Below are 112379 nucleotides of genomic sequence, written 5' to 3' on the forward strand. Positions count from 1 at the left end.
GTCTTCCACCCAGACAGACCTGACGGGAGACCAAAATGAACGCTTCCTCCTATCGCTGGGTGATCGTCGCCGCCGGCGGCTTGCTCGGCTGCGTCGCCATCGGCGGCATGTTTTCGCTGCCGGTGTTCCTGCAGCCGATCGCAAAGGATACCGGCTGGTCCGTGACCGGCATCTCCAGCGCGATGACGATCGGCTTTCTGGCGATGGCCTGCACCAGCATGGCCTGGGGTACGCTGACGGACCGGTTCGGACCGCGGCCGGTGGTGCTGACGGGATCGACGGTGCTGACCGTGAGCCTGTTCGCGGCGAGCCACGCCACCTCGCTATTGGCGTTTCAGTTCGTCTTTGGCCTTCTGGTCGGGGCGTCCTGTGCTGCGATCTTCGCGCCGATGATGGCGACCGTGACCGGCTGGTTTGACAGCCATCGCAGCCTCGCGGTCTCGCTGGTGTCGGCCGGCATGGGCATGGCGCCGATGACGATGGCGCCGCTCGCGGCCTGGCTCGTCTCCGGCCACGACTGGCGCACCTCGATGCAGATCGTGGCGCTGGTGGTCGGCGCCATCATGATCCCGGTCTCGTTCCTGGTGCGCCGCCCGCCGGCGCTCGCGCACGCCGTGGCCGCGCCTGCGGGCGAGGGCGCCGTGCAAGGTGAGATGTCGATGGGAGAGGCGCTGCGCTCGCCGCAATTCCTGATCCTGCTCGCGACCAATTTCTTCTGCTGCGCCACCCATTCCGGCCCGATCATCCACACCGTCTCCTATGCCGTGAGCTGCGGCATCCCGCTGGTCGCGGCGGTGACGATCTACAGCATCGAGGGCTTTGCCGGCCTTGGCGGACGCATCGCCTTCGGCCTGATGGGGGACCGCTTCGGCGCCAAGCGCGTGCTCGTCTCGGGCCTGCTGCTGCAGGCGTTCGGCGCACTCGCCTATGTCTTCGCGCACCAGCTTGCGACGTTCTACGCGGTCGGGGCCGTCTTCGGCTTCATCTATGCCGGCACCATGCCGCTCTACGCGGTGCTGATCCGCGAAAACTTTCCGCTCAAGATGATGGGCACGGTGATCGGCGGCACCGCCATGGCCGGCAGTCTCGGCATGGCCACGGGCCCGCTCGCCGGCGGCCTGATCTACGATGCGTTCTCGAGCTACGCCTGGCTCTATATCGCCTCCTGGGCGATGGGCCTCGGCGCCTTCCTGATGGCGATGAATTTCAAGCCGTTCCCGAAGCCGCAAGCGGAGTTGGCGCCGGCAGCGGCGTAAGCAGGTCCATCGAGGCGCAGCGCTAGAGCTGCGCCTCGATCGCGCGCTTGTCGATGATGGACCACACGTGTCGTATTTTTCGGTCGCGAAATTGATAGAACACGTTTTCGCAGAAGGACACGCGCCTGCCGTTCACATCCAGCCCCAGAAACGTTCCAGCCGGCGTGCAATCGAATTTCAGCCGGGCGGCAATTTGGGGCGGATCGCAGACCAGCAGCTCGATGTCGAAATGCAGATCCGGAATTGCGCGAAAATCCTGCTCCAGCATGGCACGATAGCCGGACAGTCCGAATGGTTGCGCATTGTGGACGACGTCATCGTGAACGAACTGTCCGAGCGCGGGCCAATCCTGCCGGTTCAGGCAGGCGATGTAATTGCGGTAGATGTCGGCGAGGTCGGACCTGGTCATGGCGTTGCTCCTGCGGCTTCGGCCATAACGCGGCAACGGAAGGAAAGGCGCCGGCGCTCACAGACGTTTTTCGAAGAACAGGTCCGGGTAGGGGTCGTCATTGAAGCGGGGGATCTCGCTCCAGCCGCTTCGTCGGTAGAGCTGGCCGGCCTCCGCCAGGGCGCTGTTGGTGTCGAGCCGCAGCAGCTTGATGCCGAGCCCGCGCGCGGCATCCTCGGTCATGTCCATCAGGCGCCGGCCGAGCCGCAATCCGCGCGCCGCCGGTGCGACCCAGAGACGCTTGATCTCGGCATAGCCGTGATCCGTGCCCTTCAGCCCGACGCAGCCGATCGGCAGCGTGTCCGACATCGCGACGATGAACGTGCCGCGCGGGCGGCGCATATCCTTGGCGTCAGGATCGCGCGACAGCGAGACGTCAAAACCCTGCTTGAAGCGGCGGCCGAGCTCGCCATAATATTCGCCGAGGCAATAGCGCGCCTGTTCGCTCCGTGGATCCATCTCGTCCAGCGTGACGCGCTCGCGCGTCAATGCGGAAGCAATCAAATCCATCGCCGCCAGCAGCGCCTCGCGCTGCGAATGTTGGGCGAGGAAGCCCTCGGCCTGCGTATTCGACAGCGCCTCATAGGCCGCGAACTCGCGCCGGCCCGCACGCGTCAATGTCGCCACGCGGCGGCGCGCATCGTCCTCATGCGCATTGGTCTCGACCAACCCTTCGTCCTCCAGGCTGCGGAGCAGACGGCTCATCAGGCCGGAATCGAGGCCGAGATACTCGCGAATCTCGGCCACGTCCGAACGTCCATGCCCGATCGCGTTGAGCACGCGCGCCGCCCCCAGTGGCCGCCCGCGTCCCAGGAATGACGTGTCGAGCGCACCGACAGCGGACGTGACGGCACGATTGAAGCGGCGGACGCGGGAAACAGGGTCGAGCATGATGTCTGACATTAGTCAGGCATATCATCGAAGTCAATCGGTGCAGGCTTTCGCTTCAGCAGCGGCTGCGCTTCAGTCGAGCCCCAGCGCCCTGCGGGACTTCCGCGTGAGTTTCGCCGCGATCAGCGCGTGCGCCTGCGCCAGATAGCTCGTGAGTTCGGCGTCCGGCAGCGCGTTGTTGCCGACGAGCTGCACCCATTTGGCGCGCGCCAGATACGGCGCCGGCCGCGCAAGGCCGTGCTCGATCAGCATCGCATAGGCCATGTTCGAGACCTTGAACATGTAGCCGCCGGAGCGCGCGGCAAAGCCGCCGCCGAGTGCGAACATCTTGCCGCCGACCTTGAACACGGAGGTGCCCTCCCACTGCACCACCTTGGTGACGGCGGGCAGGCGCAGGCAGCGGGTTTCGAAAGTTTTGGGAGTCATCGCTTGAGCGATAGCACAGCGCACGCGGCTTACAACGGCGATGGAGCGCCACTGCGTGCCGCGCCGCGTCCGGGATACGAGGGGACGACCCCACTTGTATCGTGCCGTTCGATCCCCCACACTCCTCACCACTCAATCAGTCACAGGAATGAAGAACATGGCTCGCGTTCGCTGTATCACCGAGATGGGCATGGGCGTCGACGTCCACGGCAGGGACGCCACAAAGGCGGCGAGGCGTGCGGTCTCTGATGCCATCAGGCATTCGAGCCTCGGCTTCTTCCGGATGATCGACAAGACTGCGAACGACATGTTCGTGGACGTCACGATCGCGGTGCCGAATCCGGAAAGCGTCGACAAGGACGCGGTCGCGAAGGAGCTGCCTTACGGCACTGTCACCGTCAACGCGGTGAAGGGCGGGCTGGAGATTCCGTCGGCCCCGGAACAGGGCAACGATCCCATCCTCATCGCCAATGCCGCCGTCATCGTCAGTTTCGAGAAGGAGTGAAACGGTGTCCGACGGTGACGAGACCCTACTGGATCGTCCGATCTGGAGCGCGCTGACGACCAGCCACAAATATTTGGCCGAAGGCGGCCCGCGAGCACTGCGCTATCCGGTGGACGTGACGCCCTTTGCCGACATGGTCGACATGTCCGAGGCGAGCTTCGCCGCGCTCCGTGATCTCCTGTCGGGCCCGCAGGTCGCCGCGCTGTTCACACCGGAGGCCGTCGATGTTCCTGCAGGTTTCAAAGTCGTGGTGGCCGGACCCTGCGAGCAGATGATCGGCTCTCCGGCCGACAGTCCGCTTCGCGATGCCGAGATCGTCCGGCTGGGTGCAGCCGACGTTCCCGCCATGATGGCCCTGACGGAGTTGACGAAGCCCGGTCCCTTCGCGCGGCGCACGCACGAACTCGGGACGTTCCTCGGCATCCGTGCCGGCGGCGAATTGGTCGCGATGGCCGGCGAGCGCATGAAGCCGGGAAATTTCGTCGAGATGACGGCCGTCTGCGTCCACCCCGACCATCGCGGGCGGGGCTACGCGCAGGCGCTGCTGGCGGCGGTCGCACGCCAGATCGAGGCGCGAGGTGAAATTCCCTTCCTGCACGTGTTCTCGAGCAACTCATCGGCCATCGCGCTGTATCAGCGGCAGGGGATGTGGATTCGGCGCAGCCTGCACGTGACCGCGTTCATGAAGCAGGAATGAGCCGCGCCGTCCGCTCAGGCTTCTCATCTGGCGAATTCACGCTATATCGATCCCAACCATCATTGGGGGAAGCACATGGACGCCAGAACACCTGATTTTTCCGCCACGCGGACGGCAATGCAGCGTTACGTCGATCAGGAGATCATTCCGGGTGCATCCTGGGCGGTGCTGCGGGGCCGCGAGGTCGTCGATCAGCAATGCGTCGGTTTCGCCGATCGCGAGGAGGGCACCGCGCTGCAGCCCGATCACATATTTCGAGCCTTCTCCAATACCAAGATCTTCGTCACCTGCGCGGTCATGCTGCTGGTCGAGGAGGGCCGCATCGGGCTCGATGACGTTGTCGAGAAATTCTGCCGCAACTCGGCAATCGCAAGGTTCTGAAGCCGGGCGCTTTGAGCCTTGCCGACGTCGAGCCGGCGAAGAGCCCGATCACGATCCGGCAGCTTCTGACCCATACTTCCGGCCTCAGCTACGGCATCTTCGATCCCGGTACGGTGTTGTTCAAAGCCTACAACGAGGCGCGCGTCCTCAATCCCTTGACGCCGCTGACCGGCATGATCGACCAGCTCGCCGATCTGCCGCTGTCCTTCATCCCGGCGCGTCGTGGGAATATTCGGTTGCGACCGACGTGCTCGTACGCGTCGTGGAGGTCGTCTCCGGCAAGCCGCTCGACGCCGTCCTCAAGGCGCATCTTCGAGCCGCTCGGCATGACCGACACCGGCTTCCACGTGCCGGACGCGCAGCAGGGCAGGCTGGTGGCCCTCTACAACGGCGCGGATATCCTCGACCCCATGAAGCCCGGCCTGACCCGGGCCGATGACTTGCCTTATCCGCAGGCCTATCGGCGGCAGTTCCCGCGGCTGTCAGGCGGCGGCGGACTGGTCTCGACCTTGCCCGAAATGCTCGCTTTGATACGGGCGCTGCTCCCGGGCTCCGATGCGCTGCTGAAGCGGGAGACGCTGCGGCAGATGATGACGAACCAGCTGCCCGCCGGCGAGAACATCCGCTTCGCCAATCTCGGCCCGATCCCCGGCAAAGGCTTTGGCCTCGGCGGCGCCGTCACCTTCGCGCCGATGCCGTTCGATCCCCCGAATTCGACCGGCGAATTCCAGTGGGGCGGCCTTGCCGGCACCCATTGGTGGATCTGCCCGCAGGCCAATACCGCCGGTGTGCTGATGACGCAGCGCTACATGGGCTTCTGGAATCCGTTCTTCTTCGAATTCAAGCGGCTGGCCTATCAGGCCGTCGGAGGCTGATCGCGAAAAAAATTGCAGTTTGCCGCGAATCCTTTCCGGTCGTCGCGCCCTCTCTTGACGGTCGAGGCATTTTGGCTCGGCTTATGTCGGAGGATCTGATGGCATTTTACAGGAAGAACATCGGGGGCCTGCATCAGGCCGTGCGGATCGCCTTGGGCGTCGCGGTGGCCGTCGCGGCATTCGTGTATCTTACCGGCGCCGCGGCGTGGCTGGTTGCGCTCGGCGGCGCCGGCTTCGCACTGACCGGCCTCGTCGGCTATTGTCCGATGTGCGCGATGGCCGGCATCGGAAGAGGAGGCGTGTCGTGAGCGCCGCTGGGATCTCGCCGGACCTGTTCGAGGCCGCGCGCCTTGGCGATCCCCAGGCGATCGCGTCTCTGCTCGAGACGGCGCAGCCGAACATCCGCCGCTATGCCCGCGCCACCTGTCGCAGCTCGGCAGATGCCGAGGATGCAACGCAGGAGGCGCTGTGGATCCTGTTTCGCCATGTCGGCACGATCCGTTCGTGGCTGGCGTTTTCGGCCTGGCTGTTCAGTGTGGTCCGCCGCGAATGCCTGCGGCTCGCCCGTAAGACAGGTCTCGCGTCGGCGATCGACGGCGGAGAGGCGGAGGCGCTGCTGCTGTCGCGTCCTGAAGCCGATTTGCGGCTCGACGTTGCAGCGGCCTTCGAGGCACTGCCGCCGCACTACCGCGATGTCGCGCTGATGCGCGACGTCAAGGAAATGACCATCGACGAAATCGCCGTCGCACTCGGTGCGACCCGGCAGGCCGTGAAAGCACGTCTGCATCGCGCCCGCGCCCTGATGCGCGAATATCTGACGAGGTGAGCCATGACCTGTTATCAAAGCCCTGACGATCTGAAATCCATCCCGCCCTTGGTGGCGCTCGCGCCGGTCGAGGCCAACGCGTTCCTTGCGTTCAACCACGCGGTCGAGCGCAAGGACGGATTGATTCCGCCAAAATATCGCGAGCTGATCTCGCTCGCGGTCGCGCTCACCACGCAATGCGCCTATTGCCTCGATGTGCACACGGCGCAGGCGGCGAAGGCCGGTGTAACGCGCGAAGAAATCGCGGAAGCCGCGCTGATTGCGGCGGCGGTTCGCGCCGGCGGCACGCTCGGCCACGCGTTGCTGGCGCAGCGCCTGTTCGAGCAGCACCGGGGCGAGGAACCGGGATAGAGGAGCGGGCGGACGCCCGTCAGGAATCAGGAAATTGCCAAACTATCTCGGCCTCGATGGATTCCGCTTCGGCTGGGTCGCCGCCTGGATCGACCAGCGCGGCGATCACGGCTTCGACTATTCGCCGGGTCTCGTGCGGCTGCTTGCGCTGCCGCATGCCCGGGCGATGATCGACATGCCGATCGGATTGAAATGGAGCGGATATCGCATCTGCGATTTGCGTGCGCGCGAGCTGGTCGGTCCTGCCGTGTTTCTCGGCGCGCGCCGCGACCTCTGGAAATTTGCCGACATGGCCGCAACTAACCGTCACTACTGGGAGTGCGAGGGCAAGGGCAGGGGCGTGTCAGCGCAGCTCTGGAACATCAGGGACAAGATCAGGGACGCCGACGAGATCATGACGCCGGCGCGGCAGACGACGATCGGCGAAGCGCATCCGGAATTGATCTTCTGGAATCTCGCTGGGCAGGCCCGGCTTGCAAAGAAGACGTCTGCAGAGGGCCGGGAGCAGCGCATCGCACTCCTGCACCAGCGCGGCTTCGTGCGCTTGCCGACATGGCTGAATCAACGACACGGCACCGGCATCGGCCGCGACGATCTCATCGACGCCTGTGCCTGCGCGGTCGCGGCACGCGACAGCACGCAGCGGTTCGGCGGGGAGGAGACCGACCCGCGGGGCTTGCGGATGGAGATCAATTATTGAGGCCGTCGGAGTGCGAGGGATCGGGAAAAAGCTGCAATTTATTTGAAGCTTGCAGGAACAGACGATGGCCGGCCCGCGTTCCTCGTGCGAACCGAACACGGAGAAGCTCGTCCGATGAGGGATGCCAGTCAGTTCGCGACCGCGATGCTTGCGCTCGTCTTCACCGGAGCACTGCTCGTCACCGGCCAGCTCTTCATCGAGCAACGCGCACAGCGCGACGTGATGCACGCCACCAACCATTTGCTGCGGCCGTTGTGACCTGTGCGGGAAATTGAACTGACCACTCGACCTTGCGTCGTTCGTCCGCTGGCCTAGACTAGGCGGCATCTCATGAACGAAGCCGGGGTCCTGATGTCCGATCTGTCCGCCTTTCCCATCACCAGGCGCTGGCCGGCCAAGCACCCGGAGCTGCTCCAGCTTTATTCGCTGCCGACGCCGAACGGCGTCAAGGTCTCGATCATGCTGGAAGAGATCGGGCTTCCCTACGAAGTCCATCTCGTCGATTTCGGTAAGGACGACCAGAAGACGCCGGAATTCCTCTCGCTCAATCCGAACGGCAAGATCCCGGCGATCCTCGATCCCGATGGTCCCGGCGGCAGGCCGCTACCGCTGTTCGAATCCGGAGCGATCCTGCAATACCTCGCGGAGAAGACCGGCAAGCTGCTGCCGCAGGATGCCGCGCGCCGTTACCAGGCCATCCAGTGGCTGCATTTCCAGATGGGCGGCATCGGGCCGATGTTCGGCCAGGTCGGCTTTTTCCACAAATTCGCCGGCAAGGATTTCGAGGACAAGCGGCCGCTCGAGCGCTATGTGGGCGAGGCCAAGCGGCTGCTCGGGGTGATGGAGATGCATCTTGCCGGCCGGCAATGGTTCATGGACGACGACTACACCATCGCCGACATCTCCATGCTGGGCTGGGTGCGCAATCTCATCGGTTTCTACGGCGCCGGCGATCTTGTCGCGTTCAGCCAGTTCAAATCCGTCGCCGCCTGGCTCGAGCGCGGGCTGGCGCGTCCGGCGGTCGAGCGCGGGCTGAACATTCCGAAGCGGCCGTAAGATCAGGTTAGCGCCTTGTGGGTCATGTAGAGCGCCATCAGCAAGATGAGGGCGATCATGACCCGGCGCAGCACCGATTTGCTGACGCCATTGGCCGCGCGTGCGCCGAGATCGGTGCCGAACCAGAGGCCGGCAAGGATGCCGATGATCGCCGGCCAGCCGACCATGAGTCCCTTGCTCCAGTAGATCCACGCGGCCGGAATATTGGTCGGGATGACCGAGAAGACGAGGCCGACGAGCTGGGCCTGATGCTGCGGCACCCGCAGGCCCGCCGCGAGCCCGACGGTGATCGCGAGCCCGCCGCCGATGCCCATGAAGCCGGAGGAAAATCCGGCGAGCATGCCGATGAGGAGCAGCGGCAGCCAGGGCAGCTTGTCCCGGTCGCCGATCTCCTTGCTTGTCTCCTCGCGGTCGCGGCGCAGGATCAGGAGAGCGATCAGCGCGACGAGATAGACGACGTAGGTCCATTGCAATACCGAGTCGGAGACCGCCGCCGCGGCGTAGCCGCCGCCGGCGCCGCCGAAGAGAAACCCGATGCCGATCCAGACGATCCACAGCAACGGGCTACGATTGCCGCTCTGCCAATAGCGGCGAACGCCCGCGAGTCCGGTCGGTGGAACCTGCGTGATCAGCGATGTCCCCTGGGCGACGTGTTGCTCGGCGCCGAGTAGCAGCACGCTGAAGATCACGAGACCGCCTCCGGGACTCGTGCCCATGAAGCCCGATGTCAGCCCGCCGATGAGGCCGACCCCAATGCCTGCGAGCGAGTCATGGATCCACGACATCGCTTAGTTCCTGGTCCGTCGCTTGACGTCGGTCTTGGTGGTGCGAAATCCATCGATCACGCCGGTCACGGCTGCCATGCAGGCCTCGATGTCAAAATCCTGGCCCCAGCATTTTTGCAGCACAAAGCCTTGGAAGATCGCGATCAGCACGCGCGCGATCGCTTCCGCACCGAGATCGCGCTTGATGAGGCCGTCATGCTGGCCGCGCTCGACCAGCGCGACGATCAGGGCGCGCGGCATGTCGATGCCTTCTACGATGCGGGTGCGGACGCGGCGGTTGCGCAGGGCCTCGGCCCAGCCGTGGATGCCGACGCGGCGGCGCGCTTCGCCGGTGGGATCGGTGAGCCATTGCGCGTAGACGCCGACCAGCGCGTGAAGTCCTTCGATCGGATCGCCCGATCCTTGCGCGACCGAGTTGAGCACGGCCTCGCGCCGGTGCCGGTCGTCGGCGAGTGCCTCGATCAGATCGTCCTTGCTCTGGAAGTAGAGATAGACGGCACCATGGCTCAGCCCCGACCGTTTGACGATGTGGGCCATCCCGGTCTGGTGAAAACCATCCTCGGCGAAGCAGGCAAGGGCGGCTGCGAGAATCTGCTGCCGCCGGCCTTCACGTTGCTTGTCGCTGATCTTGGGCATCCGGCCATCCCATAAATAACTGACAAATCGATCGTTTATTCGTTCTGCAGGAGATGCGCTCTGCGGTGCTGAGTATGATAAAAAACGATTAGTCAGTCATTTTTATTGCCAAAGAGTATCCCGGTCAAGCCCGACGCCCGAAGGGCCGGGAAACAGGAGGTTGAGCCTGTAAAGAGGCGCCGCCGGCGGCCAGGAACCTTCCCTCGATCGCGCAGTGCTAGAACAGCCGTCCGCCGTTTGGCACGAGCTTGCTCGGCTGCACCAGAACGACCTTGCCGTCGGCATCGGGAAAACCGAGGGTCAGCACCTCCGAGACAACAGGGCCGATCTGGCGCGGCGGGAAATTCACGACCGCAGCCACCTGTTGGCCCACCAGCGTTTCGAGCGGATGGTTTTCGGTGATCTGCGCAGAGCTCTTGCGCACGCCGATCGCGGGGCCGAAGTCGATCCACAGCCGCCAGGCCGGCTTGCGTGCTTCCGGGAAAGGCTTCGCATCGACGATGGTGCCGACGCGGATATCGACCGCGAGAAAAGTGTCGAAGTCGGTGGTCGGCGACGCAGTCGCGGCTGGATCATGAGTGACGTGCATGGAGTGTCCGTTCGAAGAGCTGGCATCGTTCGCAATATTGTCGCGCGAACCGGAGTTGCGTACAACGCCTTGGGATCACGATACGAAGCATGCGCGAGGAACGTTTTGCCCAACATCATCTACGGCATCAAGAACTGCGACACCATGAAGAAGGCGCGCGCCTGGCTCGACATCCATGGCGTCGCCTATGCGTTTCACGACTACAAAACGGCGGGCGTGGAGAAGGACAAGCTCAAGCAGTGGAGCGACAAGGTCGGTTGGGAGACGCTGCTCAATCGCGCCGGAACGACCTTCAAGAAGCTGCCCGATGCCGACAAGGAAGGCCTTTCGGAGAAAAAGGCGCTGGCGTTGATGCTAGCGCAACCATCGATGATCAAGCGGCCGGTGCTTGAAGTCGGCGGCAAGCTGCTGGTCGGCTTCAAGCCGGACGTCTATGCCAAGGAAGTCACGACCAAGTAAGTCACGACCAAGGAAGCCGCCGCCAAATCGCGCTGAGCGCTAGTTCAGTTCGATGATCTCGGTGGGAACACCGGAGCCCTGCTGGTCCGCGAACTCGACCAACTCGGCCGGCGCGATGCGGCCGGGGGTGCGATGGAACAGGTCCCGATCGATCACCGCGCGCAATCTTGAGCGCGGCAGCGCGTCATTTCCGCGCATCAGATTCTTGATCTCGAAGCCGCCGTCCTCGCAAAAGGTCTTGAGCGACGCGATGATGTGACAGACCTTGCCGTCAGTCTGGAACGGCAGCAGCAGGCGCTCATAGGCGACGATACGGCCGTAGATGTCATCGACGTCGGCAACGCTGTAGACAGGCAGCCCGCGCGCCACGCATTCATGATAGACCGGCATCACCAGGGGCGCGAGACGCGGTCCGATATAGTCATCGAGCAGGGCGCCCTTGCCGGTGTGTCCATAGGCGCGCGAGATGCGCGTACCTTCGCTCTGGATGATCAGACGCAGCGTCGGCGTCGACATGTCCACCGTATAATAGATCAGATCGGAGAGCTCTTCCTCGAGCCGCGCAGGCTGGTACTCCCAGATCGCCGGGGCCGTCTGCTCGCGCGCATAGAGCCGCAGCCACGTGTTCAGGAGATCACGCTGCCTGATCGATTTCACCACGGAAGGAGCGGCGCTTGCAAAATCCAAGACAATATTCCCGGCGAATAGAAATTCCGGACGCATGAAACCCGCGCATGATCCTCGCTGCGGGAAAATTTTCCATGAAGGCTGGCGCATGGAACGAAAGACCGTTAACGACGGCTTGATGACCGGCGCTTTGCGAACCGGGAAGCCGGGCAGGCGCGACATCAAAACACGTCCGACTAAGGGAGCATAAGTCTCCCGGCCGGAGGCCTGACCTGCTCAGCTTTCCGCCTTGCCTAACCCCCGTCACCTCCGGCATATTCCGCGCCCGGAGGCGGCGTTCCGGATGGGCTCCAGGGAGTGGCTCCAAGGCCTCCGGAAAGCTGAAGCAACAAGGATAGCCACGCGCGTTGTGCGGGCAGGGGGAAAACTGTTTGGCCGATGAGTTCATTCTCGAAACGGAAGGCTTGACCAAGGAGTTCGCGGGCTTCTTCGCCGTCCGCGACGTTGCGCTCAAGGTTCGCCGTGGGAGCATTCACGCGTTGATCGGCCCGAACGGCGCCGGCAAGACGACGTGCTTCAATCTTTTGACCAAGTTCCTCAAACCGTCTGCCGGAAAAATCCTGTACAAGGGGCAGGACATCACCGCGATGGCGCCCGCCGACGTGGCCCGCCTGGGGCTGGTGCGCTCGTTCCAGATTTCGGCGGTATTTCCCCATCTCACCGCGCTGGAAAACGTCCGCGTCGCGCTTCAGCGCCAGCACGGCAGCTCCTTCGATTTCTGGCGCTCCAAATCCGTGCTCAACCAATTCAACGATCGCGCACGCGAGCTGTTGAACGATGTCGGCCTGAGCGAGTTTTCCAATACGCCCGCGGTCGAGATGCCCTATGGGCGCAAGCGTGCACTGGAGATCGCAACCACGCTCGCGCTCGACCCCGAGATGATGCTGCTGGACGAGCCGATGGCCGGCATGGGCCACGAGGACATCGATAAGATCGCGGCGCTGATCAAGCGCATCTCCGCGAAATACACCATCCTGATGGTCGAGCATAATCTGAGCGTCGTGGCCAATCTCTCCGACATCATCACCGTGTTGACGCGCGGGCAGGTGCTCGCGCAGGGCCATTACAGCGAACTCACCAAGGACGAACGCGTCAAGGAAGCCTATCTGGGAGCCGGTCATGGCTGAGACTGCAACGGCGGAAGCTCCCGCAAAGGCCGCGAGCGGCGGCAACCTCCTCCAGGTCCGCAACCTCGAAGCCTGGTACGGTGAGTCCCACATCCTGCACGGGATCAACTTCGACGTGAACGCGGGCGAGGTCGTCACCCTGCTCGGGCGCAACGGCGCCGGCAAGACCACCACGCTGAAGTCGATCATGGGCATCATCGGCAAGCGCACCGGCTCGGTGAAATTCAACAATCAGGACATCATCCGCACGACCTCGGACAAGATCGCGCGGATGGGAATCGCGTTCTGCCCGGAAGAGCGGGGGATTTTCTCCAGCCTCGATGTCCGGGAGAACCTGCTGCTGCCGCCGGTGGTGCGTCCCGGCGGATTGCCGCTCGAGCAGATCTTCGATCTGTTTCCGAACCTGAAGGAACGGCTCAACAGCCAGGGAACCAAGCTCTCCGGCGGCGAGCAGCAGATGCTTGCGATCGCGCGCATCCTGCGCACCGGCGCGAACTTCCTGATGCTGGACGAGCCGACCGAGGGTCTCGCGCCCGTCATCATCCAGCAGATCGGCCACACCATTGCGCGGCTCAAGAAAGAGGGTTTTACGATCCTCCTGGTCGAGCAGAACTTCCGGTTCGCATCCACCGTCGCCGACCGCTATTACGTGGTCGAGCACGGCAAGATCATTGACGGATTTTCCAATGCGGAGCTTGCCGCCAACATGGACAAGCTCCACACCTATCTCGGCGTCTAGAACGGCCAACAAGAAGATTCATAGGGAAGTAGCATGATGACAAAGTCGATTGCGTCGTTTCTGCTCGGGACGGCGTTGGCCGTGACCGCCACCGGTGCAGCCTTCGCGCAGGACAAGACCGTCAAGATCGGCGCTCTGTCCGATCAGTCCGGGCTCTATGCCGACCTCGGCGGACCGGGCTCGACGCTCGCCGCGCAGATGGCCATTGAAGATTCCGGCCTGGCTGCGAAGGGCTGGAAGATCGACATCATCTCGGGCGATCACCAGAACAAGCCCGACATCGGCACCGCGATCGCGCGGCAATGGTTCGATGTCGACAAGGTCGACGTCATCGTCGACGTGCCGAATTCCGGCGTGGCGCTGGCGGTCAACAACGTCATCAAGGAAAAGAACGGCGTCTACATCAACTCGGGCGCGGCGACCTCGGATTTGACCAACGCGCAGTGCTCGCCCAACACGGTGCACTGGACCTACGACACCTACATGCTGGCCCACACCACCGGTCAGGCGCTGGTGAAGGCCGGCGGCGACACCTGGTTCTTCCTGACCGCCGACTACGCCTTCGGCGCGGCGCTGGAGCGCGACACCACTGCTGTCGTTACCGCAAATGGCGGCAAGGTGGTCGGCGGCGTCAAGCACCCGCTCAACACGCCGGACTTCTCGTCCTTCCTGCTGCAGGCGCAGGCCTCCAAGGCCAAGATCATCGGCCTTGCCAATGCCGGCGGCGACACCACCAACACGATCAAGCAGGCGGCCGAGTTCGGCATCGTCAAGGGCGGCCAGAAGCTCGCGGCGTTGCTGCTGTTTCTCACCGACGTCAAGGCGATTGGGCTCGAGACCGCACAGGGCCTCAACTTCACCGAGACCTTCTACTGGGACATGAACGACCAGACCCGGGCGTTCTCGAAGCGCTTCGCCGAGAAGATGAAGAACAACGCGCCGCCCACGATGGTGCAGGCCGGCGTCTATGCGGGCGTGCGTCACTATTTCAAGGCACTGGAAGCGCTCGGCGGCAACCCGCATGACGGCGCCAAGGTCGTCGAGAAGATGAAGTCGATGCCGACGGAAGACGATCTGTTCGGCAAGGGCGAGATCCAGCCCAACGGCCGCACCATCCACAACGCCTATCTGTTCGAGGTGAAGAAGCCCTCCGAGTCCAAGGGACCGTGGGATTTCTACAAGCTGGTCGGCACCGTGCCGGGCGACCAGGCCTTCACGCCGCTGTCCGAGAGCAAGTGCGCGCTCTTGAAGAAGTAAGCTAACCGCCCGCAGGCCATCAGGCCTGCGGGCGACTTTCAGGGAACGCCGAAGGGACCGGGTGCGGGATCGATGCAGGCTCTTTACGCTCAGCTACTGGTGGGACTGATCAATGGCTCGTTCTACGCGCTGCTCAGTCTCGGGCTTGCCGTGATCTTCGGTATGCTCAACATCATCAATTTCGCCCACGGTGCGCTCTACATGATGGGCGCGTTCGTCGCCTACTTCCTGCTGAACATCGGCGGCATCAACTACTGGTGGGCGTTGCTGTTGGCCCCGATCATCGTCGGCATCTTCGGCATGATCCTGGAACGGACCATGCTGCAATGGCTGACGGGGCTCGACCATCTCTACGGACTGCTCCTGACCTTCGGCATTGCGCTGATCGTGCAGGGCGTGTTCCAGAACTATTTCGGCTCCTCTGGCATGCCTTACGCCATTCCGGACCAGCTCAAGGGCGGCATGAATCTCGGCTTCATGTTCCTGCCCATCTATCGCGGCTGGGTCGTCATCTTCTCGCTGATCGTGTGTATTGCGACCTGGTTCCTGATCGAGAAGACGCGTCTCGGCGCCTATTTGCGCGCGGCGACTGAAAACCCGACGCTGGTGCGCGCCTTCGGCGTCAACGTGCCGCGCATGATCACGCTGACCTATGGTTTGGGTGTCGGCCTGGCCGCGCTCGCCGGCGTGCTGTCGGCGCCGATCAACCAGGTGCGGCCGCTGATGGGCGCCGACCTGATCATCGTGGTGTTCGCGGTGGTGGTGATCGGCGGCATGGGATCGATCATGGGCTCCATCATCACCGGCTTTGCGCTCGGTGTGATCGAGGGCATGACCAAATATTTCTACCCCGAGGCCTCCAACACCGTCGTGTTCGTGCTGATGGTGCTGGTGCTCTTGGTGAAGCCAACGGGATTGACGGGAAGGGCGGCCTGATATGACAGCCTTGACGGACGACACGCTGCCGGTAACCCCACGCACGATCCGCGACGAGATGATCGTGTTCGTGGTGATGGCGCTGCTGCTGGCTTCGGTGCCATTCACGGGAGTCTACCCGTTCTTCGTGATGCAGGCGCTGTGCTTCGCGCTGCTCGCCTGCGCCTTCAACCTGCTGATCGGCTACGGCGGTTTGCTGTCCTTCGGCCATGCGATGTTCTTAGGCACAGCCGGCTATTGCAGCGCGCATGCGCTGAAGGTGTGGGCGTTGCCGCCGGAGCTCGGCATCCTCGTCGGCGTCGCCGGTGCCTTCGTGCTCTCGCTCATCACGGGCTATATCTCGATCCGCCGCCAGGGCATCTATTTCTCGATGATCACGCTGGCGCTGTCGCAGCTTTTGTACTTCATCTACCTCCAGGCGCCGTTCACCCATGGCGAAGACGGCATCCAGGGCATCCCGCAGGGACGCATGTTCGGCGTCTTCGATCTGACCAAGCCAACCGTGCTCTACTACGTGGTTCTGGTGGGCTTCCTCGCCGGCTTCCTGCTGATCTTCCGCATCATCAACTCGCCGTTCGGCGAAGTGCTCAAGGCAATCCGCGAGAACGAGCCGCGCGCGATCTCGCTGGGTTACCGGACCGATCAGTACAAGTTCCTGGCTTTCGTCCTGTCGGGCACGCTGGCCGGCTTTGCCGGTGCGCTGAAAGTCTTCGTGGCGCAAAACGCCTCGCTCACGGACGTGCACTGGTCGATGTCAGGCGAAGTCGTGCTGATGACGCTGGTCGGCGGACTCGGAACCGTGTTCGGTCCCGTGGTCGGTGCCTTCGTGATCATCGCCATGCAGCAATATCTGGCGGGGTTCGGCCAGTGGGTGACCGTGATCCAGGGCTCGATCTTCGTCATCTGCGTGCTCACCTTCCGCCGCGGCGTCATCGGCGAAATCGCGCATTACTTCCGGCGGTCGCTGTAAGTTATTGATATAATAGAAGATGTGTTGACGCGCGAAAGCGGTGGATGATCCGGCTCCACGGGCGTGAGGTGGCACGCGCGTGGATCGAAAATGGTCTATGACAGTTTCATGACGGCCCGCTTGGGCCAGGCCATAATCCAACCGGTAGTCTCTCTCCCATGATGCGATTGTTTCGCGCTTTCCTGCCCAAGGAAGAACGGTTCTTCGATCTGTTCGACCGCCACGCCCAGACCGTGATCCAGGGCTCGATCGCGCTCCAGAGCATGCTCAACGGGGGCGAGGAGACGCCGGTCTATTGCCAGCGCGTCAACCAGTTTGAGAACGATGCCGACAACATCACCCGTGAGGTGCTGACGGCGGTGCGCCGTACCTTCATCACCCCGTTCGACCGCGGCGACATCAAGAACCTGATCACCTCGATGGACGACGCCATCGACCAGATGCAGCAGACCGCCAAGGCCGTGATGCTGTTCGAGGTCCGCAGCTTCGAGCCGCCGATGCGGGAGATCGGCGGGCTTCTGATCGAATGCGCCAATCTGGTCGGCCGTGCGCTGCCGCTGATGCAGAAGATCGGCCAGAACGTGGCCATGCTGACCGCGATCACGGAAGAGCTGGGCAAGCTGGAAGGCCGCGTCGACGATCTCCATGATATCGGCCTGAAGGAACTGTTCCTCAAGCATCGCAACGGCAACGCGATGGATTTCATCGTCGGCGCAGAGATCTACGATCATCTCGAGAAGGTCGCCGACCGCTTCGACGACGTCGCGAACGAGATCAACAGCATCGTCATCGAGCAAGTTTAGGGCAGGGGACCGCGCCGTGGATGTTGCGTTGGGTCTTCCCGTCCTGGTCGGACTGATCGCCGTCGCGCTGCTGTTCGACTTCCTGAACGGCCTGCACGACGCCGCCAATTCGATCGCGACCATCGTCTCGACCCGCGTGCTGCGGCCGCAATACGCGGTGTTCTGGGCCGCGTTCTTCAATTTCGTCGCCTTCATGGTGTTCGGGCTGCACGTCGCCCAGACCATCGGCACCGGCATCATCGATCCTGCGATCGTGGATGCCCAGGTGATCTTCGCGGCGCTGGTCGGCGCCATCGTCTGGAACCTGGTGACGTGGGCGCTCGGCATCCCATCGTCCTCGTCGCATGCATTGATCGGCGGCTTGTTTGGTGCAGGCGTAGCCAAGGCCGGCCTTTCGGCGGCGGTCTGGAGCGGATTGACCAAGACGGTGATCGCCATCGTGCTGTCTCCGCTCGTCGGCTTCCTGCTCGCGATGGTACTGGTTGCGATCGTGTCCTGGGCTTCGGTGCGCTCCACGCCCTTTGCCGTGGATCGCGCCTTCCGCATCCTGCAATTCGCCTCCGCCTCGCTCTATTCGCTCGGCCATGGCGGCAACGACGCGCAGAAGACCATGGGCATCATCGCCGTGCTGCTCTATTCGCAGGGCCAGCTCGGCGGCGAATTCTTCGTGCCCTTCTGGGTGGTGCTCTCGTGCCAGGCGGCGATGGCGATGGGGACGCTGATGGGCGGCTGGCGCATCGTCCGCACCATGGGCCTGCGCATCACCAAGCTGACCCCGATGCAGGGCTTTTGCGCCGAGACCGGCGGTGCCGCGACCCTGTTCATGGCGACCTTCCTCGGCGTTCCCGTCTCGACCACCCACACCATCACCGGGGCCATCGTCGGCGTCGGCGCCGCTCGCCGCCTCTCGGCGGTGCGCTGGAACGTCGCCAGCTCGATCGTCTATGCCTGGGTGATCACGATGCCGGCCTCGGCCATCGTCGCCGCGCTGAGCTGGTGGGCGGTCAAGATCTTCCTCAGGTAACCAGCTTCAGCCCGACAATCCCGGCGACGATCAGCCCGATGCTGGCGAGGCGGAACGCGGTGGCCGGCTCGCCGAACAGGACGATACCGAGCGTCGCGGTACCGACCGCGCCGATGCCGGTCCAGACCGCATAAGCGGTTCCAATCGGCAGCGATTTGAGGGCGAGCCCCAGCAGGATGATGCTGCCGGCCATGGCGCCGAGCGTGAGAACCGACGGAACGAGCTTGGTGAACCCCTCGGTATATTTGAGGCCGATCGCCCAGGAGATCTCCAGCAGACCGGCGACGAACAGGATGCTCCAGGCCATGACGACCCTCCATTCAAGGCAGGGTCGTCCCCGCGACTGGTGTGCTGATGGAAAGGAAAGGTCGTCCCTCCCAACCAAGCGGATATGGGACTGGCCGGAAGGCTCCGCAATCACCAGATGAGGCTTGATCAGGCTCATTTTCCCTGCCAAACGCTGCCGCAATGTCCGACATCGCCACCACAGCCGAATCGACGGCCCGTTCCTCGCTTGCCGCTGAAGTGTCGCGGCGGCGTACCTTTGCGATCATCTCGCATCCGGACGCCGGCAAGACCACGCTGACCGAAAAGCTGCTGCTGTTCGGCGGCGCCATCAATCTGGCCGGCCAAGTCAAGGCCAAGGGCGAGCGGCGCAACACGCGTTCGGACTGGATGAAGATCGAGCGCGAGCGCGGCATCTCGGTCGTGACCTCGGTCATGACCTTCGAGTTCGAGGGCCTCGTATTCAACCTGCTGGACACGCCGGGCCACGAGGACTTTTCGGAAGACACCTATCGCACGCTCACGGCGGTCGATTCCGCCGTCATGGTGATCGACGCCGCCAAGGGCATCGAGGCGCGCACCCGAAAGCTGTTCGAGGTGTGTCGTCTCCGCGACATCCCGATCATCACCTTCATCAACAAGATGGACCGCGAGAGCCGCGACGTCTTCGAGCTCCTGGACGAGATCGAGAAGACGCTGGCGCTCGATACCACGCCGATGACCTGGCCTGTCGGCCGCGGCCGCGAGTTCCTCGGCACCTATGACGTCGTCAATGGCGGCGTGCGCCTTCTCGAAGGCGGCGGCGCCAAGACCGGCGCGGCGCAGCAGATCGAGATCGCCGAGCTCGCCAAGCTCAACGCCAATCTCGACGTGTCGGCGGTCAAGGACGAGCTTGAGCTCGTCACCGCGGCTTCAAAGCCGTTCGAGCTCGAGGCGTTTCGCGAGGGCCATCTGACGCCGGTTTATTTTGGCAGCGCGCTGCGCAATTTCGGCGTCGGCGATCTGCTGCAAGGCCTCGGCAAGTTCGCGCCCGAGCCGCGCGCGCAGGAGAGCGACCAGCGCAAGGTCGAAGCCACCGATCCGCGCATGAGCGCCTTTGTGTTCAAGATCCAGGCCAACATGGATCCCAACCACCGCGACCGTATCGCCTTCGCCCGCCTGTGCTCCGGCAAGCTCAGCCGCGGCATGAAGGCGAAGCTCGTGCGCACCGGCAAGAGCATGCCGCTGTCCAGCCCGCAATTCTTCTTCGCGCAGGACCGTTCGGTGGCGGACGAAGCTTATGCCGGCGACGTTGTCGGCATTCCCAATCACGGCACGCTGCGCATCGGCGATACGCTGACCGACGGTGAGGATTTCAACTTCGTCGGCGTGCCGAGCTTTGCGCCGGAAATCGTCCGCCGCGTGCGTCTTACAGATGCGATGAAGGCGAAGAAGCTGAAGGAAGCGCTTCAGCAGATGTCGGAAGAGGGCGTGGTGCAGGTGTTCCGTCCGCGCGACGGTGCGCCCGCGTTGGTTGGCGTCGTCGGCGCACTGCAGCTCGACGTGCTCAAGGCGCGGCTAGATGCAGAATATTCGCTCCCGGTCGAATTCGAGGTCAGCGAGTTCCAGCTTGCGCGCTGGGTCTCCTCGGTGGACCGCAAGAAGCTCGACACCTTCATCGCGGCCAACACCTCCAGCATCGCCGACGATGTCGACGGCGATCCCGTCTATCTGGCGCGGAACGAGTTCTATCTCGGCTACACAAGGGAACGTGCCGAGGGCATCGAGTTCACCAACGTCAAGGACGTCAAGAAGAAGGGGTAGGGCGTAGCTCAGTCCGCTCCTCACCCTCCGCTGTCATGCCCCGCGAAGGCGGGGCCATCCAGTACGCCGCAGCCTCTCGGCTCAATCACAATCGTCTCGGAGTACTGGGTCGCCCGGTCAAGCCGGGCGACGACACCGTCCTCGGACGCGCGCATGTGAACAGCCGCAGGCTTGACGTTGCCGGCGGCAATGCCACGTTCACCCATGTGGCCTTGCGAGTTCACTTTATGTGGCGCGGCATCCTTGTTTTCCTCCTGCTGGCGATCTCGTCGATCGCCGCCGACGCGCGGCCTCGGCAAATCAACCCAATTCCGTTTTCGCACGAGCCGTGCAGCGTGCTCGACGGTAGGCCCTGCACGCCGTCCTATTGCAGCCCGCTCGAGCCTGGCCCCTGCATTCCGGAGATCGACTATCCCTACGGCCAGAACCTCCAGCTCACGATCCAAAGCGTGCCACCGGAGGCCGATCGCGCCAAATACCAGAAGCCGGATCATGATCTCGACACCATCGGCGATCTCTTCGCCGAGCTGCGCAGCTGCTGGACGCCGCCATCGGACAATGCCCGCGCGGGCATGCAGATCGCCGTGCGTTTCAGCTTCAACAAGTCGGGCGGCCTGATCGGCCCGCCGCGCCTGACCTATGCGACGGCGGGCGTGCCCGCCGAGACGAGAACCTCCTACCTCAATGCGATCAATTCATCGCTGAAAGCCTGCCTGCCGCTGAAATTCACCGGCGGTCTTGGCGGTGCTCTCGCCGGGCGGCCGATCGCGATCCGGTATGTCGACAATCGCGAGATCGGCAAGTAGCGCATCAGTTGCGACCCGCGGCCAATCGATGATACGCCATGGGTTGGGGCGCTCGTTGAGGGGAGAATCTCGTGGGTCTGCTGGTTATGATCCTGGGGCTTGCGCTGTTTTTTGCGGCGCATGTGTTCACGACGAAACGCGAGGCGCGCGCGCAGGCCATCGCGAGACTGGGTGAGGGGACCTACAAGATCCTCTATTCGCTTGCCTCGCTCGCGGGGCTCGCACTGATCATCTGGGGCTTCGCGCACTACCGTGCGACCGGCTGGATCGACGTCTGGTATCCACCGAAGGCGCTGAAGCACATCACGCTCGCACTGATGCTGCCCGCGGTCATCCTGGTGGTTGCGTCCTATCTGCGCGGCCGCATCTATGCGACGCTGAAGCATCCGATGCTGGCGGGCATCAAGCTGTGGGCGGCGGCGCATCTTCTGGCCAATGGTGATCTCGGCTCCATCATCCTGTTCGGCTCCTTCCTGGGCTGGGCGGTGTATGATCGCATCACGCTGAAGCGTCGCACCGATGGTGGCGGTCCGCCGATTCCGGTCGGCGGCGTCACCAACGATCTGATCGCGGTCGTGGTTGGAATCGTCGCTTATCTGGCGCTGGCTTTTGCGTTCCATCCTGTCGTCATCGGCGTTCCCGTGATGGGTGGCTAGCCGATCAGCACAAGACAGGACCGCATGCCCATGCGCGGAAGGTAACGAGAGCAACAAGCCAAGGCATCCGATGGACTGGTCGCATTCTCAGATCCCGCCAATGCGGTTCGAGGCGCGCTTCGGCGATCGGGTCGTGCCGGCATTTTGCGATCGGCCATCGAGCCTGTGGGCGATGATTGCAGACGCCTGCGCCCGCAATCCCGACGGCGAAGCGCTGATCTCAGGCCATGTCCGGCTGAGCTGGCGGCAGGCCGTCGAGCAGGCTGGGCGGATCGCGGCGGGATTTCGCAAGCTCGGATTGCAGCGCGGCGATCGTGTCGCGATCCTGCTCGGCAACCGCGTCGAATTCCCGCTGCTGCTGTTTGCTACCGCGCATGAAGGGCTCGTCACGGTGCTGCTCAGCACGCGCCAGCAGAAACCGGAAATCGCCTATGTCCTCAGCGATTGTGGCGCAAAGATATTGATCCACGAGGCGGCGCTCGCGGAGCGGCTGCCGGATGCGCGGGATGTGCCCGAAATAATCCACCGCATCGCCATCGACGACGATCCGGCTTTGTCGCGTTACGCGGTGCTGGCAGACAACACGCCGGCCTTGGCGCCGGTCGAGACCAGCGAGGAGGACACCGCGATGATCCTCTACACCTCGGGCACGACAGGCAAGCCGAAGGGCGCGATGCTGGCCCAATGCAACATCGTCCATTCCTCGATGATCTTCGTGTCGTGCCTGCAATTGACGGCGGCCGACCGTTCGATTGCGGCAGTGCCGCTCGGCCACGTCACCGGCATCGTCGCCAACATCACGACGATGATCTGCTGCGGCGGCGCGCTGATCATCATGCCGGAGTTCAAAGCCGGCGAATATCTTAAGCTCGCCGCGCGCGAGCGCGTCACCTACACGGTGATGGTGCCGGCGATGTACAATCTCTGCCTGCTCCAGCCCGACTTCGAGAGCTACGATCTGTCGAGCTGGCGCATCGGCGGCTTTGGCGGCGCACCGATGCCGGTCGCCACCATCGAGAAGCTCAAGACGATCATTCCGGGCCTCGAGCTGGCGAATTGCTACGGTGCGACCGAGACGACATCGCCGTCCACGATCATGCCGGGCGAGCTGACAGCAAACCACATCGACAGCGTTGGCCTAGCGTGTCCGGGTGCACGCATCCTGGCAATGGGGGCCGACGGGCGTGAGCTGCCGCCTGGGGAGATAGGCGAGCTCTGGATCCAGAGTGCCTCCGTGATCAAGGGGTACTGGAACAATCCCAAAGCCACAGCCGAAAGCTTCACCAGCGGGTTCTGGCATTCCGGCGATCTCGGCTCGGTCGACGCGGAGGGATTTGTCCGGGTGTTCGACCGGCAGAAGGACATGATCAATCGCGGTGGCCTCAAGATCTATTCGGCCGAGGTCGAATCCGTGCTGGCCGGCCACCCGGCCGTGGTCGAGAGCGCGATCGTCGCCAAAGCCTGCCCGATGTTGGGCGAACGCGTCCACGCCGTGGTGGTGACGCGCGCACCAGTGGACAGCGAGGCCTTGCGGGCCTGGTGCGCGGAGCGGCTGTCGGACTACAAGGTCCCGGAAACCATGGTGATCACCGCGGAGCCGCTGCCGCGCAATGCCAATGGCAAGGTGCTGAAGCGGCAGCTGCGGGAGCTGTTGGGAAATTGACCCGGGGAGGCGGTCTCTCCGGGCTGTCCCGGGTGGTTAACGCCTTGATCGGGCTCACTTTGCCTTGCCACCGCCATATCGTTAGGGTACCCCGCCGCCACGTGGGGGACGGGATTCCTGACGCGAACGCTTTGGCGTGCGCACCCGGACGGGCATGGGATTAGCATAAGTGTCTGAATTATTTGACGAAGTCGACGAGGAAGTACGTCGCGAACAGCTCAAGAAGCTGTGGGACAAGTATTCGATTTTGTTCATCGCCCTGATGGTGCTGATCGTCGCCGCCGTGGGTGGCTGGCGCGCTTACCAGTATGTGGAGGCCAAGAAGGCTGCCGAGACCGGTGCTGCCTTCGAGAAGGCTGCAGAGCTGTCCGAGCAGGACAAGCATGCGGAGGCCGAGGCGGCCTTCACCGAGCTCGCTGCCAAGGCTCCATCGGGCTATCGCACCCTGGCGCGGCTGCGTGCCGCGGCCGAGGCGGCGGCCCGCGATCCCAAGGCGGGCGCCAAGCTCTATGACGACATCGCCGCCGACCGCAGCGTAGGCGGCGAGTGGCAGGATCTGGCGAAGATCCGCGCCGCCGGTCTCCTGCTCGACAGCGCCGGCTATGCCGATATGCAGCAGCGGCTGGAAGCCTCCACCGCGCCCAAATCGACCTTCCGTCATACCGCCCGCGAGATGCTGGCGCTGTCGGCCTGGCGCAACAACGACATGACTGCCGCCCGCAAATGGCTCGACGCGATTGCCGAGGACGGCGAAACGCCGCCGGGCCTGCGCTCACGCGCCGAGGCGCTGCAGGCCCTGCTGCCGCCCGTAGCGAAGAGCTGAGCCGAGAGCTGAGACGAGATACCGAAATGCGCCGCACGCCACGCTTGATCGCAGCCGCCGTCCTGATCGCCTTCACGGGCGTGCTGGGCGGTTGCTCCAGCTTCGATCCGAGCGACATGCTCGACTTCCTCGATACCAAGAAGAAGCTGCCGGGCGACCGCAAGCCGGTGTTCCCGGAAGGCGTGCCGGGCCTCGAGCAGGGCGTTCCGAAGGACATGTACAAGGGCGCGCAGCAACAGCCCGATCCGAACGGACCCGCCGTCGCGGCTCTGCCCACCGAGCCTGCGCCCGAGCCGAAGCCGGCGAAGGGTGCCAAGGCGAAAAAGACCAGGCAGCCGGCCAGTGCGACCGTCGCGCCGGCTGGGGCGCCCGGCGGCGAAGTCGATGGCGAGGCCCAGCCCGAGGCCGCGCCGCCCGCTGCCACTCCGCCGCCCAGGCAGAAGATCGTGCGCAAGCGCACCACCGCGCCGCCGCCCGATCAGCCCGTCCAGCAGGCGCAACCGACCCAGACCACCCAGCAGCAAACGCAGGGCGCCTTCCCGGCGCCGATGCCGAGCGGCAGCTTCTCGCGCTAGTTTTTCATTTCATTGACAGGCGCGGCTCCGGCAGCGCACGAATGACCCATGTCCTTTAAGATCGCCATTATCGGCCGACCCAATGTCGGCAAGTCGACGCTGTTCAACCGCCTGGTCGGGCAGAAGCTCGCGCTTGTCGATGATCTGCCCGGCGTCACCCGCGATCGCCGCGAGGGCGAGGCCAGGCTCGGCGATCTCGACTTCACGATCATCGACACCGCCGGCCTCGATGAAGGCACCAAGGGCTCGCTGACCGCTCGCATGCAGGAGCAGACGGAGGCCGCGATCGCACAGGCCGACGCGCTGTTCTTCGTGATCGATGCCCGCATGGGCCTCACGCCCAACGATCGCGCCTTCGCCGATTTCGCCCGCAAGGCCAATAAGCCGGTGCTGCTGGTCGCCAACAAGAGCGAAGGCAAGCATGGCGATGCCGGCGCGATGGAGGCTTTCGCGCTAGGCCTCGGCGATCCCATCCAGATCTCGGCCGAGCACGGCGAGGGCATGGGCGAGCTCTATGATGCTCTGCGCCCGCTGATGCCGGAGCCGATAGAGGACGATGAGTTCGAAGACGATGAGCCGCTGACGGAGGAAGAGGCCGCTACGCGTCCGATCCGGGTCGCGATCGTCGGCCGGCCCAACGCCGGCAAGTCGACGATGATCAATCATCTGCTCGGCGAGGAGCGCCTGCTGACGAGCCCGGAGGCCGGCACCACGCGCGATTCCATCGCGGTCGAGATCAACTGGAAGGGTCGCGAGTTTCGCGTGTTCGACACCGCAGGTCTGCGCCGGCGCTCGCGGATCGAGGAGAAGCTCGAAAAGCTCTCGGTCGCCGACGCACTGCGCGCGGTGCGCTTTGCCGAAGTCGTCGTGATGATGATGGACGCGCAGAACCGTTTCGAGGAGCAGGATCTTCGCATCGCCGACCTGATCGAGCGCGAGGGTCGCGCCGTCGTGCTCGCCGTCAACAAATGGGACCTGATGGAGAGCAAGGGTGGCGGTGCGATCTCGAATCTGCGCCGCGATGCCGATCACTTGCTGCCGCAGATCAAGGGCGTGCCGATCGTCGCCGTCTCCGGCTTGATGGGCGAGGGCATCGATCGCCTGATGCAGGCGATCCAGGATGCCTATGCGCTTTGGAACAGGCGTGTGTCGACCGCGGCGCTGAACCGCTGGTTCGAGGAGGCGGTGCAGGCCAATCCGCCGCCGGCGGTGTCCGGCCGACGCCTCAAGTTGAATTACATCACGCAGACCAAGGCGCGCCCGCCGAGCTTCGTGCTGTTCTGCTCGCGTGCGGACGCTGTGCCGCAGTCCTATCTGCGCTACCTCACCAATTCGCTGCGTGAGGCCTTCGAGCTGCCGGGCACACCGCTGCGCATCACCCTGCGTGAGAAGGCCAATCCGTTCGCCCACAAGCGCAAGCGGCCTTCATGAGCAACGACGCCGGCGAGGCGATGGCGCAGGGCGCAGCGCCAGTCCGGCGCGGTGCGGTCGCCTTCATCTTCGTCACCATCCTGCTCGACATGCTCGCGCTCGGCGTGATCATGCCGATCCTGCCAAAACTGATCGAGAGCTTCGTCGACAACGACACGGCACACGCGGCCCGCATCTTCGGCCTGTTCGGCACCGCCTGGGCGCTGATGCAGTTCGTGTTCTCGCCGGTGCTCGGCGCGCTGTCGGATCGCTTCGGGCGGCGGCCGGTGGTGCTGCTGTCGAATTTCGGACTCGCGGCCGATTATGTGCTGATGGCGCTGGCGCCGTCGCTGGTCTGGCTGTTCGTCGGCCGCGTCATCTCGGGCATCACCTCGGCCAGCATCTCGACCGCCTTTGCCTATATCGCAGACATCACGCCGCCGGAGCGACGCGCGGCGGTGTTCGGCAGGATTGGCGCTGCATTCGGCGCCGGCTTCGTGCTGGGCCCGGCACTGGGCGGCCTGCTCGGCGATATCGATCCGCGCCTGCCGTTCTGGGCCTCGGCGGCGTTAAGCTTGGCCAATGCACTCTATGGGCTCTTCGTCCTGCCGGAATCGCTGGCGCCGGACAAGCGGGCACCGTTCCGCTGGAGGAGCGCCAATCCGCTCGGCGCGCTTCGCCTGCTGCGTTCCAACGCGGTGCTCGCCGCGTTGTCCGTCGTCAACTTTATCGCGCAGGTCGCGCATGTCGTGCTGCCCTCGACCTTCGTGCTCTACGCGACCTATCGCTACGGCTGGGATTCGAAAACCGTGGGCTTGACGCTGGCGATGGTCGGCGTCTGCGCGATGGTGGTGCAGGGGCTCGCGATCGGCCCGATCGTGCGCGTGTTCGGCGAGCGCAACGCCTTGTTGCTCGGCCTGTGCTGTGGCGCGGTCGGCTTCGTGATCTTCGGCGCGGCGCCGACCGGGCCGCTGTTCTGGATCGGCATTCCCGTGATGTCGCTGTGGGGCATTTCGGGCGCTGCCATGCAATCGCTGATGACGCGGCTGGTCGCGCCGGATCAGCAGGGCCAGTTGCAGGGCGCGACCGCGAGCGTGCAGAGCGTGTCGCAGCTCGTCGGCCCGTTCCTGTTCACGCTGACGTTTTCATATTTCATCGGCGCCAGCGCGCCCTGGCAGCTGCCCGGCGCGCCGTTCCTGCTCGCGGCGGTGTTGATGGTGATGTGCGTGGCGATTGCTGTGCGGGCGCTGGGAACGGCGAAGACGGTTGCGTAGGGTGGGTTAGGGTTCAGCCAACCCACCCTACGACTTCTTACTTCTTCACCAGCGGGCACTCGCTGTCCTTGAGCGGCTTGGCCGCATCTTCCGCCGCGATCGTGGCGATCTGCTTGTAGTAGTCCCACGGTCCCTTCGATTCTTCGGGCTTCTTCACCTCGAACAGATAGGCCGGGATGAGACGACGCCCGTCCTCGCGCAGCGGACCCTTGCCGAACAGCGGATCGTCGGTCGGAAGCTCCTTCATCTTGGCGACGACCTTGGCGCCGTCATGCGGATTGCTGCCGAGCGCATCCATCGCCTTGAGATAATGCAGCACCATCGCGTAATTGCCGGCCTGCGTCATCGACGGCATCGCATTCTTGTTGGCCAGCGCCGAGAAGCGCTTCGACCAGGCGCGGGTCTGATCGTTCATGTCCCAGTAGAAAGATTCCGTGAAGGTCAGGCCCTGGGCGGTCTTCAGACCCAGCGAATGCACGTCGTTGATGAACAGCAGCAGCGCCGCGAGCTTCTGCCCGCCCTGCACGATGCCGAACTCCGCGGCCTGCTTGATCGAGTTCGTGGTGTCGCCGCCGGCATTGGCAAGGCCCACGACCTTGGCCTTGGACGATTGCGCCTGCAGCAGGAAGGAAGAGAAGTCTGCGGTATTGATCGGATGCTTGACGCTGCCGAGCACCTTGCCGCCGTTCGCGGTCACGACCGCCGTGGTGTCGCGTTCGAGCGCATGGCCGAAGGCATAATCTGCGGTGAGGAAGAACCAGCTGTCCCCGCCGGCCTTGGTCAGCGCCTTGCCGGTGCCGTTGGCCAACATGTAGGTGTCATAGGTATAGGAGACCGTGTTCGGCGTGCAGGCCTTGCCGGTCAGGTCGGCCGAGGCCGCGCCGGAATTGAGCAGCACCGAATTCTTTTCCTTGACCAGGTTGCTGACCGCCAGGGCGACACCGGAATTCGGCGTGTCCGCAATCGCGTCGATCTTATCGTTGTCGATCCACTGCCGGGCAATGTTGACGCCGACGTCCGGCTTATTCTGATGGTCGCCGCTGATGACGTCGATCTTCCAGCCCTTCTTGAGCAGGCCGGAATCCTCAACTGCCATCTTGATCGCGACCACGGAGTTGGGGCCGCCGATGTCGGCGTAGAGGCTGGACATGTCGTTGAGCACGCCGATCTTGACGGTCTTGTCCTGGGCGAAGGCGGATGTGGCAAAACCGAAGGCGGCACAGGCCAGAAGGGCCGCAGAGCGGCGCGCGAACGTCGTCGTCATAAAAGATTTCCTCCATTGTCAAACATGCGGACGGCTCTCTTGAACGGAGCCTTGTTCCGGCTGATGGCTCTACCGTGTCCCACGGCCGGCGGCAATGCGCCTAAAGCCGGATGACGCTGCGTCGCAGCGTCATCCCTCCGTTAACTTTTGGGCAAAATGCGTCGAGACGCTATTTCAGCGCGTCCGATGTCAGCTTGAATTTCTGGATGCGCTTTCCGGTGTCGACCTCGGCGGTATAGACGTTACCCTTGGCGTCGATCGCCATGGCATGCACCCAGTGGAATTGGCCGGCATTGCGGCCGTTGTGGCCGAAGCTGCCGACCACGCTGCCGTCGTCGCGCCTGATCACCCTGATCTCGTTGTTCTCGCCGTCGGCGCTGAGCAGCCAGGTCTGCTTCGGATCGGGCCAGATCGCGATGTCCCACACCGCGCCGTTGCCGAGCGTGTTCTTCTCGAAGAAGAACTCCTTCACGAAGCTGCCGTCCGTCTTGAACACCTGGATGCGGTTGTTGATGCGGTCGCAGACGTAGACGAGACCGTCATTGGCGAGTTTCACGCAGTGGACGGGATTGCCAAACTGCTGGGACACCGGCGCCTTGGGATCATAGGCCGCCTGCTTGGTGTCATCGGGCTTGTTGCCGTAGGCGCCCCAGTGCCGCTTGTAGGCGAGCGTGGTTGCGTCGAACACGATGACGCGGCGATTGCCGTAGCCGTCGGCGACATAGATTTCGTTGGCGGCCTTGTCGATCGCGGTCTCGGCCGGCTTGCCGAGCTGCGTCGTGTCGTTGCTGCCGAGGCTCGGCGCGATCTTGCCGATCTGGGCGACAAACTTGCCGTCGAGCGTGAACTTCAGGATCGCGTTGTCGTTGTCGGCATTGCCGCCGACCCAGACGAAGCCGCGCTCGTCGACTTCTATGCCGTGCTCGCGGCCGACCCATACATAGCCTTCGCCGGCGCCGCCCCATGATCGCAGCAGATTGCCGTCGCTGTCGAATTCGAGCACCGGCGGCGCCGACACGCAGCATTTCGAGCGCGGCGGGGTGAGGCTCGCGCCTTTCTCGTCGTCGGTGAGCGAGCGCGGCCGATGGATCACCCAGATGTGGCCCTGCCAGTCGACGGTGATGCCGCCGACCTGGCCGAGGATCCAGTTGTTCGGCAACGGCTTTGGCCAGGACGCATCGACCGCGAAGGTCGGGACATCGCCGGCGGTCGCCGCGCCCGGAAGCGCAAACGCGACGGCCGCGATCAGGACGGAAAATGCGCGAGAGACATTTGCGAGCGCATGCGTAGAGCCTGCGCGATTCCGCCATGGCGCCATGGCAACCTCCCTTTATTGGCCTGCAGCTTGCTGCCGCTTGAGCGCGGGCAGTCAATCGCGGGGAGGCCGTCAAGTCAATCAGGCCGGAGAGCGGAAGCTCATCAGGCTGCGGGTCTTATAGTCGTAGAACTTGCCGGTCTCGGTCCAATCCGGCGCGCACATCGGCACGATCAATTCGGCGACCTGCTCGGCCGTATCGAGCGTCGCCGGGTCTTCGCCCGGCATCAGCGTGGCGCGCATGCGGGTGCGGACAGGGCCCGGATTGAACAGATTGACGCGCAGCTTGGTGTTCGCGGTCTCCTGCGCCCAGGCGCGCGCCAGCGTTTCCAGCGCCGCCTTGGAGGCGGCGTAGGGGCTCACATAGGCGGTCGCCTTGTTGGCCGCGCCGGATGTGATGAACACCGCGCGGCCGGCGTCGGATTGCTTGAGCAGCGGCTCCATGCAGCGGATCAGCTGGAAGTTCGCGGAGACGTTGACGGCCATCACGTCGGTGAAGGCCTTCAGCTCGATATGGCCGATCGGTGAGGAGGGCCCAAGCACGCCGGCATTGCCGACGAGGATGTCGAGCTTGCCGTAGCGCTCATGCAGGCCGGCACCTAGGCGTGCGATGCCGTCGGAATCGGTGAGGTTGAGCGGCACCAGCGTGGCGCTGCCGCCGTCCTTGCGGATCTCGTCGTCGAGCTCTTCCAGCCCGCCCTGCGTGCGCGCCACGGCGACGATATGCGCGCCGGCCTTAGCTAGCGCCTTCGCGGTGGCGAAGCCGATGCCGCGCGAGGCGCCGGTGACGAGAGCGATGCGGTTGGCGAGGGGATTTGTCATCAAGGGGTTCTATCCAGCGTCGTCCCGGCGAAGGCCGGGACCCATACGCCGTGACGTTTATGGCCAGGGAAGATGATTGTCACACCTTCTTCGAACCAGAGAGGCCGGTGGCAATGGGTCCTGCTCCCGTGCGAATTGCGCACTAGGCCGGGACGACAGTTCAGCTCGCCTCCGCCAGCAGCGACAATTGCCGCGGCTGCTGCTCGGTCTGGGTCTGGTCGGTGAGGTGGGTCGGATAGGCCCCGGTGAAGCAATGATCCGAGAATTTCGGATTGGTGGGGTCGCGGCCGGGCTCGCCCATGGCGCGGTACATGCCGTCGATCGACAGGAAGGCGAGCGAGTCGGCGCCGATGATCTCGCGCATCTCTTCCAGCGAATGTGTCGCCGCAAGAAGACCGCCGCGGTCCGGCAGGTCGATGCCGTAATAGTCGGGATAGAGGATCGGCGGCGAGGCGAGGCGGAAGTGCACTTCCTTGGCGCCGGCATCGCGCATCATGCGCACGATCTTCTTCGAGGTGGTGCCGCGCACCAGCGAATCGTCGATCAGGATGATGCGCTTGCCTTCGATCGCGGCGCGGTTGGCCGAATGCTTCATGCGCACGCCGGATTCGCGGATCGCCTGCGTCGGCTGAATGAAGGTGCGGCCGACATAGTGGTTGCGGATGATGCCGAGTTCGAACGGGATGCCGGAGTGCTGGCTGTAGCCGACGGCGGCGGGCACGCCGGAATCCGGCACCGGCACCACGACATCGACCGGCACGTGGCTCTCGCGCGCGAGCTGCGCACCGAAGGCCTTGCGCACCTCGTAGACCGAGCGGCCGTGGACGATGGAATCCGGACGGGAGAAGTAGATGTATTCGAAGATGCAGGGACGCGGCGCGATCGGCGGGAACGGCTTGTGAATGTCCTGCCCGTTCTCGTCGAACACGATGACCTCGCCGGGCTCGATGTCGCGGACGAAGCGCGCGCCGATGATGTCGAGAGCGCAGGTCTCGGAGGTCAGGATCGGGCAACCATCGAGTTCGCCGAGCACCAGCGGACGGATGCCGCGCGGATCGCGCGCGCCGACCAGCTTCTTGTTGGTCAGCGAGACCAGCGCATAGGCGCCCTCGATCTCGCGCAGCGCGTCGATATAGCGTTCGATGAAGCGGCTGCGCCTGGAGCGCGCGACCAAATGCAGGATCACCTCGGTGTCGGTGGTCGACTGCATCATCGCGCCGTTCTTCACGAGCTCGCGGCGCAGCGTCAGGCCGTTGGTGAGGTTGCCGTTGTGGGCGACCGCAAGGCCGCCGGCATTCAATTCGGCGAACAGCGGCTGCACGTTGCGCAGGATGGTCGCGCCGGTGGTGGAATAGCGGACATGGCCGACTGCCATCGTGCCGGGCAGGCGGTCGATCACCTCGCGGCGGGAGAAGGTGTCGCCGACGAGGCCGAGGCGGCGTTCCGAATGAAAGCGGCCGCCGTCATAGGAGACGATGCCGGCGGCTTCCTGGCCGCGGTGCTGAAGGGCGTGGAGGCCGAGCGCCGTGATGGCGGCGGCATCGGGGTGGCCGTAGATGCCGAAGACGCCGCATTCCTCGCGCAGCGTATCCCCCTCCAGATCGTCTTGAAGTTCCAGCGCGGCCGGGCCGAGATCAAGTAGGGCGTCCTGGTCAGGATTTCGCATCTCGTCCGAGCCTCTCGTTAGGGCTTATCAACGCGCCGCGGGTTTCTCGATCAGCTTTTTAAGGCTGTCACGAGCCGGTTTGCTGTATCCGTCGCCACTGCCCGAAGGCTGCTGCTCGGAATCAGTTTGCTCTTCATCTGGTTTGTTTTTCTTGAATCTCTTCAAGATGGTGTTCTCGGGGTCGTCAGGCAAGAGGGCCATCAGCCAATCGCCGGTTCCCTGCAGCACCACGCGGGATTTGGCCCCCGTGACCCAGTCCGGGCGCTGCTTGTCGGGCACCAGCCAGGTGAAGAACAGGAAGGCGACCACGACGATCAAAAGCCCGCGCGCCAGCCCGAACAGAAAACCGAGAGTGCGGTCCAGCGCGCCGATGCGCGAATCCAGGATCATGTCGGAGATCCGGACGGTGATCACGGAGACCACGACCAAAGTGCCCACGAACACGCCGGCGACCACGACCACGCTCGCGACGGTATCGTTGTTGAAATAAGTCTTTGCGGTCGGCAGCAGCTTCGAGAATGAATAAAGCGTGACGATCGCCGCCGTGCCCCAGGCCGCGATCGACAGGATTTCGCGCATGAAGCCGCGAACCATGGCGAGCAGGCCCGAAATCAGCATCACACCGAGCAGGATCAGGTCGAGGATGGTTACTGGCATCGGCTGGTCTGGTCCGCTCGTACTTCAAGGTGCTCAGCGAATCGGTGTTTGGCCGCCCGCCCTAAGTGAGGGCCAGACGACGTTCCCGGCAAGGCCGCAACCACGCAATCCCATGCTGCTTTTGTGACGGCTGTATAGCGGCGGGGGCGGGGGACGTCACCACCGGCTAACCCTCTCCACGGCGGAATCTTGCCGGTGTGGCATTTTTCTCTGCCGGCGCGCTCGAGTCGCCCCGCCGGGAGCCGCGCGCGGCGATCTCGGCGACCAGCGTCGTCAGGCTGTTGATCGCGTTCAGCGACAGACCGGCATCGCCGCCGGCTTCGCCCCGGGCCGATTCGGGCAGCACAGCGCGCTGAAAGCCGAGTTTTGCCGCTTCTTTCAGCCGGGCCGGGGTCTGCGCCACCGGGCGCACCACGCCGGAGAGCGAGATCTCACCGAAATAGACCGCATCGGTGGGTAACTGCGCATTAACCAGCGAGGACACCAGCGCTGCCGCGGCGGCCAGATCAGCCGCCGGCTCGTGGATGCGCAGGCCGCCCGCGACGTTCAGATAGACGTCGTGGCCGGACAGCTTGACCCCGCAATGGGCCTCCAGCACCGCCAGCACCATCGACAGCCGGCTCGGATCCCAGCCGACCACGGCCCGTCGCGGGGTGCCGAGCGAGGTCGGCGCCACCAGCGCCTGCAATTCGACCAGAACGGGCCTTGTGCCCTCGATGCCCGCGAAGACTGCGGTGCCGGGCGTGCCGAGATCGCGCTCGGACAAAAACAGCTCGGAGGGGTTGGTGACTTCGCGCAGGCCAAGCCCGGTCATCTCGAACACGCCGATCTCGTCGGTCGGCCCGAAACGATTCTTCACGGCACGCAGGATGCGGAATTGCTGCGAGCCTTCGCCCTCGAACGACAGCACCGCATCGACCATGTGCTCGACCACGCGAGGGCCTGCGATCTGGCCGTCCTTGGTGACGTGGCCGACCAGGATGATGGCCGCGCCGGTCCTTTTGGCAAAACGAATCAGGGCCTGTGCCGAGGCGCGCACTTGCGTCACCGTGCCGGGCGCCGATTCCACCGTGTCGGTCCACATCGTCTGGATCGAATCGATCACGATCAGCCGGGGCACCGCGCCCTCGGACAGCGTCGAGACGATGTCTTCGACCGACGTCTCGGCGGCGAGCTGCACCGGCGCATCCGACAGCCCGAGCCGCTCCGCGCGCAACCGCACCTGTGCGACCGCCTCTTCGCCGGAGATGTAGACGACGCGGTGACCGGCGCGTGCGAGCAGGCTTGTGGCCTGCGTCAGCAGCGTCGACTTGCCGATGCCGGGATCGCCGCCGACCAGAAGCACCGAGCCGCGCACGAAGCCGCCGCCGGTGACGCGATCGAGCTCCGTCATGCCCGAGGACAGACGCGGGGCGTCCTGGGTTTTTCCGGACAGGCTCTCCAGCGCGAACGTCCGCCCCTTGCGCTTGGAGCGGATCGACACCGGCACGCTGCCGGTCGTGTCCTCCTCCGCGAGCGTATTCCACTCGCCGCAGGACTCGCACTTGCCCTGCCAGCGGTTATAGGCCGCGCCGCAGTTCTGGCAGACGAAGGAAAGTGTGTTCTTGGCCATGGGGACAGCGAGTCCGGGGGATAGCGAGTCGGGGGTTTCAGGTTTGCTGATAGCACGGAATGACGGGTCGAGAGCGTGAGTCGAGCGGACCGCATCGCAGTTCGGCACGCCTGATACACACTTTGTTAGCTCTATGCCGCCGCAACAGGCCGGACTTTGCCAAATGTTAGCGGACGCGGGTCCAGTCTCGGAACCAATACGGGATGGCGAAACGAATGACCGGACTTTTGCGGATATTGCTGGCTTTCGGCATCACCTGCGGCGCTCTGATGCCGTCTGGCGGCGCTGTTGCGGCCGATGCGAAGCGTCTCAACGTCGTCTTCGTCAACCCGGGCAAGACCGGCGAGGTCTATTGGGACATGGTTTCGCTGACCATGCAGGCCGCCGGCCGCAAGCTCGGCGCGCATGTCGAGGTGCTGACCAGCGAGCGCAATTACCGCACCATGCAGGAGCTCGGGTTCGGCGTGGTGGCACGCAGCGACAAGCCCGACTTTCTCATTCTCTCGAACGAGGAATCCGCTGCCGTCCCGATCATGGAGGCAGCCGAGGCCGCCGGGATCAGGACGCTGCTGCTCTCGAACACGCTGATCGGCGACGATGCGGCGCGTCTTGGACCGCCGCGTCAAAAGCTCAAGACCTGGCTCGGCGACATCACGACGGATCTTCAGACCGCGGGCGCGCGGATGGCCAACGCCCTGATCGACGCTGCGCGTGCCGAGAAATGGCAGAGCCCGGACGGCAAGATCCACATTCTCGGCATCGGTGGCGACGAGATCACGCCGGCCTCGATCGCCCGCAACGCGGGTCTCAAGCTCGCGGTGGACGCCGCGCCCGACGTCGTGGTGGATCGGATGCTGTTCGCCAACTGGACGCAGTCGGAGGCCGAGCATGTCACCACGAATTATCTGAGCTGGGCCACGCGCAAGGAGATCCGGCCTGCGGGCATATGGGCCGGAAACGATCCGATGGCGCTGGGAGCGCTTCGCGCAGTGAGCGCTGCCGGCCTCACGCCCGGGCGGAACATCCAATTGGTCGGCCTCAACTGGTCGGAGGATGCGCTGCGCGAGATCAAGGCGGGTCGTCTGCTCTTGACCGACGGCGGGCATTTCCTGCTCGGCGGCTGGTCGATCGTTCTCTTGCGCGACTACGCTGATGGCTGCGATTTCGGGGCCCTATCACCCCGCGTCGAGGTCAAGACGTCCGCGATCACGCGCGACAACCTCGCTGCGGTCGGCGACCTCATCACCACGCGCGCCTTCGACCGGATCGATTTCGCGCGTTTCAGGGCCAAGGCAGGGCGCTGCGGCCAGTACGACTTCTCCGTTGATGCGCTGATCTCGTCGCTGACCCCTGTGGAAGGCGCTGCCGACTGATGCGAAACGGCGACGACATGACCGATCCGGATCGCAAGCAGCAGGCGGCGCCGCCGCGCTTGCGCTCGGTCGTCCGTGCGATGATCTGGGCGACAGTACCTGTTCTGTTGCTGGTTCAATTGCTCGCCTCCGCCGGCGTCGAGGCCTCGAGCTTCTGGTCGCAGATCAGGCAGCTCGACGCCCGCATCGCCCGCGTCGCCGAGAGCCGCGCCGAACTGATCGCCGAACCGCTCTGGAAGATGCGTTACGACCAGGTCAAGAGCGTGCTCAACGAGATCATGCACGACGAGAGCATCGCCGCGGCGGCCGTTTACGACGATACCGGAATCGCGATTGCCCGCGTGGTGGCGCGCCCGGCGGGGCAGGCGGTCGCGGAGATCTCGCGTCCGATCAACTACAGCAACGGCAACATGGCCGTGCAGGCCGGCCGCATCGCGATCGTATATTCGCATGCGGCGCTCTACGCGGACACGGGCAGCCGGCTGGTGCTGCTGCTGGTCGTCGGCCTGTTGGCAACGTTTGCGACCCTGATCGCCATGCGGATCTCCGCCAACCTCTTCATCGGCAGGCCGCTGGCGGCAATGATGTCCGCGATCCAGCGCAGCAAGCAGGACGGCCGCGCCTATCCGGCGGAGGTCAAATCGTCGAACGAGTTCGGTCAGCTCGCGCATGCCTTCAACGCCATGCAGCACACGACGTCGGGTGCACTCGACCGACTCGGGCACATGGCCGCGCACGATCCGCTCACGGGGCTGCCCAATCGCCGCTCGCTCTCCGAGCACCTCGTGACCCTGAGTCACGATGCCGGCTCGCCGGACGCGCTGATCGCGCTCTGCTTCATCGATCTCGACGACTTCAAGGGCATCAACGACACTTTTGGCCATGATTCCGGCGACAAGTTCCTGGTGCACATTTCCGAGCGCCTCCGTGGTGCGGTCGAACCGCAAGATTGGGTGGCCCGGCTCGGCGGCGATGAATTCGTCGTCATTCGCCCCGAGGTCAGCAACGAGGAGAGCGCGCACAGGTTTGCGCGCCAATTGCTTGATGCGATTTCCGAGCCGATCCGGCTTCACGACAAGCAAGTCGTGCCGCGTGCCAGCATCGGCCTTGCCGTGCGCCGTGCCGGAGATCCCGAGCTTTCGCACCTGCCGGCGCTCGCCGACATCGCGCTCTACCACGCCAAGAGCAAGGCGCCCGGCACGGTCGCGGTGCTCGACGAAGCGCTTCAGCGCGACTATCGCCGCCGCCGCGAGCTCGAACTTGCCATTCCCACAGGCTTCGACGAGAGGCAATTCGAGGTCTGGTATCAAAGCCAGGTCGATCTCGAAAGCCACGACATCGTCGGCCTGGAAGCGCTGATCCGCTGGCGCCATCCGGAACATGGCGTGATCGGTCCGGGCGAATTCTTGCCGCTGATCGAGCGCAGCGGCAACAATGCGCGGCTGACGCGCTATGTGCTCACCGACGCCTGCCGCGCCCTGCAACATCTGGCTGCGGCCGGCAGGTCGCATATCCGGATCGCGATCAATCTGCCGCCGTCCGAGCTCGCCGACCATTCGTTCGCCGCCGAGCTGCGCGCGACCTGCGCGCGCTTTGACGTCGCGGCATCGTTGCTGGAGCTCGAGATCACCGAGGGATCGCTGATCAACAACATGGCCAGCGCATCCGAGACGCTGCACCGCCTGCGGCGCCTGGGTGCCACCATCGCGCTCGACGATTTCGGCACTGGCTACAGCTCGCTCGCCCATCTCAGGCGGTTTCCGCTGGACAAGGTCAAGATCGACAAGGCCTTCATCAACGAGATACCCGACAGCGCGGAAGACAAGGCGATTGTTGGCGTGATCGCATCGCTCGCCGGCACGCTGGGCCTCACTTTGGTGGCCGAAGGCATCGAGCGCGCCGAGCAGGCCCAGGCCATGCGCGAGATGGGCGTGAGGTTCGGGCAGGGCTTTCTCTATCATCGGCCGCAGCCACTCGAGGCCGTGTTGCTATGGCTCGAGGGACGGCCGGTTCACCAGAGCCGCATCCTCGAGGACAGCCCGTCGATCGCGCCCGAGTTGGCGGTCTGAAGCGCAGCGCGGCTACGGCTGCGCGGCGTTCCAGAGCATGGAGAGGCCGGCCGCGATCATGATCGCGTCCATCACCACGCGGAACATCTCCGGCTTCAGGCGCAGCACGAAGCGTTTGGCGATGAAGGCGCCCGCCATCAACGACGATCCAGCGACGAGGCCTTTGACGAACACATCGCCGGTCAGCGCGCCGAACCGTTCGAAGGTCACGGATTTCGCGGCATAGAGCCCGAGCGAAGAAGCCGCTTCGGTGGCGAGGAAGGCGCCCCGGGACAAGCCGTAGAACAGGAACAGCGGGACGCTGAGCGGGCCGGTGGAGACGACGATGCCGGTGAGATAACCGATGACGGCCCCGCCGATCGCCAGGTGCCAGAGATTGGCCTTGAGATCGTGCCGCGCCAGCCAGTGTCGCACCGGCACCATCGCGATCAGGAAGACCCCGATGGCAAGATCGACGGCGTGCGAGGGCAGCGCCAGCAGCGTCCGCGCGCCGAGCACGGCAGCCGGAATGCCCGTGACCGAATAGGCCGCGCAGGCACGCCAATCGACCTCGCGCCACCAGGCCAGGATCCGTGAGAGATTGGCCATGACGGCGGCCACCGCCATGATCGGCACCGCCTCCTTTGGCCCGTAGGCATAGACCAGCACCGGCATCAGCATGATCGACGAGCCCGTGCCGACGATGCCGGAAATGGTGCCTGCGACGAGGCCGACGATGAGGACGAAGAGGAAAGCCAAAACGGTCTCCACGAATCGGGAGAGTTTAGACGTGGCCAGCGGCGCGGGCGATCAGCGAGGCGAGGGAACCCCATCTTGCCGAACGAGAGCCGGCGTTAACCGTCGCCGACGGTTCCAGTCTGAGCGAAATCGCTTCGAAGTTTCTTAAATCTTACTGGGTACCTCTCGTGAGCATAGTGATCTGGGGGAAGAGTATGGGTAAGCGGTCCAAGCGCGGAAAGGCGGAGACGTTCGCAATTCCGATGGCCGCGCGAGTTGCAATTGGCGCCGTGGCCGTCGCCGCGTTGGGGTACGGTTTGCTGTCCCGACCGACGAACCTGCAACCGGCCCGAAAGCCGACCGCGCACGAAGCCCAAGCGTCGTCCACTCCGGTTTACGTCTCAACGGCTGTTCATGCATCAGCTCCGGCTCCGACGCCGGCTTCGGCTCCGCTTCCGGCCCCGGCGCCTCTGGTCGAACCGCCCAAAGCGGCCGACGTTCCCGGAGCACTCGTGCGGCAGGTGGTCGACTACGCCAGCCGCCAGACGCCGGGCACCGTGATCATCGATACCAAGAACACATTCCTCTATCTCGTTCTGAATGACGCGCAGGCACTGCGCTACGGCATCGGCGTTGGCCGCGAAGGTTTCACATGGTCCGGTGAGCAGACTGTGGCTCGCAAGGCAGAATGGCCGGATTGGCATCCGCCTGCGGAGATGGTCTCGCGTCAGCCCTATCTGCCGCGGTTCATGGCAGGTGGCCCGGGCAACCCGCTTGGCGCTCGGGCGATGTATCTGGGCGACACCGAATATCGAATTCACGGCACCAACAAGCCCGATACGATCGGGAAGCGGGTCTCGTCCGGCTGTATCCGGCTGACCAATGAGGACGTCGTTGACCTCTATGATCGCGTGAAAGTCGGCGCGAAAGTGATCGTGCTTCCGACAACCGTTGCCCGCCGCCCACCCCAGGGAGCGCCGGCCGACGCCGCTTTCCGATTACCGGACCCGGCATCGCCTTCGAACCGGCCCGCGGCAACTCACGCGCAGATGCCGTCATCTGGACCGAGGATCGCCGAGGCCCAGTAACTCAGTCCTCCGTCGCCATCCTGCGACGGAGAACGAGGAGGCAATGCAAGTCGCCTACGAGGTCATCCGGTAGGCATAAGCATTACGGCTTGTAGGGCGGAGGACAGACCACCTCTCCCGAAGGACTTCTCCGGCACGGCTCAGTCACCCTGATTGCGGTATGAGTATAAGCGTAGCTCAAAGCTGCGCCGATTAGAGCCGCACCAAAGATTGCAATTCGCCATCGCAATTTCATGCCTACGACTCTCCTGAAGAGGCGCGTCGGTGCGCTGTCCCTTCATATCAAGCGGCCCGAGCTGTCTCCGGTCGGCCCTTCGTATCGCATGACGCGCTGCAGCGATGAAGCCCACGCTCAATCCTGTCGATGACCGCTTCTAAAGACATCCCGCCAGTGTTCGCCCAACGCGTCAAACCTGTGTTTCGGAGCATGCGTAACCCATTGATTTGCCAGCGGTCGGCTACTGTGCATGGGGTTGTTTTTCATGTTTTTGGTGGGGTGGCGCGGCAAGTCGGGGCTCGCAGCACTCGAGCAAACCCGGCTGCGCGCTGCTGACAGCATGTTGGCAGCAGGGTCCGGCTACGACCATCTCCTGACAAAACGGAGAGCGGGTCATGCGGGTCGAGGGAAGCTGTCATTGCGGTGAGACGGTGTTCGAGGTGACGGAGGCGCCCTCGAGCGTGACCCGTTGCACCTGCTCGCTCTGCGCCAAGCGCGGCGCGTTGTGGGCCTATTACACGCCGGCGCAATTTCGGCTGCTGTCGCCCGCGGAGAACGTCGCGACCTATCTCTGGGGCAGCCGCACCGTCAAACACCATTTCTGCGCAAGCTGCGGCTGCGGTACCTATTCGGAGTCGCCGGACTGGTCCACCGGCAAACCCGATTTCGACAATCCGAGGGTCGCCGTCAACGCGCGCCTGTTCGACGAATTCGATCTGGAGGCCGTGCCGGTGACTATGATCGACGGCAAGAATCTGTGGTGAGCATGCGCTCTCACGCATGTCTGCTGCTCGTCCGCGCTCTTGAGGCACTGTTGAAAAGCTGATCTGTTTCCGGCCCGACAGAAAAAGGGAGGAAGCCGATGATGCGTCTTTTCGCGCGAGTGATGCTCGCGATGTGTCTGGCCGTTGTAGCCAGCGTCAATGCGCAGGCGCAGACCAGGCCCAAGGTCACGACGTCAGGACCGGATTTTCCCAAGGCCGCGCTGTTCGTCGGCAACAGCTTCTTCTACTACAACAACGGCATGCCCGGGCATCTCTCCTTCATGGAGCGGGCTGCCTATCCCGAAGACAAGGCAGCCTATCGCAACACCATGGCAACGATCGGCGGCTCCGGCCTCGATTGGCACGACATGGACAATCTGCTGCGGCCGGGCGGCCTCGGCGGCTATTCGTTCGACGAGCAGAACAACGTCGTCTTCAACAAGCCGGGCAGGCAGTACGACGCCGTCGTGATGATGGATTGCAGCCAGTGCCCCATCCATCCGCAATTGCAGGACGCGTTCGCGACCTTCGCGAAGAAGGACAGCGAGATCGTCCGCTCCCACGGCATGCGCCCGGTCGTGTTCATGTCCTGGGCCTATGCCGACAAGCCTGAGATGACGGAAGCGCTGGCCGAGGCCTACACGATCGCAGGCAACGCCAATGATGCACTGGTCATTCCCGCAGGCCTTGCCTTCGCACGCGTGCGCAAGCTGCAGCCCGAGCTCAATCTGTATGCGCCGGACAAGCGGCACCCGAGCCCCGCAGGCACGTATCTGGCGACCTGCGTGACCTTCGCCGCGCTGACGGGCCGCTCGCCGGTCGGCAATTCCTACACGATGGGACTGGACGCACCGACGGTGGAGCTGCTGCAAAAAGCAGCGTGGGACACGGTGCAGGACTATTACGGGCGCTGACCTAGCGCAGCACCACCCACGCCGGTGCGTGATCGCTCGCGCCTTCCTCGCCGCGAACCTTCTTGTCCACGCCGGCTTTTGCCAGGCGTGAGGCGAGGGCAGGGCTGAGCAGGAGATGATCGAGCCGCAGGCCCGCATCGCGCGGCCAGCGGTTTCGCTTGTAATCCCAGAAGGTGTAGATGCGTTTCTCCGGGTGCAGTTCGCGGATCGCGTCACACCAGCCTTGCGCCACCAGCGAGGCAAAAGCTGCACGGCTCTTCGGCTGGATCAAGGCATCCTTGTCCCACGAGCGCGTCGGATAGATGTCGATCTCATCAGGCGCAACGTTGTAGTCGCCGGCGAGCACCACGGGCAGGTCCTGCTTGATCAACGTTCTGGCATGGCGCTTGAGCCGCGCGAACCAGTCGAGCTTGTAGTCGAATTTCGGTCCCGGTTGCGGATTGCCGTTCGGCAGGTAGATGCTGGTGACGATGACACCGCGTACCGCGGCCTCGATGTAGCGGGCTTCGTGATCGGCAGGCTTTCCCGGCAAGCGATCGCGGGTGAGAATGGGCTCGGCATTGCGGGCCAGGATGGCGACGCCGTTCCAGGTCTTCTGTCCACACCACACTGCGCCGTAACCGGCCTTTTCGATCGCGGCCGCCGGAAATTCGCCATCACTTGCCTTCAACTCCTGAAGTGCGACGACGTCGGGCTTCGCCGTTCGCATCCATGCCAACAGATTGGGCAGGCGCCGATTGATGTTGTTGATGTTGAATGTCGCGATCTTCATGTAGAGCTACCGGCTCCTGCCTTCCGTTACCGGAGAAACAATGTCCAAGTTGAGCTTTGCCGTTATCGCCGTCGCCGTTGCGTTCTCCGGGGGCGTCTCGGCACAATCATCCGATCCACGCGGCGCGTGCAAGGCGGACTATGACAAATTCTGCGCCGGCATTGCGCCGGGTGGCGGCATCGTCGCCTGCCTCAACGCCAAGCGCGACAAGCTCAGCGCAACTTGCAAGACGGCGCTGGACAGCAGGAAAAAGAAGTAAGCGGCGCGCTGCTCAGCCCGGCAGCGGCGGCGGGCTCGCGGGCTGCTCGATCGGCGGCGGAGCGGGCGGTTGCTGCTCGACCGCCTGTGCGGGCGCCGGCTTGGCCAGCGGCTCCACCACATTCCCGCCCTTGTAGATGCGGGCGTAGCGGCGGCCGAGGCTGGTCAGCACCTCGTAGCCGATCGTTCCGAAATGATGCGCGAGCTCGTCGACGGTGATGCCCTCGCCGAGCAGCGTCACCATGTGGCCGCGCCGCGCCGCGTTCGGCGGCAGATCGGTGATGTCGATCGCGATCAGATCCATCGAGACGCGGCCGGCGACCGGACAGCGCTTGCCGGCGACGATGACCTCGGCGCCGCGGGTGCCATCGTTGGAGCTTGCGGCGCGGAAATAGCCGTCGGCATAGCCGACCGCGATGATCGCCAGTTTCGTCGGCCGCCGTGCGGTCCAGGTGCCGCCATAGCCGACGCTCTCGCCGCGCTCGATATTGCGGATCTGCACGATGCGGGCCTTGAGATCGACCACCGGCTGCATCGGATTGTCGGCCTCCGGCGTCGGGTTGACGCCGTAGAGCGCGGCGCCCGGCCGCACCATGTCGAACTGGAAGGGCGCGCCGAGAAAGACGCCTGACGAATTGGCGAGCGCCGCCGGCACGCCGGAGAATTCGCTGGCGATGCCGCGGAAGGCCGCGAGTTGCTTGGCGTTCACCGGGTTGTTGAGCTGTTCGGCCGAAACCAGATGGCTCATCACCAGCGTGATGCCGTGATCGCCGGCGTTGATGCGGGGGATGATGGCCTGTGCTTCCGCAAGCGTCAGGCCGAGCCGATTCATGCCGGTGTCGATGTGGATGGCGGCGCCACCGGTCCAGCCGGTGCGGCGGCAGAACACGTCCCACTCGGCAAGCTCGTTGAGATCGCCGATCACGGGGCGGCAGTTGATCTGGGCGTAGTGCTCGCCCGTGTTCTGGAAATAGCCGCCGAGCACGTAGATCGCAGGCTCCGGCACCGCCGCGCGCACCTTGCGCGCTTCCTCGATGGTAGCGACGAAGAAGGTTTTGCAGCCGGCCTTGTTCAGGGCACGCGCGACTTGCTCGGCGCCGCAGCCATAGGCGTCTGCCTTGATCACTGCCGAACATTCGGCCGGCACCGCCGTCTTCTCGAGCTTGCGCCAATTGGCGATGATGGCGTCGAGGTCGACGGTGAGCACGCCGCCGAAGGTCGCGAGCGCGGCAGCCTGATTGGCCTCCGCGGAGAGAAGGCCGGATTGCGGGATCATTTTCGGGTCGGACGCCATTGTCATGGCGCCGTTTTACGCAAGAGGCCGGTCAGGTTCAACCCAGGGAACTCAGTAGTCGCCGCCGCCGCGGTCCGGCACCTGGCTGTCCGGCGCGAGGTCGCCGAACCGTGTGATCGACGCTTCGAAGGCCACGTCGACGGTGCCGGTCGGGCCGTGGCGCTGCTTGCCGATGATGACTTCGGCCTTGCCATGCGCAAGATCCATGTCCAGGCGCCATTTTTCGTGCTCGGGTGTACCCGGGCGCGGCTCCTTGTTTCCGAGGTAATATTCCTCGCGGTAGACGAACAGCACGACGTCGGCGTCCTGCTCGATCGAGCCCGATTCGCGCAAATCCGAGAGCTGCGGCCGCTTGTCGTCACGGGATTCGACCTGGCGCGAGAGCTGCGAGAGCGCAATCACGGGCACGCTCAGTTCCTTGGCGAGCGCTTTCAGGCTGGTCGTGATCTCGGTGATTTCCTGCACGCGGTTTTCGCTGCGCTTGCCCGAACCCGACAAGAGCTGGATGTAATCGATGACGATGAGGTCGAGGCCCTTCTGCCGCTTCAGCCGGCGGGCGCGCGCCATCAGCTGCGCAATCGAGAGACCGCCCGTTTCGTCGACATAGAAGGGCAGCGACTGCAGCTCGATCGAGACCTCGCGGATCTTCTCGAAATCGGCCTCGGAGATGCCGCCGCGGCGGATCGACGAGGAGGGGATGCCGGTGCGCTCGGCCACGATACGTGTGGCGAGCTGGTCGGCCGACATTTCGCAGGAGAAGAAGCCGATGACGCCGCCATGGGCGGCCCTCATGGTGCCGTCGGCCTGGAGCTCTGGAACGTAGGCCCGGGCGACGTTGTAGGCGATGTTGGTTGCAAGCGAGGTCTTGCCCATGCCGGGGCGGCCGGCGACGATGATGAGGTCGGAGTGCTGCAATCCGCCCATCTTGGTGTCGAGGTCGCGCAGGCCGGTCGAGATGCCCGACAGCTTTCCGTCGCGCTGGAACGCTTTCGCGGCCAGATCGACCGCAAGCGTCAGCGCCTGCGAGAATTTCTGGAAGCCGCCGTCATAGCGACCGGATTCGGCGAGTTCGTAGAGGCGGCGTTCGGCGTCCTCGATCTGCGCCCGTGGCGCGAAGTCAACAGGGGCGTCATAGGCGACATTGACCATGTCCTCGCCGATGCCGATCAGGTCGCGTCGCAATGCCAGATCGTAGATGGTGCGCCCATAATCCTGGGCATTGATGATGGTGGTCGCTTCGGCGGCGAGGCGCGCCAGATATTGCCCGATGGTCATGCCGCCGATGTCGGTGTCGGCGGGCAGGAATGTCTTCAGCGTGACGGGCGTCGCGATCTTGCCCATCCGGATCAGGCTCGAGGCGGTCTCGAAGATGGTCTGGTGCAGCGGCTCGAAATAATGCTTCGGCTCCAGGAAGTCGGAAACGCGGTAAAACGCGTCATTGTTGACCAGGATCGCGCCCAGAAGGCTCTGTTCCGCTTCAATATTATGCGGCGCGCTTCGATAGGCGGGGGTTCCGGCTTCGGGCGCGAGTTTGAGAACGTTCGAATCAGTCAGGGCCATGGTCGAGCGATAGCAATTTTCTGGGGCGGATGCGGGGCCGGGATAAAGCGCCGCCTCAGACCAAAGCGGAAGCGAAAGCTGGCCGCTATCAACCGATCATTAAAATGGTGGATGATTGGCCGCCGCAGCACGCGCCCCGCTTGACGGATTTTCGTAGAACCAGGTCGCCGCCTAAAGCGGCCGCTACCGTGCCGCGGAAAACGCCGGATGAAGTGAACCTGATGGGTCGGCGGGTCGACATATCGAGACGCGCGCGAATGATGCACGCTGGGCGCGCTTTCGGCTCGGTTCAGACCAGCAGGAGGTAAACCAGTGCAACCAGGGCCGCCCCGACGCCGGTAGCGATCAGGGCGTAATCGGTGCGGAGGTCGTCCTGCACGTCGAATGAGGTTTTGGTCTCGTTGCTCATGGCGACGGTCTAAGCCAGGGCCGACGAGACTTATGTGAAGCAGATCACATCTCCCCGGATTCTTTCGGGGGTACAGCCGGAACAGGTTAGCGGGGCGGGGGGTTGTCTCCCGATCTGCCACCAGGGAACGAGGCAAGCGATGCGGCCAGAACGGCAGCCCCGGAATTGGCGAAGCGAAGCAGGCGGCCGACTTTGGCTGTCGGGGCTGATCGCGGCCATGGAGCACGCTGAGCGGCCGGAAGTGCGTCGGGAACCGGTCGCCCCCGAAATCCTGAAGGCACTGCGGATGCAATTGGCCTTAACGGCCTCTTACCCGTCCGCTCCGGTTTCGACCCTGCGCCACTAGGACTTATTCACCAGCCAGCTTCAGTCTCGGCGTGGCGCCGGCTTCGACAGCCCGCAGGCGGGCTTCTTCACGCGCGATGTAATTGCGCGTCATCGGCACTACGCCTTGACGCCGGGTGAGTTGGATCTGGAAGTTCATCATATCCTGCTTGCGGAACGTCATCTCGCTGGCTGCCAGATAAAATTCCCACATCAGCGCGAAGCGCTCGTCATACAGCTGCACGGCTTCTTCGCGTCGCGCCATGAAGCGCTCGCGCCATGCCTTCAGCGTTTCGGCGTAGTGCAGGCGCAGTATCTCGATGTCGCAGACCAGCAGGCCGGCGCGCTCGATGGCCGGCAGCACCTCCGAGAGGGCAGGGATGTAGCCGCCGGGAAATATGTATTTGGCGATCCAGGGATTGGTGGAGTCCGGGCCCTGCGAACGGCCGATCGAGTGCAGCAACATGACGCCGTCCTTGTCCAGAAGCTCGGCGCAGCGCTGGAAGTAGGTGTCGTAGAAGCGCGCGCCGACATGCTCCAACATGCCGACTGAGACGATGCGGTCGAACGGGCCGGCGATGTCGCGATAGTCCTGAAGCAGGAATTTGGCCGATCTGGTCAGGCCCTTTTCGGCTGCGCGCGTATTGGCGATCTGCAACTGCTCGGTCGACAACGTGACGCCGGTGACGTCAGCACCTGCGATCTCGGCGAGATAGAGCCCAAGTCCGCCCCAGCCCGAGCCGATGTCGAGCACGCGCTGGCCGCTTTTGACGAGCAGCTTTGCGGCGATATGCCGTTTCTTGGCGAGCTGCGCATCGTCGAGCGTGCTCTCCGGCGTCTCGAAATAGGCGCAGCTGTATTGCTTGTCGGCGTCGAGGAAGAGCGAATAGAGCCTTGCATCGAGATCGTAATGGTGTGCGACGTTGCTGCGGGAGCGCGGGCGTGGATTGAACTGCTTCAGGTGCCGCACCAGATAGCGCAGGTGCCACCAGGGTTTCGCCCAGTGCGGCAATAGGTCGGGTTGATCGAGCAGGATCGCGAGGGCATCAGCTATGGTGCCGTGCTCGACGACGAACTCGCCGTCCATATAGGCCTCGCCAAGCCCGAGTTCGGGATTGACGAGGATCTTCCGCTCTGCGTCCGCGGTGACGAAGCGGACTGCGACCGGTTCGCCCGAGCCGTCGCCGACGGTGAACTTCGAGCCCTTCGCCGTGGTCACCGTCATCGACCCGCGGCGGATGAATTGAGACAGGAATTGACGCAACAATCGGTCCATCGGCACCCATCCTCTCGAGCGAACCCGAAGAGATGCGACTAACCCGGCATTCACACCCTACGCCCGGGCATCCCAGCGGTTCCTATGCGCTTGCATCTAGGGAGGTGCCTTGGCCCCGCTATTGCGCTGTGTTCAAAGCGGATATTCCAAAACCGCTTAATCACATCCTTGCGCGCGGAGGCTGCTTCCATTCGCGGCTCAATCGGATAAAAGGTGACCCGCCGCGGTGCCGCCTGCCGGCTGCACCTCTCGGAATTCAATGGAGATGATGGGAATGTCGAGCCGAGCGCTCAGCCTCGCGATGATCTTGCTTCTGATCGGCTTCGGCGCGACCGATACCGTTCTCGCGCAGGCGACGAACCTCGAGGCCGGCAAGGCCCCATCCCAGCTTTTCGCGCAGACCTGCAATGCATGTCACAAGAGCCCGCGCGGACTGTTGAAGACGGTGGCGCCGGGCTCGCTGCCGGGCTTCCTGCGTCAGCATTACACGACCAGCCCCGACATGGCCGGCGTGCTCGCCTCCTACCTCGTCTCCAACGGAGCCACCGACACCCGCTACCAAGCCAAGGACGGCAAGGACAAGAAGGACGGCGCCAAGGACAAGGACAAGGAAGCCAATACCAACCCCGCGCAGTCCCCTGAACGTCAGGGCCGCCGCCAACGTTCCCAAGAGCCCGCCAAGCCGGAAGGCGAAGCTGCCGCTCCCGCCGCCGAGGGCGCGCGTCAGAAGCGCGCCGCGCGGCCGGCCGAAGACGGAACGAAGGAAGGCGCGAAGCCCGAGGCTCAGACCGTACCCGAAGGCCGCAAGGGCAAGCGCGGGAAGCGCGGCAAGCCGGAGGGCGAAGAAGCGCCGAAGGTCGACGCCGCGACGCCGGCGGCAGACGACAAGAAGAGCGAGCCGAAGGTCGAGCCCAAGCCCGAGACCAAGCCCGAGACCGCGAAAGTGGACTCCGGCGAGCCCAAATCTGAAGGCGGCAAGCCGTCCGAGAAGCCCGCCGAGGCCAAGCCGGAAAGCGCCAAGGTCGAGCCGCGCGGCAGCGAGACTCCGGCGTCGCGGCCCGATCCGGTGCCGCAGGTGACGCCGGCGGCACCGTCGGCCGCGAAGCCTGCCGAGCCAGCGGCGCCAAAGGCGGCGGAAGAGGCTGCTCCCAAGCCCGCAGCGAGGTCCGAGCCGCCAGCGAAGTTGCAGGAGCCCGCACGGCCAGCGACTGCTGCGGCCCCACCGGCGCCTGCCGAATCGTCGGGTCCGCCGGCGCCGCCGATTTCGCGATAAGCGACCACATTTACGGGCATGCCAAGGCCGCGCTCTGGCGCGGTCTTCGTCCTCTTGACCGCAACTAGAGTGTTACTCTAGAGTGCCTCTCTAGGGGCGTTGATGACGGCTGGTGTGCGCGAGGATTTGTTGGCGGCGGGGCTTTTCGTCTTCGACCGCGTCGGCTTCGAAGCGGCCACGGTGGCAGCGATCCGCGCCCGCGCGCGCGCCTCCAATGGCAGCTTCTTCCACGTGTTCGGCTCGAAGAAGGAGCTGGCGGGTGCGCTGTTTCTGGAGGTGCTGCGGCACTATCACGCCGCGATGCTGGCAGCACTCGATCCTCTCCCCGATGCGGAGCAGGGCATCGACCGGCTGATCCGGGCCCATCTCGATTGGGTCGTCACCAGCCGGCGCGAGGCGCGCTATCTCTTCGAGATCTCGCGCAGTGAATGGGGCGAGAACGTTCGCGATGCCCAGCGCGCGCAGAATGCGCGCCTTGCCGAAGGCATCGAGCGTTGGCGCGCGCCGCTGGTCACGCGCGGCGAGCTCTTGCCGATGACGCCGGTGATGTTCGTCAGCCAGCTCATCGGTCCGGCGCAGATTTTTTGCCGCGCATTCCTGTCGGGACGCGACCGCGCCGATCCACGCGCCGAAACCGACACGTTGATCGCCTGCGCCCGCCGCGCGCTACGGCCGCTCGATCGTATCAACGGGCAATAAGGAGACACATCATGCGACCCGAAGCAGATCCCGAATTCGGACCGATCGCCGAGCGCATCCACGCCAATGTCGGCCGGCAGGGCTTTATGAATCTGGTCGGCGCCGAGCTGTCCGAATTGTCGCGCGGCACCTGCACGATCGCGGTGGAACGCCGGCCGGAGCTGTTGCAACAGCACGGCTTCTTCCACGGTGGCGTCACCGCCTTCCTGGTCGACAACGCCACGACGATCGCAGCCGCGACCTCGCGCGGCCAGCCGGCGCTGACGGCCGAATACAAGCTCAATCTGTTGTCGCCGGCGGCCGGCGAGAAGCTGATCTGCCGGGCGAGGGTGATCAAGCCGGGGCGTCAGGTCTCCGTGGTCGCAGCCGACGTTTTCTGCGTCACCGACGGCGTCGAGAAGCATACGGCAACGGCGCTCGCGTCGATCGCGATGCTGGGCGAGGACGTTGCCGCCAAAACGAAAAACCCGGCCGCCTGAGGCGACCGGGCTTCGAAAGCCTTGCGCGAATGCGAGGCTTACTTCTCGGTCTCTTCCGCAGCCGGCGCCGGCTCGGCGTCATCCTGCAGGGCTTCCGGGTCGAAGAACTCGCCGGCGGCGGCGATCGCTTCGGCAGCAGCATCCCGATCTTCGTTCCGGCTCGAGATGTCCTCGCCGCGGTTGATGCGCTCGGCCTCGTCCTGGCTGCGCGCCACGGTGACACTGATCTCGACCTCGACCTCGGGGTGGATGGCGACCGTGATGGTGTGCTTGCCGATGGTCTTGATCGGCGCGTCGAGCTGAACCTGCGGGCGCGACAGCGAAACACCGTCGGCTTCGAACGCCACGACGATGTCGCGCACGTTGACCGAGCCGAACAGTTGGCCGGCTTCCGAAGCCTGACGGATCACGATGATGTTCTTGCCCTGGATCTTCTCGGCGACCTTTGACGCCTCGCCCTTGGACTCAAGGTTGCGAGCCTCGAGCTCGGCCTTCATGCCGTCGTACTTGGCACGGTTGTCGGCGGTGGCGCGCAGCGCCTTGCCTCGCTTGAGCAGGAAATTGCGGGCATAACCGTCGCGAACCTTCACGACTTCGCCCATGTGACCGAGCTTGTTGACGCGTTCCAGCAAAATGACTTCCATATTCGTTCTCCTTTGATGTGTTGAGTGAGGTGGAATTTCGAACTTGAACTTTCGGATTTGAACTCAAGAGGTCGGCAGTGGCGGTGGCTGGCGCGTACGAAGGAAGCGTTCGCGGAGGCCGAACACGGCATCGGCAAGGCCGAGGATCACCATCGCGATGACAGGCCATCCGAACACGACCACGACGGCGTAGGTCGAGCCGAGCCAGAAGGTGCGGCTCTTTAGCGCCAGCGTCAGCGTATGCAGCACGGCAAAGCCGGTCAGCGCGTATCCCATCATCAACGCAGCCGTCGCGATTTGCGCCACGATCGCAAGCAGTCCGCCGGTGAAGCAGAAGGCGAGCGCGATGCAGAGCGCCACGAGCGTCATCGGCGGCAGCTCCGCCGTCATCAGGTCCGGCCAGGGGCGCCGCAGGCGGCCCGACGTCGCCGTCACCTTGGTGCTGAGCCAGAGGTTGAGGGTCAGCGTCATCATCGCGACGATGGTGGCACCGGCCGGCAAGATCCGCACCAGTGCGCCGACGAATTGGTCGGTCTCGCCGGAGCTCTGCGGGTCGGCGGCGCGGAGGAGGCGCATCAAGCCACGGCGCAGCGTGCCGGTGATGGTCTCGGCGTCGGTGCCGATCGTGAGCAGGGCGGCGATCGTGGTCAGCGTGGCGAAGCCCGCGATCCACAGCAGGATGCGGCCGATCGGATACCATTCGAGCGCAGGCTCAGTGGGCGGCTCGGCGGCGGCCTGCGGCGCGGCGGGTCCGACCTGCCGGCTGAGCAGGACGAGATGGCCGAGCCACCAGGCCGGCAATGCGACGGTGACGGCGAAGGCAATGCAGTAGGGCAGGCCGAACAGCGCGCCGAGGCCAACCGCGGCGGCGATGCCGCCGAGGCTTGCGCAAAGCGGTCCCCAGCCGATCGAAGCGACCATCAGCGGCAGCGGTGCGAGATAGAACAGGACGAGCGAGATCAGCGCGCCCGAAGCGATCGAGGCGAACATCAGGGCCGACGCAGCGCCGGCGATCAGGGCTATCAGTCCAAAGGCCATCATCAGCTGTCCCGCTCCCTTCGAGCGGTTAGAGGCATCTCGCCCCAACCATCGGCGACCGGACGACCCGGAAGCCTTATGAGAAACTAGGTGATACGGCCGGCGGCGATGTCGCCGCCGGCCGAATTCGTCTTAGCGAATGACGTAAGGCAGCAGGCCCAGGAACCGCGCGCGCTTGATGGCGCGGGCAAGCTCACGCTGCTTCTTCGCGGACACCGCGGTGATGCGGCTCGGCACGATCTTGCCGCGCTCGGAGACGTAACGCATCAGCAGCTTGGAGTCCTTGTAGTCGATCTTCGGAGCATTCGCGCCCGTGAACGGGCAGCTCTTGCGACGACGGAAAAACGGGCGGCGTGCACCAGCTTCAGCCATTGTTCTTACTCCCCATCCGTCGTGGTGGTGGTGGTGGTGGTTTCAACGTCTTCGCGCGGACGGCGCGGACCGCGGTCACCGCGGAAGCCGCCACCTTCACGATCGCCACCACGGAAACCACCCTCGCGGTCGCCACGGAAGCCACCGCCTTCGCGATCGCCACGGAATCCGCCGCCACGGTCGTCACGCTCGCGGTCACGGTCGGCCTTGCGCATCATCGCGGACGGGCCTTCCTCGAGCTCCTCGACGCGGACGCTGAGATAGCGGATCACGTCCTCGCTGATGCGCTCCTGGCGCTCGATCTCGGCGATCGCCGCGGACGGCGCGTCGATGTTGAGCAGCACGAAATGCGCCTTGCGGTTCTTGTTCATGCGGTAGGTGAGGGAGCGTACGCCCCAATTCTCGGTCTTGGTGACCTTGCCGCCGAGACCCTCGACGATGCCGGTCATCTGCGCAGTCAGCTCTTCGACCTGCTGCGTGCTCGCGTCTTGGCGCGCGAGAAAAACATGCTCATAGAGAGCCATGGAAGTCCTTTCCTCATGTTGGCGCATCGCCCGGCGTCAAGCCCTTAAGAGGCCTTCGGAAAGGACTCTGGGATTAAGCTCAGAAGGCGGAAACACGGGACGACGGGCCGACTGGCCCTGCCACACCAAAATCACGAATGATTTGCTGAGACCGTCCGTTCAGCTCCCGGCCGGGGTCTGCGGATGGGCGCGTTATACGGATTTCGGCTGACTTGGCAAGGTTTCTGGCAAGATTGCAGGCGGAGTTTTGGCGCGGATGGTCCCGATGCGGGCGGCTGTGATCCACCGCGGACCACCATACCGGCTTGATTTGTTTGTTTGTATATCATACAAACAAATCTGACTGGAGCGAAACCCAATGGCAGAAAAGTCGGCCCAGGAGCCGCTCGAGGCGGCAGGCGATCCCAAACACGCCGCCCGTGCCACGCGGTCGGCGGGCCGCAAAATGCGCTCGCTGCTACTGGATGCCGCGAGCCCGCTGTTTCGGGAGCGGGGGCTGTCGGGCACGGCGATCACCGACATCGCAGCCGCTGCGAACGCATTTCCGAGCCAGATCACCTATTACTTCCGCACCAAGGAGGCGCTGTTCGTCGAATGCGCCTGCCGCGAGCTGCTGTACCTGGCGCGAGCGACCGAGCAGGCGGCGCTGAAGGCGCGCACGCCACAGGATTATACCCATGCGCTGGCCGAGACCGTTACGGCGAGCGATTCGGTGGCCTTCTTCGCCGAGGCGCTGACGCTGACGCGGCGGCGCCAGGATCTCGCGCCGCTGGTCGAGCGCACCATCGAGCGCCTGCACAGTGAAGGTGCGCGGGCCTATGCGAGCCAAGTCGCGCGGCACGGCTGGCGCTCCCTGCGCGCACCGGATGAGAGTTCGCGGCGGTTCTGGGCCGTCGCCATCGGAATCATCCTCGAGGGCTACGCGATGGGCCGTTCGCCAGAGGCGCTATGCGCCGAGATGCTGCGCGTGTTGGGCGAGCAGGCGAAATCCAATGATGACACTGCGCGCCTGCGCCTCGTCGACGCGCGCGACGCATCGAGCAATTCGAATGAGGAGAGTTAGGCCATGACTGCGCTTCGCATGCGTGCCCGCGATTTCCTGACCGACGACCAACTTGCCGACGTGCGCCAGCGCGTGACCTGGAAAGGCGTCGCGCTGATCGCGCACGCCTGGGCGCTCATCATCGCGGCAATCGCCCTCGTCGCGTGGTGGCCCAATCCGATCACCTATATCTTCGCCGTCGCCATCATCGGCTCGCGCCAGCTCGGGCTCGCGATCCTCATGCATGACGGCGCGCATGGCTGCCTGTCCGCCGACGAGAAAACCAATCTGACTTTGAGCCAATGGTTCTGCGCCTATCCTCTGTTTGCGGAAACGCGCAGCTACCGGCGCTATCACCTTCAGCATCATGCGCGCACGCAGCAGGAGGATGATCCCGATCTCGTGCTGTCGGCGCCGTTTCCCATCACGAAGCTGAGCTATCGCCGCAAGTTCATTCGCGACCTCACCGGGCAGACCGGCTACCAGCAGCGCAAGGCGCAGTTGCTCAATGCGCTGGGGCCGAAGGACTGGCCGTTGCGACAGCGCGCAGCGCATTTTTGGGAGAAGCTTGGCCCGCAATGTCTGGTCAATGGCGCGATGTTCGCAGCGCTCACGGCGGCCGGCGTGTGGTGGGCCTATCCGCTGCTATGGCTGGTGCCGCTCCTGACCTGGATGATGGTGATCACTCGCATCCGCAACATTGCCGAGCACGCGGTCGTGCCTGACAGCAGCGATCCCTTGCGCAATACCCGCACCACTTACGCCAATTTCCTCGAGCGTCTGTTCATCGCGCCGTACTACGTGAACTACCACCTCGAACATCATCTCTTGTTCTACGTGCCCTGCTACAATCTTCCGAAGGTACATCGCCTGCTGAGCGAGAGCCGGCATGCGGGCCGTATGGAGGTGCAACCGAGTTACGCGGCCGTGCTGCGGCTTGCGACCGCGAAGCCGAACCGCGATGACCGCCCGGGGCAATTGGTCAACAGCGCGCGCCGCGCGCAGGCGGGGTCCGAGGTCGACGCCAACCAGACGGCCGGCGGATTTTAGGGGGCCGTCTCTTCAGTTGAAGGCTGATCGAAGTTCCTATCTTGGCTTGACATTCCGGCCCCGGACAGTGTCTACGGCCCCCTTTGGAGCATGATCCGGAACCATGGCCTAAGGCCGTGCGTAGTCGGCTGCCGGTTCTCGCAGGGATCACGCCCGACAAGCAGGGAGCGCCGATGACGGCAGCATTCACATTTCCGGGGCAGGGTTCCCAGGCGGTCGGGATGGGCAAGGCCCTGGCGGATGCCTTTCCGGTGGCGCGCGCCGTGTTCGACGAGGTCGATGCCGCGTTGGGGGAGAAGCTGACGGCGACCATCTGGGATGGTCCGGCCGAAACCCTCCAGCTCACTCAAAACGCCCAGCCGGCCTTGATGGCGGTGTCTGTCGCCACCCTGCGCGTGCTGGAGGCCGAAGCCGGGTTTTCCGTGGGGCGGGATGCTGCCTTCGTCGCCGGCCACTCGCTGGGTGAATATTCGGCGCTGGCCGCGGCCGGCAGCCTGACGATTTCCGACACCGCGCGGCTGCTTCGCATCCGCGGTCTCGCAATGCAAAAAGCCGTGCCGGTCGGCGTCGGTGCGATGGCCGCTCTGCTCGGCCTCGACTACGAGGCGGCCGTGGCGGTGGCGGACGAGGCCGCGCAGGGGCAGGTCTGCCAGGCCGCCAATGACAATGGCGGCGGGCAAGTGGTCGTCTCCGGCGACAAGGCCGCGGTCGATCGCGCCGTCGAGATCGCCAAAACCAAGGGCGCCAAGCGCGCAATGCTGCTGCCGGTGTCCGCACCGTTCCATTGCAAGCTGATGCAGCCGGCTGCCGACGCGATGGCGGAGGCGCTGGCCAAGGTCACGATCAAGGCGCCGGCAGCTCCGCTGGTGTCGAACGTGTTGGCGAGCGCGATCACCGATCCCGACGAGATCCGCCGCCGCCTGGTCGAGCAGGTCACGGGCACTGTGCGCTGGCGCGAGTCGGTGGCCTATATGGCGGGGCAGGGCGTCACCCGTTTCTTCGAGATCGGTGCCGGCAAGGTGCTGACCGGTCTCGTCAAGCGTATTGCGGACGGTGCCGTCGGCGTTGCGGTCGGTGGTCCCAACGACATTGCTGCCGCCAAGGATGCGTTGGCCGCTGCGAAGCAGGCCTGAGGCGCGATGATTCGTCGTCGCGCTTGAGTTCTTTAGTTGACGCACGATCCTTTCGGAAAACCGCTGCGTCCTTTTCCGGATCGTGCCTTGGAGGAGTTATCGATGTTCGATTTGACTGGCAAAAAGGCGCTCGTCACCGGCGCAACCGGCGGCATCGGCGGCGCGATCGCGCAGGCGCTGCACGCGCAGGGCGCCACCGTTGCGATATCAGGGACGCGCAAGGAAGTGCTGGATGAGCTTGCCGGCAAGCTCGGCGAGCGCACCCATGTGCTGCCCTGCAATCTCTCCAAGGCCGACGAGGTCGAGGCGCTGGTGCCCGCTGCGGAGGCTGCGATGGGACAGGTCGACATCCTCGTCGCCAATGCCGGCATCACGCGCGACAATCTCTTCGTGCAGCTCCGTGACGAGGACTGGGAGGAGGTCATCAACATCAATTTGACTTCGACCTTCCGGCTTGCCCGCGCCGCCACCAAATTGATGATGCGCAAGCGCTTCGGCCGCATCATCGCTATCACCTCGGTGGTCGGCGTCACCGGCAACCCGGGGCAGGGCAATTATACCGCGTCGAAGGCGGGCCTGATCGGCATGATCAAGACGTTGGGTGCCGAATACGCCAAGCGCGGCGTCACCGCGAATTGCATCGCTCCCGGCTTCATCAAGACGCCGATGACCGATGCGCTCAACGACAAGCAGCGCGAAACGATTCTGACCAAGGTTCCGGCCAATCGCCTGGGCACGCCCGAGGACATCGCGGCGGCCGCCGTCTACCTGAGTTCGAACGAAGCGGCCTATGTCACCGGCCAAACCATCCACGTCAACGGCGGCATGGCCATGATCTGACGCCTCATGCCGCACCGCCCCCTTGGGCAGCCGAATGCGGCAAACGGCCGTTTCCGGAGCGAAATGAGGCTTGTAGTCAACGCAATTGAAGTATGATAACCGGACCTTCAACGGATGGGCAAAGAACGCCATTGCAGGTTTTTGAAACCCTGTATATTGGCGATGCGGAGCCTTGGCCGTCATTCGCCGGGCCTGCATCGGTTAGGATGGGGCCAAATCAAAGTTCGTAAGCGAAGGCAGTCAACGACCACGACGGCTCGTATCGTCCCGGGGGGTCGGGTCTACAGGGAACAACACGAGGTTATGCAATGAGTGAGATTGGCGAGCGGGTTAAGAAGATCGTGGTCGAACACCTTGGTGTTGAACCCGAGAAGGTTGTCGATGCTGCGAGCTTCATCGACGACCTCGGCGCCGACAGTCTGGACACCGTCGAGCTGGTGATGGCGTTCGAAGAGGAATTCGGTTGCGAGATTCCGGACGATGCCGCGGAGACGATTCTCACCGTCGGCGACGCCACCAAGTTTCTCGAGAAGAACGCGAAGAGCTAAGGCTCTTCATTTTCGCGGGGACAACATTGAAACCGGACGGACCGCCCAACAGCGGTCAGCCGGTTTCTTGTTATTGGCCGTGAATCTTTCGATGCGGAGTTTTCGGATATGAGACGGGTTGTCGTCACGGGTCTTGGCATGGTTTCGCCACTCGGCTGCGGTGTCGAGCCGACCTGGAAACGCATCCTCGACGGCGAAAGCGGCGCACGCAAAATCGAGAGCTTCGATGTCTCCGATCTTCAGACCAAGATCGGCTGCACGGTCGTGCGCGGCGACGGTACCAACGACACCTTCAATCCCGATATCTGGATGGAGCCGAAGGACCAGCGCAAGGTCGACGACTTCATCATCTTCGGCATGGCCGCAGCCGGCCAGGCGCTCGACGATGCCAACTGGCATCCCGAGACCGAAGAGGACAAATGCGCCACCGGCACCATGATCGGATCCGGCATCGGCGGCCTCAACGGCATCGCCGAAACCGCGGTCCTGTTGAAGGAACGCGGGCCGCGCCGGGTCTCGCCGTTCTTCATTCCGGGCCGCCTGATCAATCTCGCCTCCGGCTATGTCTCGATCAAGCATGGGCTGAAGGGGCCGAACCATTCGGTGGTCACGGCCTGCTCGACCGGCGCTCACGCGGTCGGTGATGCCGCCCGTCTGATCGCGCTCGGCGATGCCGACGTCATGGTTGCGGGCGGCGCGGAATCGCCGATCGGCCGCATCGGCATCGCCGGCTTCAACGCCGCGCGTGCGCTCTCGACAGCCTTCAACGAAACGCCTGAGAAGGCCTCGCGCCCCTACGACAAGGACCGCGACGGCTTCGTGATGGGCGAGGGCGCCGGCGTTCTGGTCCTGGAAGAGCTCGAACACGCCAAACGCCGCGGCGCGAAGATCTATGCCGAAGTGATCGGCTACGGTCTCTCGGGCGATGCCTACCACATCACCTCGCCGTCACCCGACGGCGACGGCGGCTTCCGCAGCATGGCGGCTGCGCTCAAGCGAGCCGGCCTTACCGCGTCCGATCTCGACTACATCAACGCGCACGGCACCTCGACACCGCTCGGTGACGAGATCGAGCTCGGTGCGGTCGAACGTCTGCTCGGCAATGCCGCTTCCAAGGTCGCGATGTCCTCGACCAAGTCGTCGACCGGTCATCTCCTGGGTGCGGCCGGTGCGATCGAGGCGATCTTCGCCATTCTCGCGATTCGCGATAATGTCGTGCCGCCGACCATCAACCTGGACAATCCGTCGGTAGAGACTGCGATCGATCTCGTGCCGCACAAGGCGAAGAAGCGCGAGGTCAACGTCGCGTTGTCGAATTCTTTCGGTTTTGGCGGTACCAACGCGTCGGTGATCTTCCGGCGTCCGGTCCAATAGTTTGTGTTTGCGACGAATCCACCGTTTTGCCGTATTCGGCGATAGTCATACAAGTGGGCGCGTGTACTTGGCCAGACAAGCGATTGTCGGGTCGCATTTGAACCGGCAGGATTCAGGTTGCTTCCATGAGTGAAAGGCCGCCCATTTCGCCCCGGAGTCCGCGGGCAGCGCTCGAGCCCGAACAGGTCCCGCCGCCGCCGAAGCGATCGGACCGCGCGCGCAATCCCTTCGTGATCGTCGGCAACGCCATCATCACCCTGCTGCTGATTGCGATGATCGGTGCGGGCGGCGTGTACTATTACGGCCGACAGGTGCTCGAGGCGCCGGGACCGCTGAAGGAAGACAAGATCGTCAACATCCCGCAGCGCGCCGGCAAGCGCGACATCGCCGAGACGCTGAACCGGGAAGGCGTGACCGACGTCAATCCGTGGGCGTTCATTGCCAGCGTCGCTGCGTTGAAGGCGAGTTCGGACCTCAAGCCCGGTGAATACTCGTTCCAGAAAAACGCATCCTTACGCGACGTCATTGCCACCATCGTCGAGGGCAAGGTGGTGCAGCATGCCGTGACGATTCCAGAAGGGCTGACCTCCGAGCAGATCGTGGCGCGCCTGTCCGACAACGACATCTTCACCGGCAGCGTGCGTGAGCTGCCGCGCGAAGGCACGCTGCTGCCCGAGACCTACAAGTTCCCGCGCGGCACCCCGCGCGATCAGGTGATCCAGCGCATGCAGCAGGCGCACAAGCGCGTGCTGACCGAGATCTGGGAGCGCCGCAATCAGGACATTCCGGTCAAGAGTCCAGAGCAATTGGTGACGCTGGCCTCGATCGTCGAGAAAGAGACCGGCAAGCCGGACGAGCGCAGCCGCGTCGCCGCGGTGTTCGTCAATCGCCTGAAGCAGAGGATCAAGCTGCAGTCCGATCCCACGATCATCTATGGCCTGGTCGGCGGCAAGGGCACGCTCGGCCGACCGATCAAGCGCAGCGAGATCACGCAGCCCTCGCCCTATAACACCTATGTCATCGAGGGTCTGCCGCCGGGCCCGATCTCAAACCCCGGCCGCGCCTCGCTCGAGGCTGCCGCCAACCCGGCCCGCACCCGCGACCTCTATTTCGTCGCCGACGGCACCGGCGGGCATTCCTTCACCGAGACCTACGACGCGCACCAGAAGAACGTCGCCAAGTTGCGCGCGATGGAAAAGCAGATCCAGAACGACACGGTCGAGCCGGCCGAGGACGCGCAGGCGCCGGCCGCCGCCGCGCCCGGTGCCGCCGATACGCCGACGGCGACGACGCCGGCGCGCCCCAACCAGCAGAAAAAGCCGCCGGCCGCTCGCCCCGCGGGTCCGCCGCCGGCTCGGCAAGGCGCGGTGCAGGCCTCGCCCCCGGTGGTGCAGCGCTAGGCCTGCGCGCAGACCTGCCCCGCGGGACTTTGCGGATTACACTTTCCTGCAAAATAGTCTTAAGATTCACGTGGCTTGATGGCCGCGCGAATCCCGTGCTTCTGGAGAAATTGACCTGATGGCGTTGTCGTCCATGACCGGCTTTGCCCGAAGCCACGGCGCGAGCGGGCCGTATACGTTCGAATGGGAATTGAAGTCGGTCAACGCCAAGGGCTTTGATCTCAGGGTACGGCTGCCGCAGGGGTTCGACGAGCTCGAGGCTCATGCCAAAAAGCGCGCCGCCGAGCTGCTCTCGCGAGGCACCGTCTACGCCAATCTGACCGTCAAGCGCGCCAATGCGGCCACCAGCGTCCGCGTCAATGAAGACGTGCTCAACGCCGTCCTCAAGGCCGCCGCCGTGATCGCCGGCAAGGTCGATGCGGTCGCGCCGAGCGTCGACGGGCTTTTGGCCATCAAGGGTGTCATTGAGGTCGCCGAGCCCGAAGGCGACGAGGAAGAGGACAAGGCCGCGCGCGCCGCCGCCGCGGACGCCTTCGACAAGGCGCTCGCCGAACTCGTCGAGATGCGCAAGCGTGAGGGGAGTTCGCTCGGGCAGATCCTGATCCAGCGCGTCGACGAAGTCGAGCAGCTGGCGAAGAAGGCCGAGGCCGCGCCTGGCCGCAAGCCCGAGGCAATCAAGGCCAGGCTCGCCGAGCAGATCGCGAGCCTGCTCGACACTTCCGACCGTTTCGATTCCGACCGCCTGATGCAGGAAGCGATCCTGATCGCGACCAGGGCCGACATCCGCGAGGAGCTCGACCGCATCGCCTCACACATCGCGCAGGCGCGCGAGCTGATCGGCAAGGGCGGCCCGGTCGGACGCAAGCTCGACTTCCTGGCGCAGGAATTTCACCGCGAGGTCAACACCTGTTGCTCGAAGTCGAACGACATCGAGCTGACCAATACGGGGCTCGCCATGAAGAACGTGGTCGAGCAGTTCCGCGAGCAGGTCCAGAATCTGGAGTGATCGATGACGAGTGGCGGTCACGGGACTGACGGTGTCGAGCGGCGCGGATTGATGTTCGTGCTGTCCTCGCCGTCGGGCGCGGGCAAGACGACGCTGTCGCGTATGTTGATCGACCGTATGCCCGGCCTCCGAATGTCGGTGTCGGCGACCACGCGGGCGATGCGGCCGGGCGAGGTCGACGGCAGGGACTATTCGTTCGTCGACAAGGCCACCTTCGAGGCGATGGCGAAGGCCGACCAGCTGCTGGAATGGGCGACCGTGTTCGACAACAGTTACGGCACGCCGCGTGCGCCGGTTGAGGCGGCGCTGTCAGCCGGGCAGGACGTGCTGTTCGACATCGACTGGCAGGGCACGCAGCAGCTCCGAGAGAAGGCGCGCGCCGACGTTGTCAGCGTGTTCATCCTGCCGCCCTCGGCCGCCGATCTCGAGAAGCGGCTGCATTCGCGCGCGCAGGATTCCGACGAGGTGATCCGCAAGCGCATGAGCCGCGCCAGCCACGAGATGAGCCACTGGGCGGAGTACGACTACATCGTCATCAACCACGACGTTGACGAGGCCTTCGCCGAGGTGCAGTCGATCCTGAAGGCCGAACGCCTCAAGCGCGAGCGGCAGACCGGCCTCGTGGGCTTCGTGCGAGGTCTGCAAGGTCAGCTTCAAGGTTAGGCTGCGTCAGCCGCGGCCCGTCCTTCGCCAGCCGTTCCAGCATCGTCGTGATCACGTCGATGTCGATGGCGTCCTCGGCTCCGGCATCTTCATCGCGAGCGGCCGGCTCTTCGTCATTGGCGTCGTTGGCCGCGAGCTGCGGCGCGGCCTCGATCTGGAATTCTCCGTTGAAGATAATCGCGTCGTCGAGCTCCGCGGCATCTTGGTGCGCTTGCGGGACGCGCTCGTCGATCACATCGATCTCGCGATCGATCGCGGCAAGCTGCGCGGTCTTGAGCTGGGCTGCCTGCGGACGCACGGCATCGAAATCCACCGGGCGCGGCTGCCGAGCGTGCGGCGCGCCGGCGGGCGCTGCGTTGAGCCAGGGTGCACGGCCATCGTCGCGATCGTGCGGCTCAAAATTGTCCCAGTTGACTCGGCGCTGGTCGGCGGCCTGGACGCGGATGCGTCCACCGGCGAAGCGGTAGACGACGCTGGCGAGGATGCCGGCAAGCGTCAGCGCACCGCCGATCACGAGCAGCAGCATCTGGAGCGAGCCGGTCTGCTTGTCGGCGGTGCTGTCGGCCGCGGCCAGAGCCATCGGAGCAGGGGACTTCGCCGGCTTCGCGGTGGACTGCGCGGCGACCGCGACAGGGGCAGGCGACGGCTGCTCTGTGGGCGCGGCGGCCGCCGTGGAGGCGTCGGGCCAGCGCCCGGCGACGGCGGGCTGCTGAACGTTGACGTCAGCGGAGGGGCTCGCAGCCTGTTGCGTTGGCGCCGGTCCCGCCTGTGCAGGCGTCTTCACAGGGGCGACGCTCTGCGGCGTCAGATATTCGGCGCGCGCGTCCTGGACCGAGTGCTGCTGCGGCACCGCTGAATCCGCTGCAGGCGTATCCGGCGCAGCCTGTGCGGTTTGAGTGGCCTTGCCGCCTTCGGCACGCAGATACCAGCATTGCCGCTTGGTCGCGCGCTCGAGGCGATAATGCCAATGCTGGCCCTGCGGCGCGGCGCCCTTTGGCGAGCCAAGGCAGTCGCTCGCGGCATTTGCCGTGCTCGGTGGCGTCGAGGCATTCTGCGACACGGCGGCAAGTGGCGCGCCGGCAATGATGCTGCCGACGAGGGCAGATAAGAATTTTGCGGTGCGGTTGCCCATCCTGGTCTCCCGATTACGCATGACGCAACTCGTTACCTTCCCTTTGTCGTCAAAGACTTGGGTGGCAATGAGCCGCAAATCCGGAGAGGATGTGGCCTGAATCGGGCCTGCGCGGCGTTGGTTCCGCCGCGGAATCACACTTTTCGCTGCTATTGCTTGGTCGAAGTCCAGGTTCCGCCGCAGCCGTCCGAGCGCCGGAAGGATCCGGAGCCGCTGCGGGCAGCGAGGCGGCCCGAGCCGGTGAAGGTCACGCCATCGCCTTGACCGAACGTGCTGACCGCGCCGCTCGCGCTGACGGTACCCGTGACGCCTTGGCCTATGACCTTGCCCGAGGAGACCACGACCGCGCCGGACGTGGTGCCGCCGCAGCCGATGCTGACGACCATCCAGGCGCCGTCGAAACTCCCGCCACCGCCTCCACCACCTCCACCGCCGCGTCGCGAGGAACTGCGCGGCTCCTCGGCCGGCTTGCTGCGACGCGCCGAGGGCGTCGGCTCGGCTGATCGATCCGATCGCGAGCCAGACAGCGACTTCTCGTCATTGCCGATGGAGCCGCCGGCGCTGCCGGACTGCGCGACTGCGGACGATGGACCAACGACGGCGGACAGGAAGAAGGTCAGGGCAATCGCAGAGATGACGGCGCGCATGAGCAAAATCCAAAATGAAAAATGGTATCAGCGGCCGGAGCCGTCGGCACAGACGGAACCGATAATGCGGCAAGTTTTGCCAGCCTTGCCGCATTCGTCAAGCGCGGCGTCTTTCGCGCGCTGCACGCTGTCGCGCTGGACCAGCGACCAGGATTTGTCGGAGATCGCGAACGCGCCGCAGCGGTTGCCGTAGAAAGACAGCTCGATCGGACATTTGGCGCCACCGCAATTGCCGCGCGCATCCGCCACCGCCGCGCGGCGCGAGGCGTGGTTCCAGGATATGCCCCATTTGCTGCCGTCGGGGCCGTAGACGATCGAACCCCATGGCTTCAGGTCCTCCATCTTGCGCATGCGCAGCAGCAGGCCTTCGGTGGCTTCGCCCGTTGGGGCCATGGAAATACGCTGCTGGAGCTTTGTGATCGCGCGGGTCATTCCGTCAGGGCTGTCAGGATCGAAATTGAGCTCGTAGAGCCGCTCGCTGAGTTCGCTCAGCAGGGCGGCATCGCGCAAGGGGACGCGGTCCGGATCGGCGCGCAGTCGATCCGCCGGCAAAGGATCAGGCTGCATCGCTGCGACCTGCGGCGGGGCGGTTTGCGTCGGGGGTACGAAATAGAAGGTGCCGTCGATCGGCGAGGACGACACCCAGGGCTGCTGCGCGCCGGAGGTGGCCCGCTTCACCGCGAGGCCGACCTGGTTGAAGGTCTGGAACACGTCGAGGCCCGCGGTCCGGACCGTCGCGGCCAAGGCCTTGGTGTAGGGGCTGTGGCCGTCGCTGCCGTCCTGGGCGACGTTGCCGGGTTGCGTTGCGTAGGAGATCAGCGTGCCCTCGGGCGCGCGCATCTGCGCGAGACCGCCATCGGAGGCGCGCAGGCCGCGTGAGCCGAACGGGTTGTTGCGGCAGGCGTCCAGGATCACGAGGTTGAGGCGCGTGCCTGATCCCTGCATCTGGCGCAGCACGAGGTTGACATCGGTCATCTGGAAGTCGACGTCGGCCTCGCGCGTCGGGTTGGCGCCGACCGGCACGAGATAGTTGGCGCCCGAGACCTGCACGCCGTGGCCGGCATAATAGAACAGCGCGACGTCGGCGCCCTGCACCTGCCGGCCAAAGCTCTGCACCGCCAGGTCCATCGCGCCCTTGTCGAGATCGAGCTGGGCGCGGCCTCCGACCAGCGTGAAGCCGAGCAGGCCAAGCGTCTCCGCCATCAGGCTCGCGTCCTTGGATGGATTGTCGAGCGGCGTGATGTTCTTGTAGGCGGAGTTGCCGACCACGAGCGCGATGCGCTTCTCGGCCGATGCGGGTAGCGTGGCGACGACGAGCAGGGCTGCGACCAGCGTCGCCAGCCCCGGGACGCGATTGAAAATTCTCGCGCGCATCAAAATTCCCCAAAAATAAGGCGTCAGTCTAACAGTCCGGCGCGCCGGCGAAAAGCGGTGCGGCGTTTGTACCGGCCGTCACGCCCGGCGATGACGCGGATAGGCCGCGTTGCGTATTCGCAGGCGAGGGGCCATGGCTTCGCGTTCCCGCGGCAGATTCTGCCCGAGCCTTTGGTGCCGTTCATCGCCCAATGGAGGCCAAAGGGCGCAGGGAAGGCCGGGCGCCGGCGGCACCCGTTGGTCCGTGCGCTACAGGAGTGCACACGGGGTGGACCGATGGGGTGGCCGATCGCCCGGCCTTCCCTGCGCGGATGGTTTTAACGGTGTCCTTCGTGCTCTCCCCGGGGAGCGATGCACTATTGCCCCCGTCGCCCCGCCGGTCGCTGATGCGCGCGCCCGGTTGGGCCGCCACATCACCGCGAGGCTTGACGCACAGACCCCGGGCGTCAGGACCACACGACTTCTCCGTCCGCGGACGGTCCCGCCAAAATCGTCAGGGGCTTGCGTGTGCTCACCCCCGATGACCGACAAGCCCGCTCTCCAGCGCCGTGTCGTACGCGTCGCGTGAGGACTCACGGTTGCCCGCCCTGTCGTCACGCCGCCCGCGCCGTCGCTGCCGCGTCCACCGCCACCCGGCCCGCATGTCGTGACGGTCGCGAACGCCCCTTTGGCAGGGCCAGGATGGCGCGCATATGCCACAAATCCGAAATTCGGAAAAGCGAAATGTTTTTGCGGCGAGGGCTTGACGGGGTGTTTTGCCCGACGCCTTGTGTCCCGCTTCCGGAAACTTCCCCAGGCGCCAGACGTTTAATTCCGGCTGAGGAGACGCCATGCCGATCAAGGACCAGATCAAGAATCTCGCCAAGAAGCTCGTGGAGGATCATCCCGACGCGGCAATGCTGCGGGCGCTTGTGCGGGCTCGGAAGCCGACAGCCATCCGTTTCCAGGACGATGGCATCGTGCCGAATAACCCGCATTTTCCCGTGTTGCTCTATCGCGGCGCGGTGAACCTGAAGACCCCGCGTTTTGCTCCAGAGGTCATCGTCGACACGCTGTTCGATAGTCATGGCTGGGGCCGCTCTTGGCGCGATACCGTTTACGATTTTGTCCACTATCATTCGCAGATCCACGAAGTGATGGGCGTGGCACGCGGCACGGCCAGGATCGAGTGCGGCGGGATCAAGGGGCGAATCCTGAGTGTGAAGGCCGGAGACGTTCTGGTCCTTCCCGCAGGCACCGGACACCGGCTGATCGAGTCCAGCCGGGACTTCCTGGTCGTCGGAGCGTATCCGCAGGAGGGGACGTATGACGAGTGCACCGACACGCGAGAGCGTCCTGACGCCAGGAAACGTATCGCCAAGGTCCGCAAGCCGAAGACAGATCCCGTGCTGGGTGCCGGCGGCCCGTTGCTCAAATCATGGCGGATAAAGCCATCGCGATCGTGAGGCGAGGCGATAGCTTTCGCTGTGCCGGTTTCGAGTGTCGTTCGTTGGAACGCCGCCCGCCTCGCTCACGTCAGATAATCCGGCGTGAAATCCGCGAGCGCGCGGAGTTCGTCGGGTTGCAACAGCTCGATCTCGCTTCCCTCCCAGGCAATCAATCGGCGCCCTCTCAGCTCCTGGATGGTGCGATTGACGTGGACGATCGACAATCCGCAGGCATCGGCGACATGCCGCTGCGTCATCGGCATGTGGAAACGGCCGTTCTTGACGAGGCCCACGACCTCCAGCCTTGCGGCGAGCTCACAGATCAGATGCGCTACCTTCGGCAGCGCCGCCTGTGCGCCGAGGCGCGCGATCCATTGTCGCGAGATCGCCGCATCGATCAGCGTCTCGCGCCAGAACGCGCGGGTCAGGTGAATGGAGCCGTCAAGCAGCTGCTTGAGTTGGCTGTGTGCGACGTAGCCGACGATAGTGGGTCCGAGACCGACGAGGTCCGCATCCATCGGCGAGACCAGCAGCGTGTGCAGGCACGGCATGTCGCCGGGAACGTGGAAGGCGAGGATCTGGCTGCGATCGCCGACGATGCGAGCCTGGTAGAGAAAGCCGCTGACGACGAAAACGCAGCGAGAGGCATCTTCACCCTGGCGCAGCACGATCTCGCCGTCCGAAACCTGACGGAGCGTGGACGGCAGGCCAGCGATCTGGCGGCGTTCGTCTTCTGAGAGGCCTTCAATCGCCTGGAGATGTGCGATGAACTTCGGGTGTGGCATGGAGAGGAAGAGGTGTTTCAGTCGTCACGCGGCATCGCCGGCTCAAGCAGGCGTCGTGAGAGTTTTGCGATAGTCCAATCGGACACGGGAACCGCCTGGAACTCGCGGATGGCGCGCGCAAGCTCCTGATCCGACATCGGCTGCGCCGGCTCCTTCAACCTGCCTTGCAGGAAGGCATGGCTGATACTGTCCAGGTGCTCGCCCGAATCCGATGCGAACAGGTGGCGAATGCGCTTCAGGATCGTCGTGGGGCTCATGCGAAGGGCGGGCGCGGTGTGCGATCGAGGGACGGCGGGGGCTGCGACCCTGTAACGTCGCAAACCGGTAGCAACCTGTGCTTCCGACCAGCGTTCTAGTCCGCTGATACGGGCCGGATGTATCATTTGATCGAACCGGCAGGATTTTTGGCGGGACACATGGAACGGGACACATGGAAAAAGCCCATGACGTGCTGATCCGGAACCTGGGCGAGCACACCGCGCTCGCCCAGGAGGATGTCGCCGAAATTCGCGGGCTGACCTTTGTGCAGCGCGAGTTCGCGCCGAACGAGGATTTCATCCGTCAGGGCGACGAACCCGAGCATTCGGCGCTGGTCGTCTCCGGCATGATCGCGCGCTACCATCTGCTCGACAGCGGCCGGCGGCAATATCTCGCGTTCCATCTGTCCGGCGACCTGCCGGACTCCCAGGGCTTGTTCATCGACCAGATGGACCATGGCCTCTGCGCCCTCGGGCCCGCCTCGGTGGCCTTCATCCCGCACCGCGAATTGCTCAACGCGTTCCGTCGGCGGCCGACCTTCGCGCTCTCGGTCTGGCGCGAAACCCTGCTCGATGCCGCGATCTTTCGCGAGGCCATCACCAACAACAGCGCCCGGCCGATGCACACGCGCATGGCACACCTGTTCTGCGAGCTGTTCTACCGCGCGCGGGCCGCGCAACTCGTTCGCGGCAATCGCTGCCGCCTGCCGATCAGCCTGGCGCAGCTCGGCGAGACGCTGGGCATGGCGATCGCGACGGTGAACCGGACGCTCGCCGACCTCAGGCGGAGCGGGACCATGGACTTGCGCGACAGCGAGCTGATCGTGCTGAAATGGCGCGAACTGCAGCGGCTCGGAGGCTTCAGTCCGACTTATCTGCATCTCAAGCGTCAGTCGCCGCCGCGCGCGTGAGGCCGCAATGTGTCAGCCGCTGGCAGATGCCGCGCGCCGAGCACTTCGTCGAAATGCTTCCTCACCCAATCGTTGCAACGGCAGGCTCTGGCTTCGAGCGCCGGCGCGTCGAGGATCAGGATGGCGCCACGGCGCGTCGCGAGGATTCGCCTCGCCTTGAACATCTGGATGACGCGGCTGGCATAGCTGCGGGATACCCCGAGCATCCCGGCAAGCTGCTCGTGAGTGAGGGGGATCTCCGGGCCGCCGACGTGCTCCTGCGCGGAGATGATCCACTTGGCGGCGCGCTGCTCGATCGAATGCGCGGCGTTGCAGGCCGCGGTCTGGAGCAGCTGCGCGAACTGGCAGTCGGCGTAGCGCGAGAAGACCTGCTGGAGCGTGGCCGACCTCTGCTGGGCCTGCTCGAGCGCGCGCGGCGGCAGCCGCATCAGGGAGCCGCCCAGCTTCACGACGATGCGCGAATAGGCCAGCGAGGCGCTGCGGCCGGCGGCAATGCCCACCGCGCCCTCGCGCCCGACCAGCAGGCTTTCGACCTCGCGATCGTCCTCGACCGGCACGGCGAACGACACGAGTGTCGAGCGGCAGGGAAAATGGACCGCGGTGACCTCGTCGCCGGCGTGATGCAGGATGTGGCTCGCCTCGAGTTCGACCGGCTGGAGGTGCGGCGCGAGCAGTTCGAAATCCGGGCGGCTGAGCCGCTGGAGAAGATCGTTCTGGGGCCGACCGGTCACATGTGTTGCTCTGGCCGGGAATCGGCACCGGCCAGAACCCTACGTTTCCGTGACGGAGCCGACGGTTCCAAAGTGCACACAAGGCATTTTTCAAGCGTTGAAAAAAGTGGCCTCCGGTCTGCGCAATTCCGGAAATTGCTGGCGAGGCGCATGGAAGCCGAGGCAAATGGGCTGCCGAACCCGGCCGCCTTCAACTTCACGCGCTCTGTGCAGGAGTGCACACAGCAGGGGCGCGGATCGGCGTAGCGTGCTTGTCGCGGAGCGCCGCAGCCCGTGCGCTCTACCCGACGGACCGCCGGCCTATATCTCAAACGCCGCCGGGCCGGCGGGCCCGAGGGCGGCCAGGGATGTTCATCACCCGAAGGTCGTCACCCGAAGCGTGCTTCGCAATCATGCGCGGGCCGGCTTTTTTCCGCGTGGGCGCGATAGGCATCGATCGCCCTGTTGGCGAGCATCAATTGCCGGCGTTCACCGGTCCTGAGCTGGGCTTCAATGGCGTCGAGCAGGACGTTGGCCGTCTCCTCCGGAGAGCCGAGCTCTCCGCTCTGCTCCAGGAAGCTCCAGGCGATGAAGAATGCGTTCTCGACGGTGCAGCGAATGGACATGGCTGCCAACGCGGCGCGGCCGTTGCCGTTCCGCGGGACAGACGAATGCAGTGAATTACCGCGCGTGCCCGCGTTGCTTCAGCGAGCTGCTGATCGAGGTGAACTTTTTGTTCAGCGTCGCGGCGAGGTTGTTGACGACCGCGATGATCGCCAGCGCGATACCGGCGGCGATCAGGCCGTACTCGATCGCGGTGGCGCCGGACTCGTCGCGAGGAAGCGGCGGATGGTCTGCATGGTCTTGCCAGAATTCCAATAAGAGAGCTGGCGAGGACCATAATCCGCACAGACCGGGTTCCCGAATTTGGAACACCGGCTTGCGTCATTTTTCGAGTTCATCGCGATGATGAAGCCGGCGGCGAGATGAGCCCGCCGCCTCGCGCTTCTCGCGCAGCTAGTTCTTGAGCACGATGCGGCCAACGACCTTGCCGGCGCGAAGCTCGTCGATCCAGGTCTGGACGTCGCCCATCGGCTCCTCGCGCATCGGCGTCGGCTTGATCTTGCCGGCGCGGGCGAGTGCCATCAGCTCGTGGGCCTCGGTGAGCGTGCCGACCATGAAGCCCTCGATGGTCATGCGCTTGTAGACCCATTGCACCATCGGCAACGTGAACTGGCCGCCCATCAGGCCGGAGACCACGATCTTGCCGCCGCGCGCGGCGACCGCGACCGCGAAAGCCATGGACTTCTCGTTGCCGGCGAAATCGACGATCTCGTCGAAGCCGCCATCGGTTTCCTTGAGGATGCGCTTGACCACGTCGGGCTCGGTCGGATCGTAGGCCGCCGTGGCGCCGTTCTTCAGCGCGGTCTCGCGCGCGGCACCGCTGAGATCGGCGACGGTGATCGGTTGCTTGAACATGGCCGTCGCGAAGGAAAGGCCCATCATGCCGACGCCGCCGAGGCCGATCAGCAGGAGGTTGCGCTGGCGCGGACGGTCGACCAGGCGCTTGAGCGCGCCATAGGCGGTGACGCCGGAGCACATCAGGGTCGCGGCCTGGTTGACGGGCAGGGGATCGTAGTCGAGCAGATATTTCGCGTCGGGCACCAGCACGTGGCTGGCGAAGCCGCCGTCGATGGAGACGCCGAGAAAGCGCTGCTTGGCGCAGAGGTTCTCGTCGCCGTTGGCGCAGTCGCGGCACTGGCCGCAACCGATCCACGGAAACACCGCCTTCTTGCTGCCGACGAGACCGGCGAACACGTCGGGGCCGACTTCGTCGACTACGCCCGCGATCTCGTGGCCAAGCGTGAAGGGCAGCGTCATGCCGCGCGTGGTGTCGAGCTTCTTGCCGCCGCCGAGATCGGCGTAGCCGTCCTGGATGTGCAGATCGGAGTGGCAGAGGCCGCAGCGCTCGATGCGCACCAGCACCTCACTTCCCTGCGGCTTCGGCGTCTCGACGATGGTCTCGCACAGCGGCGCATCGAACTTGACGAGGGACTGCCGACGCATCAACGCCATATTTCTTCCTCCGAAATTATCTCTCTGTTTCGCTGCGTATATTGGCCAATTCACGGGCCATGGCAACAAAGCCGGAAATCGGAACGGTCTCCGCGCGCCGCGTCGCGTCGATGCCGGCAGCTGCGGCGAGCCGCGCGGGATCGGCGCCCAGCGCCTTCAGGCTTTGCCGCAGCATCTTGCGGCGCTGGCCGAAGGCGGCGGCGGCGACCTGTTCGAGCAGCTTGCGATCGCAGGCGAGAGGCGTTTCGCGCGGGATCAGTCGCACGACGGAAGACGTGACCTTCGGCGGCGGCACGAAGGCGGACGGCGCAATGTCGAACAGGATCTTGGTCTCGCAGCGCCAGTTGGCGAGCACGCCGAGCCGGCCGAAGGCCTCCTCGTCCTCGCGCGCCACGATGCGCTCGCCGACCTCGCGCTGGAACATCAGAACCATCATGTCATACCAGGGCGGCCAGGGTTCGGTGGTGAGCCAGCCGACGAGGAGGTGGGTCGCGATGTTGTAGGGCAGGTTGGCGACGATTTTTGCTCGTTCGCCCGACAGCAGCGGGCGTGGATCGAAGGTCATGGCGTCGCCATGCACGATCTCGAGACGGCCGGGATAGCGCGCGGAAATATCCTGCAAGGCAGGGATCGCGCGCTCGTCATGCTCGATGGCGATGACGCGTCTGGCGCCGAGCGCGAGCAAGGCACGCGTCAACCCGCCCGGGCCGGGGCCGATCTCGATGATGGTGGAGTCCTCGAGCGGAGCCGCCGCACGCACGATGCGCGCGGTGAGATTGAGGTCGAGGAGGAAGTTCTGGCCGAGCGATTTGCGCGCTGACAAAGCGTGCTGGCGAATGACCTCGCGAAGCGGCGGGAGGTCGTCGATCGCGCTCATCGGGTCTTCGCAGCCGCCATCAGGCTCGCAAGCCTCAACGCGGCGATCAGGCTTGCCGGATTTGCCTTGCCGGTGCCGGCGATGTCGAAGGCGGTGCCGTGGTCGGGCGAGGTGCGGATGAAGGGCAGGCCGAGCGTGACGTTGACCGCGTCGTCGAAGGCCACCGTCTTGATCGGGATCAGCGCCTGGTCGTGGTACATGCAGATGGCGCAGTCATAGCTGTTTCGCGCGGCTTCGTGGAACATGGTGTCGGCGGGGAGCGGTCCCTTCGCTTCGATGCCGTCGCTGCGCAACGTCTTGATCGCCGGCGCGATCACGGTCTGCTCCTCGTGGCCGAGCGAGCCGTCCTCGCCCGCGTGCGGATTGAGGCCGGAGATCGCGATGCGCGGATTCGCGATGCCGAAGCGGGATTTGAGTTCGGTCGCGACGATGCGCACGGTCGAGACGATCAGCTCGCTGGTGAGCTGGGCCAGTGCATCGCGCAAGGAGACGTGGATGGTCACGGGCACCACGGCGAGCCGCGGCGACCACAGCATCATCACCGGCTGCGGCACCCGGCCGTCTTCCGCGGCGAGCTCGGCGAGGAATTCGGTATGCCCGGGATGGCGGAAGCCGGCGCGATAGAGCACGCTCTTGGCGATCGGATTGGTGACGACGGCGCCGGCGCGGCCCTCGCGGACATCAGTGACCGCCTGGCGGATCGAGGCGAGCGCGGCCGGCGCGCTCGATGCGTCGGGCTTGCCAGGCGCGGCGCTCGCGGGCTCGCCGGTCGCGACCACGGGCAAGGTCTCGGGGAAGGCGGCCTCGGCCTCGCCGGCGCTCACCGAAGCGATCCTGACATCGGCGCCGAGGGCTTTGGCGCGGCGGGCGATCAGCGCCTCGTCGCCGAGCAGATAGAAGGCGGGCAGGTCCAGTTCGCGGCGCTTGAGCCAGGCTGCGATGGTGATGTCGGGGCCGATGCCGGCAGGCTCTCCCAGCGTCAGGGCGAGGGGCTTGGCAGGCTGCTGGGCCATCAGCGGTTGCGATACTCGATCATCGCCGCCTTGCGGAGCTCCTCAAGATAGGCCTTCTGGGTCTTCTCGTACTTCTCCTGATACATCTTCTCGCGGACCTCGCGCTTCTTCGGCGTGTCGATCATGGTCGGCTTGCGCGAGCACAGCACCACCATTTCGATGCCCGCCTTGGTCGTCTCGGGCGCGGTCAGGTGGCCGATCGGCGTGTCGTCGAGAACCTTGCGCAGCGCCTCGGGCAATTCCGCCGTGGTCTTGGTGACGGTGTCGCGGATGGTGGCGTTCGGTGTGGAGCGGAACAACGAATTGGCTTCTTCGCAGCTTCCGACGCGCGAGCGATATTGCTCGGCTTCCTTATGCCGCGTCTCCAGGAACGCCGGCGACGATCCGCGCGGCACGATCAGCACGATCGGCTGCATCTTGTATTCGGTGCCCTCGATCTGCAGCTTGTCGCCGGTCTGGGCCTGCACGGCCTGCGCGACGTCCTTCTCGCCGACCAACAGCTTCTCCTTGAAGCGGCCGCGTACGAGGCTGGTCCAGACCATTTCGGCCTTCATGCGGCTCTTCAGGGTTTCGGGGCGGACGCCCTTGACCTCGAGCGATTTGGTGAGCTGGTCCGGCGAGATGCGCATGCGCTGCGCCATGCCATCGTAGGACTGGTTGATGTCGGAGACACCGGGATCGACCCCGTATTTCTTGCCTTCCTTCATCTTCACCCGGTCGTCGATCAGCTCGTTGATGACCTCCTGACGGGCCGGTGTCTTCTGCGTCGTCAGCTGGTCGAGCTTGGAGCGCTGCTCGATGTCGAAATCGGTGATCGGATCGCCGTTCACCATCACGACGATGTTCTGCGCGCGCGACGGCGTGCCGGCCAGGAGCAGGGCGGTGAGGACGAGGAAGAGGCGGAAGACAGGCAATGGGTTCGTCATATTTGTCGCTCGCATGTCAGCCGCGGTGAACCTGCGATCGGGAACACGCGGCCGGCACCTTCAAACCAATCACTGGAGACCGCCGCCGGAACTGCTGGTCGTCGCTGTGTTCGCCAGCGTGCGCAGGCCGATCTGGAACATGATCGCGTGGTTCAGCACGGGCGGCGTCGCGCCTGCGGAATAGCTATACGCAGTTACATAGTTCAAGCCGAGCACAAAACAATCGTCGACGTAGCCGGCACCGAGCACATACTGGTTGATCTTGTTGGCCTCAAGATCCCAGCGCGCCGAACCCGTGACCACCCAATTGGCCGCGACCTTGATCGAGCCCGACGTCAGGATGCCCTCGCGGCGGGTCAGATAGCCGAGTTCCGGCTGGGCCGCGTAATTGCCGTACAGCATGCTGACGGACCAGCGGTTGAAGTTGGCGCGGCCTTCCGCCTCGAAGCGCTGGACGTTCCAGGTCTGCTCGTCCATGCGCGAGCGAACGCTGAACGTATAGGTGCTGTTGGGCGAATAGGCGGCGCTTGCAACATAGTCGGAGCGCGGCCTTTGCAGGCCGGAATCCACGCCCGTATTGATGGAGTCCTGGACCGCGAAGGAGTTCATGCCGAACAGCTGGTAGGACTGGCCGAACAGCGTCTTGATGGCGCCGCCCTTGTCGAACTGCGTGGTGGACTGCACGCCGACATTGGCTCGGCCGCCGCCCTCGACACGGTCGTAGCCGGAGAACTTGTCGACGCTGAACAGGTTCGAGGCGTCGAACACCATGCTCTGCGCGTCCTCGTTGGGGAGCTTGCCGGCATAGCTCTCGTTCGGCCGAATGATGATCTGCGCGATCGGCTCGATGGTGGTCGAGCCCCAAGGCTGAACGTTGATGAAGGGGTAGCGGTATTCGAGGCCCACGGTCGGCATCAGGCGGAACGCCTGGGTGTCGCCGACAGGAAGATAGTTCGACACGCCCGGCTGGTTGGAGACCGAGGAGTTGATCGCATCGGCGCGGAGAATGGCGAACGGCGTCCAGATTTCACCGAACGGATCGGTGAAGGATTTGCGCCATTGCGCTTCGGCCGTCAGGCGGGTGTAGGTGCCCGGGAAGCCGCGCATAAGGCACTGCGACGGCGTGCGCGCGAGCGGATCGGCCGATGCCGTCGTGCACAGGCTGTTGGTGTTGGCGAGCGTCGTGATCGGATCGAATACCGCGGTGTCACGCGACAGGTTCACGAAATTGGTCTTGTAGCTGAACTCGCCGCCGAAGACCGGATAGTTCAGCACGTTCGAATAGTCGATCACGGGATAGACGACCGGCACCTGGCTCTGGTTGCCCGAGTAGCTCAGCCAGTACATCGTGCGCGCGTCGAAGAAGCTGCGATTGCCGACGCCGGTCAGGTAAAGCTGCGAGAGCGCATCCGTCGGCAGATACAGGAACGAGCCCAGCGGATCGCGATATTGCGACAACCGATAGTCCGAGAAGAAATAATAGTCGGACATCAGGACGCCGTCCCAACCCCAGACCCATTTGTCGTTCAGCGCGAACTGACCCTTGGTGTCGACGGCGCCGCGGAACTGCTTGTCCCCGGGCTGGCCGGCGAGCGCGCTCCGATCGAGCTGGTCGATGCCGTAGACGCGGATCTGATAGGCGCCGTCCATCAGGCGCTGGCGGAATTCGGCCTGGAACAGCACGCCCTGCTTGGACGTGATGCGCGGGCTGAAGGTCGCGTCCATGTCGGGCGCGATCGCCCAGTAGAACGGAACCTCGACGCCGTAGCCGAACGGCGTATTCGACGTGAAGCCCGGCATCAGGAAGCCGGTCTTGCGCTTCACGGTCGGATCGGGCGTCGAGAAATAGGGCATATAGGCGATCGGCACGCCGAAGAATTCGAGCTGCGCCGTCTCGAAATACAGCATCTTCTCCTGCTGGTCGTGGATGATACGCGCACCCTTGACCTGCCATAGCGGCGGCTTCTTCGGATCGTCCTTGCATGGCGCGCAGGCCGTGTAGACGCCGTTCTCGAACACCGTGTAGTTGCCGCTGGAGCGATCGGAGCGGCTCGCCGCCATGCGGGTCTGGTCGGCCGTGTCGACGCGCAGCGAATCGACGAAACCGTCACGGTAGTCGTCGGACAGGTCCAGGATCTCGGCATAGGTGATCTTGCCGTCGGCATCCGTCATGCGGATGTTGCCTTCGGCATGGAGCCGCTTGGTCTTCTGGTCGTAGATGACCTTGTCGGCCTCGACGCTGGTGCCGTTGTAGAACAGCTGGACGTTACCGACCGCGGAGACGCGCGAATTGTTGTAGTCGTAGTCGACCTCGGTCGCCTGAACCAGCATCTGGTTGTCGTTGACGGCCTTCGGCGGCTTCGCACGGGGCGGCAGCGGATTGTAGGCGAAGCCTTGGGCGGAGGCCGGCGCAACGGCGGCAACGTCCATCAGGCCACCGAGCGATGCCACGGCGGCGACAGCAAGCAGCAACCTGCGAATGGACAAGCCACACCCGTTCGCGCGCACCAATGTGCGCCGCGTCAAACGAGACACGGGCCCTCGGTGGACGGCCGTCACTATCCGTCCTCCTGATACAGCAAGGCCAAAAAGCCGGTGAGGCCGCCCACCACCACGGGCAACCACGCCGCAGCGATCGGATGCATCAACTCAGCCTTGCTCAAATCTTCAGTCACTTTCGACAGAACGTAGAGCAGAAAGCCTGCGCCCACGCCACTCAAAACCATCTTCTGCACGCCGCCCATCCGGAAGAAGCGCAACGACACGGAAGCCGCGAGCATCACCATGGCGGCAAGCAAAAACGGCTGTGCCAGAAGCTTCTGATACTGGAGTCGGTATCCGGCTGTCGCGAAGCCCGAGCTTTCGGACGAGCGGATGTAGCTCGGTAGTTGCCAAAAGGACACAGTCTCGGGTGTGGAAAAGCTGTTGCGGACCTGCGCCTCGGTCAGCGTCGTTGGAATCTCCAGGCTGGCCTGATCGACCGGCGGCGAATCCAGCGAGAAGCGGCGGACGCCCTTGAACAGCCAACGGCCGGCCTCGAGCGTCGCCTCGCGCGCCTCGACCCGCTCCTTGAAGTGCTGCTCTGTGTCAAACCGGAACAGCGTGAGCCCAGTGAGCCGGACGCCCTGCTGCTCGCTGCGCGCCGCGTTGATGATGGTCTGGCCGTCATTGGTGACCTGATTGAGCCAGAAGCCGGAGGCGTCCTGAATGCCGCCGCCGGGCGCCGAGCCGAACAGCTCGGCTTCCATGCGCTTGGAGAGCTCGCGCAGATTAGCCGACATCGGATTGTAGGCGACGGTGGCGATCACGCCGATCAGGAGCGCGCTGCCGAGCGCCGGCGAGATGAATTGCCACGCGGAGACGCCGGCGGCGCGCGCGACCACGAGCTCGAGCCGGCGGGAGAGGGCGAGATAGCAGGTCATGGCGCCGATCAGCATGCAGAACGGCGTCAGCTTCTCCAGCAGCTGCGGCACGCGGAACAGCGAGGTCTCGGCTATCATGACCGCGGAGGCGGATGCGAGCCCTGAGGTCTTACGCACCATCTCGATGTAATCGACCAGCACCAGGAGCAGGAAAATGCTGGCGAACACGCCGAGCGCCGCGACCACGAAACGGCCGGCGAAATAGCGCCCGAGTGTGTTGGTGAGCATGCTCATGCGGTGGCCGGCCGTCCGAACAGCCGCGCGATGCGCGCGTTCGACCTGTTGATGGCCTCCATGAGGCGCGGCGGCGGTTCGACCACGAGGCCGCCGATGATGATCGCCAGACCGAGGCCGATGGCACCAATGACCATCGCATATTGGACCAGCACCGCGCCGGGCGATTTCACCGCCATCACCGAGCAGGCGAAGCCGGCCATGCGCAGGCCGAACACGGCGAGGATCGAGGAGCCGATCGAAAAGTTGCGGCTCTGGCGCGTGGTGCGAGGCGCCCCCAAGAACGCGAAGGTCAGCACGGCAAAGGCGAAGGGATAGATCGGCGCCAGCAGGCTGTCATGCAGGGCCGAGCGGAACTGGCCGGGAATCTGCTTGTAGACGGGGTCGTCCTCGGACGGCGAGAGCAGCTCCCAGAGATAACGCTCGCGGATGCCGAGGGTGACGTCGCGGCCCTGGCCGGAAAATTTCGACATGTCGAAGCCGTAGCGGCCGAACGCCACCAGCGCGGGATCGCGCTTGCCGGCCTCGAAGCGCTGGAGATTGCCGGTCTCCAGCACCAGGAACGATCCATTGTCGTTCTTCACGACTTCGCCGTGCTCGGCGACGATCGAGACCCGCTCGTTCGGATCGCGGCGGTCGTCGATGAAGATGCCGGCGAGGATGCCGCCGGGCTGGCGTTCGCGAATCCGGATCGTCAGGTTCTTGTCGAGCTGGGCGAAGCGGCCGGGCTGCAGGATGTTGGTGAGCACGTCGGCGGTGATCTCGGCGTCCCACTGCTTGATCCGCCGCATGCCGTCGGGAGCGAGATAGGCCGCGATGAAGGCGACCAGCAGCGCCACCACGCAGGTGGCGTAGAAGAACGGATAGAACAACCGGAACGGCGAGAAGCCGGCGGCATTCATCACGATGATCTCGGAATCGGTCGCGAGCTTGTTCAGTGTGTGCGAGATCGCAATCATCAGCGCGATCGGCGAGATGATCAGGACCAGCGCGGGCACGACGAGGCTGGTGATGCCGAGGAAGGTCAGGATGGTCTGACCCTGGCTCGTCATCAAGTCGATGCCGCGCAACGCCTGCGTAATCCAGATCACGCCCGTGAGGCTGACCAGGACCAGCGCAAACGACGCGAGCGTCGTGCGGAAGATATACCTATCGATTGACCCCATGCGCTACCGCACGAATCCCACCAAGTCCCCAATGCCGGCCGGAATTCCGGCTGTCCAACCAATCCCCGCAAGGGGATCCCCAAGGTCGGTCAACCATCTCATCCGCCGGCTTACTCTCTCAGTACCATCCCTTTGATCCGTCAACAAAATGGCTGCCCCGTGGCACCCTCAATATATGGTTAATATTTCCCTCGTTGTGGCCCCTCGGCCACGGGGGGTGCTTGGCATCTGCCGGGCCGGTGGCCCATAGTGCGGCACGCGCAGTGAATCGCCGTTCAGCTCCGGCCCGTGGCCGGGACCGCCGATCGGTAAAAAGCGCAATGTTTTTGAGGAGTTACTCATGTCCGATGCCATCAAGGTCGGCTTCGTTCCATTGTCTGCCGCCGTCCGTGGCATCATGGTCGTGTTCTGCGACGACGCTCTGAAGCTCGGCCCGGCGACCGCCAAGGCGCTCGGTGGGGCCACCGAGCTCGTGAAGCGGGCGGCCACCGCCGCCGCCTTCAAGGGCAAAAGCGGTGCTGCGCTCGACATCCTTGCGCCGGAGGGTGTGAAGGCCACCCGCCTGATCGTGATCGGCACCGGCAAGGCGACCGGCCTGAAGGCCAACGACTTCCTCAAATTCGGCGGCGTGGCGGCGAGCAAGCTTCCGGCCGGGGCGGCGGCCATGACCATCATGGCGGAACTGCCCAATGGCGCCATGACGAGCGAGCAGGCGGCCGCGATCGCCTCAGGCCTGCGGCTGCGCACCTACAAGTTCGACCGCTACAAGACCAAGAAGAAGGACGGCGAGGAGGGCGGCACGCGCGCCGACGTCTCGTTTGCGGTCGGCGATGTCGTCGCCGCGAAGAAGGCGTTTGCATCGGCCGCGGCGATCGTGGACGGCGTGATCATTGCGCGCGATCTGGTCAACGAGCCGCCGAACGTGCTTTTTCCCGAGGAGTTCGCGCGCCGCGCAGGCTTGCTCCGCAAGCTCGGCGTCAAGATCGAGGTGCTCGACGTCAAGGCGATGGACAAGCTCGGCATGGGCGCGCTGCTCGGCGTCGGCCAGGGCTCGGCGCGGCCGAGCCGCACCGTGATCATGCGTTGGGACGGCGGCAAGAAGGGTGAGGCGCCGGTTGCCTTCGTCGGCAAGGGCGTCTGCTTCGACACCGGCGGCATTTCGATCAAGCCGGCCGGCAGCATGGAGGACATGAAGGGCGACATGGGCGGCGCTGCCTGCGTCGTCGGCCTGATGCATGCGCTCGCGGCACGCAAGGCCAAGGTCAACGTCGTCGGCGCCATCGGCCTCGTCGAGAACATGCCGGACGGCAACGCGCAGCGCCCGGGCGACATCGTCACCTCGATGTCGGGCCAGACCATCGAGATCATCAACACTGACGCGGAAGGCCGCCTGGTGCTTGCCGACGTGCTCTGGTACGTCGCCAAGAAAACCAAGCCGAAATTCATGGTGGATCTGGCGACGTTGACCGGCGCCATCGTGGTCGCGCTCGGCACCGAGCATGCCGGCATGTTCTCCAACAATGACGAGCTTGCCGAGCGGCTGCTGGCGGCCGGCATCGAGAGCGGCGAGAAGGTCTGGCGCCTGCCGCTTGGCCCCGAATACGACAAGCTGATCGATTCCCAGTTCGCGGACATGAAGAACACCGGCGGCCGCCATGGCGGCTCGATCACCGCGGCGCAGTTCCTCCAGCGCTTCGTCGACGGCACGCCCTGGGCGCATCTCGACATCGCGGGGACCGCCATGGGCGCGCCGAAAACCGACATCAACCACAGCTGGGGAAGCGGCTATGGCGTTCGTTTGCTCGACCGTCTGGTCGCCGACCATTACGAGCGCAAATGACCCGAGATGACTGAAGTCCTGTTCTACCATTTGCAAAACATGACGGTGGAGAACGTGTTGCCGCCGCTTCTCGAGAAATCGCTGGAGCGCGGCTGGCGCGTCGTGGTGCAGTCGACGTCGCCGGAGCGCGCCGATACGCTTGATGCCCATTTGTGGACCTATCGCGACGATTCCTTCCTGCCGCACGCGACATGGCGGGTCAGCGACGCCGCCGATCAGCCGATCGTGCTGGCGGTCGAGGAGGACAATCCGAACGGTGCCAATGTTCGCTTCCTCGTCGACAACGCCGCGCTGCCGCAGGACGCACAGGGCTATGAGCGCATGGTGCTGCTGTTCGATGGCGACGATCCGGACGCGCTTGCGTTCGCCCGCAGCGCCTGGACGGATTGCAAGGCACGGGGATTTGATGTCACCTATTGGCAGGCTGACGAGCGGGGCCGGTGGCAGAAGCGGAATTAGCGGTCGCTCGCAATTAATGATAATTTGCACTTTTCGGGTGATGATGGCTTTTGTCACCTTCGTGCCGCAAAGTGGTGTTGGTACAATTGCTTAGGGCCGATCCTTCACTCGGGGAATTTAGTTTATCGTGCGACATCAAAAGCTTCCCAGCTCGCTCATAATTGCGTTGGCGGCCGTAGCCCCGCTGGTCGCGGGCTGTTCGGGCGGGACCGATCTGTTGTCCAGGGATGCGCAGTGGTTCAACACGCCCAGCCGCCTGTTCATCAAAAGCATCTCGATTGAGTCGCCGCCGCTGACCCCCGACAAGCCGGTTGGGGCCGAGGATCTGGTCAGCGCCGACGGGGCTTGTGCCGGCATGGCGCCGCCGCCCGGGCCGGCTGATGCGAATGCGTCGACGACCGCGCCGGCTCCCATGGGCGGCACCGTGGCGCTCGGCCACACCGAATGCGATGTGGTGCGCGGCATCGGCGCGCCATCGAGCGTCAACCTCTCCGGTGATGCCGCCGGTAGGCGCGTCGCTGTCGTGACCTGGACGACCGGTCCGCGCGCCGGCATCTACACCTTCACGGCCGGCCGCCTGTCCTCGATCGAGGGCACGCCGGAAGCGCCGGTCATGCCGAAGGCGACCAAGCCCAAGCCGAAGAAGAAGTCGGCGTAACACAGGTCGGCCTTTTGCCCTGAAGCTGGTTGCGGCTGTCGATGCGATCAGCCGCGCACGTTCGTCCCCATCGTCAAGCGGCTTTGCATCCCTATTGCGATGGCAGAGGCGTGAATCGTGATCTCTCCCGTTCGCGCTCGCCGGCGATCTTGTTCGCGAGTTTCGACATCGCGGATGCCGACCTTCGCCCAAAGTGCCTTCATTGCCTCGAGCTGCGTTCTTCCGCGCGCGTTGCAAATCACGGGGGCGTTACGCGTGATCCGTGATCAGGCGGTTCGTGATGAGCGAGCCTTCGCATCCGCTGTCGGAAACTGCCCCGAAGAAAAACTGGAGGAAATCTCCAGAATAATCACGCGCGTCTCAAGCAACGGTTCAAGAATGTCATGTGCGCGAATGCTACGCGTCGAAGGGAGGGGCTAGGTCGGAAGGATCATTTGGATGTCCATTACCTCTGTGTTTTCCCCGGTTACGGGGCAGCTCACCATTTTCGGCGACAGCGCGAATAACGGCCTCGTGATAAGTCGCGACAAGTCCGGCCGCATCCTGGTCAATAACGGGCACGTGAAAACGGTTGGTGGCGAACCCACGGTCGGCAACACCACCGCCATCGACATCTTCGGTCAGGGCGGTGACGACACGATCACCGTCGACGAATGCCACGGACCGATGCCCGCGGTGCACATCTTCGGCGGCGACGGCAATGACAGGATCACCGGCGGCTCGGGAGCCGATCTTCTGTTTGGTCAGGCTGGCAACGATTTGATCAAAGGGGGCGGCGGCAACGATCTGCTGTTCGGCGGAGCGGGTAACGACGTGCTGGACGGCGGCAGCGGCGACAACCAGCTGTTCGGCGAGGCCGGCGACGACGTCATGATCTGGAATCCCGGCGGTGGCACCAATCTGTTCGAGGGTGGTGAGGGCAACGATACGGCTCAGGTCAACGGAAACAACGGCGCCGAGACGTTCACGATCACGGCGAACGGCACCCGCGTGCGGATCGACGGGACGAGCGCGGCGCCGTTCTCGCTCGATATCGGCACGACGGAAAATCTCGTCCTGCACGGGGGCGGTGGCGACGATGTCATCACCGCGGGCAACGGGCTCGGCAGCCTGATCTCGCTGACGCTCGATGGCGGCGCCGGCAACGACAGGATCATCGGCGGCGACGGGAGCGACCTCATCATCGGCGGCAGCGGCGACGATATCGTCAATGGCGGACGCGGCAACGACGTCGCCCAGCTCGGGAGTGGCGACGACACTTTCATCTGGAATCCCGGTGACGGCAGCGACACGGTCGAAGGCGGATCGGGCAGCGACAAGCTGCTTTTCAATGGCGCCAACATCAACGAGACCATCAACATCTCGGCCGACGGCGGCCGGGTGCGCTTCACCCGCGATGTCGCCAACATCACGATGGATCTCAACAGCGTCGAGCAGATCGAATTCGATGCGCGCGGCGGTGCCGACAACATCACCGTCGGCGACCTCACCGGGACCGGCGTCAAGCAGGTGCTGGTTGATCTCGGAGCCGTTCCGGGAGGGACGCAAGGCGACGGCGCAGCTGATACTGTGACCGTCAACGGCGGCAACGGCAATCAGCACATCGAGGTCACAGCCACGGGCACGACGATCACGGTCACGGGGCTGCCGGAGGTCGTGACGATCGCAAATGCAGAGGCCGGCAACGACCGGCTGGTCGTGCAGGCGCTCGGCGGCAATGACTTGATCGATGCATCCACGCTCGGCGCGGCGATCGGGCTGACCATCGACGGTGGGGCAGGCAACGACACCATCACCGGCAGCCAGGGCGCCGACACCTTGATCGGCGGCGACGGCAACGACAAGGTCATCGGCGGCCGCGGCAATGACGTCGCGCTTCTCGGCGCAGGCGACGACATCTTCACGTGGAATCCCGGTGACGGCAGCGATGTTGTCGAAGGCGGCGCGGGAACTGATACGTTGGTGTTCAACGGCGCCAATGTGGCCGAGACCATGTCGATCTCGGCGAACGGAAGCCGTGCGCTACTCACCCGTGACGTCGGTGCTATCGTCATGGACCTCGCTGGCGTCGAGCACGTGCAGATCGCGGCAGCAGGCGGCGCTGACAACATCACCGTCAACGATCTGACCGGGACAGGAATCACGCAGGTTGCCATCGACCTCAGTGCCGGCCCCGGCAGCCAGAGCGGCGATGGAGCGGCGGACCGCGTGACCGCGAACGGCACGACCGGTGACGACAACATATCGGTTGTGACCTCCGGCGGATCGATCGTGGTCAACGGCCTCGCTGCGCAGGTGACGATTGCACACGCGGACGCCGGTGATGTGGTCGGCATCAACGGCGGACAAGGCAATGACGTCATCAATGCGTCTTCCATCAAGGCGGGACAGTCGTTCAGCCTCAACATCAACGGCGGCGACGGCAACGACACCATCACCGGCAGTGCCGGCAATGACATTGTGAACGGCGGACGCGGCAACGATTTCGCCAATCTCGGCGCCGGCGACGACACCTTCGTCTGGAATCCCGGCGACGGCAGCGACACCGTCGAAGGCGGCAAGGGCACCGACACGCTGGCGTTCAACGGCGCCAATATCAGCGAGACCATCAACATCTCGGCCAATGGCGGCCGGGTGCTGTTTACGCGAGATGTTGCCGCCATTGCGATGGACCTGAACGGGGTCGAACATGTCGACTTCAATGCTCTCGGCGGTGCCGACAACATTACAGTCGGCGACCTCTCCGGCACCGGCGTGAGCCAGGTCGACCTCGATCTCGGCGCCAATGACGGTGCCGCGGATACCGTGACCATCAACGCAACCGGCGGCAACGACGTCATCACGGTGACTGAGCACGACGGCATCATCACGGTGTCGGGGCTTGGCCAGGACATCAACATCACCGATGCCGGCGCGGGCGACAGAATCGTCATCAACGGCCTCGATGGCGACGACGTCATCACGGCTTCCGGCTTGCACGGCGGCATCCAGCTCGTTGCCAATGGCGGCAACGGCGACGACGTGCTGATCGGCAGCCCCGGCAACGACACGCTGGCGGGTAGTGCCGGTGATGACGTGCTGATCGGCGGCGGCGGCCTCGACGTCCTGGACGGCGGCACCGGCAACAACGTCGTCATCCAGGGCGGAGCGTTCGCGGCCGCGATGCTGCTCAACCAGGCCATGGCGGCGAGCTTCGTCCCGGCAGGTGAGGGGAACGGCGAGATGCCACTGCCCGATCCGCACGCGGCGCAGAGCCAGGTGCTCGCACCGCCCCAGCACGCCTGACGGTAAGGCCCGATGGGAGGAGCCTCACTAGCGCGCCGACGGAGGTGCGTTCCCTCCCCCCTTGTGGGGGAGGGTTAGGGAGAGGGGTAGCCCAGGAAAAGGTGCCGATGGTTGAAGATGCGATGTTAGCGACCGAGCGACGGAAACAATCCCCGTGGGGCACCCCCCTCCCTGTCCCTCCCCCACAAGGGGGGAGGGAACGGATAGAGCGCTGCTGCTGGCCAAGCTCGATTCGACTTCACGCCGTTGCGTACTCGCTGCATCGACCCGGAGAACGCTCATGACGACCAACGCGGTCTCCACCGACACGGGGCTCGATGCGTTGCTGACGCTGCTGCATCTGCAAGGCGTTGCGGCCGATCGCGAGCAGCTCAGGCACCGGCTGGGCGCGGCAAGTTTCGGCGCAGCGGATATCGTCCGCTGCGCCAGGTCTCTCGGACTTAAAGCGCGAACCTACCGAACGCAGTGGAGCCGTCTGTCGGACACCCCGCTGCCTGCGATCGCAATGCTGCGGGACGGTGGCTTCATGGTCATCGCAAAGGCCTCCGCCGACAAGGTGCTGGTGCAGTCCCCGGAGGCGCAGCGCCCGGTGCTGATGGATCGCGACGAGCTGTGCGCGATCTGGGACGGCGGCTTGATCCTGATGGTCCGGCGCGCCGGCCTGTCAGACCTCGGGCGGCACTTCGACATCACCTGGTTCATCGGCGCGATCGGCAAATACCGGCGGCTGCTGGGCGAGGTGCTGGCGGCTTCGTTCTTCCTCCAGCTTTTTGCGCTGGTCTCGCCGCTGTTCTTCCAGGTCGTGATTGACAAGGTTCTGGTGCACCGCTCGCTGTCCACGCTCGACGTCCTCGTCATCGGCCTCGTCGTCGTCTCCCTGTTCGACACCGTGCTCGGGATCCTGCGCAATTACCTGTTTGCGCACACGACCAACCGCATCGACGTCGAGCTCGGGGCCCGCCTGTTCCACCATCTGCTGGCGCTGCCGATGGCGTGGTTTCAGGCCAGGCGCGTCGGAGATTCCGTGGCCCGGGTCCGTGAGCTCGAGAACATCCGCAATTTCATCACCAGCTCGTCACTGACGCTTCTCATCGACCTGGTCTTCACCTCGGTGTTTCTCGCGGTGATGTTCGCCTATTCGGCGCAGATGAGCTTCATCGTGCTCGCATCGTTCCCGTTCTACATCGCGATCTCGGCCGTGGCGACGCCGCTGTTTCGCCGCAGGCTGGACGAGAAATTCCGCCGTGGCGCCGAGAACCAGGCCTTCCTGGTCGAGAGCGTCAGCGGCATCGAAACGCTGAAGGCGATGGCGGTCGAGCCGCAGATGCAGCGCCGCTGGGAAGAGCAGCTCGCCGGTTATGTCTCGGCGAGCTTCGGTGTCACCAGTCTCGGCAACACGGCAAGCCAGCTGGTGCAGCTCGTCAGCAAGGTCGTCACCGCCGCCATTCTCTATGTCGGAGCCAGGCTGGTGATCGGTGACGCATTGACGGTCGGCGAGCTCGTGGCCTTCAACATCTTCGCGGGGCGGGTGTCGGCCCCGGTGCTGCGGCTCGCGCAGGTCTGGCAGGATTTTCATCAGGCGCGACTGTCGATCGCGCGGCTCGGCGACATCCTCAACAGCGCGGCGGAGCCGGCTTACTCCGCCGCCCGCGCGGGGCTGCCGCCGATCCGGGGCAACATCCGTTTCGAGCACGTGTCTTTCCGCTACCGGCCCGATGGGCCGGAGATCCTGCACGATGTCTCATTCGACATTCCAGCCGGACAAACCGTCGGCATCGTCGGACCGTCCGGTTCGGGCAAAAGCACCTTCGCCAAGCTGGTGCAGCGGCTCTACGTTCCGCAAGGCGGCCGCGTGCTGGTCGACGGAATGGATCTGATGACGACCGATCCGGCAGGGCTCCGTCGGCAGATCGGAATCGTGCTCCAGGACAACATGCTGTTCAACCGGTCGGTGCGCGACAACATCGCGCTGGCCGATCCGAGCCTGCCGATGGACCGCATCATCGACGCTGCGAAGCTGGCGGGCGCGCATGATTTCATTCTGGAGCTCCCCGAGGGCTACGATACGATGGTCGGCGAGCGCGGCTCGACGCTCTCGGGCGGGCAGCGCCAGCGCATTGCGATCGCCCGCGCGCTGGTGGGCAATCCCCGGATCCTGATCTTCGACGAAGCCACCAGTGCGCTCGACTATGAAAGCGAGCGGATCATCCATGACAACATGAAGGAGATCGCGAAAGGCCGCACCGTCCTGATCATCGCGCATCGTCTGTCTACCGTCCGCGGCGCCGATCGCATCTTCACCCTGGAGCGCGGCCGTCTGGTCGAGGACGGCACGCATGATGCGCTGATCAAGACCGGCGGTCGCTACGCCGCCCTGCATCGTCTCCAGGGAGGCATTTATGAGGTCGGCTAGCACTGTGCCGGCCGCTCGTCCGGAGCAGACCGTGGTGCCGTTCCGGAATGGAAAGGGCCGGCGCGCCGAGGAAGTCGCCTTCCTGCCGGCGGCGCTGGAAATCACGGAAACCCCGCCATCGCCGATCGGCCGCGCCATCGCCCTGTCCCTGATGCTGCTCGTCTGCGCGGCGCTGGCCTGGTCGGCTTGGGGCACGATCGACATCGTGGCCTCCGCAACCGGCAAGGTCGTGTCGAGCGGGCGAAGCAAGGTGGTCCAGCCGTTCGAGACCGGCGTGGTGCGCGCCATTCACGTACAGGACGGGCAATCGGTCAAATCGGGCGACCTGCTGATCGAGCTTGATCCGACCGTGAACGCCGCAGAGCGCGATCGTCTGCACGACGATCTGATGGCCGAGCGGCTCAACGTCGCGCGCCTCCGCGCCGCATTGGCAGGCGGCGAAGAGGTGTCCGCCGATCTCGTCGTACCAGAGGACGCCGATCCCATACTGGTCGCGACGCAACGGCAGCTCCTCGCCAATCAGGTCAGCGAGAACAGGGCCAAGCTCGCGGCGCTGGCGCGTCAGGAAGCGCAGAAGGAGGCCGAACATCAGACGATTGCGGCGACGATTCACAAGCTTGATGCGTTGCTGCCGGTCACCCAGCAGCGTGTGGAGATTCGCAAGACGCTGATGGAGAAGGAGATCGGCTCGAAGCTGACCTACTATGAGACCCTCCAGCTCCAGATCGAGCAGCAGGAGGAGCTTCGCGTCCAGAGCAGCCGCTTGAAGGAGGCCGAGGCGGCCGTCGCCGCGATCCGGGAGACCCGCATCCAGGCCTTGGCGGAGTACAGGAAAAGTCTCTCCGACGAGCTTGCCAAGAGCGAACAGAAAGCCAATGGCATCGCACGCGATCTCATCAAGGCGCAGCAGAGGACGAGGCTTCAGCAACTGACGTCGCCGGTCGACGGCGTCGTGCAGCAGCTCGCGGTTCACACTGTGGGCGGCGTGGTCACGCCCGCACAGTCGCTGCTGGTGATCGTGCCGACCGATACGCGGCTCGAGATCGAGGCGATGATCTCCAACCGCGATATCGGATTTGTCGAGGCCGGGCAGGGCGCCGCCATCAAGATCGACACCTTCAATTTCACCCGCTACGGCCTTCTCGCAGGCCGGGTCGTGAGCGTCTCGCAGGACGCCATCATCCGCGACCGGCCGCAGGAGCGCGGGAGCGACCGTGCGCTTGGGACGCAACGCGACAGCAGCGAGCCCAGCGGGCAGGAGTTGAGCTACAGCGCCCGGATCTCGCTCGATCGCACCCAGATGCAGGTGGACGACCGCCTCGTCAATCTGTCCCCGGGGATGGCGGTGACCGTCGAGATCAGGACCGGCTCGCGCAGCATCCTGAGCTATCTCCTTTCGCCCCTGCAGCGCTACCGGCACGAGATCATGCGGGAGCGTTAGTTCCCGCATGCTGCCGAGACGCTTCGCGAGACGCGCTGAGGGCCGATCAGGCTTTTCGGCAGCTACACCATGCCGCGGGCGCGCCACTCTCGATGAAGTCGTTTTCGTGTAGCCGCGCGGCCCGGAATGCGTACATAGGAGCAAGCAAAAAATTTGGAGGAAAGCATGCGGCTCATTGTCCTCGTATCGGCTCTGGTCCTGCCGTTTGGCGCGGCGCTCGCCCAGGACTATCCGGTCAGGCCCGTCACCATGCTGGTGCCGTTCGCCGCCGGCGGACCTACGGACACCATTGCTCGCCTGACGGCGGCAGGCATGGCGAAATCGCTCGGCCAACAGGTCATCGTCGAGAACGCGCCCGGCGCCGGTGGCACTATCGCCACGACCCGCGCCTCGCGAGCCCAGCCCGACGGATACACGCTGCTGATCCATCATGTCGGCCTCTCGACCGCCGCCACACTGTACCGCAACCTCAGCTATGACACGAAGACGGCCTTTGCGCCGATCGGGCTTGTGACCAATGCGCCGATGACCATCATCGCGCGTCCGGATTTTCCGGCCGATACGCTGAAGGAATTGGTCGCCTACGCCCAACAGCAGGGCGACAAATTGACCTATGCCAATGCCGGACTCGGAGCAGCCTCGCATCTCTGCGGCATGCTGTTCATGACGGCGATCCAGAAGCAGCTGACCGCAGTGCCCTACAAGGGCAACGGCCCCATCATGAACGATCTTCTCGGCAGGCAGATCGATCTCACCTGCGACCAGGCTACGAACACGACCGGCCCGATCATGTCGAAGCAGGTCAAGGCCTATGCGATCACCACAAAGGAGCGGCTGAAGAGCCTGCCCGATCTGCCGACGGCCGACGAGGCCGGCCTCAAAGGGTTCGAACTTGGCGTCTGGCACGGCATCTATGCCCCCAGGGGCACACCGCCGGCGGTCGTTCAGAAGCTGACCGCCGCGCTCCAGTCCGCTCTTAGGGATTCCACGCTGATCGCCCGGTTCAACGACATCAACACGGAGCCGGTCCCGCAGGAGAAGGCGACGCCGGAGGCGCTGGCCGCGATGCTCGCGAGCGAAGTCGACCGCTGGGCTCCGATGATCAAGGCAGCCGGCCAATTCGCGGACTGAGCCATTCCCGGCGCAATCCGTACCGAGATTGCCGTGCGGGCGGACTAATCCGCTAAGCAAAAAAACAGTCCATTCAACAGCAAATCACCCGGTAGCAAAATACCGGTACTGTGCATGGGGTTGTTTTCGCGATTTTAATGTCGGCCCGGTCGTGGAGGCGTCAACCCGCCGCCTCGTCGAACTGCGTGCTCGCCTCGAGCCACTGCTCCTCGGCGCGCGCCAGCGCGTCGGCCGCATTGGCGCGTGCTTTCGATAGTTGCGCGGCCTGCTTGGGGTCGCGGGTGAAGATGTCGGGCAGGGCCAGCGCAGTGTCGATCTTGCTGATGATTGCGCTGACGCGGGCGATCTCGGTTTCGGCTTCCGCGATACGTTTTTTCAGCGAGCCGCGATTGTCCGATCTCGGACGCTGCGGCTTCTCGCTCGCCGCGCTGCGCTCGCGCGGGGCGGGCTCGCCATTGCGCGCGGACAGCACCAGGCGGCGATATTCGTCGAGGTCGCCGTCGTAATTGGTCACGGTGCGGTCGGCGACGATCCAGAGTTGATCGGCGCAGGACTCGATCAGATAGCGGTCGTGCGAAACCATGATGACGGCGCCGGGGAATTCGTTGATGGCTTCGGCGAGCGCGGCGCGGCTGTCGATGTCGAGATGGTTGGTCGGCTCGTCCAGGATGATCATGTTGGGGCCGAAGAAGGTCGCAAGTCCCAGCAGGAGCCGCGCCTTCTCGCCGCCCGACAATTTTCCAACCTTGGTGTCGGCCGCTTTGCCGGAAAAGCCGATCGCGCCGGCGCGGGCGCGTACTTTCGCTTCGGGCGCCTCGCCCATCAGCTTGCGGACGTGGTCGTAGGTCGAGGCATCCTCGTTCAGTTCGTCGAGCTGGTGCTGCGCGAAATAGGCAATCGAGAGCTTGTCGGCGCGGGTCACTTTGCCCGAGAACGGCGCGAGGCGGCCGGCGAGCAGTTTCACAAGGGTCGACTTGCCGTTGCCATTGGAGCCGAGCAGCGCGATGCGGTCGTCATTGTCGACGCGCAAGGTGACCCGGTTCAGCACGGGTGTGTTCGGATCGTAGCCGACCACGACGTTGTCGGCGGCGATGATCGGCGGCGACAGGATTTTCTCCGGCGCGGGAAAGCTGATCTCGCGCACATCCTGGGTGACCAGCGCCGTGATCGGCTTCAGCCGCTCCAGCATTTTCACACGGGACTGCGCCTGGCGGGCTTTCGAGGCTTTGGCTTTGAAGCGGTCGACAAAGGCCTGCAGGCGCGCGCGTTCGGCTTCCTGGCGCTTGACCGCTTTGGCATCGAGCATCTCGCGCATGGCGCGCTGCTCCTCGAAGGAGGAGTAGGTGCCTTTGTAAAGCGTGAGCTTGTTGCGATCCAGATGCAGGATCTGGTCGACCGAGCTTTCCAGCAGGTCGCGGTCGTGGCTGATCACGATCACGGTGCGCGGATAATGCGCGAGGTGATCCTCAAGCCACAGCGTGCCTTCGAGGTCGAGATAGTTGGTGGGCTCGTCGAGCAGCAACAGGTCGGGCGCCGCGAACAGCGTTGCGGCGAGCGCAACCCGCATGCGCCAGCCGCCGGAGAATTCGGCGCAGGGGCGGAGCTGGTCGGTGGCGGAGAAGCCGAGGCCGGAGAGGATGGCGGCGGCGCGGCTCGGTGCCGAATGCGCGTCGATGTCGACCAGCCGGGTCTGGATCTCGGCGATCCGGTGCGGGTCGGTCGCGCTCTCGGCCTCGGTGAGCAGCGCGTCGCGTTCCAGGTCGGCCTTGAGCACGACCGAGATCAGGCTCTCGGGGCCGTTCGGCGCTTCCTGCGCTAGGCTGCCGACGCGCCAACGGGGCGGCAGGGTCACCGTGCCGTGCTCGACGGCGAGCTCGCCGCGGATCACCTTGAACAGGGTCGATTTGCCGGTGCCGTTGCGACCGACCATGCCGACGCGGGATCCGGGCGTGATCTGTACGGAACTCTGGTCAATCAGAAGGCGTCCGGCGAGGCGGATGGAGAGGTCGGTGATGGCAAGCATGCGGCCTTGTCACCGCACCCGCGATCAAACGCAACCCGTTTTTCCGTGTCCACGGGCCAGTGCTCGTCAACTCAGTGCGAATCGCGCTCGCGCTGCTTCAGCTCATTGAGGAGTTGCTCGAGGTGCGTCGGCAGCCTGGCTTCGGGCCGCAGGCTCTGCTGGAGCCGTTCGCCCACCGCATCGCGTATCGAGCGGCTGGTGCGCCGGTCGATTTGCTCGCTGTCATCGGCGAAAAGGCTAACCATCGCGGGGTTCCGTGTTCTCAAAGAAGCGATACGGTACCAAGTCCTTGGCGCCCAAATGGTTTCGCCACTCGCGGCGATTGCGCGGTATTCTAGCAAAAATTGTGTGAAGCCGCGCAATGTCCTCCTGCGAATACAAAGCCCCGGCGCTGGGGGACGCCGGGGCTTCGCTTGGAAGGTACCTTTGGGGGCTCAGGTACCCTTGGCAGGTTCGTGGAAAGGTGCTGTCGGGCTCAGTAGCAGCGGTTGATCATCCGCCAGCGGGGTCCCCAGGGGGTCGGGACCAGCCGGCGCACATAGCAGCCGCCATAGCCGTAGGAGACGACGGGGCCGCGGGCATAAAAGCGCGGTCCACCCCAGCCGTGGCCGTGGTGCCAGCCACCGCCGCCGTGCCAGCCGCCGCCGCCATGCCAATGAGCGGACGCGGAGGTCGGCGCCAGCGCGGCACCAAGCGCGACCGCGGCAACTGCGGCGAGCGAAAGTTTCCTCAACATGGTGATCTCCTCAAAACTGCCGGCGCGGGGCTATCGCGTCGATGGAAAGGCCGCCGAAACGGTCCGCCTCGGGAGGAGGCTTTGGTTTCGATGGACCTGAGGTTATCCGAGCGAGGCTGAACCAAACCCTGACGAGACCTTCAGATTGGGTTCATTTGGGTGAAATCGTCGTAATCCATGTTGGAATTCCAACCCTGAAAGGGGGACCCACCACGCGTCCGCAATGGGCGGGAAGGAGACCACGCTGAAGCTAAGCTTCGCGTCTGCCTTGAGTGCCACGGTCATATAGGGTCCGCTATGGTCGATCCTCAGTCACACCAGGAAAGGGCCTTCGCGTGATCACTGTTTGGGGCGGACAGACCTCGCGATCGATCCGGATCGTATGGGTGCTGGAGGAGATGGGCCTTCCCTACCGCGTGCGGCAGGTGGACATGCTAGCCGCCAAGCAGGACCCCGAATTCCTGGCTGTCAATCCCGCTGACTACATCCCGGCGATCCAGGACGGCGACGTGGTCATGGTCGAGTCGATCGCGATCATGGAGTACCTGATGGCCCGCTACGGGCCGACGCCGCTGGCGCCCGCGCCGCAGGACCCGGCGTTCCCCGCCTACCAGCAATTTCTGCACCTGGGCGAAGCCGGCCTCGCGACCCTGATGATGCCCGTCGTCGTCAGCCGCTTCATCGCGCCCGATGCCGAACGGGAGAACTGGGGCGCGACCTGGTGCCTGCAGTCGTTCCAGAAGCGGCTAAAGCTTGTCAGCCAACGGCTTGCCGACTCGTCCTACCTTGCCGGCGAGGCTTTCACAGCCGCCGACATCTCGGTGACCTACGCCCTGAACCTGGGCCAACGGAACTGCGGGATAACCCTCGGCGACGTCGAACAGGCCTATCTCGCCCGCACCACCGGCCGCGACGCCTACAAGCGTGCCATGGAGCGTTCGCACGAAGGGGTGAACACCTGATTCCCGTCTCGCCGGCGAATCGAGACATGAGAGGTCAGCACTCAACGTCACGGGGTCGAAAGCGGCCCTAAGCCTGACGCCGACCTTCGGACGCCCAGATCGCCGCCATCTACAAGTATCGGTTCAGGTGAACACTCGTCCTTGGCCTGCGGCGAAGCGCCCGCGAGGCGATTTTGGCGGTCGCTTGCCGTATGGCGAACGCGCCGATATAAGCCCGGCAACTCCGAACCACCGTTTTCTCTTCAAGGACAAGATCATGGCCATCGAACGCACCTTCTCGATCATCAAGCCCGACGCCACCGCGCGTAACCTCACCGGTGCGGTTAACGCCGTGATCGAGAAGGCGGGCCTGCGCATCGTCGCGCAGAAGCGCATCCGCATGACCAAGGAACAGGCCGAGACCTTCTATGCGGTCCACAAGGCGCGCCCCTTCTTCGGTGAGCTCGTGGACTTCATGACCTCGGGGCCGGTGGTGGTCCAGGTGCTGGAAGGCGAGGGTGCCGTCTCCAAGTATCGCGACGTGATGGGCGCGACCGATCCGTCCAAGGCGGCTGACGGCACCATCCGCAAGCTCTACGCAAAGTCGATCGGCGAGAACTCCGCGCACGGTTCGGATGCGCCGGAAACCGCCGCGATCGAGATCGCGCAGTTCTTCTCGGGCAACGAGATCGTCGGCTGATCCGTCAGCCGATAAGTTAACGAGACGCGGCGAAAGGACGTAGTGTGAACTGGCTCTGGCAGATCTTCGATCCCGCTACGATCGGGGCATTCTTCACCCAGTTCCGCGTTGAGATGGCCGAACCGACCTTCTGGGTCGCAGTCGGCAAGATCATCTGGATCAACATCCTCTTGTCCGGCGACAATGCGCTGGTGATCGCGCTCGCCTGCCGCGGCCTCAAGCCGCGGCATCGGCTATGGGGCATGATCCTCGGTGCCGGCGCCGCGGTGTTGCTGCGGATCATCTTCACGGGCATCGTCGCGAGCCTGATGGAGCTGCCGTACCTCAAGCTGGTCGGCGGTCTTGCGCTGATCGTGATTGCGGCAAAGCTGCTGGTGCCGGAACAAGAGGACGAGGGCGGCGTCGAGTCGGCTTCGCATCTGTGGCAGGCCGTGCAGATCGTCGTCGTCGCCGACATCGTCATGAGCCTGGACAACGTCATTGCGGTGGCCGCGGCCGCCAATGGCAGCGCGCCCCTGCTGGTGCTCGGCCTCGCTATCAGCGTGCCCTTGATCGTCGCTGGTGCGGCGCTGATCATGGCGCTGCTCGCAAAGCTGCCGGTTCTGGTGTGGGCCGGCGCGGCGCTGCTCGGCTGGATTGCGGGCGAGGTGATCGCGACCGATCCCGGCATCGCGCCGAGGCTGCACACGCTGTTTGACGGTCCGTTCGGCGCGTCGCTGGACAACATGCTCGGCGCCTTGCGCATCCCGCCGCAATTCGCCCATGGCGGCGGAGGCGGCGAATATCTCTGCGCAGCTCTCGGGGTCGTCGTCGTGCTGGCCGTCGGCTCCATCTGGCGCCGGCGCAGCATGACCGCGGCCGCGCTGGAGTCGTCCGAACGCCACGCCAAGGCCTCGGCGGAATAGGTTGCTTCAGTCGATCGCGCCGAACTCCGTCACGGGCGTCGTCCAGTAGACGATCTTGGTCCCGGCGAACGGAACTCGCAGTCGGTCGAGCAAGCGGCCAGCATCGCTCCTCGCTAGGACGATCTGCACGATGGCCTGATCGGCGTTGCCCTTCACGCGTTCGGCCGCCGTGTGCAATCGAACTTCGGCGCCGTGACCGGCCCCGTGCAATGCGGTGAATCCCGAAACCAGGTCGGTCTGCTCGGTAAGATAGTCGAACACCTCGTCACATAGTTGGCGAGACAAGATCAGCGTGAGGCAGACCGGCTGGTCGATCATCAGGTCACCTTCGACGTCCCGCCATAGCGGCGATACAGGATCGGCAAGAGAATCAGAGTGAGCAGGGTGGACGACAGGAGCCCTCCGATCACGACAACCGCGAGCGGTCGCTGGACTTCGGATCCTGGACCGGAGGCAAACAGCAGCGGGATCAAGCCAAAGGCTGTGATGCTCGCGGTCATCAGCACTGGCCGAAGCCTGCGCATTGCGCCTTCGACGACGATCCGATCCTCCCTCAGGCCGCGGGCCCGCAGCTGATTGAAATAAGAGACCAGGACGACACCATTGAGAACGGCGATGCCGAGCAGCGCGATGAAGCCGACAGAGGCTGGTACTGAAAGATATTCGCCGGTCAGAACCAGTGCGAAGACGCCCCCGATCAGGGCAAAGGGAATGTTGACGAGGACCAGCAAGGCCTGTCGTATGGCGCCGAATGTGGTGAAGAGCAGCAGGAAGATCAGACCGATCGCGACCGGCACCACAACGGACAGGCGTGCGGCGGCACGTTGCTGGTTCTCGAATTGCCCGCCCCACGTCAGCCGGTAGCCTTCCGGGAGCGGGAGTTCGGCGGCTTTCTGGCGCGCCGCTTCGACGAAGCCCACCATATCGCGGCCCCGGACGTTGGCGCGAACCACGCTCATCCGCGCGCCGTCTTCCCGGTCGATTTTCACGGGGCCGTCCACGCGTTGAATTCGGGCGACCTGCGACAGCGCCACATGCTGTCCGGAAGCGAGCGTCATTGGAAGGCTCGCCAACAGCGTCGGCGCCTCCCTGGTCGTCTTGCTGCCGCGGATGAGGATCGGCGTGCGCCGTCCCCCCTCGAGCGCGGTCCCGATCGTTCGGCCCTCGATCTGCGTGCGGAGCGAGTTCGCTATGGAGTCCACCGTCAGGCCGAGGCGGCCGGCCTCCATTCGATTTACGGCCACCGTGTAATATTCGGCGCCTTCGTTGAGCGTGGTGTAGACGTCCTCGGCACCCTCTATGCCGGATAGGATGCCCGACAGCTTTGCCGCGATTTCGTTCAATCTGGCGATGTCGGGGCCGAAGACCTTGACCGCGACGTCGCCGCGCACGCCACTGATCATCTCCTGCACGCGCATGTCGATCGGCTGGGTGAAGCTGAGCGAGATACCGGGAAAGCCGTTCAGAACCTCACGAAGCTTCTGCAGCAGGGCCTCGCGACTGTCTGTCTGTCTCTCGGCGGCCGGCTTAAGCACGAGGAACGTGTCGGTCTGGTTGGGGCCCATGGGATCGAGGCCAAGCTCGTCCGACCCGGTCCGTGCGACGATACCGGCGATATCAGGTACGGCAAGAAGTGCGGTCTGGAGCCTTTTATTTATATCCAGCGACTCGTCGAGGTTGGCGGAAGGAAGCGTCTCCACGCTGACGATAATGTCGCCTTCGTCCATCGTCGGCATGAAGGTCTTGCCGAGCTTTGTATAACCGTAGCCCGCAGCGAGCAGGGCGATCAGCGCCGCAGCAATCACCTTGCGCTCGTTGTCCAAAGCCCAGTCCAGCGCCGGTGCATAGATCCGCTGTGCCGCGCGTATCAGCAGGGGATCGCGATGTGACGCGGACTTCAGCAGGTAGGAGGTCGCGACCGGGACCACGGTCAGCGCCAGCAGCAATGAGCCGGCGAGCGCGAAAATGATTGCCAGTGCGACGGGGATGAATAGCTTTCCTTCCAATCCCTGCAGGGTCAGCAGGGGTACGAACACGATCATAATGATGAGGACGCCCGAGGCGACGGGCTCCAGGACTTCGCAAACCGACCGGTACACCAGGTGGATCGTCGGAGTCGCCTTGCTCGGTTCGTGGTTGCCGAGGTTGCCAACGATGTTCTCGACGACGACAACCAGCGCGTCGATCAACATGCCGATCGCAATCGCAAGTCCGCCCAGGCTCATCAGGTTGGCCGACATTCCCACGAGACGCATGACGATGAGCGCCATGAGAATGGCCAGCGGCAGGCTGAGAGCAATCACCAGCGACGCCCGCCAGTTGCCGAGGAAAAGCAGCAGAAGAACGATGACGAGGGCGGTGGCCTCGCCGAGCGCCCTGATCACCGTGCCCACGGCGCGGTTGACCAGCCGGCTGCGATCATAGAACACGTTGATCGAAACGCTCTTCGGCAGCGAGGGCTGCAGTTCGGCAAGTCGGGCACGTACATCTCGGACGAGCTGCCCCGCATTGGCGCCGCGCAAGCCGAGCACCAGCCCCTCGACGGTCTCGCCGTGCCCGTCCGACGTGACTGCGCCATAGCGGGTCAGCGCCCCGACCTGGACGTCCGCGACGTCCTTGACCAGGATGGGCACTCCCTCGCGCGCGTCAACGACTATGGCCTTGATGTCTTCTGTCGACCGGATGCTGCCTTCAACCCGAACCAAGGTGCTGTCCTCGCCCTGGTTCACCCGTCCGGCGCCATCGTTGCGACTGTTGGCTTCGATCGCCCGACGGAACAGGTCATACGAAATGCCGCGGGCGGCAAGCGCATCGTTGCGCGGCACGATCTCGAAGGCGCGAACATAACCGCCGAGCGCATTGACGTCGGCAACACCGGCGACCGTACGTAGGGCGGGACGGATCACCCAATCCAGCAGGCCCCGGCGCTCGGCGAGCGAAAGTTCGGGACTATCGATCGTCAACATGAACATCTCGCCCAGGGGGCTCGTGATCGGCGCAAGGCCGCCGCTCACCCCGTCAGGGAAATCACGCGAGATGCTCGATAGCCGTTCCGACACCTGGTTGCGCGCCCAGTAGATGTCAGTGCCGTCTTCGAAATCGACGGTGATATCGGCCAATGCGTATTTCGTGGTTGAACGAAGGACTTTCTTGTTCGGCAATCCAAGCAGTTCAAGCTCGATTGGGACCGTGATACGCTGCTCGACCTCTTCGGGGGTGAGGCCCGCCGCCTTCATGATGATCTTCACCTGGACCGGCGAGACGTCGGGAAACGCGTCGATCGGCAGGGTGGGCAGGACGACGACGCCGGTGCCGACCAGCAGCACCACACCCAGCATCACGAACAGTCGCTGCGAAAGCGCGAACGCGATCAGTCGCCGGAGCATCTACTGTCCTAGTCCCGAGAGAATGCCGCGAAGCGCCGAGATGCCGCCGATCGCGATCTCGTCTTGATCTGTCACGGGGCCCGACACGACAACATGGTCCTGATCTTCCGCAACCAGCTTGACCGGGACCAACCGAAAACCGCCGTCGAACGCGACAAAGACCGACGTTTGTTCGCCCCGCCGCACCAGCCCGCTATAGGGAATCTCCCAGGCGCTTTCACCGGCGGAGAGAAAGCCGATGCGGGCTGCGGTCGTCCGACCGGGATGCAGCTCTCCGTCGTTAGGCACTTCCGCGCGAACCAGAATGGTTTGGGTAGCAGGGTCGATGGTCTCCGAGACCAGTACGACCTTGCCAGGTGTTGAATAATTCTCAAACTCGACATTCGCACCCGTGCGGATGGCTCGGATATTGGCGGCAGGAACTGCGATTTCGGCCCATAGCGGCGAGAGCCGCGCCAGCTTGACCAGCGGCGTGGATTGTTCGAGCCGCTGTCCTGGCGATACCATGACATCGACCACCGATGCAGGCTGCGGCGCATTGACCGTGAGGGTCCCGCTGATAGCCGCTTCCTGGGCCAGCCGCGAAATTGCCTCATCGGACATCCCGCTCAGATGCAACATCTGCCGCCGCTCGGCGACGACGAGATTAGCCTGACGCGCCTCGGCCTGGCTCGTTTCCAACACGCGTTGCGGGACAGCCTTGCCTTCGAACAGATCGACGTTCCGCTTGAGCTGCTGAGTGGCGAGAAGCTCCTGTGCGATCGCGTGCAGGTAGTCGCGCTGTTGAGAGACGAAGCTTGGGCTTTCGAGGGTGACCAGCGGCTGGCCGGCCGAGATGCGGTCGCCGCGCCCGGCCCAGAGATTGGCGACCATGCCGGACACCGGTGCGCTGACGACCCATAGTTGCGGCGTCGGGATCACGATTTGGACCGGATAGGGCAGCGTCAAGTCGGTCCGGCTCGCGATCGGATGGGTCACGCGCACACCTAGATTCCGCGCCTGCGCATCGCTCAGCTTCACATCGTCCTGCGCCATCGACATGGAAGGTAACAAGCTCAATGCAACGGCGATGAGCGCACGAACGAATGCACCCCCAGAAGAGGTGAGAACGAGAGTTCCGCGACTGACTCGCATGAGGAAGATCCCACACCTGCGGGCGAGAGAAGCGCCAATTGGCTGCAGGTCTCGATTACTCCACCAGCGCGTTGGTGAGTTGATTTGCCTCAAGCGCACCAGCCATCGTGGGAGGCTGCTCGCTGTTCGTGGAGCGTTTCGGCCGTCCTCAGGCAATTCGGTCATGGCCATGGAAGCCAAGCTGCCGTCCGACCTCTCGGAGAGGCGGCAGTAAGGCCAAACAACCTCGCTCATGATGGGCGCTTCCTCCCGGTGATCATCGCTTTCACCAAGCTCTCGCGGTGTTCGAAGCTCGCCAGCAGGACGCCAAACACGTGGACGACGACGAGACCGATCGTGAGGTTGGCCAACGCCTCATGCACCTCCTCCACCCATTTTGCTCCCCAAAAGCTGCCGGTCGTCATCATGTAACCGGTGAGGCAGGTGCCGAGCAGCGTGACGATCAGCGCCACCACCATCGTGCCACCGGCTGGATTGTGGCCGAGATAGCGTGGCGCCCTCAGCAGCGCCACGTCGCGCATGTAGGCGAGCACCGCACACGGGGAACGCACGAAGTCGCGAAAGCGCGCATGGCGCGGCCCCACGAAGCCCCACACGATCCGTAGCGCGAGCAACCCGGCAATAATGTAGCCGGCGGCGATATGGACATTTTCGATCTCGTCACCGGTCGCATAAGCGAGCAGAAACAGCCCGGCCAGCGACCAATGGAAAATGCGCACGAAGGGGTCCCAGACCTTGACCGAGGCCGGCGGCTTCTCGCCGCCGGCCAGGGTCGCGTCGCGAATGGCGCTCATGGTGCTGACCCTTACAGCTGGCCGACGATCTGGCCGCTGGTCGGATCGACGAACAACTCGACCCGGCTGCCGGACTTGTCGATTGTGTAGAGTTCACCACAGGCGTTCTTGAGCTTGGCCTTCTGAACTTTGTAGCCTTGGGCTTCGACCTTGGCCTGCAATTGTTCGAGCGACAGCCAGCTTGTCTGTGGCGCTGCAGTGCAGGGACGCCCGAGGCTGCCAGCGTGAGCGGTCGCGGCGGCTGCGAGCAAGGCGGCGATGGTGGTGAACATGGTGATCTTGCGCATGGTTCTCTCCGGCTTTTGGCGCCCGGCCGCGTTGTTCGGCGAGGCGATGAGCGGACATTGGCAGAAGAGCCCTGACGGCCACCTGTTGGGTCGTGTCAGTGAATTGTCAGCCAAGCGACCAATGAGCGGCAACGCTCCAGGCCCGGAAGGCGGCGGCGACCGGGTCCGCTGCCCCCGCCAGGCCCCTGTTGATCCACGTCAGCGTTTTGTCAGGTCGATTGGGGCATTCTTTGTCCATGCAATCAGCTAGCCTTGTGGGATTCCTCGCAGTGCCATTGCTGGCGGGCGTCGTGCTCGCGTCAGGGCCCGCGGCTGCAGGCGACCACGATAAGGGCGCGCCCGACGCGGTTCGCCGTGCGGTCGAGGCGGGCGAGATCAAGTCACTCGCCGATATCCTCGCATCCGTCCGTGGCAAGCTGCCGGGCGAGGTTGCCGGCGTCGAAATAGAGCGTCAGCGCGGCCGCTGGATCTACGAGCTTCGCATCGTCGGAGACAAGGGCCACCTCTACGAAGCGTATGTGGACGCGCGCAGCGGCGAGATTGAACGCATCAAGGAGAAGTGATGCGCCTGCTGCTCGTGGAGGACGACCGACGGATCGCGGCCGATGTGGAGACGGCGTTGCGCGCGGGCGGCTATGTGGTCGAAACCGTCCGCAACGGCGAGGAAGCCTGGTTTCGCGGTGACACCGAGGACTACGGCGCCGTCGTCCTCGATCTCGGCTTGCCCGGCATGGACGGCCTCGCCGTTCTCAAGCGCTGGCGCGCGAACGGACGGTCCATGCCGGTTCTGATCCTGACGGCGCGCGGCAGCTGGGCCGAGCGCGTCGATGGTATCGACGCGGGCGCCGACGACTACCTGACCAAGCCGTTCCGCATGGAGGAATTGCTGGCGCGGCTGCGGTCGATCGTGCGCCGCTCGGCGGGGCATGCCTCCCCAAAGATTGTCGCCGGCGAGGTGGAACTCGACGAGCGCCAGATGAAGGTGACGCTGCGCGGCGTGCCCGTCGCGTTGTCGCCGTTGGAATACCGCCTGATCGCCTTTCTCTTGCACCACCGAGGCCGCGTCGTGTCGCAGCACGAGCTCGACGAAAACGTCTATGGCCACGGCGAAGACCATGAGTCGAACGCCCTCGAGGTGCTGGTCGGCCGCGTGCGCAAGAAGCTTGGTGCCGATCTGATTGAGACCAGGCGCGGCTTCGGCTATCTGGTACCGGAGAGGACGCCGTGAGCCGGGGCTCGCTGCGGCTGCGACTGATCGCTGGCGGATTCGTAGCTATCCTGGTCGCGCTGACCATTGCCGGCGCCGGGCTGACGCTGCTGTTCGAGCGCCACGTCACGCGCAGCATCGGCGACGACCTCGACGTCTATCTCAAGCAACTCCTCGCGGGTATTGACGTCGATGCGCAGGGCAAGCTGGTGGTGGGCCGGCCGCCGGCCGACCCGCGGTTTGCAGACCCGCTTTCGGGTTTGTACTGGCAGGTATCTGACGACGACGGCCAGGTGCTGCGTTCACGTTCGCTGTGGGACACGGCGTTGGACTTGCCGCAGGATGAGCCGTCGCCTGGCGAATTGCACCGTCACGTCATTCTTGGCCCCGCGAACGCGCGGCTCCTGGTCAGTGAACGTCGCGTGCTGCTCACCGTGAGCGACCGCCGTGCGCCGGTGCGCGTCGCAGTGGCGGGCGATCTCGCCCGCGCGTTGGCCGCCGCCGCGCAATTCGCCAGGGATCTGGTGCTGGCGCTCGGCCTACTGAGCCTCGTGCTGGCAGTGGCCACCTCGATCCAGGTCGGACTGGGCTTGCGCCCGCTCGACGCGCTTCGCCGCGGTGTCGCGGACGTCCGCTCCGGCCAGCGCAAGCATCTCCCCGTCGACGTCCCTGCCGAAGTGAAGCCTCTGGTGGAAGAGGTCAACAGCCTGATCGATGCCCAGGAGCGCGAGATCGAGCGTTCGCGCAGCCGCGCCGCTGACTTGGCGCACGGATTGAAAACGCCGCTTGCAGCGCTCGCGGCCGATGTCGCGCTTTTGCGTCGGCGAGGTGAGCAGGACGTCGCCCAGGCAATCGAATCCGTCGGCGATGCGATGAGCCGTCACGTCGATCGCGAGCTGGCACGTGCGCGGGCGCGGGGGACGGCACGACAGCGCGGCCATATTTCCACGCCCCTCAGACCGCTCGTCGAGTCCCTGATGCTGACCCTGGCGCGCACACCAACTGCGCAGCGGCTTGAGTTCAGGACCTGCATAAAGGGCGAGCCGAGCGTGCCGCTCGATCGCACTGATCTGGCCGAGGTGCTGGGCAATCTCCTTGAAAATGCCGCCCGTCACGCCAAGAGCCAAGTGCGCATCGGCGCGGATGCCACCGCGAATCCGGCGATCACGGTCGAGGACGACGGCCCGGGCATCGCGTCCGCCGAACGCGCCCGCGTGCTCGAACGCGGTGCAAGGCTGGACGAGCGCGGCGAGGGTGCCGGCCTTGGCCTCGCCATCGTTCAGGACGTGCTCAGTGCCTATCGTTGGCAGCTTGTTCTCACCGACTCCGAGCTCGGCGGACTGAAGGCCATCGTCGCGCCGGAGGGCAGCCGCGATCGAATGGCTGCTCCTGGTCAAAAATCCGGATCGCCCGCACAGTCGCCTTGCGCGCCGCTTCTGTTTGTCACCGCCGGACAATCGAGCCGGCGCGGTTGATCAGCCGGGCGAGCGCGCGGAAGCGGCTGCCGACGCGATCCGCGACGAGATCGCCGAGGCGGTGCTCGAACACCAGCAACAGCTTGCGGCCCACGCTGCGGAAATGCGTTGCGGGCAAGACGCCCGGACGCGCCGCCGAGATCAGATGCGCGACGCGGAAGGCCGCGCCCAGCAGGCGGGCGCGCTCGAGCTGCGCCGGCGTCAGCAGCTCCTGCATGGCCACCGGCGGCTGGTTCTCCTCGCTGAGGCCCGCATAGCGATAGAACACGGACAGGCCGACGAAGGCGCGCTCGGTGTGGGTGATTGCGCCGAAATTGCCGTTGACGACGAGGCTCAGCGTCTGCTCGCCGCGATGGTCGGGATGCACGCGCCAGCCGATGTCGGACAGCAGGCACGCGGCGTGGCGCAAACGGCGGTCCTCCTCGGTCTCGCGCAGCTTCACCACGCGCGCGAGGCGGTCGGTCCAGGCGATCAGCTCGCGCGCGTGCTTTGCCGAACGTGACAGCAGCTGGTTCAGCTCCTCGGCCGCGCAGATCAGTCCGTCCTTGTTGCGTTCGGACTCCGGCAGCTTCTCGTGCAGCAGGCCCTCGCGCACGCCGAAGGTCGAGAACACGATGGTCTTCGGCTTCGCCACCCGGATGATGTGCTCGAGCACCAGTGCGGCATAGGTGAGGAGCGGGCGGCGGGCATCGGCGACGATCTCGATGTCGGCAAGCATGTTGGCGGCCGCAAGCCGGCGGAGGCGACGCGAAAAATCGAGCGCCTCGGCCGCCGAAATCGAATAGCCGTGCATCACCTGGAGCGGATAGCCGCTCTGGATGATGTGAATGCGCGCAAGCGCGCGCCAGGTGCCGCCGACGGCGTAGAAGCTGCGGCCGCTCCCGGCCTTGAGCTGCGGTACCCCGTCGAGCGCTTCGCGCACGATGCGGTCGGCGCGCTTCAGGGATTTATGCGCGAGGTCCTGAAGCGCCAGCCCGCCGAGCGGCAGCGTCACGCCGCTGCGCACGGTGTTTTTGCGCACGTCGATCAGTTCGAGCGAGCCGCCGCCGAGGTCGCCGACGATGCCGTCGGGTTGGTGGATGCCGGAGATCACGCCGAGCGCTGACAGCCGCGCCTCGCGCGGGCCTGACAGGATCTCGATCTTCACCGCGCAGATGCGCTCGGCTTTCGCGATGAAGTCGGCGCCGTTGGAGGCGTCGCGGCAGGCGGCGGTCGCAATCGCAAACACCCGTCCGACCTGCATCACCCGGCACAGCGCACGGAAGCGCTTGAGCGAGGTCAGCGCCTTGTCGACGGCGTCGGGTGCAAGCAGTCCCGTGCTCTGCACCTCGCGCCCGAGCCCGCACAGCGTCTTCTCGTTGAAGATCGGAATCAGGCTCCGCGTCAGTCCCTCGTAGACGACGAGACGGACCGAGTTGGAGCCGATGTCGATGACGGCGACGCTCGAGCCGCGCTTGCGCGGCCGCTTCACGTCGACGATCCCGGATCAGGATTGATGACGTTCATTACGGCGCGTGAGACGGCGCGGCGAGGATTCCTTGAGCGACTTACCACGGCCAGACAGACTCGGATTTGTCATGAAGTAGTTGTGGACGTTGAAAGGCTCCTCGCCCTTCGCGGTCTTCATACGCGTTGAGGACCCGTCCGGCAACAATTGCCAGCTCTGTTCATTGTCCTTGAGATTCGCGACCATGATCTGTTCGAGAACCTGCTGATGCACCGTGGGATTTTGCAGCGGACACAGCACCTCGACGCGGCGGTCGAGGTTGCGCGGCATCATGTCGGCCGAGGAGATATACACAGCCGCTTTCGCGCTCGGCAGGCCCTGGCCCATGCCGAAACAGTAGATTCGGCCGTGTTCGAGGAATCGTCCGATGATCGACTTGACGCGAATGTTCTCCGACAGTCCGGGAATGCCGGGTCGCAGGCAGCAGATACCGCGCACCACCAGTTCGACCTGTACGCCGGCCTGTGAGGCCTCGTAGAGCGCGTCGATGATGTCGGGGTCGACCAGCGCGTTCATTTTCATCCAGATCGCACCAGGTCGGCCGTGCCGCGCATGCGCGGTCTCGCCCTGGATGTGCTCGATGATGCGCTTGCGCAAGGTCAGCGGCGAGACCGCCATCTTTTCCAGATCGCTCGGCGCGGCGTAGCCGGTGATGAAGTTGAACACGCGCGCGGCGTCGCGGCCGATGGTCGGCTCCGAGGTGAAGTAGGAGAGGTCGGTGTAGATGCGCGCGGTCACCGGGTGGTAATTGCCGGTGCCGGTGTGGACGTAGGTCGTGAGGCTGCCGCCCTCGCGGCGCACCACCATCGAGAGTTTCGCGTGCGTCTTCAGTTCGAGGAAGCCGTAGACGACCTGCACGCCGGCGCGTTCGAGGTCGCGCGCCCAGCGGATGTTGGCCTCCTCGTCGAAGCGGGCCTTCAGCTCGATCAGCGCGGTGACGGATTTGCCGGCTTCGGCGGCTTCCACGAGCGCACGCACGATCGGCGAGTTGCTGGAGGTGCGGTAGAGCGTCTGCTTGATGGCGACGACGTCGGGGTCGCGCGTGGCCTGCTGGAGAAACTGCACCACGACGTCGAAGGATTCGTAGGGGTGATGGACGACGAGGTCCTTCTGTCGGATCGCAGCGAAGATGTCGCCGCCTTGCTCGCGCACGCGCTCGGGATGGCGCGGCACATAAGGGGTGAATTCCAGGTCGGGCCGGTCGAGGCGGGTGAGCTGCGAGAGCTCGTTCATGGCGAGCACGCCGTCGACCAGAAACACCTCGTCGTCGGCGGTCGACAGCGCGTGCTGCACGAAGCTGCGCAGCTGTTCCGGCATCTTGGCGTCGAGCTCGAGTCGGATCACGGAGCCGCGGCGACGGCGCTTCAGCGCGGTCTCGAACAGGCGGACGAGATCCTCGGCCTCTTCCTCGATTTCGAGTTCGGAGTCGCGGAGGACGCGGAATGCGCCCTGGCCGTGCAGATTGTAGCCGGGGAACAGCCGGTTGATGAACAGGGCGGTGGCCTGCTCCAGCGAGATCAGCCGGACGACCTTGCCCTCGGCCGGCAGACGGATGAAGCGGTCGATCTTGCCGGGCATGCGGATCAGCGCGTTCATCTGCTTGCCGTCGGCGGCGCGCGTGAGCTGGAGCGCAATGGTGAAGCCGAGGCTCGGAATGAACGGGAAGGGGTGGGCCGGGTCGATCGCGAGCGGAGTCAGCAGCGGGAACACGTTGCTGAGGAAGTAGTCCTCGATCCAGGTTCGTTCCGCCTTGGTCACTTCCTTGCCCTCGACCAGCACGATGCCCTCGTCGGCGAGCGTGCCGCGCAGGTCGCGCCAGATTGCCTGCTGGTCGGACGCAAGCTGCGAAACGGTCCGGTTGATGAGCGCGAGCTGCTCGGACGGGGTCAGACCGTCGGGGCTGCGCTCGGCAATGCCCTCGCGCACCTGGGCCTTGATGCCGGCGACGCGGACCATGAAGAACTCGTCGAGGTTATTCGCTGAAATCGACAGGAATCGCACCCGCTCCAGCATGGGGTGGCTGGGATTGACCGATTCCTCCAGGACGCGGCGGTTGAAGTGCAGCCAGGAGAGCTCGCGATTGATGAACCGCTCGGGGCTCGATGCGATCGCCGGCGGGCCTTCGGCTTCCGGGGCTTTTTCTTTAACTTCAACAGCTTGCGCAGAGTCCATCAGAAGTCGATCCATCCAGTTCGCCCCAATTTGCGACTTACGCGCAAAACCCGCGGGAGCATGTGTTAGAGCGATGACGTTTCGATGACATTGATGTTCCGCCGTCCGGCCGCGTCAAGCCGCCTTGGTCAGACATCCCGGAGCAGCTCGGCCGCCAGGGCCCTTGTGACGGGGCGGCCGAGGCGCAGGGCCTCGCTGTCCAGCAGGTCCACAGCCCGTCGGGCGGCGGCCGAGGACCGCTCCAGGCGAGTGGCGAGGTAGCTGACTACGCTCTCGTCCACCGCGAGCTGGCGGTCGGCGCAGAATTTGACGATCAGGCCTCGGAAGAGCTGATCGTCAGGCGGCAGCAGCGAGATAACGGGGACGGCGCGGAGCCGCGAGCGCAGGTCGGCAAGCTCGATCCCGAGAGAAGCGGGCGCCTCGCGTCCGGTGAAGAGGACGTAGGCGCCGTCCTCGCGGGCCAGATTCATCAGATGGAACAGGGCGCGCTCGTCGAATTCCCTGGGCTTGGGGTCCTCGACCACCAGCGCGCCGGTGGCGAGCGCAGCCGGGACGGCTTCGGCGGTCAGCCCATTGGCCGTGGTCGAGCGGGCGCCTGAAGCCTCGGCCCAGATCGCGGCGAGATGGCTCTTGCCGCTTCCTTCCGGGCCGGCCAGCCACATGATCCGGTTCGGCCATTCCGGCCAGGCGTCGACCAGCGCAAGACCGGCGGCATTGACGGGGCCTTCGAGGAAATTGTCCCGGCTCAGGCTCTCCGCATGCGGAAGCGAAAACGCCAATTGTCGGGGATGAACGCGGCCTGGCACGCTTGCTTTGCTCCGTGCCGGCGTGCCGGCTTCGTTTGACGAGATGCGACTTCATCGAGCGGGAGTTGGCCTTTTACGGGGCCGCTTCCCAACTCACTTGGCCTCGATCGTGCTCATGTGCCGCAACCACTCAACGAGATAGAGCGACACGGAGGAGAGCGTGAAGATCGTGACGAGGCCCATCAGGATTATATCATAAGGACCGGCTTTGAAGCCGAAGGCGAGGGCGGCCAGCACCAGCGCCGCGAACGCCACCTGGGCCACAGTGTTGAGCTTGGATACCTTCGAGGGCTTCATCTCCACAGGGCGGTCGAACAGCCACGATATGATCACGGCGGCGACGATCATGATGTCGCGCGAGACCACCAGGATGACGATCCAGCGCGGAATCGCGCCCCAGATGCCCAAGGCCATGTAGATCGAGACCAGCAGCGCCTTGTCGGCGAGCGGGTCGAGCAAGGCGCCGAGCTCGCTCGTCATATTGAAGCGCTTGGCAAGGAAGCCGTCGACCGCGTCGCTGATCCCGGCGATCAGGAAGACGGCGAACGCCACCTCCATTTGGCTCGACACGATGGCCCAGACGATGATCGGGACCAGCATGATGCGGCCCAAAGTAATGATGTTCGGTATACTCACACGGCGCTTCCCGGCACCCGGCCTGACCTCGAATTCGGCCCTTTGGAGGCTGAACCGGTTGATATCTCTACATAGTATACGGAGGCGCGCCATGCGAGCCATTGCGCGTCCCCGGAATTCGACGTAACCAGCCGCAAACCCACTGGAAATCGGGCATGACCGACCGCAAAAACGGCCTCACTTACGCCGATTCAGGCGTCGATATCGACGCGGGCAACCGCCTGGTCGACCTGATCAAGCCGATGGTGCGCGCAACCGCGCGGGCCGGCGCCGACGCCGAAATCGGCGGATTCGGTGGCCTGTTCGACCTCAAGGCGGCCGGTTTCAAGGATCCCATCCTGGTGGCCGCGACCGATGGCGTTGGCACCAAGGTCAAAATTGCGATCGAGACCGGCCTGCATGGCGGGATCGGCATCGATCTCGTCGCCATGAGTGTCAACGACCTCGTGGTGCAGGGCGCCGAGCCGCTGTTCTTCCTGGACTATTTTGCATGCGGCAAGCTCGATCCGGAGGCGACCGCATCGATCGTCGCCGGTGTCGCCGAAGGCTGCCGCGAATCCGGCTGCGCCCTGATCGGCGGCGAGACGGCCGAGATGCCCGGCCTCTACAAGGACGGCGACTACGACCTCGGCGGCTTCGCGGTCGGCGCCGCGGAGCGGGGCACGCTCTTGCCGCGCAAGGACATCGCCGTCGGCGATGCTGTGATCGGGCTCGCCTCATCGGGTGTGCACTCCAACGGTTTCTCGCTGGTGCGGAAGATCGTGGAACAATCCGGCCTCGGCTTCGGGGCGCAGGCGCCGTTTGCGCCGGTCATGACGCTCGGCGGCGCGCTGCTGACGCCGACGCGGCTCTATGTCAAATCCTGCCTGCGTGCGATCCGCGAGACCGGCGCGGTGAAGGGGCTTGCCCACATCACCGGTGGTGGCTTCACCGACAACATTCCGCGCGTGCTGCCGAACCATCTCGGTGTCGGTATCGATCTGGCGCGCCTGCCGGTGCTGCCGGTGTTCAAATGGCTGGCAGCCCAAGCCGGCATCGCCGAGCTCGAAATGCTGCGGACCTTCAATTGCGGGATCGGCATGATCGCGATCGTCGAGCCGGACAAGGTCGAAGAGGTCGTGGAGATCTTTGCCGATGCCGGTGAGACCGTCGCACAGCTCGGTACTGTGATCCCGGCTGAAGGCGAGCATCGCGTCGTCTATAACGGCCATCTCGACCTGGCGCTGTAATGACCGGCGCTGTGATGAAACGCCGCGTCGCCATCCTGATTTCCGGACGCGGCTCCAACATGGCTGCGCTGATCAAAGGCGCGGCCGCGCCGGATTTTCCGGCGGAGATTTCGCTCGTCATCTCGAACAAGGCCGATGCGCTGGGGCTGGAAATGGCCAAAGCGAGCGGCGTGAACACGCTGGTGATCGAAAGCAAGCCGTTCGGCAAGGACCGCGCCGGCTTCGAGAAGGTGCTGCAAGCAGCGCTCGATCAGCACGGCATCGAGCTGATTTGCCTCGGCGGCTTCATGCGCCTGTTTACGGCCGAATTCACCAAGGCCTGGTACGGGCGGATGCTCAACATCCATCCCTCGCTGCTGCCGTCGTTCCCCGGTCTCGACCCCCACGGCCAAGCCTTGCGCGCCGGCGTCAAGCTGTCCGGCGCGACGGTGCACTTCGTGATCGCCGAGACCGACGCCGGCCCAATCGTGATGCAGGGCGCGGTTCCCGTCAGCGACCACGACACGGCGGACACGCTGTCGGAGCGTATCCTCGAAGTCGAGCACCGCATCTATCCAGCAGCACTGAGCCTGCTCGCCACCGGCAAGATCCGGATCGAGGGCGATGTGTGCAAGACAGCGGGCAGCGCGGCGTCGGAGAATTTTTTGATTGCGCCGGTGGTGAGCTGAGCCGATCCGGCTTACTCGACATAATTTGCCGCCTCGCCATTGCGGACATATCCGTAGATGCAAAACCCCTCAGTCGTTTCCCTTCCGGCAAACCGGATGCGTTTTAGGATTGCGCGGACGCGCTCGCGCTGAGGCGCGGTCTCAACGGATAGTTCTGCCCATTCGATTCAATCCCATCCGCCGCTTGTCCAGTGATAGTACCATTCGCCATCCCACTGGCTCAGGCTCCCGTTTTTAGGTTCCTGCAACGAAATTGAGGTCGTTCGGACGGGGCAAGATCGAGCACGGCTTCGCGCAGTTCGCGCCATTTGGTGTCATTGGCGACCGAGTAAAAACCGGACTGTTGAGCCATGCACTCGCCCCGAAACAAAAAACCCCCGGCAGAGCCGGGGGCAACGTCATGATCTCTTTCGCGGACCGCGAGAGAAGTCAGGAGACCTTGAGGTTCTCCGCGGATGCTTTGCCGCGGTTCTCCACGAGGTCGTATTCAACCACCTGGTTTTCATTGAGGGTGGAGAGTCCGGCGCGTTCGACGGCGGAGATGTGGACGAAGACGTCCTTGTCACTGCCGTTCGGCTTGATGAACCCATAGCCCTTGGTCGGGTTGAACCATTTGACGGTGCCCTTTTGCGGCATCCTCAGTCTCCTCCGCTAGATACAAAAACGACGCGGCCGCTTTTCGCGTGCCACGCCACAAACGGGCTTCCGGTAGTCTGTTCGAGTCTTGAGTCTCAATGTCGCGAAACGCACAGTCGAGCGGCCAATTCCGATTGTGTCCGATATTGCAACATGAAAATCGCCGGTTAGCAAGCCGCGCGCGAATTTCAAGTCCGGGCCGGGTGTCGTCATCTGCAATTTACGACCTGTGGCCGGGGAACCACAATCGAGGGCAATCGCCTCGGCGATGAGGTGCGGACCGGTTGACCCTCGCGGGTAGTTCAGCCCAAATCGCCGCATGCAGTGTGGCCCGTGTTGCATTTTTGCGCGCCTCCATTTTGCTTTGGGATTCATCGTCATGCGCTGCACATTGCAGCTTTCCGGGACACGACAGGCGATCGGGCTGAACCGCGTCCGCCGGATAGCGATTGCGGTAGCGTTTGCGCTCGTCGGGGCGATGGCGGCGCCGACGCCCGGCTTCGCGCAAAGCCCGACGCCCATACCGACGCCGACGCCGACGCCCACGCCGTCTCCGACCCCGATCCCGACGCCGACCAGTTACGAACAATCGGCCGGCAACGGCGCGCTCAATCTCGGGTCGAATTTCCTGGAGCGGCTCGGAAACCAGGCATCTGGCGGCATCAACCGGGCGTTCCGGGCCAATCCCAGCGGCGGCGGCGCATCGGCGGGCGCGGAAGATCCGCGCTACCGCACCTGGTTCGAGGGCTACGGCATCTCGGTCCGGACCGATGCGCAA

General features: G+C 64.6%; 113 protein-coding genes and 1 pseudogene (1 of these 114 cut by a window edge). 62 read left to right on the forward strand and 52 right to left on the reverse strand.

What is annotated here, in order from left to right; translation table 11 throughout:
• Positions 1–35 precede the first annotated feature (35 nt).
• The gene (locus tag BRA1417_RS0120760; RefSeq protein WP_027517465.1) at positions 36–1256 is read left to right on the forward strand and encodes an MFS transporter; all 1221 of its coding nucleotides are present in this window, start codon (positions 36–38) and stop codon (positions 1254–1256) included.
• A 22-nt stretch (positions 1257–1278) separates the two neighbouring features.
• Here BRA1417_RS0120760 and BRA1417_RS0120765 read toward each other — a convergent pair whose 3' ends face one another.
• From BRA1417_RS0120765 to BRA1417_RS0120775, 3 genes are all read right to left on the reverse strand, one after another.
• Positions 1279–1665, reverse strand: coding sequence for an ester cyclase (locus BRA1417_RS0120765; RefSeq protein WP_027517466.1), 387 nt, complete (start codon positions 1663–1665; stop codon positions 1279–1281).
• Between the two features lie 57 nt (positions 1666–1722).
• Positions 1723–2595, reverse strand: coding sequence for a bifunctional helix-turn-helix transcriptional regulator/GNAT family N-acetyltransferase (locus tag BRA1417_RS0120770; protein ID WP_027517467.1), 873 nt, complete (start codon positions 2593–2595; stop codon positions 1723–1725).
• Between the two features lie 72 nt (positions 2596–2667).
• On the reverse strand, positions 2668–3021 hold the full coding sequence (locus BRA1417_RS0120775) for an MmcQ/YjbR family DNA-binding protein (protein WP_027517468.1): 354 nt from the start codon (positions 3019–3021) through the stop codon (positions 2668–2670).
• 157 nt (positions 3022–3178) lie between these two features.
• Between BRA1417_RS0120775 and BRA1417_RS0120780 the strand changes: the two genes are divergently transcribed.
• The 9 genes and pseudogenes from BRA1417_RS0120780 (at position 3179) to BRA1417_RS0120820 (ending at position 8412) form a co-directional block, all read left to right on the forward strand.
• Positions 3179–3526, forward strand: coding sequence for a Lin0512 family protein (locus tag BRA1417_RS0120780; RefSeq protein WP_027517469.1), 348 nt, complete (start codon positions 3179–3181; stop codon positions 3524–3526).
• A 4-nt stretch (positions 3527–3530) separates the two neighbouring features.
• The gene (locus tag BRA1417_RS0120785) at positions 3531–4223 is read left to right on the forward strand and encodes a GNAT family N-acetyltransferase (RefSeq protein ID WP_027517470.1); all 693 of its coding nucleotides are present in this window, start codon (positions 3531–3533) and stop codon (positions 4221–4223) included.
• Between the two features lie 75 nt (positions 4224–4298).
• Positions 4299–5479 (forward strand): annotated as a pseudogene (locus BRA1417_RS40625) (serine hydrolase domain-containing protein).
• Positions 5480–5577: 98 nt separating this feature from the next.
• Complete coding sequence (locus BRA1417_RS0120795; protein ID WP_027517471.1) at positions 5578–5787, forward strand: DUF2892 domain-containing protein; 210 nt, start codon at positions 5578–5580, stop codon at positions 5785–5787.
• Positions 5784–6305, forward strand: coding sequence for an RNA polymerase sigma factor (locus tag BRA1417_RS0120800; protein ID WP_027517472.1), 522 nt, complete (start codon positions 5784–5786; stop codon positions 6303–6305). Before BRA1417_RS0120795 ends, BRA1417_RS0120800 begins: the two co-directional genes overlap by 4 nt.
• Positions 6306–6308: 3 nt before the next feature.
• Positions 6309–6656 (forward strand): carboxymuconolactone decarboxylase family protein, encoded by a 348-nt coding sequence (locus tag BRA1417_RS0120805; RefSeq protein ID WP_027517473.1) that lies wholly within the window; start codon positions 6309–6311, stop codon positions 6654–6656.
• Between the two features lie 34 nt (positions 6657–6690).
• Positions 6691–7356: a DUF429 domain-containing protein gene (locus tag BRA1417_RS0120810; RefSeq protein WP_027517474.1), complete on the forward strand. Its 666-nt coding sequence runs from the start codon at positions 6691–6693 to the stop codon at positions 7354–7356.
• Positions 7357–7470: 114 nt separating this feature from the next.
• The gene (locus BRA1417_RS44860; protein WP_007609210.1) at positions 7471–7614 is read left to right on the forward strand and encodes a hypothetical protein; all 144 of its coding nucleotides are present in this window, start codon (positions 7471–7473) and stop codon (positions 7612–7614) included.
• A 93-nt stretch (positions 7615–7707) separates the two neighbouring features.
• Positions 7708–8412: a glutathione S-transferase family protein gene (locus tag BRA1417_RS0120820; protein ID WP_027517475.1), complete on the forward strand. Its 705-nt coding sequence runs from the start codon at positions 7708–7710 to the stop codon at positions 8410–8412.
• Positions 8413–8414: 2 nt separating this feature from the next.
• Here BRA1417_RS0120820 and BRA1417_RS0120825 read toward each other — a convergent pair whose 3' ends face one another.
• The 3 genes from BRA1417_RS0120825 to BRA1417_RS0120835 form a co-directional block, all read right to left on the reverse strand.
• Positions 8415–9197 (reverse strand): sulfite exporter TauE/SafE family protein, encoded by a 783-nt coding sequence (locus tag BRA1417_RS0120825; RefSeq protein ID WP_027517476.1) that lies wholly within the window; start codon positions 9195–9197, stop codon positions 8415–8417.
• 3 nt (positions 9198–9200) lie between these two features.
• A complete protein-coding gene (locus BRA1417_RS0120830) occupies positions 9201–9833 on the reverse strand; it encodes a TetR/AcrR family transcriptional regulator (RefSeq protein WP_027517477.1) in 633 nt (210 codons plus the stop codon).
• Between the two features lie 217 nt (positions 9834–10050).
• Positions 10051–10422, reverse strand: coding sequence for a tRNA-binding protein (locus tag BRA1417_RS0120835; protein WP_027517478.1), 372 nt, complete (start codon positions 10420–10422; stop codon positions 10051–10053).
• Positions 10423–10527: 105 nt separating this feature from the next.
• Between BRA1417_RS0120835 and BRA1417_RS0120840 the strand changes: the two genes are divergently transcribed.
• Positions 10528–10881 (forward strand): ArsC family reductase, encoded by a 354-nt coding sequence (locus BRA1417_RS0120840; protein ID WP_027517479.1) that lies wholly within the window; start codon positions 10528–10530, stop codon positions 10879–10881.
• A 39-nt stretch (positions 10882–10920) separates the two neighbouring features.
• Here BRA1417_RS0120840 and BRA1417_RS0120845 read toward each other — a convergent pair whose 3' ends face one another.
• Positions 10921–11604 carry a PAS domain-containing protein gene (locus tag BRA1417_RS0120845; protein ID WP_027517480.1) on the reverse strand — a complete coding sequence of 228 codons (684 nt, stop codon included), beginning with the start codon at positions 11602–11604 and terminating at the stop codon, positions 10921–10923.
• A 335-nt stretch (positions 11605–11939) separates the two neighbouring features.
• On the opposite strand from BRA1417_RS0120845, the gene BRA1417_RS0120850 reads away from it, so the two are divergent.
• From BRA1417_RS0120850 to BRA1417_RS0120880, 7 genes are all read left to right on the forward strand, one after another.
• Positions 11940–12695 carry an ABC transporter ATP-binding protein gene (locus BRA1417_RS0120850; RefSeq protein ID WP_018459153.1) on the forward strand — a complete coding sequence of 252 codons (756 nt, stop codon included), beginning with the start codon at positions 11940–11942 and terminating at the stop codon, positions 12693–12695.
• On the forward strand, positions 12688–13434 hold the full coding sequence (locus BRA1417_RS0120855; RefSeq protein WP_027517481.1) for an ABC transporter ATP-binding protein: 747 nt from the start codon (positions 12688–12690) through the stop codon (positions 13432–13434). The genes BRA1417_RS0120850 and BRA1417_RS0120855 overlap by 8 nt, the downstream gene beginning before the upstream one ends.
• Positions 13435–13467: 33 nt before the next feature.
• On the forward strand, positions 13468–14691 hold the full coding sequence (locus BRA1417_RS0120860; RefSeq protein ID WP_027517482.1) for an ABC transporter substrate-binding protein: 1224 nt from the start codon (positions 13468–13470) through the stop codon (positions 14689–14691).
• Between the two features lie 72 nt (positions 14692–14763).
• Positions 14764–15627, forward strand: a complete 864-nt coding sequence (locus BRA1417_RS0120865; protein ID WP_027517483.1) for a branched-chain amino acid ABC transporter permease — start codon at positions 14764–14766, stop codon at positions 15625–15627.
• A gap of 1 nt (position 15628) precedes the next feature.
• A complete protein-coding gene (locus BRA1417_RS0120870; protein WP_027517484.1) occupies positions 15629–16597 on the forward strand; it encodes a branched-chain amino acid ABC transporter permease in 969 nt (322 codons plus the stop codon).
• Between the two features lie 158 nt (positions 16598–16755).
• On the forward strand, positions 16756–17400 hold the full coding sequence (locus tag BRA1417_RS0120875; protein ID WP_027517485.1) for a DUF47 domain-containing protein: 645 nt from the start codon (positions 16756–16758) through the stop codon (positions 17398–17400).
• 16 nt (positions 17401–17416) lie between these two features.
• The gene (locus BRA1417_RS0120880; RefSeq protein WP_027517486.1) at positions 17417–18424 is read left to right on the forward strand and encodes an inorganic phosphate transporter; all 1008 of its coding nucleotides are present in this window, start codon (positions 17417–17419) and stop codon (positions 18422–18424) included.
• Here the strand turns inward: BRA1417_RS0120880 and sugE are convergent.
• Positions 18417–18731 carry a quaternary ammonium compound efflux SMR transporter SugE gene (sugE, locus tag BRA1417_RS0120885; protein ID WP_027517487.1) on the reverse strand — a complete coding sequence of 105 codons (315 nt, stop codon included), beginning with the start codon at positions 18729–18731 and terminating at the stop codon, positions 18417–18419. The genes BRA1417_RS0120880 and sugE overlap by 8 nt on opposite strands.
• Positions 18732–18892: 161 nt before the next feature.
• On the opposite strand from sugE, the gene BRA1417_RS0120890 reads away from it, so the two are divergent.
• The 8 genes from BRA1417_RS0120890 to BRA1417_RS0120930 all read left to right on the forward strand — a co-directional run bounded on the left by BRA1417_RS0120890 (position 18893) and on the right by BRA1417_RS0120930 (position 27719).
• A complete protein-coding gene (locus tag BRA1417_RS0120890) occupies positions 18893–20512 on the forward strand; it encodes a peptide chain release factor 3 (protein ID WP_027517488.1) in 1620 nt (539 codons plus the stop codon).
• Positions 20513–20739: 227 nt separating this feature from the next.
• Positions 20740–21318 (forward strand): hypothetical protein, encoded by a 579-nt coding sequence (locus BRA1417_RS0120900; protein ID WP_027517490.1) that lies wholly within the window; start codon positions 20740–20742, stop codon positions 21316–21318.
• Between the two features lie 71 nt (positions 21319–21389).
• Entirely contained in the window at positions 21390–21974 is a 585-nt protein-coding gene (locus BRA1417_RS0120905; RefSeq protein WP_007609254.1) for an NnrU family protein, read from the forward strand.
• 70 nt (positions 21975–22044) lie between these two features.
• Positions 22045–23637 carry a class I adenylate-forming enzyme family protein gene (locus tag BRA1417_RS0120910; protein ID WP_027517491.1) on the forward strand — a complete coding sequence of 531 codons (1593 nt, stop codon included), beginning with the start codon at positions 22045–22047 and terminating at the stop codon, positions 23635–23637.
• A 169-nt stretch (positions 23638–23806) separates the two neighbouring features.
• Positions 23807–24460: a tetratricopeptide repeat protein gene (locus BRA1417_RS0120915; protein WP_027517492.1), complete on the forward strand. Its 654-nt coding sequence runs from the start codon at positions 23807–23809 to the stop codon at positions 24458–24460.
• Positions 24461–24486: 26 nt separating this feature from the next.
• Positions 24487–25035 carry a hypothetical protein gene (locus BRA1417_RS0120920; protein WP_027517493.1) on the forward strand — a complete coding sequence of 183 codons (549 nt, stop codon included), beginning with the start codon at positions 24487–24489 and terminating at the stop codon, positions 25033–25035.
• A gap of 48 nt (positions 25036–25083) precedes the next feature.
• The gene (der, locus tag BRA1417_RS0120925; RefSeq protein ID WP_027517494.1) at positions 25084–26466 is read left to right on the forward strand and encodes a ribosome biogenesis GTPase Der; all 1383 of its coding nucleotides are present in this window, start codon (positions 25084–25086) and stop codon (positions 26464–26466) included.
• Positions 26463–27719, forward strand: a complete 1257-nt coding sequence (locus tag BRA1417_RS0120930) for a TCR/Tet family MFS transporter (protein WP_027517495.1) — start codon at positions 26463–26465, stop codon at positions 27717–27719. Before der ends, BRA1417_RS0120930 begins: the two co-directional genes overlap by 4 nt.
• Before the next feature lie 37 nt (positions 27720–27756).
• Here BRA1417_RS0120930 and BRA1417_RS0120935 read toward each other — a convergent pair whose 3' ends face one another.
• The 6 genes from BRA1417_RS0120935 to radA form a co-directional block, all read right to left on the reverse strand.
• Positions 27757–28983 carry an ABC transporter substrate-binding protein gene (locus BRA1417_RS0120935; RefSeq protein WP_027517496.1) on the reverse strand — a complete coding sequence of 409 codons (1227 nt, stop codon included), beginning with the start codon at positions 28981–28983 and terminating at the stop codon, positions 27757–27759.
• A 169-nt stretch (positions 28984–29152) separates the two neighbouring features.
• On the reverse strand, positions 29153–30301 hold the full coding sequence (locus tag BRA1417_RS0120940; RefSeq protein ID WP_027517497.1) for a hypothetical protein: 1149 nt from the start codon (positions 30299–30301) through the stop codon (positions 29153–29155).
• A gap of 78 nt (positions 30302–30379) precedes the next feature.
• Positions 30380–31120: an SDR family NAD(P)-dependent oxidoreductase gene (locus tag BRA1417_RS0120945; protein WP_027517498.1), complete on the reverse strand. Its 741-nt coding sequence runs from the start codon at positions 31118–31120 to the stop codon at positions 30380–30382.
• Between the two features lie 160 nt (positions 31121–31280).
• Positions 31281–32786 carry an amidophosphoribosyltransferase gene (purF, locus tag BRA1417_RS0120950; RefSeq protein ID WP_027517499.1) on the reverse strand — a complete coding sequence of 502 codons (1506 nt, stop codon included), beginning with the start codon at positions 32784–32786 and terminating at the stop codon, positions 31281–31283.
• 27 nt (positions 32787–32813) lie between these two features.
• Positions 32814–33443: a CvpA family protein gene (locus tag BRA1417_RS0120955; RefSeq protein WP_007592055.1), complete on the reverse strand. Its 630-nt coding sequence runs from the start codon at positions 33441–33443 to the stop codon at positions 32814–32816.
• A 166-nt stretch (positions 33444–33609) separates the two neighbouring features.
• Positions 33610–35055 carry a DNA repair protein RadA gene (gene radA, locus BRA1417_RS0120960; RefSeq protein WP_027517500.1) on the reverse strand — a complete coding sequence of 482 codons (1446 nt, stop codon included), beginning with the start codon at positions 35053–35055 and terminating at the stop codon, positions 33610–33612.
• 215 nt (positions 35056–35270) lie between these two features.
• On the opposite strand from radA, the gene BRA1417_RS0120965 reads away from it, so the two are divergent.
• Both BRA1417_RS0120965 and BRA1417_RS0120970 read left to right on the forward strand, forming a co-directional pair.
• Positions 35271–36428, forward strand: a complete 1158-nt coding sequence (locus BRA1417_RS0120965) for an ABC transporter substrate-binding protein (protein ID WP_035968684.1) — start codon at positions 35271–35273, stop codon at positions 36426–36428.
• Complete coding sequence (locus BRA1417_RS0120970; protein ID WP_027517502.1) at positions 36428–38497, forward strand: bifunctional diguanylate cyclase/phosphodiesterase; 2070 nt, start codon at positions 36428–36430, stop codon at positions 38495–38497. The genes BRA1417_RS0120965 and BRA1417_RS0120970 overlap by 1 nt, the downstream gene beginning before the upstream one ends.
• Before the next feature lie 12 nt (positions 38498–38509).
• Here the strand turns inward: BRA1417_RS0120970 and BRA1417_RS0120975 are convergent, their stop codons facing one another.
• The gene (locus BRA1417_RS0120975) at positions 38510–39235 is read right to left on the reverse strand and encodes a sulfite exporter TauE/SafE family protein (protein ID WP_027517503.1); all 726 of its coding nucleotides are present in this window, start codon (positions 39233–39235) and stop codon (positions 38510–38512) included.
• A gap of 194 nt (positions 39236–39429) precedes the next feature.
• Between BRA1417_RS0120975 and BRA1417_RS0120980 the strand changes: the two genes are divergently transcribed.
• The 3 genes from BRA1417_RS0120980 to BRA1417_RS0120990 all read left to right on the forward strand — a co-directional run bounded on the left by BRA1417_RS0120980 (position 39430) and on the right by BRA1417_RS0120990 (position 42197).
• Positions 39430–40302, forward strand: coding sequence for a L,D-transpeptidase (locus tag BRA1417_RS0120980; protein ID WP_027517504.1), 873 nt, complete (start codon positions 39430–39432; stop codon positions 40300–40302).
• Positions 40303–40914: 612 nt separating this feature from the next.
• Entirely contained in the window at positions 40915–41283 is a 369-nt protein-coding gene (locus BRA1417_RS0120985) for a GFA family protein (protein WP_027517505.1), read from the forward strand.
• Between the two features lie 98 nt (positions 41284–41381).
• Positions 41382–42197: a DUF4886 domain-containing protein gene (locus BRA1417_RS0120990; protein WP_027517506.1), complete on the forward strand. Its 816-nt coding sequence runs from the start codon at positions 41382–41384 to the stop codon at positions 42195–42197.
• A gap of 1 nt (position 42198) precedes the next feature.
• On the opposite strand, the gene BRA1417_RS0120995 is transcribed toward BRA1417_RS0120990, so the two are convergent.
• Positions 42199–42969, reverse strand: coding sequence for an exodeoxyribonuclease III (locus tag BRA1417_RS0120995; RefSeq protein ID WP_027517507.1), 771 nt, complete (start codon positions 42967–42969; stop codon positions 42199–42201).
• A 40-nt stretch (positions 42970–43009) separates the two neighbouring features.
• Here BRA1417_RS0120995 and BRA1417_RS0121000 point away from each other — a divergent pair, with 40 nt between their 5' ends.
• Entirely contained in the window at positions 43010–43228 is a 219-nt protein-coding gene (locus tag BRA1417_RS0121000; RefSeq protein WP_027517508.1) for a hypothetical protein, read from the forward strand.
• Positions 43229–43240: 12 nt separating this feature from the next.
• Here BRA1417_RS0121000 and alr read toward each other — a convergent pair whose 3' ends face one another.
• The 3 genes from alr to BRA1417_RS0121020 form a co-directional block, all read right to left on the reverse strand.
• On the reverse strand, positions 43241–44521 hold the full coding sequence (alr, locus tag BRA1417_RS0121005) for an alanine racemase (RefSeq protein ID WP_027517509.1): 1281 nt from the start codon (positions 44519–44521) through the stop codon (positions 43241–43243).
• Positions 44522–44572: 51 nt separating this feature from the next.
• Entirely contained in the window at positions 44573–46081 is a 1509-nt protein-coding gene (locus BRA1417_RS0121010) for a replicative DNA helicase (protein WP_027517510.1), read from the reverse strand.
• 758 nt (positions 46082–46839) lie between these two features.
• Complete coding sequence (locus BRA1417_RS0121020) at positions 46840–48090, reverse strand: cyclopropane-fatty-acyl-phospholipid synthase family protein (protein WP_027517511.1); 1251 nt, start codon at positions 48088–48090, stop codon at positions 46840–46842.
• 274 nt (positions 48091–48364) lie between these two features.
• Between BRA1417_RS0121020 and BRA1417_RS0121025 the strand changes: the two genes are divergently transcribed.
• From BRA1417_RS0121025 to BRA1417_RS0121035, 3 genes are all read left to right on the forward strand, one after another.
• On the forward strand, positions 48365–49363 hold the full coding sequence (locus BRA1417_RS0121025; RefSeq protein WP_027517512.1) for a hypothetical protein: 999 nt from the start codon (positions 48365–48367) through the stop codon (positions 49361–49363).
• A 102-nt stretch (positions 49364–49465) separates the two neighbouring features.
• Positions 49466–50062: a TetR/AcrR family transcriptional regulator gene (locus BRA1417_RS0121030; protein ID WP_027517513.1), complete on the forward strand. Its 597-nt coding sequence runs from the start codon at positions 49466–49468 to the stop codon at positions 50060–50062.
• A gap of 11 nt (positions 50063–50073) precedes the next feature.
• Positions 50074–50541 carry a PaaI family thioesterase gene (locus BRA1417_RS0121035; RefSeq protein WP_027517514.1) on the forward strand — a complete coding sequence of 156 codons (468 nt, stop codon included), beginning with the start codon at positions 50074–50076 and terminating at the stop codon, positions 50539–50541.
• 38 nt (positions 50542–50579) lie between these two features.
• Here the strand turns inward: BRA1417_RS0121035 and rplI are convergent, their stop codons facing one another.
• From rplI to rpsF, 4 genes are all read right to left on the reverse strand, one after another.
• Positions 50580–51185 (reverse strand): 50S ribosomal protein L9, encoded by a 606-nt coding sequence (gene rplI, locus BRA1417_RS0121040; RefSeq protein WP_007609316.1) that lies wholly within the window; start codon positions 51183–51185, stop codon positions 50580–50582.
• A gap of 63 nt (positions 51186–51248) precedes the next feature.
• Entirely contained in the window at positions 51249–52226 is a 978-nt protein-coding gene (locus BRA1417_RS0121045; RefSeq protein WP_027517515.1) for a hypothetical protein, read from the reverse strand.
• 129 nt (positions 52227–52355) lie between these two features.
• Entirely contained in the window at positions 52356–52595 is a 240-nt protein-coding gene (gene rpsR, locus BRA1417_RS0121050; protein WP_007592020.1) for a 30S ribosomal protein S18, read from the reverse strand.
• 5 nt (positions 52596–52600) lie between these two features.
• A complete protein-coding gene (rpsF, locus tag BRA1417_RS0121055) occupies positions 52601–53119 on the reverse strand; it encodes a 30S ribosomal protein S6 (RefSeq protein ID WP_027517516.1) in 519 nt (172 codons plus the stop codon).
• A gap of 358 nt (positions 53120–53477) precedes the next feature.
• Between rpsF and BRA1417_RS0121060 the strand changes: the two genes are divergently transcribed.
• The 9 genes from BRA1417_RS0121060 (at position 53478) to gmk (ending at position 62175) form a co-directional block, all read left to right on the forward strand.
• A complete protein-coding gene (locus BRA1417_RS0121060; protein WP_027517517.1) occupies positions 53478–54182 on the forward strand; it encodes a TetR/AcrR family transcriptional regulator C-terminal domain-containing protein in 705 nt (234 codons plus the stop codon).
• Between the two features lie 3 nt (positions 54183–54185).
• Positions 54186–55211: a fatty acid desaturase family protein gene (locus tag BRA1417_RS0121065; protein WP_027517518.1), complete on the forward strand. Its 1026-nt coding sequence runs from the start codon at positions 54186–54188 to the stop codon at positions 55209–55211.
• Between the two features lie 173 nt (positions 55212–55384).
• Positions 55385–56344 carry an ACP S-malonyltransferase gene (fabD, locus tag BRA1417_RS0121070; protein ID WP_027517519.1) on the forward strand — a complete coding sequence of 320 codons (960 nt, stop codon included), beginning with the start codon at positions 55385–55387 and terminating at the stop codon, positions 56342–56344.
• Between the two features lie 102 nt (positions 56345–56446).
• Positions 56447–57184 carry a 3-oxoacyl-[acyl-carrier-protein] reductase gene (fabG, locus tag BRA1417_RS0121075; RefSeq protein WP_007592006.1) on the forward strand — a complete coding sequence of 246 codons (738 nt, stop codon included), beginning with the start codon at positions 56447–56449 and terminating at the stop codon, positions 57182–57184.
• Between the two features lie 308 nt (positions 57185–57492).
• Positions 57493–57732, forward strand: coding sequence for an acyl carrier protein (locus BRA1417_RS0121080; RefSeq protein WP_006020277.1), 240 nt, complete (start codon positions 57493–57495; stop codon positions 57730–57732).
• 108 nt (positions 57733–57840) lie between these two features.
• Positions 57841–59106, forward strand: a complete 1266-nt coding sequence (gene fabF / locus BRA1417_RS0121085; RefSeq protein ID WP_027517520.1) for a beta-ketoacyl-ACP synthase II — start codon at positions 57841–57843, stop codon at positions 59104–59106.
• A 125-nt stretch (positions 59107–59231) separates the two neighbouring features.
• Entirely contained in the window at positions 59232–60506 is a 1275-nt protein-coding gene (gene mltG / locus BRA1417_RS0121090) for an endolytic transglycosylase MltG (RefSeq protein WP_027517521.1), read from the forward strand.
• A 118-nt stretch (positions 60507–60624) separates the two neighbouring features.
• On the forward strand, positions 60625–61512 hold the full coding sequence (locus BRA1417_RS0121095; RefSeq protein WP_027517522.1) for a YicC/YloC family endoribonuclease: 888 nt from the start codon (positions 60625–60627) through the stop codon (positions 61510–61512).
• A gap of 3 nt (positions 61513–61515) precedes the next feature.
• Positions 61516–62175, forward strand: coding sequence for a guanylate kinase (gmk, locus tag BRA1417_RS0121100; protein WP_027517523.1), 660 nt, complete (start codon positions 61516–61518; stop codon positions 62173–62175).
• Here gmk and BRA1417_RS0121105 read toward each other — a convergent pair.
• The 3 genes from BRA1417_RS0121105 to BRA1417_RS0121115 form a co-directional block, all read right to left on the reverse strand.
• Positions 62108–63307, reverse strand: a complete 1200-nt coding sequence (locus BRA1417_RS0121105) for a hypothetical protein (protein ID WP_027517524.1) — start codon at positions 63305–63307, stop codon at positions 62108–62110. The two genes, gmk and BRA1417_RS0121105, sit on opposite strands and share 68 nt — an antisense overlap.
• Before the next feature lie 149 nt (positions 63308–63456).
• On the reverse strand, positions 63457–63954 hold the full coding sequence (locus tag BRA1417_RS0121110; protein ID WP_027517525.1) for a hypothetical protein: 498 nt from the start codon (positions 63952–63954) through the stop codon (positions 63457–63459).
• 27 nt (positions 63955–63981) lie between these two features.
• Positions 63982–65328: a caspase family protein gene (locus tag BRA1417_RS0121115; protein WP_027517526.1), complete on the reverse strand. Its 1347-nt coding sequence runs from the start codon at positions 65326–65328 to the stop codon at positions 63982–63984.
• Positions 65329–66158: 830 nt separating this feature from the next.
• On the opposite strand from BRA1417_RS0121115, the gene BRA1417_RS0121120 reads away from it, so the two are divergent.
• A complete protein-coding gene (locus tag BRA1417_RS0121120) occupies positions 66159–66773 on the forward strand; it encodes a cupin (protein ID WP_027517527.1) in 615 nt (204 codons plus the stop codon).
• A 65-nt stretch (positions 66774–66838) separates the two neighbouring features.
• On the opposite strand, the gene BRA1417_RS0121125 is transcribed toward BRA1417_RS0121120, so the two are convergent.
• Together BRA1417_RS0121125 and BRA1417_RS40630 are read right to left on the reverse strand one after the other, a co-directional pair.
• Complete coding sequence (locus BRA1417_RS0121125) at positions 66839–67540, reverse strand: Crp/Fnr family transcriptional regulator (protein WP_027517528.1); 702 nt, start codon at positions 67538–67540, stop codon at positions 66839–66841.
• 17 nt (positions 67541–67557) lie between these two features.
• On the reverse strand, positions 67558–67797 hold the full coding sequence (locus BRA1417_RS40630) for a hypothetical protein (protein ID WP_035968689.1): 240 nt from the start codon (positions 67795–67797) through the stop codon (positions 67558–67560).
• A gap of 173 nt (positions 67798–67970) precedes the next feature.
• On the opposite strand from BRA1417_RS40630, the gene BRA1417_RS0121135 reads away from it, so the two are divergent.
• Positions 67971–68708, forward strand: a complete 738-nt coding sequence (locus BRA1417_RS0121135; protein ID WP_027517529.1) for a Crp/Fnr family transcriptional regulator — start codon at positions 67971–67973, stop codon at positions 68706–68708.
• On the opposite strand, the gene BRA1417_RS40635 is transcribed toward BRA1417_RS0121135, so the two are convergent.
• The 10 genes from BRA1417_RS40635 to lptF all read right to left on the reverse strand — a co-directional run bounded on the left by BRA1417_RS40635 (position 68687) and on the right by lptF (position 79132).
• The gene (locus tag BRA1417_RS40635; protein ID WP_035968691.1) at positions 68687–69439 is read right to left on the reverse strand and encodes a Crp/Fnr family transcriptional regulator; all 753 of its coding nucleotides are present in this window, start codon (positions 69437–69439) and stop codon (positions 68687–68689) included. The two genes, BRA1417_RS0121135 and BRA1417_RS40635, sit on opposite strands and share 22 nt — an antisense overlap.
• 368 nt (positions 69440–69807) lie before the next feature.
• A complete protein-coding gene (locus tag BRA1417_RS0121145) occupies positions 69808–70044 on the reverse strand; it encodes a hypothetical protein (RefSeq protein ID WP_027517530.1) in 237 nt (78 codons plus the stop codon).
• 55 nt (positions 70045–70099) lie between these two features.
• Positions 70100–70297 carry a Flp family type IVb pilin gene (locus tag BRA1417_RS40640; RefSeq protein WP_035968693.1) on the reverse strand — a complete coding sequence of 66 codons (198 nt, stop codon included), beginning with the start codon at positions 70295–70297 and terminating at the stop codon, positions 70100–70102.
• A 138-nt stretch (positions 70298–70435) separates the two neighbouring features.
• Positions 70436–71494, reverse strand: a complete 1059-nt coding sequence (locus BRA1417_RS0121155) for an alcohol dehydrogenase (protein WP_027517531.1) — start codon at positions 71492–71494, stop codon at positions 70436–70438.
• A 16-nt stretch (positions 71495–71510) separates the two neighbouring features.
• On the reverse strand, positions 71511–72371 hold the full coding sequence (gene rsmA, locus BRA1417_RS0121160; RefSeq protein ID WP_027517532.1) for a 16S rRNA (adenine(1518)-N(6)/adenine(1519)-N(6))-dimethyltransferase RsmA: 861 nt from the start codon (positions 72369–72371) through the stop codon (positions 71511–71513).
• On the reverse strand, positions 72368–73384 hold the full coding sequence (pdxA, locus tag BRA1417_RS0121165; RefSeq protein ID WP_027517533.1) for a 4-hydroxythreonine-4-phosphate dehydrogenase PdxA: 1017 nt from the start codon (positions 73382–73384) through the stop codon (positions 72368–72370). Before pdxA ends, rsmA begins: the two co-directional genes overlap by 4 nt.
• A complete protein-coding gene (locus tag BRA1417_RS0121170) occupies positions 73384–74310 on the reverse strand; it encodes a SurA N-terminal domain-containing protein (protein WP_027517534.1) in 927 nt (308 codons plus the stop codon). The genes pdxA and BRA1417_RS0121170 overlap by 1 nt, the downstream gene beginning before the upstream one ends.
• A gap of 69 nt (positions 74311–74379) precedes the next feature.
• Positions 74380–76869, reverse strand: coding sequence for an LPS-assembly protein LptD (locus BRA1417_RS0121175; protein WP_027517535.1), 2490 nt, complete (start codon positions 76867–76869; stop codon positions 74380–74382).
• Positions 76869–77966 (reverse strand): LPS export ABC transporter permease LptG, encoded by a 1098-nt coding sequence (gene lptG, locus BRA1417_RS0121180; RefSeq protein WP_027517536.1) that lies wholly within the window; start codon positions 77964–77966, stop codon positions 76869–76871. The genes BRA1417_RS0121175 and lptG overlap by 1 nt, the downstream gene beginning before the upstream one ends.
• Positions 77963–79132: an LPS export ABC transporter permease LptF gene (lptF, locus tag BRA1417_RS0121185; protein ID WP_027517537.1), complete on the reverse strand. Its 1170-nt coding sequence runs from the start codon at positions 79130–79132 to the stop codon at positions 77963–77965. The genes lptG and lptF overlap by 4 nt, the downstream gene beginning before the upstream one ends.
• A 340-nt stretch (positions 79133–79472) precedes the next feature.
• Between lptF and BRA1417_RS0121190 the strand changes: the two genes are divergently transcribed.
• From BRA1417_RS0121190 to BRA1417_RS0121225, 7 genes are all read left to right on the forward strand, one after another.
• Positions 79473–80972, forward strand: coding sequence for a leucyl aminopeptidase (locus tag BRA1417_RS0121190; RefSeq protein WP_027517538.1), 1500 nt, complete (start codon positions 79473–79475; stop codon positions 80970–80972).
• A 6-nt stretch (positions 80973–80978) separates the two neighbouring features.
• Positions 80979–81431, forward strand: coding sequence for a DNA polymerase III subunit chi (locus BRA1417_RS0121195; RefSeq protein WP_027517539.1), 453 nt, complete (start codon positions 80979–80981; stop codon positions 81429–81431).
• Between the two features lie 166 nt (positions 81432–81597).
• Positions 81598–82089 (forward strand): hypothetical protein, encoded by a 492-nt coding sequence (locus BRA1417_RS0121200; protein WP_018459090.1) that lies wholly within the window; start codon positions 81598–81600, stop codon positions 82087–82089.
• Between the two features lie 438 nt (positions 82090–82527).
• Complete coding sequence (locus tag BRA1417_RS0121210; RefSeq protein ID WP_027517540.1) at positions 82528–85374, forward strand: calcium-binding protein; 2847 nt, start codon at positions 82528–82530, stop codon at positions 85372–85374.
• A 280-nt stretch (positions 85375–85654) separates the two neighbouring features.
• The gene (locus BRA1417_RS0121215; RefSeq protein WP_027517541.1) at positions 85655–87787 is read left to right on the forward strand and encodes a type I secretion system permease/ATPase; all 2133 of its coding nucleotides are present in this window, start codon (positions 85655–85657) and stop codon (positions 87785–87787) included.
• Positions 87774–89228 (forward strand): HlyD family type I secretion periplasmic adaptor subunit, encoded by a 1455-nt coding sequence (locus BRA1417_RS0121220; RefSeq protein WP_027517542.1) that lies wholly within the window; start codon positions 87774–87776, stop codon positions 89226–89228. Before BRA1417_RS0121215 ends, BRA1417_RS0121220 begins: the two co-directional genes overlap by 14 nt.
• Before the next feature lie 165 nt (positions 89229–89393).
• Positions 89394–90359, forward strand: a complete 966-nt coding sequence (locus BRA1417_RS0121225) for a tripartite tricarboxylate transporter substrate-binding protein (protein ID WP_027517543.1) — start codon at positions 89394–89396, stop codon at positions 90357–90359.
• A gap of 160 nt (positions 90360–90519) precedes the next feature.
• Here the strand turns inward: BRA1417_RS0121225 and BRA1417_RS0121230 are convergent, their stop codons facing one another.
• The 3 genes from BRA1417_RS0121230 to BRA1417_RS0121240 form a co-directional block, all read right to left on the reverse strand.
• A complete protein-coding gene (locus tag BRA1417_RS0121230; RefSeq protein ID WP_027517544.1) occupies positions 90520–92382 on the reverse strand; it encodes an ABC-F family ATP-binding cassette domain-containing protein in 1863 nt (620 codons plus the stop codon).
• Positions 92383–92453: 71 nt separating this feature from the next.
• Positions 92454–92627, reverse strand: coding sequence for a hypothetical protein (locus tag BRA1417_RS44865; RefSeq protein ID WP_007609361.1), 174 nt, complete (start codon positions 92625–92627; stop codon positions 92454–92456).
• Positions 92628–92857: 230 nt separating this feature from the next.
• The gene (locus BRA1417_RS0121240; RefSeq protein ID WP_027517545.1) at positions 92858–93118 is read right to left on the reverse strand and encodes a hypothetical protein; all 261 of its coding nucleotides are present in this window, start codon (positions 93116–93118) and stop codon (positions 92858–92860) included.
• Positions 93119–93453: 335 nt separating this feature from the next.
• Between BRA1417_RS0121240 and BRA1417_RS0121245 the strand changes: the two genes are divergently transcribed.
• The 3 genes from BRA1417_RS0121245 to BRA1417_RS0121255 all read left to right on the forward strand — a co-directional run bounded on the left by BRA1417_RS0121245 (position 93454) and on the right by BRA1417_RS0121255 (position 95664).
• Positions 93454–94080 carry a glutathione S-transferase family protein gene (locus BRA1417_RS0121245; RefSeq protein ID WP_027517546.1) on the forward strand — a complete coding sequence of 209 codons (627 nt, stop codon included), beginning with the start codon at positions 93454–93456 and terminating at the stop codon, positions 94078–94080.
• A gap of 256 nt (positions 94081–94336) precedes the next feature.
• A complete protein-coding gene (gene ndk, locus BRA1417_RS0121250; protein ID WP_007591953.1) occupies positions 94337–94759 on the forward strand; it encodes a nucleoside-diphosphate kinase in 423 nt (140 codons plus the stop codon).
• Positions 94760–94803: 44 nt separating this feature from the next.
• Positions 94804–95664, forward strand: coding sequence for a TerC family protein (locus tag BRA1417_RS0121255; RefSeq protein ID WP_027517547.1), 861 nt, complete (start codon positions 94804–94806; stop codon positions 95662–95664).
• A gap of 6 nt (positions 95665–95670) precedes the next feature.
• On the opposite strand, the gene BRA1417_RS0121260 is transcribed toward BRA1417_RS0121255, so the two are convergent.
• From BRA1417_RS0121260 to BRA1417_RS0121280, 5 genes are all read right to left on the reverse strand, one after another.
• Positions 95671–95982, reverse strand: coding sequence for a DUF3240 family protein (locus BRA1417_RS0121260; protein WP_027517548.1), 312 nt, complete (start codon positions 95980–95982; stop codon positions 95671–95673).
• Positions 95982–99050, reverse strand: coding sequence for an efflux RND transporter permease subunit (locus tag BRA1417_RS0121265; protein WP_027517549.1), 3069 nt, complete (start codon positions 99048–99050; stop codon positions 95982–95984). Before BRA1417_RS0121265 ends, BRA1417_RS0121260 begins: the two co-directional genes overlap by 1 nt.
• The gene (locus BRA1417_RS0121270) at positions 99051–100091 is read right to left on the reverse strand and encodes an efflux RND transporter periplasmic adaptor subunit (RefSeq protein WP_371260023.1); all 1041 of its coding nucleotides are present in this window, start codon (positions 100089–100091) and stop codon (positions 99051–99053) included. It lies immediately after the preceding gene.
• A gap of 323 nt (positions 100092–100414) precedes the next feature.
• Positions 100415–100978 carry a cytochrome b/b6 domain-containing protein gene (locus BRA1417_RS0121275; protein WP_027517551.1) on the reverse strand — a complete coding sequence of 188 codons (564 nt, stop codon included), beginning with the start codon at positions 100976–100978 and terminating at the stop codon, positions 100415–100417.
• Positions 100979–100989: 11 nt separating this feature from the next.
• Entirely contained in the window at positions 100990–101265 is a 276-nt protein-coding gene (locus BRA1417_RS0121280) for a PepSY domain-containing protein (protein WP_027517552.1), read from the reverse strand.
• A 275-nt stretch (positions 101266–101540) separates the two neighbouring features.
• Here BRA1417_RS0121280 and BRA1417_RS0121285 point away from each other — a divergent pair, with 275 nt between their 5' ends.
• The 3 genes from BRA1417_RS0121285 to BRA1417_RS40645 are packed head-to-tail and all read left to right on the forward strand — an operon-like array spanning position 101541 to position 103947.
• On the forward strand, positions 101541–101828 hold the full coding sequence (locus BRA1417_RS0121285) for a PepSY domain-containing protein (RefSeq protein ID WP_084462268.1): 288 nt from the start codon (positions 101541–101543) through the stop codon (positions 101826–101828).
• The gene (locus BRA1417_RS0121290; protein WP_027517554.1) at positions 101828–102493 is read left to right on the forward strand and encodes a response regulator transcription factor; all 666 of its coding nucleotides are present in this window, start codon (positions 101828–101830) and stop codon (positions 102491–102493) included. The genes BRA1417_RS0121285 and BRA1417_RS0121290 overlap by 1 nt, the downstream gene beginning before the upstream one ends.
• On the forward strand, positions 102490–103947 hold the full coding sequence (locus BRA1417_RS40645; RefSeq protein ID WP_051448359.1) for a sensor histidine kinase: 1458 nt from the start codon (positions 102490–102492) through the stop codon (positions 103945–103947). Before BRA1417_RS0121290 ends, BRA1417_RS40645 begins: the two co-directional genes overlap by 4 nt.
• Here the strand turns inward: BRA1417_RS40645 and ppx are convergent.
• The 4 genes from ppx to BRA1417_RS0121315 all read right to left on the reverse strand — a co-directional run bounded on the left by ppx (position 103916) and on the right by BRA1417_RS0121315 (position 109068).
• Positions 103916–105418, reverse strand: a complete 1503-nt coding sequence (gene ppx / locus BRA1417_RS0121300) for an exopolyphosphatase (RefSeq protein ID WP_027517555.1) — start codon at positions 105416–105418, stop codon at positions 103916–103918. The genes BRA1417_RS40645 and ppx overlap by 32 nt on opposite strands.
• A gap of 15 nt (positions 105419–105433) precedes the next feature.
• A complete protein-coding gene (locus BRA1417_RS0121305; RefSeq protein WP_027517556.1) occupies positions 105434–107626 on the reverse strand; it encodes an RNA degradosome polyphosphate kinase in 2193 nt (730 codons plus the stop codon).
• A gap of 128 nt (positions 107627–107754) precedes the next feature.
• Positions 107755–108432, reverse strand: coding sequence for a DnaA ATPase domain-containing protein (locus tag BRA1417_RS0121310; RefSeq protein ID WP_027517557.1), 678 nt, complete (start codon positions 108430–108432; stop codon positions 107755–107757).
• A 93-nt stretch (positions 108433–108525) separates the two neighbouring features.
• Complete coding sequence (locus tag BRA1417_RS0121315; RefSeq protein ID WP_027517558.1) at positions 108526–109068, reverse strand: CDP-alcohol phosphatidyltransferase family protein; 543 nt, start codon at positions 109066–109068, stop codon at positions 108526–108528.
• Positions 109069–109223: 155 nt separating this feature from the next.
• On the opposite strand from BRA1417_RS0121315, the gene purM reads away from it, so the two are divergent.
• Together purM and purN are read left to right on the forward strand one after the other, a co-directional pair.
• Positions 109224–110297: a phosphoribosylformylglycinamidine cyclo-ligase gene (gene purM / locus BRA1417_RS0121320; protein WP_027517559.1), complete on the forward strand. Its 1074-nt coding sequence runs from the start codon at positions 109224–109226 to the stop codon at positions 110295–110297.
• A gap of 14 nt (positions 110298–110311) precedes the next feature.
• Positions 110312–110965 carry a phosphoribosylglycinamide formyltransferase gene (gene purN / locus BRA1417_RS0121325; protein WP_027517560.1) on the forward strand — a complete coding sequence of 218 codons (654 nt, stop codon included), beginning with the start codon at positions 110312–110314 and terminating at the stop codon, positions 110963–110965.
• A gap of 220 nt (positions 110966–111185) precedes the next feature.
• Here the strand turns inward: purN and BRA1417_RS46320 are convergent, their stop codons facing one another.
• Positions 111186–111317, reverse strand: a complete 132-nt coding sequence (locus BRA1417_RS46320; protein WP_371260000.1) for a DUF6678 family protein — start codon at positions 111315–111317, stop codon at positions 111186–111188.
• 77 nt (positions 111318–111394) lie between these two features.
• A complete protein-coding gene (locus BRA1417_RS0121330; RefSeq protein WP_007591938.1) occupies positions 111395–111601 on the reverse strand; it encodes a cold-shock protein in 207 nt (68 codons plus the stop codon).
• Positions 111602–111980: 379 nt separating this feature from the next.
• Between BRA1417_RS0121330 and BRA1417_RS0121335 the strand changes: the two genes are divergently transcribed.
• Positions 111981–112379: the beginning of an autotransporter outer membrane beta-barrel domain-containing protein gene (locus BRA1417_RS0121335; RefSeq protein WP_027517561.1), read on the forward strand. The gene runs 753 nt beyond the window's last position; only the first 399 of its 1152 coding nucleotides appear in the window; its start codon is at positions 111981–111983; its stop codon lies off the right edge, out of view.

It is taken from the genome of Bradyrhizobium sp. WSM1417 (assembly GCF_000515415.1).
GTDB lineage: Bacteria > Pseudomonadota > Alphaproteobacteria > Rhizobiales > Xanthobacteraceae > Bradyrhizobium.

Coding starts and splice junctions, on each gene's coding strand:
- BRA1417_RS0121080 (WP_006020277.1), top strand. CDS start 57,493: ATGAGTGAGATTGGCGAGCGGGTTAAGAAGATCGTGGTCGAACACCTT.
- BRA1417_RS0121190 (WP_027517538.1), top strand. CDS start 79,473: ATGTCCGATGCCATCAAGGTCGGCTTCGTTCCATTGTCTGCCGCCGTC.
- BRA1417_RS0121215 (WP_027517541.1), top strand. CDS start 85,655: ATGACGACCAACGCGGTCTCCACCGACACGGGGCTCGATGCGTTGCTG.
- mltG (WP_027517521.1), top strand. CDS start 59,232: ATGAGTGAAAGGCCGCCCATTTCGCCCCGGAGTCCGCGGGCAGCGCTC.
- BRA1417_RS0121065 (WP_027517518.1), top strand. CDS start 54,186: ATGACTGCGCTTCGCATGCGTGCCCGCGATTTCCTGACCGACGACCAA.
- BRA1417_RS0120765 (WP_027517466.1), bottom strand. CDS start 1,665: ATGACCAGGTCCGACCTCGCCGACATCTACCGCAATTACATCGCCTGC.
- BRA1417_RS0120835 (WP_027517478.1), bottom strand. CDS start 10,422: ATGCACGTCACTCATGATCCAGCCGCGACTGCGTCGCCGACCACCGAC.
- BRA1417_RS0121125 (WP_027517528.1), bottom strand. CDS start 67,540: ATGCCACACCCGAAGTTCATCGCACATCTCCAGGCGATTGAAGGCCTC.
- BRA1417_RS0121240 (WP_027517545.1), bottom strand. CDS start 93,118: ATGTTGAGGAAACTTTCGCTCGCCGCAGTTGCCGCGGTCGCGCTTGGT.
- lptG (WP_027517536.1), bottom strand. CDS start 77,966: ATGAGCATGCTCACCAACACACTCGGGCGCTATTTCGCCGGCCGTTTC.
- BRA1417_RS0120900 (WP_027517490.1), top strand. CDS start 20,740: ATGTGGCGCGGCATCCTTGTTTTCCTCCTGCTGGCGATCTCGTCGATC.
- BRA1417_RS0120855 (WP_027517481.1), top strand. CDS start 12,688: ATGGCTGAGACTGCAACGGCGGAAGCTCCCGCAAAGGCCGCGAGCGGC.
- BRA1417_RS0120990 (WP_027517506.1), top strand. CDS start 41,382: ATGATGCGTCTTTTCGCGCGAGTGATGCTCGCGATGTGTCTGGCCGTT.
- BRA1417_RS0121195 (WP_027517539.1), top strand. CDS start 80,979: ATGACTGAAGTCCTGTTCTACCATTTGCAAAACATGACGGTGGAGAAC.
- BRA1417_RS46320 (WP_371260000.1), bottom strand. CDS start 111,317: ATGGCTCAACAGTCCGGTTTTTACTCGGTCGCCAATGACACCAAATGG.
- purN (WP_027517560.1), top strand. CDS start 110,312: ATGAAACGCCGCGTCGCCATCCTGATTTCCGGACGCGGCTCCAACATG.
- BRA1417_RS0120795 (WP_027517471.1), top strand. CDS start 5,578: ATGGCATTTTACAGGAAGAACATCGGGGGCCTGCATCAGGCCGTGCGG.
- BRA1417_RS0121120 (WP_027517527.1), top strand. CDS start 66,159: ATGCCGATCAAGGACCAGATCAAGAATCTCGCCAAGAAGCTCGTGGAG.
- BRA1417_RS0121210 (WP_027517540.1), top strand. CDS start 82,528: ATGTCCATTACCTCTGTGTTTTCCCCGGTTACGGGGCAGCTCACCATT.
- BRA1417_RS0121095 (WP_027517522.1), top strand. CDS start 60,625: ATGGCGTTGTCGTCCATGACCGGCTTTGCCCGAAGCCACGGCGCGAGC.
- BRA1417_RS0121000 (WP_027517508.1), top strand. CDS start 43,010: ATGTCCAAGTTGAGCTTTGCCGTTATCGCCGTCGCCGTTGCGTTCTCC.
- BRA1417_RS0120940 (WP_027517497.1), bottom strand. CDS start 30,301: ATGGCGCCATGGCGGAATCGCGCAGGCTCTACGCATGCGCTCGCAAAT.
- BRA1417_RS40630 (WP_035968689.1), bottom strand. CDS start 67,797: ATGAGCCCCACGACGATCCTGAAGCGCATTCGCCACCTGTTCGCATCG.
- BRA1417_RS0121060 (WP_027517517.1), top strand. CDS start 53,478: ATGGCAGAAAAGTCGGCCCAGGAGCCGCTCGAGGCGGCAGGCGATCCC.
- BRA1417_RS0120865 (WP_027517483.1), top strand. CDS start 14,764: ATGCAGGCTCTTTACGCTCAGCTACTGGTGGGACTGATCAATGGCTCG.
- BRA1417_RS44860 (WP_007609210.1), top strand. CDS start 7,471: ATGAGGGATGCCAGTCAGTTCGCGACCGCGATGCTTGCGCTCGTCTTC.
- BRA1417_RS0121305 (WP_027517556.1), bottom strand. CDS start 107,626: ATGGACTCTGCGCAAGCTGTTGAAGTTAAAGAAAAAGCCCCGGAAGCC.
- BRA1417_RS0121135 (WP_027517529.1), top strand. CDS start 67,971: ATGGAAAAAGCCCATGACGTGCTGATCCGGAACCTGGGCGAGCACACC.
- BRA1417_RS0120870 (WP_027517484.1), top strand. CDS start 15,629: ATGACAGCCTTGACGGACGACACGCTGCCGGTAACCCCACGCACGATC.
- BRA1417_RS0120820 (WP_027517475.1), top strand. CDS start 7,708: ATGTCCGATCTGTCCGCCTTTCCCATCACCAGGCGCTGGCCGGCCAAG.
- BRA1417_RS0120875 (WP_027517485.1), top strand. CDS start 16,756: ATGATGCGATTGTTTCGCGCTTTCCTGCCCAAGGAAGAACGGTTCTTC.
- BRA1417_RS0120775 (WP_027517468.1), bottom strand. CDS start 3,021: ATGACTCCCAAAACTTTCGAAACCCGCTGCCTGCGCCTGCCCGCCGTC.
- BRA1417_RS0121105 (WP_027517524.1), bottom strand. CDS start 63,307: ATGGGCAACCGCACCGCAAAATTCTTATCTGCCCTCGTCGGCAGCATC.
- BRA1417_RS0120980 (WP_027517504.1), top strand. CDS start 39,430: ATGGGTAAGCGGTCCAAGCGCGGAAAGGCGGAGACGTTCGCAATTCCG.
- BRA1417_RS0121225 (WP_027517543.1), top strand. CDS start 89,394: ATGCGGCTCATTGTCCTCGTATCGGCTCTGGTCCTGCCGTTTGGCGCG.
- BRA1417_RS0121270 (WP_371260023.1), bottom strand. CDS start 100,091: ATGTCGATGGCGCAGGACGATGTGAAGCTGAGCGATGCGCAGGCGCGG.
- BRA1417_RS0121110 (WP_027517525.1), bottom strand. CDS start 63,954: ATGCGCGCCGTCATCTCTGCGATTGCCCTGACCTTCTTCCTGTCCGCC.
- BRA1417_RS0121230 (WP_027517544.1), bottom strand. CDS start 92,382: ATGCTTGCCATCACCGACCTCTCCATCCGCCTCGCCGGACGCCTTCTG.
- BRA1417_RS0121260 (WP_027517548.1), bottom strand. CDS start 95,982: ATGATCGACCAGCCGGTCTGCCTCACGCTGATCTTGTCTCGCCAACTA.
- BRA1417_RS0121030 (WP_027517513.1), top strand. CDS start 49,466: ATGACGGCTGGTGTGCGCGAGGATTTGTTGGCGGCGGGGCTTTTCGTC.
- BRA1417_RS0121275 (WP_027517551.1), bottom strand. CDS start 100,978: ATGAGCGCCATTCGCGACGCGACCCTGGCCGGCGGCGAGAAGCCGCCG.
- BRA1417_RS0120970 (WP_027517502.1), top strand. CDS start 36,428: ATGCGAAACGGCGACGACATGACCGATCCGGATCGCAAGCAGCAGGCG.
- alr (WP_027517509.1), bottom strand. CDS start 44,521: ATGGCGTCCGACCCGAAAATGATCCCGCAATCCGGCCTTCTCTCCGCG.
- purF (WP_027517499.1), bottom strand. CDS start 32,786: ATGCGAAATCCTGACCAGGACGCCCTACTTGATCTCGGCCCGGCCGCG.
- fabF (WP_027517520.1), top strand. CDS start 57,841: ATGAGACGGGTTGTCGTCACGGGTCTTGGCATGGTTTCGCCACTCGGC.
- BRA1417_RS0121025 (WP_027517512.1), top strand. CDS start 48,365: ATGTCGAGCCGAGCGCTCAGCCTCGCGATGATCTTGCTTCTGATCGGC.
- BRA1417_RS44865 (WP_007609361.1), bottom strand. CDS start 92,627: ATGGTTAGCCTTTTCGCCGATGACAGCGAGCAAATCGACCGGCGCACC.
- BRA1417_RS0120965 (WP_035968684.1), top strand. CDS start 35,271: ATGACCGGACTTTTGCGGATATTGCTGGCTTTCGGCATCACCTGCGGC.
- BRA1417_RS0121290 (WP_027517554.1), top strand. CDS start 101,828: ATGCGCCTGCTGCTCGTGGAGGACGACCGACGGATCGCGGCCGATGTG.
- radA (WP_027517500.1), bottom strand. CDS start 35,055: ATGGCCAAGAACACACTTTCCTTCGTCTGCCAGAACTGCGGCGCGGCC.
- BRA1417_RS0121280 (WP_027517552.1), bottom strand. CDS start 101,265: ATGCGCAAGATCACCATGTTCACCACCATCGCCGCCTTGCTCGCAGCC.
- BRA1417_RS0121330 (WP_007591938.1), bottom strand. CDS start 111,601: ATGCCGCAAAAGGGCACCGTCAAATGGTTCAACCCGACCAAGGGCTAT.
- rplI (WP_007609316.1), bottom strand. CDS start 51,185: ATGGAAGTCATTTTGCTGGAACGCGTCAACAAGCTCGGTCACATGGGC.
- rsmA (WP_027517532.1), bottom strand. CDS start 72,371: ATGAGCGCGATCGACGACCTCCCGCCGCTTCGCGAGGTCATTCGCCAG.
- BRA1417_RS0121115 (WP_027517526.1), bottom strand. CDS start 65,328: ATGCGCGCGAGAATTTTCAATCGCGTCCCGGGGCTGGCGACGCTGGTC.
- BRA1417_RS0120935 (WP_027517496.1), bottom strand. CDS start 28,983: ATGACGACGACGTTCGCGCGCCGCTCTGCGGCCCTTCTGGCCTGTGCC.
- BRA1417_RS0120985 (WP_027517505.1), top strand. CDS start 40,915: ATGCGGGTCGAGGGAAGCTGTCATTGCGGTGAGACGGTGTTCGAGGTG.
- BRA1417_RS0121035 (WP_027517514.1), top strand. CDS start 50,074: ATGCGACCCGAAGCAGATCCCGAATTCGGACCGATCGCCGAGCGCATC.
- BRA1417_RS0121020 (WP_027517511.1), bottom strand. CDS start 48,090: ATGGACCGATTGTTGCGTCAATTCCTGTCTCAATTCATCCGCCGCGGG.
- BRA1417_RS0120825 (WP_027517476.1), bottom strand. CDS start 9,197: ATGTCGTGGATCCATGACTCGCTCGCAGGCATTGGGGTCGGCCTCATC.
- BRA1417_RS0121045 (WP_027517515.1), bottom strand. CDS start 52,226: ATGATGGCCTTTGGACTGATAGCCCTGATCGCCGGCGCTGCGTCGGCC.
- fabD (WP_027517519.1), top strand. CDS start 55,385: ATGACGGCAGCATTCACATTTCCGGGGCAGGGTTCCCAGGCGGTCGGG.
- gmk (WP_027517523.1), top strand. CDS start 61,516: ATGACGAGTGGCGGTCACGGGACTGACGGTGTCGAGCGGCGCGGATTG.
- BRA1417_RS0120830 (WP_027517477.1), bottom strand. CDS start 9,833: ATGCCCAAGATCAGCGACAAGCAACGTGAAGGCCGGCGGCAGCAGATT.
- lptF (WP_027517537.1), bottom strand. CDS start 79,132: ATGGGGTCAATCGATAGGTATATCTTCCGCACGACGCTCGCGTCGTTT.
- BRA1417_RS0120945 (WP_027517498.1), bottom strand. CDS start 31,120: ATGACAAATCCCCTCGCCAACCGCATCGCTCTCGTCACCGGCGCCTCG.
- pdxA (WP_027517533.1), bottom strand. CDS start 73,384: ATGGCCCAGCAGCCTGCCAAGCCCCTCGCCCTGACGCTGGGAGAGCCT.
- rpsR (WP_007592020.1), bottom strand. CDS start 52,595: ATGGCTGAAGCTGGTGCACGCCGCCCGTTTTTCCGTCGTCGCAAGAGC.
- BRA1417_RS0120995 (WP_027517507.1), bottom strand. CDS start 42,969: ATGAAGATCGCGACATTCAACATCAACAACATCAATCGGCGCCTGCCC.
- purM (WP_027517559.1), top strand. CDS start 109,224: ATGACCGACCGCAAAAACGGCCTCACTTACGCCGATTCAGGCGTCGAT.
- BRA1417_RS0120860 (WP_027517482.1), top strand. CDS start 13,468: ATGATGACAAAGTCGATTGCGTCGTTTCTGCTCGGGACGGCGTTGGCC.
- BRA1417_RS0120930 (WP_027517495.1), top strand. CDS start 26,463: ATGAGCAACGACGCCGGCGAGGCGATGGCGCAGGGCGCAGCGCCAGTC.
- BRA1417_RS0121170 (WP_027517534.1), bottom strand. CDS start 74,310: ATGACGAACCCATTGCCTGTCTTCCGCCTCTTCCTCGTCCTCACCGCC.
- BRA1417_RS0120890 (WP_027517488.1), top strand. CDS start 18,893: ATGTCCGACATCGCCACCACAGCCGAATCGACGGCCCGTTCCTCGCTT.
- BRA1417_RS0121220 (WP_027517542.1), top strand. CDS start 87,774: ATGAGGTCGGCTAGCACTGTGCCGGCCGCTCGTCCGGAGCAGACCGTG.
- fabG (WP_007592006.1), top strand. CDS start 56,447: ATGTTCGATTTGACTGGCAAAAAGGCGCTCGTCACCGGCGCAACCGGC.
- der (WP_027517494.1), top strand. CDS start 25,084: ATGTCCTTTAAGATCGCCATTATCGGCCGACCCAATGTCGGCAAGTCG.
- BRA1417_RS0121010 (WP_027517510.1), bottom strand. CDS start 46,081: ATGGCCCTGACTGATTCGAACGTTCTCAAACTCGCGCCCGAAGCCGGA.
- BRA1417_RS0120845 (WP_027517480.1), bottom strand. CDS start 11,604: ATGCGTCCGGAATTTCTATTCGCCGGGAATATTGTCTTGGATTTTGCA.
- BRA1417_RS0120920 (WP_027517493.1), top strand. CDS start 24,487: ATGCGCCGCACGCCACGCTTGATCGCAGCCGCCGTCCTGATCGCCTTC.
- BRA1417_RS0120770 (WP_027517467.1), bottom strand. CDS start 2,595: ATGCTCGACCCTGTTTCCCGCGTCCGCCGCTTCAATCGTGCCGTCACG.
- BRA1417_RS0121265 (WP_027517549.1), bottom strand. CDS start 99,050: ATGCTCCGGCGACTGATCGCGTTCGCGCTTTCGCAGCGACTGTTCGTG.
- sugE (WP_027517487.1), bottom strand. CDS start 18,731: ATGGCCTGGAGCATCCTGTTCGTCGCCGGTCTGCTGGAGATCTCCTGG.
- BRA1417_RS0120780 (WP_027517469.1), top strand. CDS start 3,179: ATGGCTCGCGTTCGCTGTATCACCGAGATGGGCATGGGCGTCGACGTC.
- BRA1417_RS0120805 (WP_027517473.1), top strand. CDS start 6,309: ATGACCTGTTATCAAAGCCCTGACGATCTGAAATCCATCCCGCCCTTG.
- BRA1417_RS0120760 (WP_027517465.1), top strand. CDS start 36: ATGAACGCTTCCTCCTATCGCTGGGTGATCGTCGCCGCCGGCGGCTTG.
- BRA1417_RS0120955 (WP_007592055.1), bottom strand. CDS start 33,443: ATGCCAGTAACCATCCTCGACCTGATCCTGCTCGGTGTGATGCTGATT.
- BRA1417_RS0120910 (WP_027517491.1), top strand. CDS start 22,045: ATGGACTGGTCGCATTCTCAGATCCCGCCAATGCGGTTCGAGGCGCGC.
- BRA1417_RS0121145 (WP_027517530.1), bottom strand. CDS start 70,044: ATGTCCATTCGCTGCACCGTCGAGAACGCATTCTTCATCGCCTGGAGC.
- ndk (WP_007591953.1), top strand. CDS start 94,337: ATGGCCATCGAACGCACCTTCTCGATCATCAAGCCCGACGCCACCGCG.
- rpsF (WP_027517516.1), bottom strand. CDS start 53,119: ATGGCTCTCTATGAGCATGTTTTTCTCGCGCGCCAAGACGCGAGCACG.
- BRA1417_RS0121155 (WP_027517531.1), bottom strand. CDS start 71,494: ATGGCGTTGATGCGTCGGCAGTCCCTCGTCAAGTTCGATGCGCCGCTG.